General features: G+C 73.9%; 105 protein-coding genes (1 of these 105 only partly in view). 57 read left to right on the top strand and 48 right to left on the bottom strand.

What is annotated here, in order from left to right; all coding sequences use genetic code 11:
- Positions 1-33: 33 nt before the first annotated feature.
- From ACYP53_RS23680 to ACYP53_RS23670, 3 genes are all read left to right on the top strand, one after another.
- Positions 34-702 (top strand): DedA family protein, encoded by a 669-nt coding sequence (locus ACYP53_RS23680; RefSeq protein ID WP_189920433.1) that lies wholly within the window; start codon positions 34-36, stop codon positions 700-702.
- 121 nt (positions 703-823) lie between these two features.
- The gene (locus tag ACYP53_RS23675; protein ID WP_189920435.1) at positions 824-1,495 is read left to right on the top strand and encodes an O-methyltransferase; all 672 of its coding nucleotides are present in this window, start codon (positions 824-826) and stop codon (positions 1,493-1,495) included.
- Between the two features lie 42 nt (positions 1,496-1,537).
- Entirely contained in the window at positions 1,538-2,437 is a 900-nt protein-coding gene (locus tag ACYP53_RS23670; protein ID WP_459648858.1) for a Gfo/Idh/MocA family protein, read from the top strand.
- A 96-nt stretch (positions 2,438-2,533) separates the two neighbouring features.
- Here ACYP53_RS23670 and ACYP53_RS23665 read toward each other — a convergent pair whose 3' ends face one another.
- Both ACYP53_RS23665 and ACYP53_RS23660 read right to left on the bottom strand, forming a co-directional pair.
- Positions 2,534-3,040 (bottom strand): GNAT family N-acetyltransferase, encoded by a 507-nt coding sequence (locus ACYP53_RS23665; protein WP_459648857.1) that lies wholly within the window; start codon positions 3,038-3,040, stop codon positions 2,534-2,536.
- A 268-nt stretch (positions 3,041-3,308) separates the two neighbouring features.
- Complete coding sequence (locus ACYP53_RS23660) at positions 3,309-4,418, bottom strand: hypothetical protein (protein WP_189924611.1); 1,110 nt, start codon at positions 4,416-4,418, stop codon at positions 3,309-3,311.
- A gap of 309 nt (positions 4,419-4,727) precedes the next feature.
- On the opposite strand from ACYP53_RS23660, the gene ACYP53_RS23655 reads away from it, so the two are divergent.
- A complete protein-coding gene (locus ACYP53_RS23655; RefSeq protein ID WP_459648856.1) occupies positions 4,728-6,767 on the top strand; it encodes a transglycosylase domain-containing protein in 2,040 nt (679 codons plus the stop codon).
- Positions 6,768-6,825: 58 nt separating this feature from the next.
- Here the strand turns inward: ACYP53_RS23655 and ACYP53_RS23650 are convergent, their stop codons facing one another.
- The gene (locus ACYP53_RS23650; protein WP_459648855.1) at positions 6,826-8,097 is read right to left on the bottom strand and encodes a polysaccharide deacetylase family protein; all 1,272 of its coding nucleotides are present in this window, start codon (positions 8,095-8,097) and stop codon (positions 6,826-6,828) included.
- Positions 8,098-8,206: 109 nt separating this feature from the next.
- Positions 8,207-9,724 carry an alpha/beta hydrolase family protein gene (locus tag ACYP53_RS23645; protein WP_459648854.1) on the bottom strand — a complete coding sequence of 506 codons (1,518 nt, stop codon included), beginning with the start codon at positions 9,722-9,724 and terminating at the stop codon, positions 8,207-8,209.
- Between the two features lie 269 nt (positions 9,725-9,993).
- Here ACYP53_RS23645 and ACYP53_RS23640 point away from each other — a divergent pair, with 269 nt between their 5' ends.
- The 5 genes from ACYP53_RS23640 to ACYP53_RS23620 all read left to right on the top strand — a co-directional run bounded on the left by ACYP53_RS23640 (position 9,994) and on the right by ACYP53_RS23620 (position 15,705).
- The gene (locus ACYP53_RS23640) at positions 9,994-11,223 is read left to right on the top strand and encodes a sensor histidine kinase (protein WP_459648853.1); all 1,230 of its coding nucleotides are present in this window, start codon (positions 9,994-9,996) and stop codon (positions 11,221-11,223) included.
- On the top strand, positions 11,220-11,882 hold the full coding sequence (locus ACYP53_RS23635) for a response regulator transcription factor (protein WP_459648852.1): 663 nt from the start codon (positions 11,220-11,222) through the stop codon (positions 11,880-11,882). The genes ACYP53_RS23640 and ACYP53_RS23635 overlap by 4 nt, the downstream gene beginning before the upstream one ends.
- Before the next feature lie 128 nt (positions 11,883-12,010).
- A complete protein-coding gene (locus ACYP53_RS23630) occupies positions 12,011-13,039 on the top strand; it encodes a phosphotransferase family protein (RefSeq protein WP_459648851.1) in 1,029 nt (342 codons plus the stop codon).
- A 3-nt stretch (positions 13,040-13,042) separates the two neighbouring features.
- Positions 13,043-14,272, top strand: coding sequence for an acyl-CoA dehydrogenase family protein (locus ACYP53_RS23625; protein ID WP_459648850.1), 1,230 nt, complete (start codon positions 13,043-13,045; stop codon positions 14,270-14,272).
- Between the two features lie 161 nt (positions 14,273-14,433).
- Positions 14,434-15,705 (top strand): alpha/beta hydrolase family protein, encoded by a 1,272-nt coding sequence (locus ACYP53_RS23620; RefSeq protein WP_459648849.1) that lies wholly within the window; start codon positions 14,434-14,436, stop codon positions 15,703-15,705.
- A gap of 17 nt (positions 15,706-15,722) precedes the next feature.
- Here the strand turns inward: ACYP53_RS23620 and zapE are convergent, their stop codons facing one another.
- A complete protein-coding gene (zapE, locus tag ACYP53_RS23615; RefSeq protein ID WP_459648848.1) occupies positions 15,723-16,826 on the bottom strand; it encodes a cell division protein ZapE in 1,104 nt (367 codons plus the stop codon).
- 442 nt (positions 16,827-17,268) lie between these two features.
- Here zapE and ACYP53_RS23610 point away from each other — a divergent pair, with 442 nt between their 5' ends.
- Entirely contained in the window at positions 17,269-19,167 is a 1,899-nt protein-coding gene (locus ACYP53_RS23610; protein ID WP_459648847.1) for an Ig domain-containing protein, read from the top strand.
- Positions 19,168-19,293: 126 nt separating this feature from the next.
- A complete protein-coding gene (locus ACYP53_RS23605; protein WP_459648846.1) occupies positions 19,294-19,758 on the top strand; it encodes a hypothetical protein in 465 nt (154 codons plus the stop codon).
- A 24-nt stretch (positions 19,759-19,782) separates the two neighbouring features.
- Here ACYP53_RS23605 and ACYP53_RS23600 read toward each other — a convergent pair whose 3' ends face one another.
- A complete protein-coding gene (locus ACYP53_RS23600) occupies positions 19,783-20,199 on the bottom strand; it encodes a winged helix-turn-helix transcriptional regulator (protein WP_189924585.1) in 417 nt (138 codons plus the stop codon).
- 82 nt (positions 20,200-20,281) lie between these two features.
- On the opposite strand from ACYP53_RS23600, the gene ACYP53_RS23595 reads away from it, so the two are divergent.
- Entirely contained in the window at positions 20,282-21,103 is an 822-nt protein-coding gene (locus ACYP53_RS23595) for an NAD(P)H-binding protein (protein ID WP_189924582.1), read from the top strand.
- On the opposite strand, the gene ACYP53_RS23590 is transcribed toward ACYP53_RS23595, so the two are convergent.
- The 4 genes from ACYP53_RS23590 to ACYP53_RS23575 all read right to left on the bottom strand — a co-directional run bounded on the left by ACYP53_RS23590 (position 21,100) and on the right by ACYP53_RS23575 (position 24,637).
- The gene (locus ACYP53_RS23590) at positions 21,100-22,047 is read right to left on the bottom strand and encodes an ADP-ribosylglycohydrolase family protein (RefSeq protein ID WP_459648845.1); all 948 of its coding nucleotides are present in this window, start codon (positions 22,045-22,047) and stop codon (positions 21,100-21,102) included. The genes ACYP53_RS23595 and ACYP53_RS23590 overlap by 4 nt on opposite strands.
- A gap of 81 nt (positions 22,048-22,128) precedes the next feature.
- Positions 22,129-23,100 (bottom strand): NADPH:quinone oxidoreductase family protein, encoded by a 972-nt coding sequence (locus ACYP53_RS23585; protein ID WP_459648844.1) that lies wholly within the window; start codon positions 23,098-23,100, stop codon positions 22,129-22,131.
- Positions 23,097-23,882: an SDR family NAD(P)-dependent oxidoreductase gene (locus tag ACYP53_RS23580; RefSeq protein ID WP_189924577.1), complete on the bottom strand. Its 786-nt coding sequence runs from the start codon at positions 23,880-23,882 to the stop codon at positions 23,097-23,099. The genes ACYP53_RS23585 and ACYP53_RS23580 overlap by 4 nt, the downstream gene beginning before the upstream one ends.
- On the bottom strand, positions 23,879-24,637 hold the full coding sequence (locus ACYP53_RS23575; RefSeq protein ID WP_459648843.1) for an SDR family oxidoreductase: 759 nt from the start codon (positions 24,635-24,637) through the stop codon (positions 23,879-23,881). The genes ACYP53_RS23580 and ACYP53_RS23575 overlap by 4 nt, the downstream gene beginning before the upstream one ends.
- A 197-nt stretch (positions 24,638-24,834) precedes the next feature.
- Between ACYP53_RS23575 and ACYP53_RS23570 the strand changes: the two genes are divergently transcribed.
- From ACYP53_RS23570 to ACYP53_RS23555, 4 genes are all read left to right on the top strand, one after another.
- Positions 24,835-25,461: a TetR/AcrR family transcriptional regulator gene (locus ACYP53_RS23570; RefSeq protein WP_189924575.1), complete on the top strand. Its 627-nt coding sequence runs from the start codon at positions 24,835-24,837 to the stop codon at positions 25,459-25,461.
- Between the two features lie 397 nt (positions 25,462-25,858).
- Positions 25,859-26,122 (top strand): ABC transporter permease, encoded by a 264-nt coding sequence (locus ACYP53_RS23565; protein ID WP_189924573.1) that lies wholly within the window; start codon positions 25,859-25,861, stop codon positions 26,120-26,122.
- An 18-nt stretch (positions 26,123-26,140) separates the two neighbouring features.
- Positions 26,141-26,914, top strand: a complete 774-nt coding sequence (locus tag ACYP53_RS23560) for a hypothetical protein (RefSeq protein WP_459648842.1) — start codon at positions 26,141-26,143, stop codon at positions 26,912-26,914.
- Positions 26,915-26,920: 6 nt separating this feature from the next.
- Positions 26,921-28,306, top strand: coding sequence for a hypothetical protein (locus ACYP53_RS23555; RefSeq protein WP_189924569.1), 1,386 nt, complete (start codon positions 26,921-26,923; stop codon positions 28,304-28,306).
- A gap of 105 nt (positions 28,307-28,411) precedes the next feature.
- Here the strand turns inward: ACYP53_RS23555 and ACYP53_RS23550 are convergent, their stop codons facing one another.
- From ACYP53_RS23550 to ACYP53_RS23535, 4 genes are all read right to left on the bottom strand, one after another.
- Complete coding sequence (locus tag ACYP53_RS23550; RefSeq protein ID WP_189924567.1) at positions 28,412-29,506, bottom strand: M14 family metallopeptidase; 1,095 nt, start codon at positions 29,504-29,506, stop codon at positions 28,412-28,414.
- A 15-nt stretch (positions 29,507-29,521) separates the two neighbouring features.
- On the bottom strand, positions 29,522-29,848 hold the full coding sequence (locus ACYP53_RS23545; protein WP_189924565.1) for a hypothetical protein: 327 nt from the start codon (positions 29,846-29,848) through the stop codon (positions 29,522-29,524).
- A gap of 105 nt (positions 29,849-29,953) precedes the next feature.
- Complete coding sequence (locus ACYP53_RS23540) at positions 29,954-30,721, bottom strand: TetR/AcrR family transcriptional regulator (protein WP_189924563.1); 768 nt, start codon at positions 30,719-30,721, stop codon at positions 29,954-29,956.
- Positions 30,722-30,936: 215 nt separating this feature from the next.
- Positions 30,937-31,560, bottom strand: a complete 624-nt coding sequence (locus ACYP53_RS23535; RefSeq protein ID WP_459648841.1) for a LysE family transporter — start codon at positions 31,558-31,560, stop codon at positions 30,937-30,939.
- Positions 31,561-31,761: 201 nt separating this feature from the next.
- Here ACYP53_RS23535 and ACYP53_RS23530 point away from each other — a divergent pair, with 201 nt between their 5' ends.
- From ACYP53_RS23530 to ACYP53_RS23515, 4 genes are all read left to right on the top strand, one after another.
- Positions 31,762-32,391 carry a maleylpyruvate isomerase N-terminal domain-containing protein gene (locus ACYP53_RS23530; protein ID WP_459648840.1) on the top strand — a complete coding sequence of 210 codons (630 nt, stop codon included), beginning with the start codon at positions 31,762-31,764 and terminating at the stop codon, positions 32,389-32,391.
- A 160-nt stretch (positions 32,392-32,551) separates the two neighbouring features.
- The gene (locus ACYP53_RS23525) at positions 32,552-32,905 is read left to right on the top strand and encodes a hypothetical protein (RefSeq protein WP_459649815.1); all 354 of its coding nucleotides are present in this window, start codon (positions 32,552-32,554) and stop codon (positions 32,903-32,905) included.
- Positions 32,906-33,098: 193 nt separating this feature from the next.
- On the top strand, positions 33,099-34,934 hold the full coding sequence (locus tag ACYP53_RS23520; RefSeq protein ID WP_459648839.1) for a M1 family metallopeptidase: 1,836 nt from the start codon (positions 33,099-33,101) through the stop codon (positions 34,932-34,934).
- Between the two features lie 260 nt (positions 34,935-35,194).
- Positions 35,195-36,883 carry a S53 family peptidase gene (locus ACYP53_RS23515; protein WP_189924555.1) on the top strand — a complete coding sequence of 563 codons (1,689 nt, stop codon included), beginning with the start codon at positions 35,195-35,197 and terminating at the stop codon, positions 36,881-36,883.
- Between the two features lie 296 nt (positions 36,884-37,179).
- Here the strand turns inward: ACYP53_RS23515 and ACYP53_RS23510 are convergent, their stop codons facing one another.
- From ACYP53_RS23510 to ACYP53_RS23490, 5 genes are all read right to left on the bottom strand, one after another.
- Positions 37,180-38,001, bottom strand: coding sequence for an anti-sigma factor family protein (locus tag ACYP53_RS23510; protein ID WP_459648838.1), 822 nt, complete (start codon positions 37,999-38,001; stop codon positions 37,180-37,182).
- Entirely contained in the window at positions 37,998-38,558 is a 561-nt protein-coding gene (locus ACYP53_RS23505) for a sigma-70 family RNA polymerase sigma factor (protein WP_189924553.1), read from the bottom strand. Before ACYP53_RS23505 ends, ACYP53_RS23510 begins: the two co-directional genes overlap by 4 nt.
- A 57-nt stretch (positions 38,559-38,615) precedes the next feature.
- Positions 38,616-39,626 carry a DUF1996 domain-containing protein gene (locus tag ACYP53_RS23500; protein ID WP_189924551.1) on the bottom strand — a complete coding sequence of 337 codons (1,011 nt, stop codon included), beginning with the start codon at positions 39,624-39,626 and terminating at the stop codon, positions 38,616-38,618.
- Positions 39,627-39,697: 71 nt separating this feature from the next.
- The gene (locus ACYP53_RS23495; protein WP_459648837.1) at positions 39,698-40,339 is read right to left on the bottom strand and encodes a hypothetical protein; all 642 of its coding nucleotides are present in this window, start codon (positions 40,337-40,339) and stop codon (positions 39,698-39,700) included.
- A 344-nt stretch (positions 40,340-40,683) separates the two neighbouring features.
- Positions 40,684-41,646 carry a lysozyme gene (locus ACYP53_RS23490; RefSeq protein ID WP_459648836.1) on the bottom strand — a complete coding sequence of 321 codons (963 nt, stop codon included), beginning with the start codon at positions 41,644-41,646 and terminating at the stop codon, positions 40,684-40,686.
- 279 nt (positions 41,647-41,925) lie between these two features.
- Here ACYP53_RS23490 and ACYP53_RS23485 point away from each other — a divergent pair, with 279 nt between their 5' ends.
- From ACYP53_RS23485 to ACYP53_RS23475, 3 genes are all read left to right on the top strand, one after another.
- The gene (locus tag ACYP53_RS23485; RefSeq protein WP_189924547.1) at positions 41,926-42,492 is read left to right on the top strand and encodes a GNAT family N-acetyltransferase; all 567 of its coding nucleotides are present in this window, start codon (positions 41,926-41,928) and stop codon (positions 42,490-42,492) included.
- 243 nt (positions 42,493-42,735) lie between these two features.
- A complete protein-coding gene (locus ACYP53_RS23480) occupies positions 42,736-44,472 on the top strand; it encodes a glycosyltransferase family 2 protein (RefSeq protein ID WP_459648835.1) in 1,737 nt (578 codons plus the stop codon).
- 147 nt (positions 44,473-44,619) lie between these two features.
- Positions 44,620-46,812 (top strand): acyltransferase family protein, encoded by a 2,193-nt coding sequence (locus ACYP53_RS23475; RefSeq protein ID WP_459648834.1) that lies wholly within the window; start codon positions 44,620-44,622, stop codon positions 46,810-46,812.
- Here the strand turns inward: ACYP53_RS23475 and ACYP53_RS23470 are convergent.
- Positions 46,803-47,447, bottom strand: a complete 645-nt coding sequence (locus tag ACYP53_RS23470; protein ID WP_459648833.1) for a hypothetical protein — start codon at positions 47,445-47,447, stop codon at positions 46,803-46,805. The genes ACYP53_RS23475 and ACYP53_RS23470 overlap by 10 nt on opposite strands.
- Before the next feature lie 127 nt (positions 47,448-47,574).
- Here ACYP53_RS23470 and ACYP53_RS23465 point away from each other — a divergent pair, with 127 nt between their 5' ends.
- Entirely contained in the window at positions 47,575-47,805 is a 231-nt protein-coding gene (locus ACYP53_RS23465) for a hypothetical protein (protein WP_189924543.1), read from the top strand.
- A 60-nt stretch (positions 47,806-47,865) separates the two neighbouring features.
- A complete protein-coding gene (locus tag ACYP53_RS23460; protein ID WP_459648832.1) occupies positions 47,866-48,360 on the top strand; it encodes a hypothetical protein in 495 nt (164 codons plus the stop codon).
- 13 nt (positions 48,361-48,373) lie between these two features.
- Here ACYP53_RS23460 and ACYP53_RS23455 read toward each other — a convergent pair whose 3' ends face one another.
- Positions 48,374-49,627, bottom strand: a complete 1,254-nt coding sequence (locus ACYP53_RS23455; protein ID WP_459648831.1) for an RNA-guided endonuclease InsQ/TnpB family protein — start codon at positions 49,625-49,627, stop codon at positions 48,374-48,376.
- Positions 49,628-49,788: 161 nt separating this feature from the next.
- Between ACYP53_RS23455 and ACYP53_RS23450 the strand changes: the two genes are divergently transcribed.
- On the top strand, positions 49,789-50,442 hold the full coding sequence (locus ACYP53_RS23450) for a class I SAM-dependent methyltransferase (protein WP_459648830.1): 654 nt from the start codon (positions 49,789-49,791) through the stop codon (positions 50,440-50,442).
- A gap of 100 nt (positions 50,443-50,542) precedes the next feature.
- On the top strand, positions 50,543-51,289 hold the full coding sequence (locus ACYP53_RS23445; protein ID WP_459648829.1) for a hypothetical protein: 747 nt from the start codon (positions 50,543-50,545) through the stop codon (positions 51,287-51,289).
- Positions 51,290-51,379: 90 nt separating this feature from the next.
- On the opposite strand, the gene ACYP53_RS23440 is transcribed toward ACYP53_RS23445, so the two are convergent.
- The 4 genes from ACYP53_RS23440 to ACYP53_RS23425 all read right to left on the bottom strand — a co-directional run bounded on the left by ACYP53_RS23440 (position 51,380) and on the right by ACYP53_RS23425 (position 54,916).
- Positions 51,380-52,435, bottom strand: a complete 1,056-nt coding sequence (locus tag ACYP53_RS23440) for an SDR family oxidoreductase (RefSeq protein WP_459648828.1) — start codon at positions 52,433-52,435, stop codon at positions 51,380-51,382.
- 118 nt (positions 52,436-52,553) lie between these two features.
- Entirely contained in the window at positions 52,554-53,135 is a 582-nt protein-coding gene (locus ACYP53_RS23435) for a TetR/AcrR family transcriptional regulator (protein ID WP_459648827.1), read from the bottom strand.
- Between the two features lie 81 nt (positions 53,136-53,216).
- Positions 53,217-53,840: a histidine phosphatase family protein gene (locus ACYP53_RS23430; RefSeq protein ID WP_459648826.1), complete on the bottom strand. Its 624-nt coding sequence runs from the start codon at positions 53,838-53,840 to the stop codon at positions 53,217-53,219.
- 113 nt (positions 53,841-53,953) lie between these two features.
- Entirely contained in the window at positions 53,954-54,916 is a 963-nt protein-coding gene (locus tag ACYP53_RS23425) for an aldo/keto reductase (protein ID WP_459648825.1), read from the bottom strand.
- A gap of 74 nt (positions 54,917-54,990) precedes the next feature.
- On the opposite strand from ACYP53_RS23425, the gene ACYP53_RS23420 reads away from it, so the two are divergent.
- From ACYP53_RS23420 to ACYP53_RS23405, 4 genes are all read left to right on the top strand, one after another.
- Positions 54,991-56,004, top strand: a complete 1,014-nt coding sequence (locus ACYP53_RS23420) for an ArsR/SmtB family transcription factor (RefSeq protein WP_459648824.1) — start codon at positions 54,991-54,993, stop codon at positions 56,002-56,004.
- 87 nt (positions 56,005-56,091) lie between these two features.
- Entirely contained in the window at positions 56,092-57,060 is a 969-nt protein-coding gene (locus ACYP53_RS23415; RefSeq protein ID WP_459648823.1) for a glycerophosphodiester phosphodiesterase, read from the top strand.
- A gap of 10 nt (positions 57,061-57,070) precedes the next feature.
- On the top strand, positions 57,071-57,463 hold the full coding sequence (locus tag ACYP53_RS23410) for a response regulator transcription factor (protein ID WP_189924525.1): 393 nt from the start codon (positions 57,071-57,073) through the stop codon (positions 57,461-57,463).
- Between the two features lie 146 nt (positions 57,464-57,609).
- Entirely contained in the window at positions 57,610-58,335 is a 726-nt protein-coding gene (locus ACYP53_RS23405; RefSeq protein ID WP_459648822.1) for a rhomboid family intramembrane serine protease, read from the top strand.
- Positions 58,336-58,618: 283 nt separating this feature from the next.
- On the opposite strand, the gene ACYP53_RS23400 is transcribed toward ACYP53_RS23405, so the two are convergent.
- Entirely contained in the window at positions 58,619-59,818 is a 1,200-nt protein-coding gene (locus ACYP53_RS23400; protein WP_459648821.1) for an MFS transporter, read from the bottom strand.
- A gap of 59 nt (positions 59,819-59,877) precedes the next feature.
- On the opposite strand from ACYP53_RS23400, the gene ACYP53_RS23395 reads away from it, so the two are divergent.
- The gene (locus ACYP53_RS23395; protein ID WP_459648820.1) at positions 59,878-60,891 is read left to right on the top strand and encodes a transcriptional regulator; all 1,014 of its coding nucleotides are present in this window, start codon (positions 59,878-59,880) and stop codon (positions 60,889-60,891) included.
- A 120-nt stretch (positions 60,892-61,011) separates the two neighbouring features.
- On the opposite strand, the gene ACYP53_RS23390 is transcribed toward ACYP53_RS23395, so the two are convergent.
- On the bottom strand, positions 61,012-62,097 hold the full coding sequence (locus ACYP53_RS23390; protein ID WP_459648819.1) for an RNA-guided endonuclease InsQ/TnpB family protein: 1,086 nt from the start codon (positions 62,095-62,097) through the stop codon (positions 61,012-61,014).
- A complete protein-coding gene (locus ACYP53_RS23385; RefSeq protein ID WP_459648818.1) occupies positions 62,094-62,264 on the bottom strand; it encodes a helix-turn-helix domain-containing protein in 171 nt (56 codons plus the stop codon). The genes ACYP53_RS23390 and ACYP53_RS23385 overlap by 4 nt, the downstream gene beginning before the upstream one ends.
- A gap of 134 nt (positions 62,265-62,398) precedes the next feature.
- Here ACYP53_RS23385 and ACYP53_RS23380 point away from each other — a divergent pair, with 134 nt between their 5' ends.
- A complete protein-coding gene (locus ACYP53_RS23380; protein WP_459648817.1) occupies positions 62,399-63,496 on the top strand; it encodes a hypothetical protein in 1,098 nt (365 codons plus the stop codon).
- Positions 63,497-63,521: 25 nt separating this feature from the next.
- Here the strand turns inward: ACYP53_RS23380 and ACYP53_RS23375 are convergent, their stop codons facing one another.
- Entirely contained in the window at positions 63,522-65,180 is a 1,659-nt protein-coding gene (locus tag ACYP53_RS23375; RefSeq protein WP_373313926.1) for a M4 family metallopeptidase, read from the bottom strand.
- A 198-nt stretch (positions 65,181-65,378) separates the two neighbouring features.
- On the opposite strand from ACYP53_RS23375, the gene ACYP53_RS23370 reads away from it, so the two are divergent.
- Positions 65,379-66,707, top strand: coding sequence for a hypothetical protein (locus ACYP53_RS23370; RefSeq protein WP_459648816.1), 1,329 nt, complete (start codon positions 65,379-65,381; stop codon positions 66,705-66,707).
- A 95-nt stretch (positions 66,708-66,802) separates the two neighbouring features.
- On the opposite strand, the gene ACYP53_RS23365 is transcribed toward ACYP53_RS23370, so the two are convergent.
- On the bottom strand, positions 66,803-68,923 hold the full coding sequence (locus ACYP53_RS23365) for an AMP-binding protein (protein WP_459648815.1): 2,121 nt from the start codon (positions 68,921-68,923) through the stop codon (positions 66,803-66,805).
- Between the two features lie 206 nt (positions 68,924-69,129).
- On the opposite strand from ACYP53_RS23365, the gene ACYP53_RS23360 reads away from it, so the two are divergent.
- From ACYP53_RS23360 to ACYP53_RS23340, 5 genes are all read left to right on the top strand, one after another.
- Complete coding sequence (locus ACYP53_RS23360) at positions 69,130-69,945, top strand: ABC transporter ATP-binding protein (protein WP_189924502.1); 816 nt, start codon at positions 69,130-69,132, stop codon at positions 69,943-69,945.
- A gap of 128 nt (positions 69,946-70,073) precedes the next feature.
- Positions 70,074-71,222 (top strand): iron uptake system protein EfeO, encoded by a 1,149-nt coding sequence (gene efeO, locus ACYP53_RS23355; protein WP_459648814.1) that lies wholly within the window; start codon positions 70,074-70,076, stop codon positions 71,220-71,222.
- Between the two features lie 115 nt (positions 71,223-71,337).
- Entirely contained in the window at positions 71,338-72,642 is a 1,305-nt protein-coding gene (gene efeB, locus ACYP53_RS23350) for an iron uptake transporter deferrochelatase/peroxidase subunit (RefSeq protein ID WP_459648813.1), read from the top strand.
- A gap of 49 nt (positions 72,643-72,691) precedes the next feature.
- Positions 72,692-73,543 (top strand): iron uptake transporter permease EfeU, encoded by an 852-nt coding sequence (gene efeU, locus ACYP53_RS23345; protein ID WP_189924496.1) that lies wholly within the window; start codon positions 72,692-72,694, stop codon positions 73,541-73,543.
- 139 nt (positions 73,544-73,682) lie between these two features.
- Positions 73,683-74,342, top strand: a complete 660-nt coding sequence (locus tag ACYP53_RS23340; protein WP_459648812.1) for a DUF4232 domain-containing protein — start codon at positions 73,683-73,685, stop codon at positions 74,340-74,342.
- Positions 74,343-74,405: 63 nt separating this feature from the next.
- On the opposite strand, the gene ACYP53_RS23335 is transcribed toward ACYP53_RS23340, so the two are convergent.
- The 4 genes from ACYP53_RS23335 to ACYP53_RS23320 all read right to left on the bottom strand — a co-directional run bounded on the left by ACYP53_RS23335 (position 74,406) and on the right by ACYP53_RS23320 (position 81,423).
- Complete coding sequence (locus ACYP53_RS23335) at positions 74,406-76,976, bottom strand: ABC transporter permease (protein ID WP_459648811.1); 2,571 nt, start codon at positions 76,974-76,976, stop codon at positions 74,406-74,408.
- A 73-nt stretch (positions 76,977-77,049) separates the two neighbouring features.
- Complete coding sequence (locus ACYP53_RS23330; protein ID WP_459648810.1) at positions 77,050-77,820, bottom strand: ABC transporter ATP-binding protein; 771 nt, start codon at positions 77,818-77,820, stop codon at positions 77,050-77,052.
- 256 nt (positions 77,821-78,076) lie between these two features.
- Positions 78,077-80,212 (bottom strand): restriction endonuclease, encoded by a 2,136-nt coding sequence (locus ACYP53_RS23325; protein WP_459648809.1) that lies wholly within the window; start codon positions 80,210-80,212, stop codon positions 78,077-78,079.
- Positions 80,213-80,766: 554 nt separating this feature from the next.
- Positions 80,767-81,423, bottom strand: a complete 657-nt coding sequence (locus tag ACYP53_RS23320; protein WP_459648808.1) for a maleylpyruvate isomerase N-terminal domain-containing protein — start codon at positions 81,421-81,423, stop codon at positions 80,767-80,769.
- Between the two features lie 104 nt (positions 81,424-81,527).
- On the opposite strand from ACYP53_RS23320, the gene ACYP53_RS23315 reads away from it, so the two are divergent.
- Positions 81,528-82,466 carry a DUF2797 domain-containing protein gene (locus ACYP53_RS23315; protein WP_459648807.1) on the top strand — a complete coding sequence of 313 codons (939 nt, stop codon included), beginning with the start codon at positions 81,528-81,530 and terminating at the stop codon, positions 82,464-82,466.
- A 28-nt stretch (positions 82,467-82,494) separates the two neighbouring features.
- Here the strand turns inward: ACYP53_RS23315 and ACYP53_RS23310 are convergent, their stop codons facing one another.
- From ACYP53_RS23310 to ACYP53_RS23295, 4 genes are all read right to left on the bottom strand, one after another.
- On the bottom strand, positions 82,495-82,800 hold the full coding sequence (locus ACYP53_RS23310; protein ID WP_189918913.1) for a hypothetical protein: 306 nt from the start codon (positions 82,798-82,800) through the stop codon (positions 82,495-82,497).
- 354 nt (positions 82,801-83,154) lie between these two features.
- The gene (locus ACYP53_RS23305) at positions 83,155-83,892 is read right to left on the bottom strand and encodes a succinate dehydrogenase/fumarate reductase iron-sulfur subunit (protein WP_189918911.1); all 738 of its coding nucleotides are present in this window, start codon (positions 83,890-83,892) and stop codon (positions 83,155-83,157) included.
- Complete coding sequence (locus ACYP53_RS23300; RefSeq protein ID WP_459648806.1) at positions 83,889-85,853, bottom strand: fumarate reductase/succinate dehydrogenase flavoprotein subunit; 1,965 nt, start codon at positions 85,851-85,853, stop codon at positions 83,889-83,891. Before ACYP53_RS23300 ends, ACYP53_RS23305 begins: the two co-directional genes overlap by 4 nt.
- Entirely contained in the window at positions 85,850-86,554 is a 705-nt protein-coding gene (locus ACYP53_RS23295) for a succinate dehydrogenase cytochrome b subunit (RefSeq protein WP_459648805.1), read from the bottom strand. Before ACYP53_RS23295 ends, ACYP53_RS23300 begins: the two co-directional genes overlap by 4 nt.
- 96 nt (positions 86,555-86,650) lie before the next feature.
- Here ACYP53_RS23295 and ACYP53_RS23290 point away from each other — a divergent pair, with 96 nt between their 5' ends.
- The 5 genes from ACYP53_RS23290 (at position 86,651) to ACYP53_RS23270 (ending at position 90,886) form a co-directional block, all read left to right on the top strand.
- Positions 86,651-87,571 carry a LysR family transcriptional regulator gene (locus ACYP53_RS23290; RefSeq protein ID WP_189918907.1) on the top strand — a complete coding sequence of 307 codons (921 nt, stop codon included), beginning with the start codon at positions 86,651-86,653 and terminating at the stop codon, positions 87,569-87,571.
- A 164-nt stretch (positions 87,572-87,735) separates the two neighbouring features.
- Positions 87,736-88,326 (top strand): RNA polymerase sigma factor, encoded by a 591-nt coding sequence (locus ACYP53_RS23285; protein ID WP_229928781.1) that lies wholly within the window; start codon positions 87,736-87,738, stop codon positions 88,324-88,326.
- Positions 88,323-88,976, top strand: coding sequence for a hypothetical protein (locus ACYP53_RS23280; RefSeq protein WP_189918905.1), 654 nt, complete (start codon positions 88,323-88,325; stop codon positions 88,974-88,976). The genes ACYP53_RS23285 and ACYP53_RS23280 overlap by 4 nt, the downstream gene beginning before the upstream one ends.
- 332 nt (positions 88,977-89,308) lie before the next feature.
- Complete coding sequence (locus tag ACYP53_RS23275; RefSeq protein ID WP_459648804.1) at positions 89,309-90,424, top strand: serine hydrolase domain-containing protein; 1,116 nt, start codon at positions 89,309-89,311, stop codon at positions 90,422-90,424.
- 189 nt (positions 90,425-90,613) lie between these two features.
- The gene (locus ACYP53_RS23270; RefSeq protein ID WP_189918903.1) at positions 90,614-90,886 is read left to right on the top strand and encodes a hypothetical protein; all 273 of its coding nucleotides are present in this window, start codon (positions 90,614-90,616) and stop codon (positions 90,884-90,886) included.
- A 110-nt stretch (positions 90,887-90,996) separates the two neighbouring features.
- Here the strand turns inward: ACYP53_RS23270 and ACYP53_RS23265 are convergent, their stop codons facing one another.
- The 3 genes from ACYP53_RS23265 to ACYP53_RS23255 all read right to left on the bottom strand — a co-directional run bounded on the left by ACYP53_RS23265 (position 90,997) and on the right by ACYP53_RS23255 (position 93,091).
- Positions 90,997-91,566: a DUF5994 family protein gene (locus ACYP53_RS23265; RefSeq protein ID WP_459648803.1), complete on the bottom strand. Its 570-nt coding sequence runs from the start codon at positions 91,564-91,566 to the stop codon at positions 90,997-90,999.
- Between the two features lie 205 nt (positions 91,567-91,771).
- Complete coding sequence (locus tag ACYP53_RS23260) at positions 91,772-92,185, bottom strand: MarR family transcriptional regulator (protein WP_189918899.1); 414 nt, start codon at positions 92,183-92,185, stop codon at positions 91,772-91,774.
- A 63-nt stretch (positions 92,186-92,248) separates the two neighbouring features.
- Entirely contained in the window at positions 92,249-93,091 is an 843-nt protein-coding gene (locus ACYP53_RS23255; RefSeq protein WP_189918897.1) for an NAD(P)H-binding protein, read from the bottom strand.
- A gap of 104 nt (positions 93,092-93,195) precedes the next feature.
- Between ACYP53_RS23255 and ACYP53_RS23250 the strand changes: the two genes are divergently transcribed.
- Positions 93,196-93,720 carry a MarR family winged helix-turn-helix transcriptional regulator gene (locus ACYP53_RS23250; RefSeq protein WP_189918895.1) on the top strand — a complete coding sequence of 175 codons (525 nt, stop codon included), beginning with the start codon at positions 93,196-93,198 and terminating at the stop codon, positions 93,718-93,720.
- Between the two features lie 93 nt (positions 93,721-93,813).
- Here the strand turns inward: ACYP53_RS23250 and ACYP53_RS23245 are convergent, their stop codons facing one another.
- A complete protein-coding gene (locus ACYP53_RS23245) occupies positions 93,814-94,245 on the bottom strand; it encodes a peptidoglycan-binding domain-containing protein (protein ID WP_189918893.1) in 432 nt (143 codons plus the stop codon).
- A gap of 782 nt (positions 94,246-95,027) precedes the next feature.
- Between ACYP53_RS23245 and ACYP53_RS23240 the strand changes: the two genes are divergently transcribed.
- Together ACYP53_RS23240 and ACYP53_RS23235 are read left to right on the top strand one after the other, a co-directional pair.
- Positions 95,028-95,417: a peptidoglycan-binding domain-containing protein gene (locus tag ACYP53_RS23240; RefSeq protein ID WP_189918891.1), complete on the top strand. Its 390-nt coding sequence runs from the start codon at positions 95,028-95,030 to the stop codon at positions 95,415-95,417.
- Between the two features lie 151 nt (positions 95,418-95,568).
- Positions 95,569-95,952: a hypothetical protein gene (locus tag ACYP53_RS23235; protein WP_189918889.1), complete on the top strand. Its 384-nt coding sequence runs from the start codon at positions 95,569-95,571 to the stop codon at positions 95,950-95,952.
- Between the two features lie 90 nt (positions 95,953-96,042).
- Here the strand turns inward: ACYP53_RS23235 and ACYP53_RS23230 are convergent, their stop codons facing one another.
- Both ACYP53_RS23230 and gcl read right to left on the bottom strand, forming a co-directional pair.
- Positions 96,043-96,531, bottom strand: coding sequence for a glutathione peroxidase (locus ACYP53_RS23230; protein WP_189918887.1), 489 nt, complete (start codon positions 96,529-96,531; stop codon positions 96,043-96,045).
- Between the two features lie 144 nt (positions 96,532-96,675).
- Positions 96,676-98,448 (bottom strand): glyoxylate carboligase, encoded by a 1,773-nt coding sequence (gene gcl, locus ACYP53_RS23225; protein WP_189918967.1) that lies wholly within the window; start codon positions 98,446-98,448, stop codon positions 96,676-96,678.
- Positions 98,449-99,226: 778 nt separating this feature from the next.
- Between gcl and ACYP53_RS23220 the strand changes: the two genes are divergently transcribed.
- Together ACYP53_RS23220 and ACYP53_RS23215 are read left to right on the top strand one after the other, a co-directional pair.
- Positions 99,227-100,801 (top strand): SulP family inorganic anion transporter, encoded by a 1,575-nt coding sequence (locus ACYP53_RS23220; RefSeq protein WP_189918885.1) that lies wholly within the window; start codon positions 99,227-99,229, stop codon positions 100,799-100,801.
- Positions 100,802-100,896: 95 nt separating this feature from the next.
- Complete coding sequence (locus ACYP53_RS23215) at positions 100,897-101,193, top strand: MTH1187 family thiamine-binding protein (protein WP_391551720.1); 297 nt, start codon at positions 100,897-100,899, stop codon at positions 101,191-101,193.
- 85 nt (positions 101,194-101,278) lie between these two features.
- On the opposite strand, the gene ACYP53_RS23210 is transcribed toward ACYP53_RS23215, so the two are convergent.
- Positions 101,279-101,752, bottom strand: coding sequence for a DoxX family protein (locus tag ACYP53_RS23210; RefSeq protein ID WP_459648802.1), 474 nt, complete (start codon positions 101,750-101,752; stop codon positions 101,279-101,281).
- Positions 101,753-101,916: 164 nt separating this feature from the next.
- Between ACYP53_RS23210 and ACYP53_RS23205 the strand changes: the two genes are divergently transcribed.
- From ACYP53_RS23205 to ACYP53_RS23195, 3 genes are all read left to right on the top strand, one after another.
- Positions 101,917-102,504 (top strand): TetR/AcrR family transcriptional regulator, encoded by a 588-nt coding sequence (locus ACYP53_RS23205; protein ID WP_189918862.1) that lies wholly within the window; start codon positions 101,917-101,919, stop codon positions 102,502-102,504.
- Positions 102,505-102,583: 79 nt separating this feature from the next.
- Positions 102,584-104,107, top strand: a complete 1,524-nt coding sequence (locus ACYP53_RS23200) for an MFS transporter (RefSeq protein ID WP_459648801.1) — start codon at positions 102,584-102,586, stop codon at positions 104,105-104,107.
- A complete protein-coding gene (locus ACYP53_RS23195) occupies positions 104,104-104,865 on the top strand; it encodes an SDR family NAD(P)-dependent oxidoreductase (protein ID WP_459648800.1) in 762 nt (253 codons plus the stop codon). The genes ACYP53_RS23200 and ACYP53_RS23195 overlap by 4 nt, the downstream gene beginning before the upstream one ends.
- Before the next feature lie 197 nt (positions 104,866-105,062).
- Here ACYP53_RS23195 and ACYP53_RS23190 read toward each other — a convergent pair whose 3' ends face one another.
- On the bottom strand, positions 105,063-105,749 hold the full coding sequence (locus ACYP53_RS23190) for an SMI1/KNR4 family protein (RefSeq protein ID WP_459648799.1): 687 nt from the start codon (positions 105,747-105,749) through the stop codon (positions 105,063-105,065).
- Between the two features lie 306 nt (positions 105,750-106,055).
- On the opposite strand from ACYP53_RS23190, the gene ACYP53_RS23185 reads away from it, so the two are divergent.
- The 3 genes from ACYP53_RS23185 to ACYP53_RS23175 all read left to right on the top strand — a co-directional run bounded on the left by ACYP53_RS23185 (position 106,056) and on the right by ACYP53_RS23175 (position 109,341).
- Positions 106,056-106,976 (top strand): carbohydrate ABC transporter permease, encoded by a 921-nt coding sequence (locus tag ACYP53_RS23185; RefSeq protein ID WP_459648798.1) that lies wholly within the window; start codon positions 106,056-106,058, stop codon positions 106,974-106,976.
- Entirely contained in the window at positions 106,973-107,875 is a 903-nt protein-coding gene (locus tag ACYP53_RS23180; RefSeq protein ID WP_459648797.1) for a carbohydrate ABC transporter permease, read from the top strand. The genes ACYP53_RS23185 and ACYP53_RS23180 overlap by 4 nt, the downstream gene beginning before the upstream one ends.
- Before the next feature lie 68 nt (positions 107,876-107,943).
- Positions 107,944-109,341, top strand: a complete 1,398-nt coding sequence (locus ACYP53_RS23175; protein ID WP_189918855.1) for an ABC transporter substrate-binding protein — start codon at positions 107,944-107,946, stop codon at positions 109,339-109,341.
- A gap of 127 nt (positions 109,342-109,468) precedes the next feature.
- Here the strand turns inward: ACYP53_RS23175 and ACYP53_RS23170 are convergent, their stop codons facing one another.
- Complete coding sequence (locus ACYP53_RS23170; protein ID WP_189918853.1) at positions 109,469-109,747, bottom strand: helix-turn-helix domain-containing protein; 279 nt, start codon at positions 109,745-109,747, stop codon at positions 109,469-109,471.
- Between the two features lie 51 nt (positions 109,748-109,798).
- Positions 109,799-110,278: an LppU/SCO3897 family protein gene (locus ACYP53_RS23165; protein WP_459648796.1), complete on the bottom strand. Its 480-nt coding sequence runs from the start codon at positions 110,276-110,278 to the stop codon at positions 109,799-109,801.
- Positions 110,279-110,634: 356 nt separating this feature from the next.
- Between ACYP53_RS23165 and ACYP53_RS23160 the strand changes: the two genes are divergently transcribed.
- Positions 110,635-111,821 carry the 5' portion of a HelD family protein gene (locus ACYP53_RS23160; protein ID WP_459649814.1) on the top strand. 841 nt of this gene lie beyond the right edge of the window, so only the first 1,187 of its 2,028 coding nucleotides appear in the window; its start codon is at positions 110,635-110,637; the stop codon falls past the right edge of the window.

The raw sequence follows: 111,821 nt of genomic DNA, 5'->3' as shown, positions 1-111,821 counted from the left end.
GGCCGGTCCCGACCTGCCACGGAGGTACTGGCCTTGCACATCGACGCCTGGATCGAGGGCATTCCACCGACCGCGGTGTACGCCGTGGTCGGTCTGATCATCGGGATCGAGTCGCTGGGCATCCCGCTGCCCGGCGAGATCGCCCTGGTCACGGCGGCCCTGATGTCGGTCAAGGGCGTGGTGAGCCCCTGGGGCGTCGCGGGCGTCGCGATCGCGGGCGCGATCATCGGCGACTCGATCGGCTACTCGATCGGCCGCAAGGGGGGCAAGCCGCTCTTCGAGAAGCTGGGACGCAAGTTCCCCAAGCACTTCGGGCCCTCGCACCTGGCCACGGCGGAGCGCTCCTTCCAGAAGTGGGGCATGTGGGCGGTCTTCTTCGGCCGGTTCATCGCCCTGCTGCGCATCTTCGCAGGCCCGCTGGCGGGCGCCCTGAAGATGCCGTACTGGAAGTTCCTGATCGCCAACGTGCTGGGCGGCGTGGTCTGGGCCGGCGGTACGACGCTGCTGGTCTACAAGGTCGGCAAGAGCATCGAGCCGTGGCTGGCCCGCTTCTCCTGGGCCGGCCTGGCCGCGGCGGTCGTGATCGGCGGGCTCTCGGCCTGGCTCATGAAGCGCAAGGCCGCCAAGACCCACGCCAGGATCGAGGCGGAGCAGGCGGCCGAGGCCGCCGCGGCCTCGGCCAAGGCGCCGGTCGCGGAGTGACGCGGCACTGAGACGCGGCACTGATCAGGCACAGGCACCCGCTCCGGACTGTCCCGGAGCCGTCGGGCCCTCGGAGTAGCATCGGCGGAGTACCTGCCGATCTTGCACTCCGGAGGGCCCGATGACGTTGCAGCCGACCTGGGACGCGGTGGACGCGTACTTCTCAGAACAGCTGGTCGGACACGATCCGGTGCTGGAGGCGGCGTCGGCCGCCGCCGACGCCGCCGGACTGCCGAAGATCGCGGTGGCCCCCAACCAGGGCAAGCTGCTGCACCTGCTGGCGCTGACCCAGGGCGCGAAGCGGATCCTGGAGGTCGGCACGCTCGGCGGCTACAGCGCGATCTGGCTGGCCCGGGCGCTGCCGGCCGACGGCAGCCTGCTCACCCTGGAGATCGACCCCCGGCACGCCGAGGTGGCGCGGGGCAACCTGGCCGCCGCGGGGCTGGGGGAGGTCGCCGAGGTGCGCCTCGGCCGGGCCGCGGACTCGCTGGCGGCGCTGGTCGAGCAGGGCGTGGAACCCTTCGACCTGGTCTTCATCGACGCGGACAAGCCGAGCAACCCCGAGTACTTCCGCCGGGCGCTGCAGCTGACCCGGCCGGGCTCGCTGATCATCGTCGACAACGTGGTCCGGGCCGGCGCGGTCGCCGACGCCGACAGCGCCGACCCGGCGGTGGTCGGCACCCGCGCCCTGCACGACCTGATCGCGGCCGAGCCGAGGGTCAGCGCGACCTCGGTGCAGACGGTCGGCAGCAAGGGCTACGACGGCTTCACCCTCGCCCGCGTGCAGAGCTGAGCCCCCGCAGGACACCGAGTAATCGAACGGAACGGAGACATCGTGCGGATCGGACTGCTGGGCACCGGCCCCTGGGCGCAGCGGGTGCACGCGCCCGTGCTGGCGGAGCACCCCGGGCTGGAGTTCACCGGCGTCTGGGGCCGCCGCCCGGAGGCGGCCGAGGAACTGGGCGCGGCGCACGGCGTGCCCGGCTACGCGGACCTGGACCGGCTGCTGGCCGATGTGGACGCGGTCTCCATCGCGCTGCCCCCGGCGGTGCAGCCCGCTCTCGCGGTACGTGCCGCCGAGGCCGGCTGCCATGTGCTGATGGACAAGCCGGTCGCGCTGACCGTGGCCGACGCGAAGGCCGTGGCCGCGGCGGTCCGCGAGCAGAAGGTCGCCTCGGTGGTGTTCTTCACGGTGCGTTTCGGCGGTCCCCAGATCCCGTGGCTGGAGGAGCAGGCGGCGCTCGGCGGCTGGTACACCGGCCGCTCGGACTGGCTCGGCTCGGTGTTCGCGCCGGGCAGCTCCAGCCCGTACGCGGCCTCGCCGTGGCGGGTGGAGAAGGGGGCGCTGTGGGACGTCGGCCCGCACGCGCTGTCCGTCCTGCTGCCGGTGCTCGGCGACGCCACGCAGGTCACGGCGGTGGCCGGTCCGCTGGACGCCGTGCACCTGGTGCTGCGGCACGCCGGCGGCGCGTCCAGCACGCTGGCGCTCAGCCTGACCGCGCCGGTCGCGGCCGGCGGTACGGGCATGGAACTGCGCGGCGAGCACGGCGTGGTGCAGCTGCCGGAGCGCGGCGAGGGCCCGCTGGCCGCGATGCACCGGGCCCTGGACGCCCTGCTGGCCTCGGCGGCCACCGGTGAGCCGCACCCGTGCGGGGCGGACTTCGGGCTGCGGGTGGTGGAGATCCTCGCCGCCGCGGAGCGCTCGCTGGCCGCCGGCGGCCCGGTGGAGGTCTGAGCCTGGTGGAGGTCTGAGCCCGGCGGAGGTCCGAGGCCGGTAGAGGGATGACGCGCGGGGGCGGGGCGCCGAGGTGCCCCGCCCCCGCGTCGCCTGCTAGATGCCGAACGGCGCCGCGTAGCGGACCGTACCGGCGGGCAGCGGGTGGCCGCCGTCCAGGGTGAGGGCCATCAGGGCCTCGTCCGGGACCTCGACGGACAGGCCGATGCCGTGGGCGGAGGCCCGGGTGAAGCCGAACCGGGGGTAGTAGTCCGGGTGCCCCAGGACGACGACGTGGCGCTCGCCGAGCTCCGCCGCGGCGGCCAGGGCGGCGCGGACGGCCGCGGAGCCGGCGCCGGTGCGCTGGTACTCGGGGAGCACGGCGCACGGGGCGAGGCAGAGGGCCGGGACGTCGCCGATGTGGCAGCGGGTCAGCAGGGCGTGGCCGACGGGCCGGTCGTGGTCGTCGGTCGCGACGATCGACAGGCCGTCGATCCACGCCGGGTCGGCGCGCAGCGCGTCGACCAGGTCGGCCTCGGCCGGGGAGCCGAAGGCGGCGAGGTTGAGGGCGTGGACGGTCGGGAGGTCGGCGCCGGTCTCGGCGCGGGTGGTCCAGTCACGCATGGTGGATGAGGATCCGTTCCAGGAGTGGTACGTCTTGTCGGTGCCTCGCGAGCTCACGCTCCCGGCGAGGGCGGACAGGTGGAGGTCAGGCCGCGGCCCGGGACGTGAGGGAGACCCGGACGCTGCGCACGGCGGCCACGATCGCGGTCATCAACCCCACCTCCCTCTCTGTTCTCCGACTCCTGTGGCGTGCTCCTGGACGGCACGTTCCGGCCCGAGTCTACCGGACCGCCCGTGCGGGCCGACGTGGTCAGCCCGGTCAGCCCGGTCAGCCCGGCGGCAGCGGCGGGTGGACGGCGCTCGGGCGGCGGTCGGTGGGGCGGGCCGGGGGGATGACGGGGGCGTGGAAGTCGCGCGGGCCGGTCCAGAGCGCGGGGACGGCGTCGCTGCGGCGCGCCAGCTCGTACGCCAGGGCCTCGTAGTTGACGCGCCAGCCGTGGAAGTGCGCCCAGGCGTCCTCGACCGGGCGTTCGCGGCGGAAGCCGGCCGCGGTGACCATCGCGACGGCGCCCAGGTACTCGGCGTAGGTCAGCCGGATCGGGACGTCCGGGTCCGGGTCCGGGTCGAAGTCGATGCGCAGTGAGCGGGCGATGTCGCGCATCGCGGTGAACCCGGCGCGGATCACCAGCCGGGCCTCGGCGGGGGCGGTGCGCGGGCAGAGCGCGAGGTGCAGGGCGGCGGCGTCCATCACCGCGACCAGGGCGACCACCCAGCTGCGGTTGGGCTGCGGGGAGCGGAAGGAGAGCAGCACTGGGTAGTTGGAGTGGCTCTCGCCGATGTCGGCGGCCAGCCGCTCCCAGTCCCGGTAGAGCTGGGGGAGCGCGGTCTCGGTGTCGACGAGGGACTGGCGGGCCAGCAGCTCGGGGCCCCAGGCGGGTTCGCCGGCCCGGGAGGTGAGCAGCGTCACCTCGGTCTCGCGGCGCTGGTAGGCGGCGTAGAGGGTCGGCAGGTAGGAGATCTGCAGGGCGACCACCAGCGGGCCGCTGGCGGCGGCCATGAAGTCGATCGCGGACAGCTGCAGCCGCTCGCCGCTGGCGTAGCCGAGGGTGAAGAGGCTGGATCCGGCCTCCCGGATCGAGGTGGACCAGCTCAGTTCCGAGGTGCCGTGCAGCAGCAGGGTGTAGGCGATGAACATCCCGCTCAGCCACAGCCCGAGCATCCCCAGCAGGACCAGCGGCGCCAGCCAGGTCAGCGCCCGGTCCTGCGCGCGGTAGCCGCTGAACGGCGCGGCGGAGAGCCGCAGCACGAGGCGCAGCACCGACCAGAGCCGGTGCACCAGGGACGAGTAGAGCCCGCGCGGGACGACCAGGGTGCGCAGGATGCTGCCGATGACCAGCAGGAGCAGCAGCGCACCGGCCACGGTGTGGATCAACCTCATGGCGCCATTGTGACGGGCGGTGGAGGCGGCCGGTGCGGTTGGGGCGGGCGGGGCGCGGGCACCGGGGCTGGGCGGGGCTGGGCGGGGGAGTCAGGTGGGCCGTCCGGGTGGGCCGTACGGGTGGTGGCGCCCGGGCGGGGGGTCCGGTCGCCGACGGCACGTCAGTCCCGGTGCGGCCGGGGCCCGATGGCCGTCAGTGGCATCCGGTATGACCGTGATCACATCGATCGGCTGCTGTCGTGATCCGCACCCCGGGGCGTCTATCTGTTCGAAGGGTGCGGTACCCACGAACGAAGCGGAGAACGGACTGTGCGTGCACAGCGGGGTGGCGGGGCCGAGGAGGAGAAGCCCGGACGCCGGTGGTGGTCGCCGTCGGGACGGCGGCCGTCGCGGTGGCGGCCCTTCCGGTGGGTCGACTACCCGCGCCGGGGGCGGCGCGGAGTCCGCCGCTGGCTCCCCTCCTGGCGCCAGCTGCTCCTGGTGGCGTCGACGGGGATCGTCGCCCTGGTCGGCTGGCTGGCCTGGTTCTTCACCATCACCCAGGTGCCGGCGGACCTGAACGCCTTCGCCACCCAGCAGAACAACGTCTACTACTGGGCGGACGGCACCGAGATGGCCCGCATCGGCGAGACCAACCGGCAGGAGGTGCCGCTCGACCGGGTCCCGGAACCCGTACGGGCGGCGGTGCTGGCCGCCGAGAACGAGACCTTCTACTCGGACCCCGGGATCTCGGCCAAGGGCATCGGCCGCGCGTTCTGGTCGATGCTCTCCGGCGGCGAGACCCAGGGCGGCTCCACCATCACCCAGCAGTACGTCAAGAACATCTACCTCAACCAGCACCAGGACTTCTCCCGCAAGCTCAGCGAGGCCGTCATCGCGGTCAAGCTCGACGACCGGATGAGCAAGGACGACATCCTCGCCGGCTACCTCAACAGCAGCTGGTTCGGCCGCGGCAGCTACGGCATCCAGCGCGCCGCCGCGGCCTACTACGGCAAGGACGTCTCCCAGCTCGACGTGAGCGAGGGCGCCTTCCTGGCCGCCCTGCTCAAGGGCGCCGGGCAGTACGACCCGGCGCTGAGTGCGGACAACCGCCAACGGGCCGAGGAGCGGTGGGCCTGGATCCTGGACCGGATGGTCTCCGTCGGAAAGCTCTCCCGCGCCGAACGCGCCCGGTACACCGTCTTCCCCGAACCCAGGCCCAAGCCGAAGTCGGCCGGACTGAGCGGCCAGGTCGGCTACCTGGTGGACATGGCCAAGTCCTACGTGGAGAGCCACACCGACATCACCCCCGCCCAGTTCGACCTCGGCGGCCACCAGATCTACACCACCTTCGAGAAGCCGAAGGTCACCGCCCTCGCCGCCGCCGTACAGGACGCCGGCAAGGGCATCGACCCGGACGCCCGCGACTCCGACAAGCTCCTGAAGGTCGGCGCCGCCTCGGTCGCCCCGGACGGGCGGATCGTCGCGCTCTACGGCGGCCCCGACTACCTGAAACAGGGCTTCAACGACGCCAACACCTCCACGGTGCCGGTCGGTTCGGCCTTCACCCCGTTCGTGTACGCCGCCGGGCTCGACCAGGGCGTCCAACGCGCGCGGGGAGCGAACCGCACCCCGGTGACACCCGGCACCACCTACAACGGGGACAACGGGGTGAACGTGATGACCCCGGAAGGCCCGTACTGGGGGCGCGACGGCAAGATCGCCAAGACGGCCAACGACGGCAAGCGCGACTGGGGCCAGATCACCCTGCGCGGCGCCGTCGAACAGTCCGTCAACGGGCCGATCACGCAGCTCGGCATGGACATCGGCCTCGACCGGGTGCAGAAGACCGCCGCCGACCTGGGCCTGCTCCCCAGCAGCATGGGCGAACTCGTCCCCGGCTTCGGCGTCGGCAACTCCACCCCCAGCGCCATCAGGACGGCCGGCGCCTACGCCGCCTTCGCCGCCGGCGGCAGCCGCACCGACCCGTACTCGGTGCTCCGGATCACCCGCAACAGCGAGCCCCTCACGCTGCGCCTGCCCACCGCCGTCCAGGCACTGCCGGCGGCCGTGGCCGCCGAGGTCGACACGGCCCTCAAGGGCGCCGTCCGCGGCGGCAGCGCCACCTGGGCGGCGGAGGCCGGCCCGGACCTGGCCGCGAAGCCGGGGACGACCGCGGACCGCACGGCGGGGTGGGCGGTGGGCTACAGCGGGCAGCTGGCCACGGCCGTCACGGTCTTCCGGGCCGACCTGCGGGACATGAAACTGCTGTCCCTGGAAGGGCTCGGCGGGGCCTCGCCGGACACCCCGGACTCGGCCCTGCCCAGCCGGATCTGGACCTCGTACATGAAGGCGGCGGGCGGGCGGTGAGTCCGCGCCCGCCGGGCCCGTGCTGCCACGGGCCCGGCGGTCACTGCTACGTGGTCGGCTACTTCACCAGGCGCGGCCAGTCGGCGGGCTGGCCCGGGTCCAGAGCGCGCAGCTTGTCGAGCACCTCGGGGTCCTGGGCGTCCAGCCAGTCGGCGACCTGGCGGAAGGAGACGCAGCGGACCTGCTCGCGCTTGCAGACGCTCTTCACCACGTCCTCGACGGCCTGCATGTAGATGCCGCCGTTCCAGTCCTCGAAGTGGTTGCCGATGAACAGCGGGGCCCGGCTGCCGTTGTAGACCCGCTCGAAGCCGGCCAGGTAGCTGTCCCGGGTCTCCTTCTCCCAGCCGTCGAACTTCCTCGGGTCGCCGGAGGTGGTGGCGCCGGACTGGCCGGCGAGGTAGTTGAAGTCCATCGAGAGGTTCTGCGAGGACCGGCCGGGGTTGGGCAGCAACTGCAGCGGGAAGTTCCAGATGCCCTCCTTCTTGACCGGCCAGACCTGGAACTCGCCCGGGGAGCTGGCGTCGTACCGGAAACCCCTGGCCTTCTCGGCGGCCAACAGGTTCTTCTGGCCCTCCAGACAGGGGGCGCGGCCGCCGACCAGCTCCTTGGTGTAGTCGAAGGGGAGCGACGGGACGTCCTGGAACCCCGTGTTGGTCCGCCAGTTGGTGACAAAGGAGATCGCCTGGTCGAGCTCGGACAGCCACTCCTCGGTGGACCAGTCACCGCCGCCGCCGGGCTGGGGGCCGCAGAAGTGCCCGTTGAAGTGGGTGCCGATCTCGTCGCCGTCCAGCCAGGCCAGGCGCAGCTGCTCCAGGGTGTCCTTGATGTGGGCGTTGGTGGCGAAGTCGATCGACGCGGAACCGGCGTCGTGCTTCGGGGGGTGGTAGAGCGAGCGCTTCGACTTGGGCAGGGTGTAGATGCCGGAGAGGAAGAAGGTCATCTGGGCGTTGTTCTCCGCACCCAGCTTGCGGAAGCGGGAGAACAGCCGGTCGTCGCCCTCCAAGGCCCCGTCCCAGGAGAAGACCACGAACTGCGGCGGCTTCTCCCCGGGCTTCAGCCGCTCGGGCCTGGGCTGCTTGGGCTGGGGCCCGGTGTCGGAGGTCGAGCCGTCGCCGATCGGTTTGACCTGACCGTCCCAGGTCGGGGTCGGCGTCGGGGTGGGTGTGGGGGTGTCGGACGGGGTGCCGGCGGCCGTGGTCGGCGCGGGGCTCGCGGGCGTGGTGCCGGCGGCGGTGGGTCTGCCCTTGGAGGCGGAGCATCCCGTGGTCAGGAGGAGGGCCGAGACGACCCCCACCGCCAGCACACCGGTCATACCGCTCGTACCGCTCATACCGCGGGCAATCCGCACCGTACCTCCGTCAATCGTCCTGCAGTTCGACCACTGTTCTGATCAACGTGGTGGGGGAGGACGGAGGTTGCGTGGCGGGCGGCTCCCGGGCTCAGCGGCCGTCCGGACGGTGGACGCTGAGCTCGCCGTAGGCCGGCAGGACGCCGGCCGGGTCGCCGGGCTTCGCCCGCAGGACGGCGTCCAGGAAGGCGAGGGTGGCCGCGGCGACGACGCGCGGGCTCCCGGTGCGGCCCAGGGAGCCGACGACCGAGGGCACCGGCGGCAGGTACAGCGGGCCGTCCATGAAGGTGAGATGGGCGGCGCCGGGGATGGTGAGCCGGTAGCCCGTCGCGGTGCCGGACGCGAGCGCCTCGGTGAGGCGGGGCAGGTAGCGCGGGTCGGTTCCCGGGGTGACGGCCTGGGTGAGGACGAGCGTCGGCCGGTCGAGGGCGGGCGAGGCGGGGCCGTGGGGGTAGCCGTCCAGATCGATGACGGCGGCGAACCGGCGGTCCTGCCGGGCCGCCTGCAAGGCGGCGGCACCGCCCATGGAGTGGCCGGTCACCGCGACCCGGCCGGTGTCCAGACGCCCGGTCAGCGGGTCGGCGCTCTCGCCCCGGTCAAGAGCGTCCAGCCGGGTGAGGACGAAGCCGAGGTCGGCGGCCCGGATCGCCGTCCAGCCGACCGCCAGCTGCTCGTCCTTGTCCGGGTCGCCGGAGGAGGCGGTCTCGGTGGTGATCGTCCGGCCGTCGGCGAGGACGACGGCGGCCGAGTCGTACGGGTGGTCCAGGGCGGCGACCACGTAGCCGTGGCTGGCCAGTTCCTCCGCCCAGGCGGTGTTCTGGGTGCGTACTCCGCCCGACCCGGGTGAGAACAGCACGACCGGGAACCGTCCTCCGGTGCTCTCCACCGGGGCGTCGAAGACCGCGCGGGAGTGGGCGCGCGGCACTCCGTCGACCAGGAAGCCCGGCAGGCCGACCCCGCGGGCGAGGGCCTGCGCGACGGTGCGCGCCTCGGTCTCCGTCCGTCCGAGGTACTGGGCCCGCGGCGCGTCCGCGGGGCTCTTCCGCGCGGGGTACCAGAGCTGGACCACGACCGTACGCCGGTCGTCCGGATCGGCGGTGAAGGTCTCGGGGCGGAGCGGGTCGGTCCACTGCACCACGCGGGTGCCGACCGCGAACCCGCCCGACGGCTCGGGGAACACGGGGACGGGAAAGGCCCAGGCGGCCACCGGGCCCGCGGCGATCAGGCCGACGCAGGCCACCGACCCCGGCAGCGCCAGCCACCAGCGCGCCCGCCACGGCGGCCGGCCGGTGCCGGTACCGGCACCGGTACGGCGTCGTAGCGCGGGTCGCAGCAGGGGAGTGACGGCGAACGGCAACGCGCAGGCGGCGCCCGCCAGTACCGGCAGCAACTGCCAGCGGAGCCCCGTCACGGCCAGCACGGCGGCGGACGGCACGAGCACGGCAGTCGCCGCGATCGTTACGCGCGGACGGGCGGCGGGGGGAAGCCAGCGGGCCACCACCAGCGCGAGGGCACCCAGCAGGGCGAGGATTTCCAGGGGGGACATGAACAGTCCGGCGATGATCTCGGTCACCCGCCCATGCTCGGCGCCGGGAACGCGCCGCCGCATCGGCCCCGGGGAGCCGTCGCATACCACCGGGGGCGCAGCCTGCGGCAGGTGCGGTACGACCGGAGCGGCAACCGGGCACCCCGGATCGGCGGCCGCGCTGCGACCACGGGAGGTATCGGGACTCCTCCTGCGGTCGTACCCCGGCACGATGCCCTCCGACGGTGGGCTCATGCGCGGCGCGGGCCCCGCGGCCTACCGTGACAGGGCCTCGGTACCCGCCGGGCAGCGCGCGGCGTGCGTCCATGACGCCGGATCGACAGGGACGGGTGATGACCGAGGCGGCCGCGGAACCCCGCGAGGCCCACCGGGGACGGGTGCTCGACCGGCGACGGCAGCGGCAGCGGCTGTGGGCGAGGACGGCCGCACGGCTGCCACCCGTGGTGTGGGACTCGCTGCTGCCGACGCTCCTCCTCGCCAACGTCGTCACCGCACGCCCACCGCACGAGCTGCCGGTGGCCGTGGCCCTCACCGCCGCCCTCGCGCTGCCCCTGGTGTGGCGCCGCCGGGCCCCGCGCGCGGTGTTCGGCGCGGTGGCGGCCGCGGCTTTCGTCCAGTGGCTGGCGGACGTCCAACTGCCCGCGGACGTCGCCCTGCTGGTGGCCCTCTACACGGTGGCCGCGACCTCGGGCCGGCGCGGCGCGCTCGTCGCCGGCGCCGTGGTGGAGGCGGGGGTCCTGCTGGCCTGCCTGCGCTGGGCGCCGGCGGGCGCGTTCCCGACCCCCTTCGTCGCGGTCACCGCGATGACCGTCGCCGCCGCCGTCCTCGGAATGAACGTCCGGACCACCCGCGCCTACCTTGCGGCCCTGGAGGAACGGGCCGCCCGCCTGGAACGGGAGCAGGAACAGCAGGCGCGACTGGCCGTCGCCGAGGAAAGGACGCGCATCACCCGGGAGATGCACGACATCGTCACCCACAACCTGTCCGTCATGGTCGCGCTCACCGACGCCGCCGTCTACGCGCAGCACCGCGCGCCCGACAAGACCACCGCCGCGATGCTCCAGATCTCCGAGACGGGCCGGCAGGCCCTGACCGACATGCGGCGCTCATTGGGCATCCTGCGGACCGACGAACCGGACGCGGAGCGCCACCCGCTGCCCGGCATCGCCCAACTGGACAGCCTCGCCGAGCAGATGGGCGCCGCCGGGCTGCCGACCCGCCTCGACCTCCGCGGCGGCCACGCCCACGTACCCGCCACCGCACAACTCACCGTCTACCGCCTGGTACAGGAAGCCTTGACCAACACCCTCAAACACACGCCCACCGACACCCACGCCACCGTCCGCATCCGCTGCTCGACCGGGACCGTCACCGTGGACGTCACCGACAACGGCCCCTGCCCGCCACCACCCGCCGCCACCCCGCCCGGCCACGGCATCCCCGGCATGCGCGAGCGCGCCGCCGCCTACGGGGGGACACTGCGGGCCGGCCCGCTCCCGGGCGGCGGCTGGGGAGTCCGCACCCGCCTCCTCCTCGACAGCGGCGGAGCGGCGTCCGCATGACGATCCGCATCCTGATCGCCGACGACGAGGCGCTGCTCCGCATGGCCTTCAGCACGGTGCTGGAGGCCCAGCCCGACATGGCACCGGTCGGCGAAGCCGCGGACGGCGACCAGGCCGTACGCCTCACCCGGGAACTGCGCCCCGACGTCGTCCTCATGGACGTCCGGATGCCCGGGACCGACGGGATCGAGGCGACCCGACAGGTCGTCCGGACCTCCCCGCAGAGCAAGGTGCTCATCCTCACCACCTTCGACCTGGACGCATACGCCTTCGCCGGACTCAGCGCCGGAGCCTCCGGCTTCCTGCTGAAGAACACCAGGCCCGAGGAACTCCTCACCGCGATCCGCGACGTCGCCGCGGGCGACGCGGTGGTCTCCCCGCGCATCACCCGACGACTGCTGGAGAACCTCCGCCCCCACATCCCCGACGGCCGAGGTCCCGAGCACGACGACCGGCTGAGCCGGCTCAGCGCCCGCGAACGCGAGGTCCTCGTCCAGGTGGGCCGCGGCCTGTCCAACACCGAGATCGCCGCCACCCTCCACCTCGCGGAGGCGACCGTGAAGTCCCACCTGGGCCGGATCCTGCAGAAGCTCGAACTCCGCGACCGGATCCAGGCCGTGATCCTCGCCTACGAAACCCGCCTCGTCCGCCCGCCCTGACCCCGCCGGCCCGCGGGCCGCCAGCCCCGCCCGGGTCGTCGTGTGGGTGCGGCATTGACACGGGCTCCTCATCGTTGAATGCTAAGCAAGCGCTTAGTCATCGACCTTCCGTCCCGAGGAGCCGCCCGATGTCCGAGACCCCCGTCGATCCGCCCGGGGTGGACCTGGCGCGGTTGCGCTCCCACCTCGAACGGGAGCTGCCAGGGGCGGTCCAGGGGCCCCTGCGGGCCGAGCTCATCGAAGGGGGGCGGTCCAACCTGACGTACGTGCTCTCCGACGGGTTCTCCCGCTGGGTGCTGCGTCGCCCGCCGCTCGGGCACGTGCTCGCGACGGCGCACGACATGGGGCGTGAGTACCGGGTGATGTCGGCCCTCCGGGGCACCGGGGTGCCTGTGCCGCGGATGCTGGTGATCGACCGGGGCGAGGACGTGCTCGGCGCGCCCTGGTACCTCATGGAGCACGTCACGGGCACTCCGCACCGGGACGCGGCTCCGCTGGCCGCCCTCGGGGAGGAGCGGGTGGGCGCCCTCGGCCGGCGGCTGGTCGACACCCTGGCGGAGCTGCACCGGATCGATCCGGCGGACGTCGGCCTCGCGGACTTCGGGCACCCCGACGGCTACCTGGAGCGCCAGCTGCGCCGCTGGTCGAAGCAGCTCGCCGCGTCCCGCAGCCGCGACCTGCCCGACCTGGACCGGCTGCACGCGGCGCTCACGGCGCGGCTCCCGGTCTCCCCGGCGCCCGCGCTCGTGCACGGTGACTACCGGCTGGACAACGTGCTCGTCGACGACACCGACGCGATCACCGCCGTCCTGGACTGGGAGATGTCCACCCTGGGCGACCCGCTCACCGACGTCGGCCTGCTGGTGATGTACACCGAGCTGGCGGGCGTCGGCGGCGGCATCATCCCCTCCGCGATGACCGCCCCCGGCTTCCCGAGGGCCGACGAGATCGTCTCCCGGTACGCCGGGGCGACCGGCCGCGACGCCGCCGACCTGGACTGGTACGTGGCCTTCGCCTCGTTCAAGCTGGCCGCCGTCGCCGAGGGCATCTTCTTCCGCTTCCAGCAGGGCCGCACCCTCGGCGCGGGCTTCGAGCGCGCGGGTGAGATGGCCCCGATCCTCGCCCGGCACGGCCTGAACACCCTCAAGGAGAACTGACCGATGGACTTCGCCTACGACGCCCGGACGAACGAGCTCCGCGAGCAGCTGCTCGCCTTCATGGACGAGCACGTCTACCCCGCCGAGCCCGTCCTGGCAGCCCAGCTGGCCGACCCGGACCGCGCGCCCTGGACGATCCCGCCGGTGGTCGCCGACCTCCAGGCGGAGGCCCGCAAGCAGGGGCTGTGGAACCTCTTCTTCGTGGACAAGCACGGCATCCCCGGCGAGCACGGCGCCGGTCTCACCAACCTGCAGTACGCCCCACTCGCCGAGATCACCGGCCGCAGCCCGCAGTTGGCCCCGTCCGCGCTGAACTGCGCGGCCCCCGACACCGGGAACATGGAACTGCTCGCCCAGTTCGGCAGCGCCGAGCAGCGCGAGCGGTGGCTGCGGCCGCTGCTGGGCGCCGAGATCCGCTCCGCCTTCGCGATGACGGAGCCCGAGGTCGCCTCCTCGGACGCCACCAACGTCGCCACCCGGATCGAGCGGGACGGCGACGAGTACGTGATCAACGGCCGCAAGTGGTACATCACCGGGGCGATGAACCCGGACTGCCGGATCCTCATCGTGATGGGCAAGACCGACCCGGCCGCCGAGCCGCACCGCCAGCAGAGCATGGTGCTCGTCCCGCGCGACACCCCCGGGGTGACGGTGAAGCGCGGCATGACGGTCTTCGGCTACGACGACGCCGACCACGGGGGCCACGCCGAGGTGCTGTTCGAGGACGTCCGGGTCCCGGCGTCCCACCTGATCGGCGAGGAGGGCGCGGGCTTCGCCATCGCCCAGGCCCGGCTCGGCCCCGGCCGGATCCACCACTGCATGCGCGCCATCGGGATCGCCGAGCGGGCGCTGGAGCTGATGTGCCGTCGGGCGGGCGAACGGGTGGCCTTCGGCAAGCCGCTCGCCGAGCAGGGCGTGGTCCAGGACTGGATCGCCGAATCCCGGGTCCGGATCGAGCAGTTGCGGCTGCTGGTGCTCAAGACCGCCTGGCTGATGGACACCGTCGGCAACCGCGGCGCGCACACCGAGATCCAGGCGATCAAGATCGCCACCCCGAGCACCGTGGAGTGGATCCTGGACAAGGCCGTCCAGGCGCACGGCGCCGCGGGCGTCAGCCAGGACACCCCGCTCGCCCAGCTCTGGGCCGGCAACCGCACCCTCCGGCTGGCCGACGGCCCGGACGAGGTGCACAAGCGCTCACTGGCCCGCCGGGAGCTGAGGAAGTATCGCTGAAGCGCGGAGCGGAGGGGCGGCCCCGGCCCCGGGAAAGTAGCCCCTTAGGGGTGTCGTACCCGGGTATTCAGGGGCCGGTTGGCTCCCTGGTATGACGGCCGGGGGCGTTCCCGTCCGTAGTGTCCTACGTGTTCGATCGATGGAGAGCGCGGAGGAACATCATGGGCAGTGGGGGACGGGCCTTGGCGGCGGTTCTGCTGGCGGCGACGGCGGTGCTGGGCGCGGTCGGCGCGCCCGCGGCGGTCGCGGTGGAGGGGCGGGGCGGCGGGCAGCAGGCGCGGGCGTGGCTGCCGGAGCCCACCGGGCCGTACCCGATCGGGACGACCGCGCTGCACCTGACCGACCTGGCCCGGGAGGACCCGTGGCAGCCCGGGCAGCGGCGCGAGCTGATGATCAGCCTCTGGTACCCGACCTCCCGCCCGGCCGGGCCGGCCGACCGGGCGCCCTACATGGAGCCCGCCGCCGGGGCGCACTTCGACAGCGCCGAGGGCCTGGCCCGGGTCAACTACGGCACCGAGTCCGGCCGTACCGACTGGTCCGGCATCCGCACCCACGCCCGCCGGGACGCCCCGGCGTTGCCCGGCCGGCGCCCGGTGGTGCTGTACTCGCCCGGCCTCGGCGACCCCCGCACCTGGGGGACGGCCCTGGTCGAGGACCTGGCCTCGCGCGGGTACGTCGTGGTCACCGTCGACCACACCTGGGAGGCCTCCGAAGTCGCCTTCCCCGACGGAAAGTTGGCCGCCTCGGTGTTCCCCGGCATGCTCGGGCAGCCGGACCTGGACATCGGCGCGGTGCTGCGCAAGTCCCTGGCCGCCCGGGTCGACGACACCCGCTTCGTCCTGGACCAGCTCGCCGGGCTGGGCACCCGCAAGGGCCTGCCGGGCGGGCTGGCCGGGGCGCTCGACCTCGACCGGATCGGCATGGTCGGCCACTCGGCGGGCGGCTTCACCGCGCTCCAGACCATGCACGACGACCCGCGGATCGCCGCCGGGATCAACCTCGACGGCCAGCTGCACTTCCCCGGCCCGGACGGCCACACCGGTGTCTTCCTGCCCAGCGTCGCCGAGGAGGGCCTGGACCGGCCCTTCCTGCTGATGGGCAGCGGCAGCGACGACTCCGGCAGCTACCGGCAGCAGCCCGGCTGGAACGCCCTGTGGCAGCACAGCACCGGCTGGCACGCCGACGTCACCCTGACCGGCTCCCGGCACGGCTCCTACACCGACGCCCAGACCCTGCTGCCGCAGCTCGCCCGCCAGGGCGCGCTCACCGCGGACCGGCTGCGCGACGACGTCGGTGACATCCGGCCCGGCCGGGCCGAGTTCGCCACCCGCTCGTACGTCGCCTCCTTCTTCGACCGCTGGCTGCGCGGCCACGACGACCAGCTGCTGGACGGGCCCTCGCCGCGCTTCCCGGAGATGGCGTACGAGCGGTAGGCGGTCGGGTCGGGCCGTCAGGCCGACCCGAGCAGGGCGAGCCGGCTGGCGGTCCGGTCCAGGTCGCTGAGCAGGCCCTCGTCGGGGGCGCGTTCGTCGATCGGGTCGGCGCCGATCAGCACCAGCCGGACGTCCCGGTCGCAGCAGACGTCCACCAGGTCGGCGAAGCGGCGCCGCCCGTCGGGGGTCGCGGCGGCCAGCGGCGGTACGTCGGTGAGCACCAGGGTGGGGAAGCGTTCGGCGAGCTCCAGCTGGTCGGCCGCCGAGGTCAGCCCCTCGCACAGCTCGGCGAAGCCGAACCACGCCTCGCCCTCGCGGACCGCCGAGGCCCGCAGCGGGCGGCCGTGCACCACCACCTCGTCCGCCTCCGCGGCGGTCGGCGGGGTGAGGCCGAGCGCGTGCAGGCCGTTCTCGTCGCCGGTCCGCAGCCGCGCGCCCCGGGCGAAGCGCTGCGGGACCCCGTCGGCGGGCCCCGCTGCGGCCGGCCGCCGCTCTCGGCGGAAGTCCACCGCGCCCGCGATCTCCACCACGTCCATCCGCTCCTCGATCAGCCGGATGGTCGGCTCGAACAGGTGGTGGTACAGCGGGTTCGGCATCAGCCCGGCGGGCGGGTAGTTGGAGGTGGTGACCAGGGTGATCCGCCGGTCCAGCAGGGTCCGGAAGAGCCGGGCCACCAGCATCGCGTCCCCGGCGTCATGGGCGTGGAACTCGTCGAAGACCAGCACCCGGCAGTCGCCGAGCAGCTCGTCCACGGCCCGGTCGACCGCCGCCACCCGCTCGCCGGCCGGCTCCCGGCCCGCGTCGGCGGTGTGCGCGGCGACGCCCTCGTGCAGCCGGCGGAAGAAGTCGTGGAAGTGCAGCCGACGCTTGCGGGTGACGTCCAGGCCGTCCAGGAAGGTGTCCACCAGCCAGCTCTTGCCCCGGCCGACCGGGCCCCACAGGTAGAGGTGGCGCGGCGGGCGGCGCACCAGCAGCCCGGGGCGGGCGAGTTCCCCGGCGAGCCGCGACAGCCGTTCCACCGCCGGGCGCTGCGCCGGATCGACGGTGAAGCCGCGTCGCTCGGCGGCCCACCGGTAGTGCGCCAGCATCGCCTCGTACTGCTTCGTCGCCTTGGCCGTCACGTCCGCGAACCCTAACAGGGCCTCAGAGCCGCCTCACCGGTGGGCACCTGGGGAGGAGTTCCGGACTCGGCCCGCGGCGGCCGCTGAATTCCCGTGGGGGAAGGCCGGGCGGGGGAATTTCACTGAATGCGGAACGGCATTTCGGGGCCTATTCAGTGAATGGCTACGCGCGTTGATCCCATGTCATCAACGGCGCTTGACCTGCTTCGACTCCCTTCTTAATCGCCCCTTACCCTTCGCCGTTGACCGCTGTTCATCAGCTCTGCTTTCCTTCAGGCCCAGCGGACGGCGAAAGGGCCGACGGGAAGTCAATTCCGGGTGTGCGAATGAATTCGACCGGACCTGGCTCCCGCCGGAACGCGCCGTCGGCCTCCCCCACGAAGGGATCGTTCCCGGCCCCCACGGCCGCGGGGCGATCGGCAGAAGAGAGGCACCCTCACCCATGGGTCACTCCCACAGGACCGGACGCGCGAAGTACGCGGCGCTCACCGGGATCGCGTCGCTCGCACTGGCCGCCGCCGGGCTGGCCGGCGCGGCCGCTCCGGCGGCGGCGCAGGACATCTCCAGCTCGCAGGGCGGCACCGCCAACGAGTTCAACCCCTGGAGCCCGCAGAACGGCCACCCGTACCGGCACGGCGCGGTTCCCGGCATGTCCCAGCACGAGAACTACAAGAAGTGGCTCGCCGACCGCAACCAGGCCGCCGCGACCGGCCAGCAGACGCTCTCCTACGGCGGCGGCGTCGACGGCATCGGCGTGCAGAGCGGGCACTCCAAGGTCTACCTGGTGTTCTACGGCAACCAGTGGGGCACCCAGTCCACCGACGCCAACGGGAACGCGAAGTTCTCGGGCGACTCGGCGGGTGCGGCCGGCGCCACCCAGCAGATGTTCAAGGGCATCGGCACCAACGGCGAGACCTGGTCGGCCGACCTGACCCAGTGGTGCGACGGCCCCAACGTCGCCACGGGGGCTGTCAGCTGTCCGTCCAACGCCAACTTCATCCCGTACCAGAGCGGCGGCGTCCTGTCCGGCGTCTGGTACGACAACGCGGCCGCCTCGCCGAGCCAGGCCACCGGCAACCAGCTCGCCCAGGAGGCGGTCAAGGCCGCCGGGCACTTCGGCAACACCACCGCCGCCGCCAACCGGGACGCGTACTACATCGTCCTGTCGCCGCACGGCACCAACCCGGACGACTACCAGAACCCCAGCACCGGGTACTGCGCCTGGCACGACTGGAACGGGGACACCACCCTCACCGGCGGCGCCGCGAGCTCGCCCTACGGCGACATCGCCTTCTCCAACCAGCCGTACAACATCGACGCGGGCTCCAACTGCGGCGTCGGCTTCGTCAACTCGCCCGGTACGCTGGACGGCTGGACGATGACGCTGGGCCACGAGTGGCACGAGATGATGTCCGACCAGAACCCGGCCGGCGGCTGGACCAACCACGTCTCCGGCAGCAGCTACAACGGCCAGGAGAACTCCGACGAGTGCGCCTGGATCCGGCCCGGCAGCACCGGCGGCGCCGCCAACATCTCCTTCGGCTCCTTCGGCAGCTACGCCGAACAGGCCAGCTGGTCCAACGACACCAACTCCTGCGCGATCTCGCACGCCATCCTGACCCACGGCAACACGGTCACCGTCACCAACCCCGGCAGCCAGAGCGGCACCGTCGGCACCGCGGCGAGCCTGCAGATCAACGCCACCGACTCGGCCTCCGGCCAGACCCTCACCTACACGGCCACCGGCCTGCCCGCCGGCCTGTCGATCAACTCCTCGACCGGCCTGATCTCCGGCACCCCGACCGCCGCCGGCACCTCCAGCGTCACGGTCACCGCGACCGACACCACCGGCGCCGCCGGCAGCACCGGCTTCTCCTGGACCGAGTCCACGAGCGGGGGCGGCGGCACCGCCGTCACCAACGGCACCTTCGAGACCGGCAACCTGACCGGCTGGACCGCCGCCGGCTCCACCTCCGCGCCGGCCTCCGCCGCCCACAGCGGCGGCTACGGCGCCATGGTCGGCTCCACCAGCCCGACCGGTGACTCCTCCATCGCCCAGACCTTCACCGCGCCGACCGGCTCCAGCAAGCTGTCCTTCTGGTACAGCAACACCTGCGACGACACCGTCACCTACGACTGGGCCACCGCCACCCTGAAGGACAACACCACCGGCACGACCACCACGGTCCTCGCCAAGACCTGCACCACCACCGGCAGCTGGACCAACAAGACGGCGACCGTCACGCCGGGCCACTCCTACACCCTCACCCTGAGCAACCACGACGACAACTACCCGGGTGACCCGACCTACACCTACTACGACGACGTGACCGTCTCCTGACGAGCGGCGCGCCGAACGCACCGGGGTGGGCCCAGCGCCCGCCCCGGTGCCGTTTCCTTGGATCCGAATCGGCCACCGGTGCGTCCCATCGGCACCGCTCGCACTACTACGGCACGAGGAACCACCGTGAACCCGAGAAGACCCGCCGCCGCGCTGGCGCTCGCCGCGGCCGCGCTCACCCTGACCGGCTGCACCACCACCGGGACGAGCCCGTCGGTGGCCACCACCGCTTCGTCCGACCAGGCCACCTCGTCCGCCCCGGGCCGGGCGACGGTCGAGGTGGACGAACACGCCGACCGCACCACCGTGGACGTCGCGGCCGGCACGACCGTCACGCTCACGCTGCACAGCACCTACTGGTCCGCCCCGGCCAGCTCCGCCCCCGACGTCCTGGCGCCGAACGGCACCCCGACCACCGCCGCGTCGCCCTCGTGCCGTCCGGGCGGCGGCTGCGGCACGGTCGCCGCCTCCTTCACCGCCCGCGCCCCGGGCACCGCCCGGCTCACCGCGACCCGTACCAGCTGCGGCGAGGCCCTCAACTGCCCGCCCGAGCAGCGTGGTTACCAGCTCACCGTGAAGGTCGCCGGCTGATTCGGCTGATTCGGCCGAGCCGTCTCAGCGGATCTCCGAGCCCGGGTTGGCCTCGTCCCAGGCGCGGCGGGAGTCGACGATCGCGTCGTGGTGGCCGTAGGACCAGTCCACCATCGCCCGCACCAGGTGGGTCAGGCTGTGGCCGAGCGGGGTCAGCTCGTACTCCACCTGCGGGGGGACGGTCGGGTGGACGGTCCGGGAGACCAGGCCGTCCCGCTCCAGGCGGCGCACCGTGAGGGTCAGCATCCGCTGCGAGATGCCCGGCAGGGCGCGCTGCAGTTCGCGGAACCGCCGTACGCCCTGGGCGAGTTCGACCACGGTGAGGACCGACCACTTGTCGCCCAGGCGGTCCAGCAGGTCGCGGATCCCGCAGTCCACGCCGTCCTCGCACCAGACCACCGGACGGGGGGTGGTGGTTACCGCGGTGTGCCCTGCTGACATGAAAGTGCCTCCTTACGCCGGACGCCCAGGCTACCGAGGATGGACACGTCGCCAACGACCGATCATCCCCGGAGGGAACCCCATGCTGCTCGTCACCGGTGTCAACGGAGGCCTCGGCGCGCTCGTCCTGGAGCGGCTCGCCGGACGCGAGGGGGTCGTGGCCGGCTCGCGCACCCCCGAGCGGGTGCCGGCCGGGGTGCCCGCCCGGCTGGTGGACTTCGACCGGCCGCAGACGCTCGCGGAGGCGTTCAAGGACGTACGGACCCTGCTGCTGATCTCGGCCGGCGCCGCCGAGGACGACGTGGTGATCGCCCGGCACGGCGCGGTGATCGAGGCGGCGGAGCGGGCCGGGGTCGAGCACGTCGTCTACACCAGCCTCTCCGGCGACGGCGACCACCTGCCGTACGCCCTCGCCCACCGCTGGACCGAGCGCCGGCTGCGCGCCTCCGCCACCCTGCGCTGGACGGTGCTGCGCAACGGCCTGTACGCCGAGCTGCTGGGCGCGATCGCCGCGCCCGGCCCGGACGGGGTGATCGGCGCGCCGCTCGGGGACGGCAAGCTGGCGGCGGTGGCCCGGGCGGACCTCGCCGAGGTGGCGGTCACGGTCGCGCTGCGGCCCGAGGAGCACGCGGGCCGGACGTACGAGCTGGTGGGGGAGCGGGCGGTGGGCGGCGCGGAGGTGGCCGAGGCGCTCGGCGCCGAGTACCGGCCGGGCAGGCTGGGGGAGACCCGTACGGCGGTGGCGGCCTCGGACGCGCTGGACTTCCAGGTGCCGATGGTGGTCGGCACCTACTCGGCGATCGCCCACGGCTTCCTGGCCGGCCCGGGCGGGCCGGGCGACCTCGCGGCACTGCTCGGCCGCGAGCCCCGCCCGGCCCTGGAGGTCATCGCCGCCGGGCGTTAGGGCGGGTCAGGTGCCGCCGCCTCCGCCGCGGCCGCGGCGACCCAGTCGGGCAGCGGCTCCCGGCAGGCCAGCCAGTCCCGCGGCGCGTCGGCGAGGCCGGTGCGGGCGGCGACCACGCCGCCGGTGATCGCGCAGGTGGTGTCCACGTCGCCGAGGCCCTCGGCGGTGGTCCACAGGGCGTCGGCGAGGCTGTCCGGGTGGTGCGCGGCCGACCACAGGGCGAACGGCACGGTGTCGCTCGCCCGGATCCGCCGACCGTTGCCCAACAGCTCGGAGGCGCGCCGGGGTTCGGTGTCCGCGGACAGGTCGGCGGCCCGGTGCAGGCCCTCGCGGACCTCGCCGGCCGGGGTGCGCCGGGCCACCTCCGCCAGCAGTTCCGCGCCGACCGGGGCGGGTCCGGAGCGGCCGCGGGCGGCCAGTGCCGCCGCCAGGGCGACGGCCACCGCCCCGGCCACGCCCTCCGGGTGGGCGTGGGTGACCTCGGCGGACAGCGCCGCCTGCTCCGCCGCCTCGTCCAGGTCCTCGTGGAACCAGGCGCCCAGCGGGGCCACCCGCATCGCCGCGCCGTTGCCGAGGCTGCCCTGGCCGTCGAACAACTCCCGCGCGGCGGTACGCCAACTCCCTGGCTCCTCAACGAGCTTGGGGAGCAGCAGGTGCATGCCGTGCCCGTAGCCACGGCCCGAGTCGGCCCGGTAGGCGGCCCCGAAGGCCTGGGCGAGCCGCTCCTGGTGGACGGCGTCGAAGGCGGTCAGGATCCCGAACACCGACAGCGCCATCGCGGTGTCGTCGGTCCAGTGCCAGGGCCCCTCCTCCGGGGTGCGCCGGGCCCGGATCTGCTCGAACGCGTCCTGCGGGGACCGGAAGAGCGGGAACCAGCGCTCCCCGAACCCGTCCCCGAGAGCAAGTCCTTCCAACGAGTCGCGAGCAGCGGAAACGGATGTCATCCGGGCATCCTGGCAGCGGCGACGGCCCTGCCGCACCTGCTTTCCCGGGTGCGGCGGGACCGTCGGGGGGTCAGCCGGGGGTCAGTCGCCGAGGACGGCGATCCGGCCGGTGCTCAGCCCGTCGGCGACCCGCTGGACGGCGGCCGCGGCGCCGGCCAGCGGCACCCGGTCGCTCACCAGCGGCCGGACCGTGCCCTTCGCGGCGAGCGCGGTCAGTTCGTCGTGCGCGGCGCGGACCGCGCCCGGGTCGTGGGTGTTGTACAGGCCCCAGTGCAGGCCGAGGATCGAGTAGTTCTTCACCAGGGCGTGGTTGAGGGCCGGCGCCGGGACCTGCCCGGCGGCGAAGCCGACCACCACGATCCGGCCCTCGAAGGCGACGCACTTGGTGGAGCCGGTGTAGGCCGCGCCGCCGACCGGGTCGAAGACCACGTCCGCGCCGCGCCCGTCGGTGGCCTCCTTGACGGCGGCCACGAAGTCCCGTTCCGTACGGTCGACCACCAGGTCGGCGCCGAGGGCGCGGGTCGCCTCCGCCTTGGCCGCGCCGCCGGCCACCGCGATCACCCGGGCGCCGGCGGCCCGCCCGAGCTGGACGGCCGCGCTGCCGACCCCGCCGGCCGCCGCGTGCACCAGCAGGGTCTCGCCGGCCCGCAGCCGGGCCCGGCGGTGCAGCGCGAACCACGCGGTCTGGTAGCCGATGTGCAGGGCGGCGGCCTCGGCGTCGTCCAGCGCCTCGGGCGCCGGGAAGGCGGCCGCGGCGTCCAGCAGCGCGTACTCGGCGAAGGCGCCGTTCGGCAGCACCGGGTTGCCGATCAGCCGCTCGCCCCGCCGGGGGCCGTCCGCCACCTCGCCGCAGAGCTCGACCCCGGGCGTGAAGGGCAGCGGCGGACGGACCTGGTACTGCCCGCGCACCATCAGCGCGTCCGGGAAGTTGACGGCGGCGGCCCGCACCCGGACCAGCAGCTGCCCCGGGCCGGGAGCCGGCCGCGGCACGTCCTCGGCGAGCCGCAGCACCGCGGCCGGCTCGCCGAGCTCTTCCACCTGCCAGGCCCTCACAGCAGCTCGCTCCTCTCCAGCCCCTGCTGGAGCCGGTTCATCCCGGCGATCCAGCGGTCCGGGTCGGTGGCCCGGACCCGGTAGTACTCGGCGACCTCGGGGTGCGGCAGGATCAGGAAGCGCTCCTCGCGCACCGCGGCGAGCGCGGACTCTGCGACGTCCTCCGGGTCGAGCGCGGTGGGCGCCAGCAGCGCCTCGCCGATCGGGCCGGTGGAGGCGAGCATGTCGGTGCGCACCCCCTGCGGGCAGAGGGCGTGCACCCGTACGCCGCGGTGGCGGTAGGTCGCGGAGAGCCACTCGGCGAAGGCGAGCGCGCCGTGCTTGGTGACGGCGTAGGGGGCGGAGCCGAGCATGGTGAGCAGCCCGGCGGCCGAGACGGTGGACAGGAAGCGGCCCTCGCCGCGCTCCAGCCAGCGGGGGAGCAGCAGTTCGGCGGCCCGCGCGTGGGCGAGCACGTTGACCTCCCAGGCGCTCGCCCAGGCGGTGGCGGCGGCGTCGGCCCCGCCGACCGGGGCGACGCCCGCGTTGGCGCACCAGACGTCGATCTCGCCGAGGGCCGCGCGGGCCCGGCCGACCAGGTCGGCGAGGCCGTCGGCGGAGGCGGCGTCCCCGGGCAGGGCGGTGCCGCCGCACTCCTCGGCGACGGCGCCGGCGGCCCCGGCGTCGAGGTCGTTGACCGCGACCCGGGCGCCGGCCGCGGCGAAGGCCCGGGCCAGCGCGGCCCCGATGCCCCGGCCGCCGCCGGTCACCACGACGCCCTGTCCGGCCAGGTCGGCGCTCACATGCCACCGCCCAGCGTGACCCCGCCGTCGATGACGAGGGTCTGGCCGGTGATCCAGCCGGAGTCGGGGGAGAGCAGGAAGGCGACGGCGCCCGCGATGTCCTCGGGGACGCCGAGGCGGCCGAGCGGGTAGGCGGCGGCGACCTTCTCCTCGCGGCCCTCGTACAGGGCCTCGGCGAACTTGGTCTTGACCACGGCGGGTGCGACGGCGTTGACCCGGATGCCCCGCGGGCCGAGTTCGGCGCCGAGCTCGACGGTGAGCCGGATCAGCGCGGCCTTGCTGACGCCGTACATGCCGATCCCGGCCGAGGAGCGGAGGCCGGCGATCGAGGCGACGTTGACGATCGAGCCGCCGTGCTCGCCCATCCAGGCGGCGAGGGCGCGGCGGGTCCAGGCCAGCGGGCCGAGCACGTTCACGGCGAAGATCTTGGCGGCAGCGGCCTCGTCGGTGTCGAGGACCGGCCCGTAGACCGGGTTGATGCCGGTGTTGTTGACGAGGTGGTCGAGCCGGCCGAAGGCCTCCAGGGTGCGGGCGATCGCCTCCTCCTGGTGGGCCGGGTCGTCGGCCTTGCCCGCGACGGCGATGGCGTTCTCCGGGCCGCCGAGGTCCTGGACGGCTTCGGCCAGCGGCTCGGGGTTGCGGGCGGTGAGGCAGACCTTGGCGCCGCGGTCGACCAGTTCGCGCGCGATGCCGAGGCCGATGCCCCGGCTCGATCCGGTGACGACGGCCACCCGGCCCTTGAAGGAGTGCACCACGGAGCGTCCTGCCTTTCCCACGGGGGTCTCGGCCACGAGTTGCCGACTGAGCTGGCCATGCTGACTACGCTGACTAAGCGCTTGCTCAGCATGGTGTCGGTGCGGGAGCCTGTCAACAGTCCGCGGCCGCCCGGGCGGGCGGCCCGACGGGAAAGCCTGTACGAGTTCCGGTCCGAGTTCTCTGCGAGGATGACGCCATGACCAGCACCCCGATGGCCGACCTCTGGCCGACCCTGCCCGGAGCCGGCACCCGCCCCGAGGCGGCGCACCGGCTGCTCCGGGCGGCCGCCGAGTCGTTCGCGGAGCGCGGCTTCCACGCCACCACCACCCGGGACATCGCCACCGCCGCCGGAATGAGCCCGGCCGCGCTGTACATCCACTACCAGTCGAAGGCCGCGCTGCTGGCCGAGATCAGCCAGGCCGGGCACGCGGCCACGCTGACCCTGGTCCGGGAGGCGGTGGCCGGCGAGGGCGGCCCGGCGGAGCGGATGCGGCGGCTGGTCGAGCAGTTCACCGCCTGGCACGCCCGGGCCCGGACGGTCGGCCGGGTGGTCAACTACGAGCTGCACGCGCTGCCCGAGGACGCGTACGCGGTGGTCGCGGCGCTGCGGCTGGACATCGAGCGCGAGGTCAGCGCGCTGATCGAGGCGGGCGCGGCGGCCGGCGAGTTCCAGGTCTCGGAGGTGCGGACGGCGGCCCGCGCGGTCACCTCGCTGGGCATCGACGTGTCCCGCTGGTACACCGACCGCTCGACCGAGACGCCCGAGGAACTCGGCCGCCGCTACGGCGAGTTGGTGCTGCGGATGCTCGGCGCCCGGCTCTGACCGGGAAGCCCTCCGGCAGGCTCGGCCCGCCCTCCGGGAGGCGGCCCCGCGGCACCCCCCCGCCGTACCCCCGGCCGGACCGCCCTTGACCTGCTCACGGGGTGCGAGCAGACTCGTATACGACGTACGTGTGCCTCGTAGGCGTACAGCGCTCAGCCGGCTACGCAGGGTGATCCTGCGGACCCTCCCTGACGCACTCCCACCGCAGCCCCGACGCTGCGGATCGAAGCAGATCAGCTCCCGCGGCGACCACGCCCCCCGACCGGCGGCGCCGAACGGGACCAACCCCCGACCCGGGCCGGCCCGGCCGGGTCCTGCCGCCCCACGCGGCGGCAGGACAACGGCGCGTGCCGCGTCACGGCGTGGCCCGGGCGGTTGGAGAAGGGGAGGCGCAGTGATGCCCTTCCGACAAACGAATCCGGTCCGGCCCCGCTTCTGGCTGGAGACGGCCCTCGGCGGGCTGTCCGGACTGCTGTTCCTGCTCACCCTGGTGTGGCCGGAGTGGATCGAGACGCTGTTCGGCCTCGACCCGGACGCCGGCAGCGGCGCGGCGGAGTGGCTCGTGGTCGCCGTGGCGGCCGCCGTCACCGCCGCCTGCCTGCTCGGTGCCCGGATCGAGTGGCGCCGGGCGCACCCGTCCTCGGTCCGCGCCGCGCGGTGAGGGAAGCGGAGGACCGTCATGAGTGACGCAACAGGGGCCGTCTCCCACGAGCGGCTCACCGAACTCGTCCGGCAGGCGCCGCTGAGTTTCCGCGGCACCGTGACCAGGATCGGCGGCACCTCACTGGCCGCCATCCCGGTCGAGGACCGGAACGAACGCACCGCGGTGGTGAAGGTGGACGAGGTGCTGCACGCGCCCGCCGCCTTCAGGCAGCTCGCGGGCAGCGAGGTCACCGTCCAACTGGCGCCCGACGCCGACCTGCTCTCGGTCGGCGACTCCGCGGCGTTCTTCACCCAGGGCCTGGTCTACGGCGAGGGCCTGGGCGTGACCGAGCTCGGCCGGCTGCCCGCCGGGGCCGTCCAGCGCCATGTGGCGCTGGCCGCGACCACGGCCGACGAGCTGCCGTTCTCCTCGGTGCAGCGCACGATCCGGAACCAGGACATCGCCGCGCACGCCGCGTCCGCGGACGCCGTGGTGCTGGGCAGCGTGGTCGGTCTGGAGGACCTCGGCCTGCCCGCCTACTCCGAGCACGCCCCGCACTGGTGGCGCGCCACGATCGAGGTGTCGCACATCGAGACCGGCCCGGTCGAGCCCGGGCGGATCGCCGTCCTCTACCCCAGCAGCGAGGACATCCGCTGGCGCCAGGTGCCGAAGCCGCAGGCCGGACAGCTGGGCCTGTGGCTGCTGCACGCGACCCGGGGCGAGCTGGAGCACGAGGGGCCGTACCAGCTGCTGGACGGCGACGACTACCAGCCGGCGCAGAAGCTCGCCGTGCTGCAGGAAGGGAGGTGAGCCGGCATGCCCACCATCAAGGTCGTCGACATCACTCCCAAGGCGCTGAGCGGCGACCCGCTGCTGGACAGTGAGCCCAGCATCGCGGTCAACCCGGAGAACCCGAAGGAGATGGTCGCGACCGCCTTCACTCCGGATCCGATGGGCGGATCGATGGCGCCGGTGTACGTCTCGACCGACGGCGGCGACACCTGGGTGCTGAACAGCGTCGTCCCGGGCAACGGCAGCCTCGGCACCGGGGACATCAGCGTCGGCTACGGCTCGCTGGGAGGCCGGCTCTACACCGGCATCCTCAACGGCGTGACCGGCGACATGCAGATCCTGCGCGCGCCGAAGATCACCTCGGCCGCTCCGATGAACGTACTGGTCGACCGGGTGGACGAGGACCAGCCCTGGGTGGTCGCCGTCACCGCCGCGGCCAACGGCCAGAGCAGCGACCGGGTGTACGTCGGCAACAACGACTTCTCCTCGCCGACCGGGACGGCCACCGTGGACGTCTCGGCCGACGCCGGTACGGCCGGCGCTCCGGCCGGGTTCGGGCCGATCCGGCTCGACCGGCGCGCCGGCACGATCTTCGACGGGCCGCCGATCCGGATCGCCGTACATCCGGACGGCACGGTCTACATCGCGTTCATGAGCTTCACCGCCGAGGACCCGGTGGACCGGGCCAAGAAGACCTTCGACCTCGTGGTCACCCGCGACGACAAGGGCGGCGTCGGCGCGGCGCCCTTCGAGGCCCTGCTGGACTCGACGGACGGCGAGGTGGGCCAGCGGGCCGCCGCCGACCGCAAGGTCCGCTTCGACCCGAGGCAGCGGTCGCTGGGCCAGGAACGCACCGGGGCGGACGTGTCCGTCGCGGTGGACAGCACGGACTCCAACAGCGTGTGGGTCGCCTACTGCGACAACCTCGGCGGAACGGCCCCCACCGACTACGTGCTGCACGTCCTGCACTCGGCGAACCGGGGCCAGAGCTGGTCCACGGGGCACCCGGACGTGGTCAACGGCAAGAACCCGTCGCTGGCGGTCAACGAGGACGGCCTGGTCGGCCTGGTCTACCAGCAACTGGCCCACGGCCAGTGGTCGACGGTGCTGGAGCTGTCCGACGACGGGTTCCAGACCGTCGAGAGCCATGTGCTGCACCAGGCGCCGGGCGACGTCCCGCGGGCCGGCGGCCAGCTGCCCTACCTCGGCGACTACATCCGGATGATCACCGTGGGGAAGGACTTCTACGGGATCTTCTGCGGCAACAACACGCCGGACCGGGCCAACTTCCCGGTGGGCGTGACGTACCAGCGCAACGCCAACTTCACCACCCGTCAACTGCTCAGCACGGACGGCGTGACCAGGGTCCCGCCGTCCATCGACCCGTTCTTCTTCCACCGGGCCGCCTGAGCCCACAGGGCTCGTACGGTTCACAGCCCAAGGCGCCCGCCACGACCTGGTCGTGGCGGGCGCCCTGCTGTCGGGCACTGTGGTTCGGGGGCGGACAGGGGCGGTTCAGAGGGCGGCCAGGCAGAACTGCACCAGCCCGGCGTCCACGTCGAGGACGATCTTCTTCATCTCCGCCCACGGCGGGTGGAACGGGTTGGGCGACTGGGCCTGGTCGTTGCCCCACTCGATCGTGAAGCCGAGCACCTTGCCCCGGTCGGGATCGGTGAAGTGGCGGGCGTAGACGTAGTCGTCACTGGTCCCGCTGGTGGGGTAGAGGTGGAAGCCGGTCATCGGCTTGTACGGCACGCCGCGCACGCCCTGCACGCCCTGGCAGAAGGCCTCGGCGAGCAGCCGGGCGGTGTCCTCGTCGCCCTTGGGGATGTACTCGGAGTACGCCAGGTCGCCGGGCAGGCCGCGCTTGCCGTCGTACTGGGAGTTGCGGAAGTTCATGTCCGGGTCGACCGACTGGTTGTCGTCGTCGCCCCAGTTGTAGAGCATGTCCTGCGCGTAGCTGTGGACGTCGATGAACCACCTGGTCTGCGGGTTCTGGTCGAGCAGCCAGCGGACGTTGCGGGTCTCCGGCTCGGAGAACGCGCTCGGGCCGCAGTAGACCTGCGGGTCGCACGGGTTCGTCGACACCTGGGGGTCGGCGCTCGGGTCGAAGGCGGTGGTGAAGTCGAAGAGGAAGTCGTAGTTGCGGTTGAGGTCGACGCCGACGCAGTCCGGGTTCGGGCTGCCGCCGGCGTTGGCCGGGTTGCGGTTCTTGCGCCACATCGACTGGACGGTCTGGCTGTAGCGCCGCCCGTCCGGGTTGACCAGCGGGAAGATCACCAGGTCCAGCCGGTTGACCAGCATCTCGACCTGGTCGGCGGTGAAGGTGGTGCCGCCGTAGCCGAGGCCGGTGCCGTCGCGGTGGGCCTCCAGCAGGTCGGCGGCGAAGTGGATGAGGACCTCGCAGCTGCCCCACTCGCGGGCGTGCACGCCGCCGATCATGATCAGGCTGCTCTTGGGGACGCGGGTGAGGGTGCCGATCCTCAGGGCGTGGGCCGTGCGGCCCTCGTACGAGGTCTCGGGCAGGGTGATGAGCTGGGAGGAGACCGGGTAGGCGGTGGCCAGGCTGGTCACGGCGGACTCGACCTCGGTGACGTTCAGGTACGGCATGACGGGCCTCCCGGGTCAGCCGGCGAGCTTGGCGGCCAGGCCGCGCGGAACGGCGTCGGCGGGGGCGAACCGGTCGCCGCTGCCGACCTCGGCCTGGGCGGCGCGCCCGGCCTCACTGGCGTTGCCGGCCCGGGTGACCGTGACGCCCTCGCGTTCGAGGGCGGGCACCTGGGCGGCGGTGGCGTAGACGTCGATGCCGACGCGGCCGTCCGCCTCGTGGTGCGGGCGTCCGCCGGTGTCGGAGCGGGTCTCGCGCAGCAGCGCGCGCAGGGTCTCCAGGTCCTTGGCGGTGACGCGGAGGCGCAGGATGTCGTCGTGTGGTGCGTTCGGAACGGCGGACATGGGGAGCTTCTTCCGGGCGCCGTCGGTACGGGGCCGGAGCGGTCTCTGGCGGCTCGCCCGGCGGCGCCGATGTGAAGGGATATGTCCGACGTGTACCTCGTATCCTCAGGATGCGTCGTCGCCGTAGAACGCGTCAAGGGGAGGCGGCGGCATCCCGTCCAGCAGGCTGTCGAGGCCGCGGATCATCTCCTCGTCGTCGTCGAAGTCGGGGAAGCGGGGCACCAGGGCGCGCAGCCGCGGGTACTCGGCGGCGGGCAGCCGGTGCAGGCCCATCCGCAGGGCCGGGTCCGGCTCCTCCGGGTTGTCGACCACCTGGCGCTTGCCGACCAGCAGGCTGCCGAGGTTCCAGGCGACGAAGGCGCGGTAGACGCTCAGCGCGGTCGCGTCGTCGAAGCCGGCCCGGCCGAGCACGGCGAGGATGTGTTCGGTGAGTTCGAGCACCGGCGCCGGCCGCCGCACCATCGGGACGGTCAGCGGACGGGTCGCCACCAGCGGCAGGATCTCCGGGTGGGCGTGCGCGGCGTCCGCGAACGCCCGGGCGATCCGGCGCAGTTCCAGCCGCCACTCGGGCCGGCGCCGGTCGGAGGAGCGCCGCTCCGGGCGGCGCCGCTCGGGGCCGTGCGGGTCGTTCGCGGCGCTGGTCCGCAGCCGGTCGTTGACCTCGGTGAAGTAGGCCTCGGTCAGGCCGTCGAGCAGGGCCTCCTTGCCCGGGGTGTAGCGGTAGAGGGCCATCGACTCGACGCCCAGTTCGGTGGCCAGCCTGCGCATGGTCAACGCGGTCAGGCCCTCGCGGTCGACCAGGGCCACGGCGGCGTCGAGCACCACCGGCCGGCTCAGCCGCCCCCGCTTCTCGGTGCCGTCCCGCTCAACCATGTCCGCACTCCTCACGGTCGGTGCCAGCGTCGTCGGCCGGGCCCGAGACGGTCGGGCGGACGGCGGGGCCCCGCGGCGGGTCCTTCCGCAGGGGAACTCTCCGGAACTCTCCGCAACGGATGTCACTCAGCGGATGCAGAACCAGGATACAAGGTAGGAATCGGGCGTAAACGGTTACCTCCCGGCGGATCCGGCAATTCGTCTATCCCCGCTGGTCAGTCGACCAGCAGTCGGACGGCGAGCCAGGTGACCAGGGCGGCGGAGCCGAGTGCGGTGAGTAGTCGGCCGCGTGGGCCGGTCAGTGCACGACCCAGCAGTGCGCCACCTGAGGCGAGCAGCAGTTGCCAGCTCGCCGAGGCGGCGAACGCGGCGGCCACGAACACCGCCCGGGCGAACGCGTCGGAGGTCGCCCCGTCCCGGCCGCCGCCGAGGACCAGCGCGGCGAAGTAGAGCACCGTGAGCGGGTTCAACAGGGTGATCCCGAGCAGGGTGAGGAACGCCCGGGCGGGCGTGGGCGGCGGCTGTTCGGGCCCGGCGGCGGCCCCGGACCGGCTGCGCAGAGCGGTGTGCGCCGTACGGGCGGCCAGGGCCAGCAGCACCACCGCGGAGCCGATCCGCAACGGCCGGGCGACCGGTTCGAGCAGCGGCGCGAGACCGCCGCCGCCGACCGCGGCGAGCAGCGCGTACAGCCCGTCCGCGGCGGCCACGCCGAGGGCGGCGCAGGCACCGGTGCGCAGCGAGGTCCGCGCGGTGAGCGCGACGAGGTAGGCCCCGACGGCCCCCACCGGGACGGCGACGCCGTACCCGGCGAGCAGCCCCGCGACCAGCGCGGCCCTCACGCGCGTGCGGCGTCGGGCCTCCGGGGACGGCCGGGCTGCTGCTGGACCGGGGCCGGAGAGGCGGCGGTCACGGGCAGCGGGCGGGCGGGGGAGGAGGTCATGCGCCGATCCTGGCGGCCGGGGCCCGGGGCGGCAAGTGGTTTTCCTGGACGCCGGGTAGCGTGGGCCGTTCCGTGACCGCCACCGTTGCGAGGAGACCCGATGGACCGTCAGAACGATCCGCTGCGCGCCGTGTTGGCCCAGGCCTGGACCTCCTGGGCGCAGCGCGGCGCCGCCCTGGACGCCGAGGACTGGGACCGGCCGACCCGGCTGCCCGCGTGGACCGTCCGGGAGCTGTACGCGCACGCGGCGCCCGTGCCGGAGATGTTCACCGGGCTGCGCGCCGCCGTCCTGGACGCGCCGGCCGGGATCACCACCGGCGCCGGGATCCTGCGCGCCTACAACCGGCCCGGCGGCCTCGCCCACACCGCGGCCGGGCAGATCGCCGACGCGGCCAAGGAGGCCGCCGGGCGGACCGACCCCGCCGTACTGATCGCCCGGTTCGGGGTCGAGGGGCCGGCCGCCCTGGCCGCACTCGACGACCTGCCGCCGGACACCACGGTGGCGCACCCGCTGCTCGGCAGCGTGCGGCTGGGCGCGCTCGGCGAGGTGGCGCTGATGGAGGCGACCGTCCACCTGCTCGACCTGATCGCGGCCGTCGGCGGCCCGCCGCCCGCTGACGAGGCCCTGGCCGCGACCCGGGCCCTGCTGGCGGAGGTCGCCGACCCGGTGGCCTTCATCGAGGCGGCGACCGGCCGGACCGCGGGGGCGGTGCTGCCGGTCATCCGTTGAGCCGGCTCTCCACCGAGCCGGTCATCCGCTGAGCTCGGCGGCCCCCGGGCCTGGCCGTGGCCCGGTCGTCCGGCGGGGGTCGGTAACCCCTGGTCAGCAGTATGATCAGCGGCCGGAATAGGCCCGATCGGGGGAGAGTTCAGTGGACCATGTCCTGAGCATGTGGTGGGTGCTGCCCGTCGTGCTGTACGGCAGCGGGTGGATCGTCAAGGACGCCCGGCAGGCGCTGAAGGTGCGGCACGAGCGCAAGATGGAGGTGCTCGCCGCCACCGAGCGCAAGCACGCCGCGCTGGAGGCGGCGAACCGGCCGCCGGAGCCGATCTGCGGCTGCACCCACCACCTGGCCAAGCACGACAAGCAGGGGCGCTGCCACGAGGTCGTCGAGGCCCCGACCGCCTGGGACGCCGACCGCCGTCCGCTGCAGTACGAGGCACGGCCCTGCAACTGCCAGCAGTACATCGGCCCGGAGCCGCTCGGCACGGTCTTCGCGCAGGAGCTGGTCGACCCGCGCTGACGTTCCCGCGCTGACCTTCCCGCGCTGACCTTCCCCGCGCGGGTCCCTCGGGGCCTCTCGGGGCCTCTCGGGGCCTCTCGGGGTCGTGAGGGGTCTTCGGGGTTCGCGTTCCGCTTGATGTCATGACCTTTTCAAAGGTGCGGGTTTGCTGTCACGCTGCTGCTCCCGGCCCGCTTCCCCACGAGAGGTCCCGATGAGAAGACTCCTGCCTGCCCTGACCGGCGCCGCCCTGTTCGCGGCCGCCGGCCTCACGGCGCTCGCCACCCCCACGGTGGCGAGCGCCGCGGACTGCACGCCCGCCCAGGTCGTGGCCAACGGCGGTTTCGAGTCCGGCAGTTCGCCCTGGACGGCGTCGAGCGGCGCGATCACCGCCGACAGCGGCCAGAGCGCCCACTCCGGCAGCTCCTACGTCTGGCTCGACGGCAACGGCTCGACCCACACCGACACCCTCACGCAGTCCGTCACCCTCCCCGCCGGGTGCGGCACCGCGACGCTCGGGTTCTGGCTGCACATCGACACCGCCGAGACCACCACCTCCACCGCCTACGACAAGCTGACCGTCAAACTCGGCTCCACCACGCTGGCCACCTACTCCAACCTGGACGCCCAGAGCGGGTACGTGCACAAGACCGTCGACGTCTCCGCCTTCGCGGGCCAGACCGCGACGCTCTCCTTCACCGGCACCGAGGACTCCAGCCTGCAGACCAGCTTCGTGCTGGACGACGTCACCCTGGACGCCTCCGGCGGCACCACCCCGCCCCAGCCCGGCGACCCGACCCGCACCCCGGCCGCCCCCGGGTACACCGTCAACCTCACCAGTGACGCCTCCGGCGGCAGTTGGAGCGGGCACGAGAGCGTCACCTTCAGCAACGCCTCGCCCACGCCGCTCACCGAGGTGTACCTGCGGCTGTGGGACAACGCCCACGGCAGCTGCCCCAGCACCCCGATCACGGTGACCAACGTGACCGGCGGCACCCCCGCCCCGCTCAGCGTGAACTGCACCGCGCTCAAGGTCACCCTGCCGGCACCGCTCGCGCAGGGCCAGAGCGGCACCGTCGGCTTCGACCTCGGCATCACCGTGCCCAGCGGCGCCGACCGCTTCGGCCACGACGGCGCGTACAACTTCCTCGGCAACGCCCTGCCCGTCCTCGCGATACGCGACGCGGCCGGCTGGCACCTCGACCCCTACACCAACAACGGCGAGTCCTTCTACTCGGTGGCCGCGGACTTCACCGTGACCCTGGACCACCCGACCGGCCTGCTGGTGCCCGCGACCGGCACCTCGGTGGACACCCCCGGCGCGGCCGGACGGACCGTCACCAAGGCCACCGCGAGCAAGGTGCGCGACTTCGCCTGGGGCGCCGGGCCGTTCACCAAGATCTCCGGCACCTCGGCGGCCGGGGTGAAGGTCAACGTCTACTCGGTGTCGGGGATCAGCGCCGCCGACTCCAAGTCGATGCTCACCACCGCGACCTCGGCGGTCGACGCCCACGCCCAGCGCTTCGGCGCCTACCCGTACGGCGAACTGGACGCGGTGATCGACAACAACTTCTGGTTCGGCGGCATGGAGTACCCGGGCTTCGTCCTCGACCTGGTCAGCACCACCGCGCTCACCCACGAGATCGGCCACCAGTGGTTCTACGGCATCGTGGGCGACGACGAGTACAACGCCCCCTGGCTGGACGAGGCCTTCACCGACTACGCCACCGACCTCGCCCTCGGCAAGACCGGCAACGGCTGCTGGAACAGCGTCTCCTGGGCCTCGGCGGCGGAGAAGATCACCAACTCCATGGCCTACTGGGACGCCAACTCCTCCCGCTACTCCACGGTCGTCTACGGCTACGGCAAGTGCGCCCTGCACGACCTGCGCCGCACCATCGGCGACAGCGCGATGACCACGCTGCTGCGCGGCTACGCACAGTCGCACTGGTACGGCGTCTCCACCACCGCTGAGTTCAAGGCTGCGGCCCAGGCCGCCACCACGGTGGACCTGACCTCCTTCTGGAGCCAGCACCGCATCGAGGGCTAGCTGTGACTCGCCCGCTCGCCCATGACGCGGCTCGGGGCGGGTGACTCGCCCGCTCGCCTCCGGGGCGCTCTGACCCGGTGCCGAAAGGTAGAAGCGAGGTGTCGCCCCCGGTTCCGGCCGGGGGCGGCACCGCTTGACGTCGCGCGGGACCGGAGAGACGCTGTCCGTATACGACATAAGCGTGTGCCGTATACGGACAGTCGAAAGCGCACGACCCACCGTCGCGAGCTCCCGGCGCAGCCCCGACCGCTGGAGCGATCATGTCGAGCACCCACTACGTGGCGCTGCCGGACAGCTCCCGCGTTCCGCTCGGCGGAGCGCGGGTCATCGGACCGGCCCACTCCCAGACCCCCCTGACCGTCACCGTCTACCTGCGGCGCGCCCCCGACGCGCCGGCCCGGCCGGACGTCTACCAGCTGGCGCTCCAGGCGCCGACCAGGCGCTCGCTGCCCACCGACGACCAGTACGCCGCGGCCCACCGGTGGCTGGACTCCGACCTCAGGGCGGTCGAGGACTTCGCCGCCCTGCACGACCTCAAGGTCGACAACCCCGACCCGATGGCCCGCAGCATCCAGCTCACCGGCACCACCCAGGACGTCGCCGACGCCTTCCGGGTCACCCTGGCCCGCTACCGCTACCAGGACGCCGGCGGGAACCCCCGGACGTACCGCGGCCGGGAAGGCCAGATCTACCTGCCCGCCGAGCTGGACGGCATCGTCACCGGGGTCTTCGGCCTGGACGACCGGCCGATCGGCGCACGGCTGCTGATCCGCCGGGCCGCCGACACCGTCCCGGTGGCGCACGCCGCCCCGACCGTCCGCCCGGGCGCCTTCCTCCCGCCGCAGCTGCAGGCGCCGTACGCCTACCCGGCCGGCACCGACGGCAGCGGGCAGTGCATCGCCGTCCTCGCCTTCAACGGCGAGACGCCGCCCGGCATCCCGTCCGGCGGCTACTCGCTCAAGGCACTGCGGAACTACTTCGTCAACGTCCTGCACCAGGACATGCCGGACATCACCAACGTGGTGATCCCGGGCGTCGGCACCCCCGGCAATGAACCGGGGCAGGACGCCGACTTCGAGACGGCCGACACCAGCGGCGAGATCATGCTCGACCTGGCGATCGTCGGCGCCCTCGCACCCAAGGCGAAGATCGTCGTCTACTTCAGCGCCTTCACCGAACAGGGCTGGGTGGACGTGATCACCCGGATCGTCAACGACACCGAGAACCGGCCCACGGTGATCTCCTCCAGCTACGGCAACCTGGAGGCCGTCCCGGGCGGCCGGTGGACGGCCGGGGCGATGAAGCGGGTCGACGCCGCCTTCGCCAACGCGGCCGAGAAGAACATCAGCATCTGCTGCGCCTCGGGCGACGACGGCTCCCGCGACCAGGCCGACGACGAGCGCGCCCACGCCGACTTCCCGGCGTCCAGCCCGCACGTGCTCGGCATCGGCGGCACCAGTCTGGTGGTCGACCACGGGAAGGTCGTCAGCGAGGTCTGCTGGGACGACGGCCCCGGCAGCCGCACCGGCGGCGGAATCAGCAAGGTCTTCCCGGTGCCGCCCTTCCAGGCCGCCGTCCACGTGCCGCCCTCCGTCAACCCGCCGCACGGCCACGGGCGCGGCGTGCCCGACGTGTCCGGGCTGGCCGACCCCCGTACCGGCGTGGTCATCCCGAGCGTGGACGGCGTGCACTTCAACCAGATCGGCGGCACCAGCGCCTCCGCCCCGATGTGGTCCGCCCTGCTCGCCCGGATCAACCAGGGACTGCCCGGCTCCGCCCAGGTCGGTTTCCTCAACCCGCTGCTCTACGCCAAGTTCGCGACCGGCGTGCTGCGGGACGTCACCCAGGGCAGCAACGGGGCCTACGCCTCCGGGCCCGGCTGGGACCCGTGCACCGGCCTCGGCAGCATCGACGGCCAGCGGCTCCTGGACGGCCTCAAGGCCCTGTGAACCTTCTCTTCGGTCCGACAGGCCGGTGCGGGGCGCGCTGCGGCGCCCCGCACCGGTGCGTGCGTCTGCGTTTGCGTCTGCGGGCGCGGGCGCGGGCGTGTCAGCCGAGGGCGCGGGCGGTCGGCGGCGCCGTTGAAGTGCGGCCTCAGTGACACGAGTTCTCCTCACGTTCTCCCGAGTACGCGGCGATCGCCGCCGACCGCCGCCGACCGCCGCGCCGGACTGCTCCCGGAGCAGTCGGCGCGGCCGGGCCTCCCGGTGTCGACCGGGACACCGGGGCGTCGTCGGGGCGGGCCCTACACCGGGACCGTCACGAAAGTCTGCCCGGACTCGTTGACGACCGACACCGAGACCACGTCATCCGGCGTGACGATCGCCGAACCGTCCAACGTGGTACCGGACTTGGCGCCGACAGCGGAGACCAGCCAGCTGCCCGCGTCCGACGTCGCCCCACCCCTGGCGTTGACCACCAGGTGGCAGCGCTGGCCGGCCGGGATTCCGGTGACCGCCGCGTTCACCCGCACCCAGCCCATCGCCGGGGTCATCGTCAGTGTCATTCGGGCACCGGTGGCCGGATCCGTCACGGAGCCGGTCCTGGTCCCGGCCGGCGGCGGGGTGACGGTCGCGGTCGGCGCTGCGGTCGGGGCCGGGCCGGCGGCCACCGGCGGTGCGGTGACCGTGCCGCGGCCCACGGCGATCCCGAGGACCAGCGCCGCCACCGCCGCGACGGCCGCGACCGCGCCGATCCGGGTCCGGCGCCGGACCAGCGACGCGCCGCGTTCCGCCCGTGCCTGCCGCAGGGTCCGCTGCAGCAGCAGGTCACCGCCCGCCGGCGGGCCGTCCACCAGTAGCTCGGGCGGTACCTCGCCCAGGACGGTCTCCAACTCCCGCAACTCGGCCACCTCCTGTCGGCAAGCGGGGCAGTCGGCCAGGTGTCGTTCGACCGCCGCCGACTCGTCCGGATCGAGCACACCCAGCACGTGGGCGCCGACGAGCTCGGCGATCCGCTCGTGCGACACCGGGCCCGTACCCTCCGTGCCCATGCCGTCCGCACCCGCACCGTTCGTGTTCACATCTTCCGTGCCCATGCCGCCCATGCCCGCGTCGTCCCTGGTCACACCGACACCTCCTGCCACGTCCCCGTCCTGTCGGTGTACGAGCGCCGGAGCGCCCGGAGCGCGTAGTGCGCGCGGGACTTGACCGTCCCGGCGGGTATGCCCAGTTGCTCCGCGGCCTCGGTGACCGACAGCCGCTGGAAGTAGATCGAGCGCAGCACGTCGCGGTGTTCGGGCGACAGGCGTTCCAGCGCCTGCGACATCACCAGCGTCTCCACCACGCCCTCGGCGTGGTCGCGTTCGACCGGCACGGTGGCCGTCGCCTCGGAGACCTCCGCCACCTCGGCCGGCCGTGCCGCCCGGGCCCGGAACCGGTCGGTGATCAGGTTGCGCTCAACGGTCAGCAGCCAGCCGCGCACCGACCCCCGGGCCTCGGTCAGCGCCTCGGGGTTGCGCCAGGCCCGGATCAGCGTCTCCTGCACGGCGTCCTCGGCCGCCGCGCGGTCACCGGTGAGCCGGACGGCGTAGGCGAGCAGTGCGCCGCCGTGCTGCTCGTAGAGCGTTCGGATCAGTGCCTCGTCGGCGGCGTCCTGCCGCCCGCCCGGTCGTGTCCTCGCCATCCGCCATTCCTCCGTCGTCGGGTGCCACGTCCAGCACGTACGCGGCGGCCGTCCGGTTCAACCGGATTCCCGACAGTTGCGGTTCTCGTTCAGGCAGGCCACCACGGAGGCCATCTGCCGGTCGGTCATCAGGCCGATGTACACGGCGTGGTCGGTGAGCGGGCTGTGCCGCTGCTCGGGGAAGGCGTCCAGGGCGAAGGCCCGGGGTGGGGGCGGGAGGTAGCCGACGGTCACCCGCAGGTGCGGGATCGCGAAGGTGCCGTGCGGGCAGAGGCCGCCGGCGGACGGGAACCGCACGTGGGAGCGGTGGCCCGGGCTGTCGGTGCCGCGTCCGTCCCAGCAGCTGGGGAAGTCCAGGGTGCGGGTGAGCATGCTGCCGGCGGGGCAGAGCGGGTAGCGGTCGGTGGTGGTGCGGTCGGTGAATCCCGCACAGCCCCAGCGGGCGCCGGCCTCGGCGCCGCCGTCGGTGGCGGCGGTAGGGTCGCCCTCCAGGAGCCGGAGGAAGCGCGGCATCGGCACGACCTTCGACCACGGATTTCCGAGGTACTCGATGGAGACCCGCTCGGGAGCGAGGATCTCGCCGGGGACGTCGTGCGGGTCGTCGGAGGCCGCCACGGCGGTGCTCGGCGCCGGGGCGACGCGGTCGGTGCGGCGCAGCACCGGCCAGTAGTACGTCGAGCGGTCGCCGTCGGTGCAGGTGGTCGGAGCCGCGGAGAGGCTGTCGTCGGTGGAGTCCGCGTCCGTGGAGAGGTTGCCGACGTAGTCGTGCACGTGGTGGGCGCCGCCCGCCGTCCCGGGGGAGACCACCACGTTGTCGGCGTTGCGGTGGCCCTCCTGGTTGCGTCCGCAGTCCTGGGCGTACGAGCCGCCGGAGGCGTCCGGGCCGACGGCCGACGGCGCGGGCGCGGTGGCCGCCACCGCGGTGATGTCGACGAACTCGGACGCCGGTTCCGGCCCGCCGGGCCGGAACCGGACCGCCAACAGCGACAGCCCCAGGACGAGGCAGAGCAGGACGCCGACCGGGAGGGCGACACCCCCCGACCAGTGGTGACTGCGGTTCCGGTGCACCGCGACAGTCTGGGCGACGGGTCCCCGCACGGGCAAGGCGGCGCCGGCCGCCTCGCCGCCGTGAACGGGGGTCAGTAGCCTCCGGAGTAGCCGCCGCTCTGCGCGGCGGTCGGCGACGCGGCCTGCCCGGTCGTGCCCGGCGCCTTCTTCCCCTCGGGCGTGCTCGCGAACCACGTGCCCCCGACGCCCTGCCCGTTGGTCTGCCCCGCCGCGGTGTCCCCGGCGAAGCGGTAGAGCGGCCAGCCGTTGAGGGTCACCTGCTTCGTCCCGTCCGGCCGGGCCACACTGCCGACCAGGGCGGAGTCCACGCCGGTGACCTGGACCGCGTCCTGGGCGGTGAGCGGCGGCCACTTCGCGGCGCAGGCGTCGACGCAGGTGCTCGCGGACGGCTTGGCGGTGTCCTTGTCGAAGCGGTACAGGGTCCGGCCGGCGGAGTCGGTGACGACCGGCCCGAGCGTGGCCGACTTCACGGCCACGAGCCGGACCCCGCCGGTGCCGCCGGAGCCGCCGGAGCCGCCCGTGGCCGGGGCTGACGACGTGGCGGCCGCGGCCGGAGGGGCGGCGGACGTGGCCGCGCTCCCGCCGGAGCCGTCGGCCGTGTCCGGGCCGCAGGCGCCGGCCGCGAGAGCGAGCACGGCGACGCCGGTGGCGGCGAGCATCCGGCGCGCGGTGAACCCGGGCCGGGCGAACGTGGGCGTGGCGAACTTCGGCATGGCGAACTCCCCCTGGAGAGTGGGTGTTTGACGATCCGGGCGGTGGCCGCCCGGGCACCCTTCACACGAGTCCCGAAGGGGAACGGTTCAACGTCGGCGGGAAATTCTTTCCCGCGGGTGGCGAACGGGGCGTGTCGACGGTCTCCTGCACGATCCACGATCCACGATCCACGATCCCGAGGGCCGGCAGGCGATCAAGCACCCGAACGCCCCGCGAACCCCCGTCCCGTACCGGGACGAGTCGGCCCCGCACGCGCGGGGGTTGCTCGGAGGCCGAGCCGGTGCGGGGCGCGCTGCGGCGCCCCGCACCGGTGCGTGCGGGTGCTTCCGCGTCCGCGGGTGTGTCAGCCGAGGGCGAGGGCGCGCAGGCGGTCGGCGGCGCCGTTGAAGTAGTTCTGGTCGCCCGGGAAGGTGCCGGAGTCCGCGAACTGCCAGAAGGTCTGGTAGCCCCAGCCGTTCGGCAGGGTGCCGACGGTGGAGGCGTAGCGGGCGACCCAGAGCGGGTTGGTGGTGCCGAAGCCGCCGTTGTTGCCGGTGCACTGGGTCCACCAGTTGGTGGTGGTGTAGATCGTGGGGTAGCGGCCGGTGCGGGAGTGCACGGTGTTGCTGAAGTCGCGGATCCAGCTGACCATGGCGCTCTGGCTGAGGCCGTAGCAGGTGGCGCCGTAGGGGTTGTACTCGATGTCCAGTGCGGGTGGCAGGGTCTTGCCGTCGGCGGACCAGCCGCCGCCGTGGTTCACGAACCAGTTGGCCTGGGTGGCGCCGGAGGAGGCGTTCGGCAGCGCGAAGTGGTAGGCGCCGCGGATCAGGCCGGCGTTGTAGGAGCCGTTGTACTGCTGGGCGAAGTACGGGTTGGTGTACCCGGTGCCCTCGGTGGCCTTCACATAGGCCAACTTGGCGCCGTTGGCCGCGACCGAGGACCAGGCGACGTTGCCCTGGTAGCTGGCGACGTCCAGCCCGGGGGTCTGGGTGGCGGCGAGGGAGGCGAAGGGCGCGGCGGCGGTGCGGCCCTCGTGGGCGGCGACGGTGGAGCCGGCGAAGTCGCGGTCCGGGTGGAAGGCGGCGGTGCCCTCGGCGACGGGGGCGACGGCGGCGGCCGCGGCGACGCTGTGGCCGACGCTGGTGTCCTGGTCGGCGAACGCGGGTGCGGCCGGGGCGACGAGGCCGGCGGCCAGGGCGGTCGCGGCGGCGAGCGCGGCCGCGGCGGGCAGCCGACGGGCGGTGCGGGCGGTGGCGGTGCGGGCGGTGGCGGTGCGGGCGGTGGCGGTGCCGGGGGTGGTGCGGGCGGAGCGGGAAGAGCGGGGCATGAGCACTCCTCTGGTCCGGTGCGGGAAGGGCCCAAGTGGCCCGGTACGGCCGGGGGTTGGCGCGGCCGTACCGAACAGTAGCCAGGCCCCCGGCCGTACCGCCAGGCATCTCGGGACACATCGTGAACCGACGCCACAGGTGCCGGATCGGCCCCAGCGGCAACACCCGTTGCCGGTCTTGCCGGTCCCCGGCCCCGAGGGCGGCCCGGGCGCTGTGACACGATGCCCGCGGGCCGGCCGGAACGGGGCCGCGCCGCAGCACGGAGGAGAGGACCAGCCATGACCGACACCACCACCGACGACGCCCGACCCGTGGGGGAGCCCGTCTTCCGGCCGGCCACGCCCGCCGACGTCCCGGCCCTGGTCGAGCTGGTCGAGTCCGCCTACCGGGGTGACGCCAGCCGGGCCGGCTGGACCACCGAGGCCGACCTGCTGGCCGGGCGGCGGACCAACCCCGAGGCCGTCGCGGAGGCCGTCGGCCACGCCGAGGGGCTGGTGCTGCTGGCCGAGCGCGGTGGCGAGCTGGTCGCCTGCTGCCAGCTGGAGCGGCGTGGCGAGCGCGCCTACTTCGGCATGTTCTCGGTGCGCCCGGGCCTGCAGGGCGGCGGGGTCGGCCGGGCGGTGCTGGCCGAGGCCGAGCGGCTGGCCGGGGAGGAGTGGGGCGTCGGTGCGATGGAGATGACGGTGATCGAGCAGCGCGCCGAGCTGATCGCCTGGTACGAGCGGCGGGGCTTCCGCCGCACCGGCGAGTTCAGCCCGTTCCCGTACGGCGACGAGCGCTTCGGCGTCCCGCTGCGGCCCGACCTCCGCTTCGAGCACCTGGTCAAGGAGCTGAAGGCCTCCTGACGGCTGCCTGACGAGCTTCCGAAACCTCCTGGGGCGGGCCCCGGGCGTGGTCCGTCCGACGGGCCGCGCTCGGGGCCCGGTTCAGTTCCGCTCGACGTGAATCCGCCAGGTGATGCGACGTCAAGTCGCTGAGCTGGGCCGATGCGGAGATGTCATACCTCGTTCATGATTGGTCTAGGCCAATGTGAGAGGCTGGGCGCGAACGGCCACGTTCCGTCCATCGCCCAGGGGGGCCACTTCCGCATGCCCGTACTCCATGGCACCGCCATGCCCGCACCCGACGCCGGTCCGCGCCGGACACCCGCGGACCCCGACCTGCGCCTGCCCAGCCCGCCCGACGACGAGGAGCTGTACTGGTACTTCGGCCCGCAGCGCCGCTGGGTGCTGCTCTGCGCCACCCTCTCCTACGCGGGAGCCACCGCCACGCTCGGCCTGTTCGCCCTCAGCAAGCCGCTGCTCTGGCCGTTCCTGGTGCTCACCGTGCTCAACGCGGCCACCTGGCTGCTCTCCCTCACCGACGGCCAGCGCGCCCGCCGCTTCACCCGCGACTCGCACGACCTGCTGATGCGCGCCTGGCAGCCCGCCCGCCACCCGAGCGTGGACCTGCTGCTGCCCACCGCCGGCGAACCGCTGGCCGTCCTGGACAACGCCTACCGGCACACCGCCGCCGTCCGCTGGCCCGGCGAACTCACCGTCCTGGTCCTTGACGACGCCGACCGCCCCGAGGTGCGCGAACTCGCCGAGTCCTACGGCTTCCGGTACCGCGCCCGCCCCGACCGGGGCCGCTTCAAGAAGGCCGGCAACCTCAACCACGGCCTGGCCGAGGGCACCGGCGAGATCGTCGCCGTCCTCGACGCCGACTTCTGCCCCCGCCCCGACTTCCTGCACCACCTGGTGCCCTACCTCGACAACCCCGAGGTCGGCATCGTGCAGAGCCCGCAGTGCTTCGACACGGACGCGGACATGTCCTGGCTCGAACGCGCCGCGGGAGCCACCCAGGAGATCTTCTACCGCTGGATCCAGCCCTCCCGGGACGCGCAGGACGGCACCGTCTGCTGCGGCACCAACGCCCTCTACCGCCGCGCCGCGCTGAAGCGGATCGGCGGCTTCGCCGAGATCGACCACAGCGAGGACCTCTACACCGGCCTCGCCCTCGCCCGGGCCGGCTGGTCCACCCGCTACGTGCCCGCGCTGGTCGCCAAGGGCATGTCGCCCACCGGCCTGCCCGCCTTCATCAGCCAGCAGTACCGCTGGTGCCTCGGCTCCCTGGCCCTCGTCGGCGACCCCGGCTTCCGCAAGGGACCGCTGCCCCGCTCCGCCCGGCTCTGCTTCTGGAACGGCATCCTCGGGTACGTCACCAGCGCGGTGAACGTCTTCGCCGTGCCGCTGCCCGCCCTGATCATGCTGTTCTTCCGCCCCGAGGAGATCCAGCCCTGGCAGGTGCTCCCCTTCCTGCCGCCGATCTGGGTCGCCCTGGTGCTGCTGCCCGCGATGTCCCGCACCCGCTGGCGCTTCGAGGTCACCCGGGTCCAACTCCTCGGCGGGCTCTGCCACGTGGTCGCCATCGCGCACGCGCTGCGCCGCCGCTCCGCCGACTGGGTGCCCACCGGCGCCGTGTCGGGTGGCAGTTCACTCGCCCGCGCGGTCGCCCGGATCGGGGTCGGCTGGCTCGGGTTCGTCGTCCTCGCCGGCGTCGCCGGGCTGGTCCGGGCCGCACTGCTGCACGGCTGGCGGCCGTACTGGGCGCTCGCCGCGCTGCTCGGGCTCACCGCGTACACCATGATCCCGCTGATCAAGGCCCTGTGGCCGCTCCTGAACGGTGCGAACGGTGGCAAGGGCGCCACCGTCGGCGAGGTCGCCGCGCCCGTCCGGAGCCGCTCCGAGCTCGGGTTCGGCCACGCCGAGTCCGTCGCCGTCACCGCCGTGCTGCTGCTCTGCGGGCTGCTGGCGTCCGGCTGGGCCGATCCGCTGATCTTCTGAGTTCGTTTCTGACGGATCGTCAATTCCATGACGGCGATCCACCACTGAGACTCCTCGCGCGTCGCCCCACCGGCGCGGAATCCGCCCGGCCGCCCCATCGGCCCGGCGGGCCCGACCACCGCTGCCACCCTGCCAAGGAGCGCCGCCGTGCCCACGGCCGTACCGCCATCGCCTTCACCGTCCTCTTCACCGTCCTCGTCCGCGCCCTCCGCGCCCGCTCCGGGCGCCGCCGACCTGCTCCCCGGGGTCGTCCGGGTGGAGCGGGAGATCGCCGCCCCGAAGAGCACCGCCCTCGCCGACCGCGGGCAACCCCGCCGACGCGCCGCCTTCCGCCCCGACATCGAAGGACTCCGCGGCCTCGCCGTGCTGTCCGTCCTCGCCTTCCACGCCGCCGTACCCGGCCTGACCGGCGGCTACATCGGCGTCGACGTCTTCTTCGTCATCTCCGGCTTCCTGATCACCGGGATGCTGACCGGCCGCCCGCTCGGCCTGCGGGACTTCGCCGCCCGCCGCGCCCGCCGGATCCTGCCCGCCGCCGCCACCGTCCTGGTCGCCACCGCCGCCGCCGGCGGAGCCCTGCTCGACCCGCTGCGCGGCACCGACCTCGCCCGGGACCTGATCGCCGCCGCCGGCCAGTTCGCCAACTGGCGCTTCGTCGGCCAGCAGACCGACTACCTGGCCGCCGAACGCGACCCCAGCCCGCTCCAGCACTTCTGGTCCCTCGGCGTGGAGAACCAGTTCTACCTGCTCTGGGGCGTCCTGCTGCTCGGCCTCGCCCGCTACCTGCACGGGCGCCGCCGCACCCTCACGATCACCCTCGCCACCGCCGCCATCGGCGTCGTCTCCCTGGTGCTCTGCCTGCGCTGGACCCAGACCTCGGCCCCGCTGGCCTACTTCTCCACCGGCAGCCGCCTCTGGGAGTTCGCGGCCGGAGCGGGCGCGGCCCTGCTCGGCGGCGCCCTGGGCGCCCGGGCCGAGCGGCGCCCCGCCCGGTGGTCGCTGCGACTGCTCGGCTGGCTCGGCCTCGCGGCCGTCCTGGCACCGCTCTTCCTGTACGACCGCACCACCCCGTTCCCCGGCGCCGCCGCGCTGCTGCCCGTCCTCGGCACCGCCGCCGTCCTGCTCGCCGGGCACCACCCGCCGGGCCGGGCCGACGCCGGCGGTCTGCTCGCCGCCCGCCCGCTGCGCGCCGCCGGACGCCTCTCGTACGCCTGGTACCTCTGGCACTGGCCGGTGCTGACCATCGCCCAGGCCCGGTACGGCGCGCTGCCCTGGACCGCCCTGGTCGCGCTCACCGCCGCGGCCGCGCTGCCCGCCTGGCTCACCCTCCGGCTGGTCGAACAGCCGCTGCGCCACGGCAGCAGCCCGGCGCCCCGGCGCGGCCTCGCCGTCGGCGCGAGCGCCCTGGTCATCCCGCTGATCGCCGCGCTCACCCTCGGCGGCGGCACCGTCCGCGCCCTCGGGGGCACGGCGGACACCCCCGCCGTCGCACCCGCCGGGGCCGTCGACGGGCCCGGCCTGCTCGCCCCCGGCGCCCGGGTGCTCACCCTGACGCCCTCGCTGGCCCGCGCCCGCGAGGACTTCCCGCCCGGCAAGGGCTGCGAGATCCCGCTCAACGCCGACAGCAGCCCGCGCTGCCTCTTCGGCGCCGAGGACAGCCCCGACCGGATCGTGCTGCTCGGCGACTCGCACGCCGGGCAGTGGATCTCCGCCGCCCTCGCCATGGCCGAGCAGCGGCACTGGGCCCTGGAGGTCCTGGTCAAGCCCGGCTGCCCGCTGGCCACCCTCACCGTGCGCAACAACGTGCTCGGCCGCACCTTCGAGGAGTGCGACCGCTGGCGCGAGAACACCCTCACCCGGCTCACCTCCGGCCCCAAGCCGCGCCTGGTCCTCATGGCGGGCCTCAACCGGTACGGCAGCCCCGAGGAGCGCACCGAAGGCTGGACCCGCACCCTCGACCGGCTCACCGCAATCGGCGCCCCGCTCGCCTACCTCGGCGACACCCCGATGCCCGGCAAGGACATCCCGACCTGCCTGGCCGCCTCGGACGGGCGTTCGGACGCCTGCTTCTTCCCGCGCGAGACCGCCTTCGAACCCGACCCGCTGCTCGACGGCGGACTCGCCGCCCGGTACGGCGTCCGCACCCTGGACCTCGGTCCGCTGCTCTGCCCCGGCACCGGGCCCTCCTGCCCGGCCGTGCTCGAAGGCGTGGTGCTGTACCGGGACACCGGGCACATCACCGACACCCTGGCGCGGGTGCTGGCGCCCCGGCTGGACAAGGGGCTGCTGGGGGTGACCGGGGGCGCGGCGGCTCCCGGAGCGGTGCCGGCTCAGCCGTAGACGCCGCGGCAGAGCCGGGCCTGCTCCGAGCCGGCCGGCCAGCGGCCCATGCGTTCGGCCTGGTCACAGATGGTGCCCGGGCCGGCGCCCGGCACCGAGGCGCCCGCCCCCGGAGCCGCCGGGGCGGGCGCGTCCGACGCCCCGCGGGCCGGACCGGTGGCCTTCGAGCCGTGGCCCGGCTTCGGACGCGGGCTCGCCGACCCGTGCCGGGCGTCCGCCGTCCCGGCCTCGGCCGCCGCCGCCGTCCCGGTTCCGCTCGTGGTGCCGCCCTCCGGGACCGGGGCCGGCAGCGGGGACGGCGCGGGGGTGGCCGGCGCGGGGGTGGCCGGCACCGGGGACACCGGCAGCAGCCGCGCGGCCGGGTCCGAAGCGGACGGCGAGGCCTCCGGCAGGGCCGTCACGCTCAGCACGTCACCCGAGCCCGGACCGCACATCACCAGCACGGACGCCAGCACGGCGCCCGTGCCCACCGCCGCGGCCGCCCACACCCGGCGCGACCGGCGCCGGGGCGCGCCGGTCGATGCGGCGGCGGTGGAAGCCGTGGTGGTCGCGAGCGGAGGAGCGGTGGGGACCGGAGGGGGCTGCCACGCGTCCCGCGGCCACTGCCACTGCCCTCCGGTGGGCTGCTCAGTCATGTGCTCGTCCTTCCCGCAGCCCCCCGTCGTACCTTTCCGTGCTCAACGAGCGCGCCGACGCCGGGACATGACCCGGAAGAGGGGTCTGAGCGGGCGTTGATTGCCACCGCGCCACATGCTTGGGGTCATGGAGACCAACAGCACGTCCGCACCCGTGGTCGAGGTGGCCGAGTTCCGGACCGACAGCCGCTACCGCCTCGTCCACTTCGAGGGCCACGGCTGGGAGCCACTCGCCCCCGAGGAGTTCGAGCCGCGTATCCACGAGCTCTTCCCCGACCTCGACCCGCGCGACCCCGAGCGCGTCCGCTGGGCCGACCGCCCCTGGGAATGGCCCGCCTGGCACCCCGGCGAGGCCTGAACGCATGCCCTACGGCGGTCCCGCTCCACGGCGCGGCCGGGCCTTCGTTACGCTGAGCGGGTGAGTGTGGATCACTTCTGGCGCCGCCTGCCCGGTCAGGCCGTCGACACCTGCTCGCCGGAGGAACTCGGCGAACTCGTGCCCCGGGACCGCGACGTCCGGTACGACCGGCTGGCCGCCGCCGGGCTCGCCCTCGGAGTCCGGCGCACCGCCGTGCTGATGGAACTCGCACTCACCGAGAACGGCCTGCACCCCGATCCGGCCGCCCGGCTGCCCGTCTACGGCGGCGAGCGCCCCGAACCGGGCACCGGGATGCCCGTGCTGCGCCCCGACCAGGTCGTGGCGGCCTCCGCCTTCCTGCGCGGCTCGGCGCTCGGCGAACTCGTCCGCCAGCAGGACAGCATCCTCGCCCGGACGGTCGCGCACCTCGGCTACCCGGCGCCCTGGTCCGAGTCGGTGGCCGCCCGGGTCGTCCACGACCTGCGCGAACTGCGGGACTTCTTCGCCGGGGCGGCCGCCGCCGGCGACGCGGTGATCGTCCGGGAGGCCCATTGACATCCTCCCCGCCCTAGCGGACGGGGATTCCTCCCGCGCCCGCGGCACGGGCACCCGTGCGTGGCGGGTCGCCGAGGCGGGTTCCCCGTTCGACGGGCCGTGCCTGGCGTGGGATCGCCACGCCGGGTCTTGCCGGTCCTCCAGGGGCGTTCAGCCTGTCCGCCTGCCCGGCGGCCAGGATGTTGCGAGCAGCGTTGAGGCCACGGTCGTGCAGCACGCCACACGCCGTACAGGCCCATTCCCTCACGTGCAGGGGTTTGGGGCCGTCGCGGTGTCCGCAGTCCGAGCAGATCTGGGAGGACGGGAACGCACGGGGCACGATGCCGACGTGCCGTCCGTAGCGGGCGGCCTTCTCTTCGAGGAGACGCCGGAAGGTGGACCATCCGGCGTCGTGGACGGACTTGGCGAGGCGGCCTCGGCCGAGGCCGCGCACGTTCAGATCCTCCAGGTACACCGCTTGAGTTTCGCGGATGATCCTGGTGGTCTGCTTGTGCAGCCAGTCCATGCGGGTGTCGGCCACCTTGGCGTGCGCCCTGGCGACCTTGCGCCGGGCCTTGGCCCGGTTCTTCGAGCCCTTGGCCTTGCGGGACAGTTCCCGCTGCGCGGCCTTGAGCTTCCTCTCGGCCTTGCGGAGGAAGCGCGGGTTGTCGATCACCGTGCCGTCGGAGAGGACGGCGTAGGTGGTCAGCCCGAGGTCGATGCCGACCTCGGCATCGACCTCGGGCAGGTGCTCGGGTTCGACGTCCACGACGAAGCTCGCGTGGTACCGGCCGGACGGGTCCAGCACGACCGTCACGGACGACGGGTCGGCGGGCAGTGCCCGCGACCACTTCACCCGCACATCGCCGATCTTCGCCAGGTTCAGCTTCCCGTTGGAGCGGATGCGGAACCCGTTGCGAGTGAAGCGCAGACTCTGCCGATTGTCCTTGCGGGACTTGAACCGGGGAAGACCCACCGGGCGGCCCTGCCGCTTGCCGGACACCGAGTCGAAGAAGTTCCGGTACGCCGTGTCCAGATCCCGAAGGGACTGGATCAACGGATCCACCCCCACCGAGGCCAGCCACGCCCGCTCCGCCGTCTTCTTCGCCCCGGTGATCACCAGCTTCTGCAGATCCGCGCTCCCGGGGTACGGCCGCCCGGCCTTCCGGGCCTCCTTCCGTGCCGCGAGAGCGTCGTTGTACACCACCCGGGCACACCCGAACGTCCGGGCCAGCGAAGCTCGCTGACCACCCGTCGGGTAGATGCGATAGGAGTGCCGAAGGTGCACACGACCAACCTACCGACAGGCACTGACAACGCCTCGCGTCAGAACCTCCGAAGATCACTCCGCCGCTACGTGGCCCTGAGCCAAACCCCCTCCCCCACCCGCCGGGCGGGGGGACCCCCATCTCCCCGGCCTGAAGGCCAGGGCATCCTGGGAGATCAAAGGTGAACGACATCGGCAGCAGCGGAAACGGCGAGCTCCCGAGCACAGCGGGATACGGCGAGGCGGCCGAACAACTCGCGGTCCAGTACGAGAGCGTGAGCTTCGCCGAGGTCCACGGCGAACTGCTGCACCACTACCCGGCGCCACCCGCCGCCGTCCTCGACATCGGCGCCGGCACCGGCCGCGACGCCGCCGCCCTCGCCGCCCTCGGCCACCGGGTGGTGGCCGCCGAACCCACCCCCGAACTCCGCGCCCACGGCGAGCGGTTGCACGCGGGATCGGGCATCCGCTGGCTCCCCGACGCACTGCCCGGGCTGCCGGGACTCCTCGCCGAGGGCGAGCGCTACGACCTCGTCCTGCTCACCGCCGTCTGGATGCACCTCACCCCCGCCGAACGCCCGCCCGCCATGGACGCCCTCTCCACCCTCCTCGCCCCCGGCGGCCGCCTCGCCCTCACCCTCCGGCACGGCCCCGTCCCACCCGGGCGCCGGATGTTCGACCTCCCGCCCGAGCACACCGTCGACCTCGCCACCGCCCGCGGCCTGCGCCTCCTGCACCGCACCACCCGCGGCGACCTGCACGGCCGGGGCGCCGTGCACTGGACGGAGCTGGTCTTCGAACGGCCGGCCGGCTCCACCCCGGTCGGGGACTCGTGACGACGGACCGGACCGTCCGGACCCCGCCGTCCGGACCCCGCCGACCTGACCCCGCCGTCCGGATGCTTGCCGCAAACACGGGCACGGTAGCGTCCGTCAGATGTCGAAGCGTGGACGAGGGAATCGTTTGACCGCCGTGGCCGCCGTAGCCGTTCTCGGCGGCGGGCTCGCGATCAACGCGTGGATCAACCGGGGCCCGGAAACCAAGGTCTACGAGGGCCCCGTGGCCGGCTATCCGCTCCTGGCCAGCTCGGACGGCCGGACGCTGACCCTCAGTATCGGCTGGGGCTGTGAGAAGCGGCCCGAGCTCGTGGTGCGCGAGTCCGCCGACGCGGTGAAGGTGTCCCTGCGGCACACCGTCGCCCCGGGGTTCTGCGACCCGGGCGGCTACGGACAGATCACCACCCACCTGAACAAGCCGCTCGGGACCAGGGCGATGCACGACGCCACCGGCAAGCCCGCCGTCCACTTCGACGAGCGCGACCTCCGCCGGCCCGCGTTCCTGCCGGAGAACTACTATCCCTATCCGGCAGGCAGGATGGCCCAGGTGCCCGGGTTGACCCCGCTCCCGACCGACACCCCGGCCTGGGCCATCGGGTACACGCTGGGCACGGAGCCCGACGTACACGGGTCCCTGATCATCAGTCAGATTCGTCGGAGCAGCACGCCGCCGGACGGCCGGGCCGCCACCGTCAAGGGGCACCCCGCGACCGTCACCCAGGACGGCAACGGCAGTCCCCGTTCGCTGACGTGGTCGGACGGGACCTACACCTTCGTCGTCACCACCGGCGCCCCACCGAGGCTCTCGGACGAGGAGCTGATCCGCGTCGCGGAGAGCCTCGGGTAGCCGGCGCCGCGACTCCCGTGGGACGTCCACGCCGCTCCTCGGCGGCGCCGGCGCACAGGAAGTCGGCCCGGCCGACTTCCTGTGCGGGTCTCATGAGGCCCCGAAGTCCTCCTCGACCAGGCGGGTGGCCCAGCGGGTCAGGGCGGGGGTCAGCGGCGGGTGGGTGAGGCCGGCGGCGGTGGCGAGGCGGTCGGCGGAGGCGGTGTCGTAGCGGTCCTCGGAGAGGAAGGTGAGGGTCTCGGGGTCGGCGCCGGTGAGGGCGCGGGGGAGGCGGCGGACCAGGCGGACGGGGATCAGGCCCCGGGGTGGGCGGACGCCCAGGTGGGACGCCAGGAGGCCGATCAGCTCGGGGAGCGCCGGGGTCGCGGGGTCGAGGACGGTGTGGGCCCGGAACGGGGCGCGGTCGTGCTCGGGGACGGCGGTCAGGAAGCGGGCCAGGTGGTCGACGGTGACGACGGGCAGGAAGGTGCGCCGGGTGCCGGGCAGCAACGGGAGGCGCCCGCGGTGGAGTTGGCGGACCAGCTGGGCCAGGCCGAGGTACTGGCCGGCCTCGCCGGTCCGGGAGTGGCCGATCACGCTGCTCGGGTTGACGGTGGTGAGCGGCACGCCGAGGCCGGGCGCGGTGACGCGGACGGCGGCGTCGCCGAGCTGCTTGGAGGCCTCGTACGCGCCGAGGCGGGTGTAGAGCGCGGAGGTCGCGCGCTCGTCCAGCGGGTAGCGCGGGGCCGGGTCGCGGCCGACGCGGTAGCCGGAGAGGTGGACCAGCCGGCGTAGTCCGGGCCGGGTGGCGGACCACCGCAGCGCGTGCAGGGCGCCGTGCACGTTGGGGGGTTCGGCCTGGGCGCGGGTGAGGCCGAAGTCGTAGCGGGCGGCGAGGTTGTGGACGTCGCGGACTCCGGTGAGCAGGTCGTCGTCCTCGGGGGAGAGGCCGAGGCCGGGGCGGGTGAGGTCGGCGGCGACGGTGGTCAGGGCGGTGTCGTCGGCGCCGTGCGCGCGCAGCCAGTGCCGGAGGGTGGTGGCACGGGCGGGGTCGCGGACGGCGGCGGCCACCGGCTCGCCGCGGGTGAGGAGTTCGAGGACCAGCCAGCGGCCGAGGAAGCCGGTGGCGCCGAGGACGAGCGTGCGGGGCGGCGGGACGGACGTCATGCTGCGCTCCAGGACTCAGGGACTCAGGGACTCAAGAAAATCAGTAGACCGGTCTGCATATTTTTCGGGTACGCGAAGGCGCGGGCGCGCCGCCGGGCGAACGGCGGCGCGCCCGCGGCTACGCGTCGTGCTTGCCGAGCAGGTGCCGGACGGCGTGCCGGGCGTGGTCCAGCGGTTCGCGGCTGCGCCGGACGGAGGCGAGCAGGACGGCGCCCTCCAGCAGGGCGAGCACCTGGCCGGCGGCGGTGTCGGCCTCGGCCGGGCCGAAGCCCTCGGCCTCCAGCCGCCCGGCCAGGACCCGCTGCCAGCCCCCGTACACCTCGGCGCAGACCGCCCGCAGCGCCTCGTTGGTGCCCGCTGTCTCCAGGGCGACGGTCGCGATCGGGCAGCCGCTGCTGTAGTCGGACTTCACCAGGCGCTCGGCGAAGGCCTCGACGAGCAGCTCGGTGAGGGCGGCGGTGTCGGCGCCCTCGGCGGCCGGTGCGCTGAGCAGCGCCTCGACCTCCTGGCCGGCCTCGGTGAGGGCGGCCGCCACCAGCTGGTCCTTGCCGCCGGGGAAGTGGAAGTAGAGCGAGCCGCGCGGGGCGCCGGTGGCGGCCACGATCCGGTTGAGGCCGGTCCCGAAGTAGCCCTGCGCCTCGATCAGTTCCCTGGTGCCGGCGATCAGCCGGGCCCGGGTCTCCTCGCCCTTGACTCCCATGCGGGCGATAGTAGACCGGTCTGCATATTCCTGTCGACGGCGAGGGGGCGAGGGAGAGCCGAGGGGCAGTCACCCTCCGGATCAGTAGCGCAGTTCGGGCGGGAACCCGGTCCAGCACAGCTCCTCGGGCAGGTGCCCCTGGTCGTTCAGCAGCAGGATGCCGGCCGGTCGGCCGGGCGCGTAACGCAGCACGGTCAGACCCGTGTTGGCGGAGTTGAGGCCGAGCCAGCGCCAGGCCGGGGCACCCAGGGTGTGCCGGACCAGCCACCCGATCAGGAAGGCGTGGGTGACGACCAGCTCGTGCCGCTCCGCGCCGCCCGGCACCGGACCGGTGAACCGCTCGATCGCCCGCCGTGCCAGCACCGGCCCGGTCGCCAGCTCCTCGGGGGTGGTGTCCGCGAGGAAGTCCAGCAGGTAGTCCGCGCTGTCCTCGGGCAGTTCGGCCCGCTCCGGCATGTGCGGGACGTAGTCGCCCGCCTCCTCGCACACCACCGGCGGAACACCGTCCAGCTGCTCCGCGACCAGCCGCGCGGTCTCGGCGGCCCGGGGCAGCGGACCGTGGTGCAGCGCCGAGATCGGCCGGCCCGCCAGCCGCCGGCCCAGCAGGGCGGCCTGGCGGCGGCCGGTGTCCGTCAGCCCGCTGCCGTCGGGCGCGGCCTCGCCGTGGCGGGCCAGGTAGAGGTAGCGGGTGGCGAGGTCGGTCATGCTCGGGGCTCCTCAACAGGATCGAGGTCAAGTCGTCCCGAGCGACGCGCGACGGGCCCCGCCCGGTTCCGGGGCCGGTTCGGCCGGTGGCGGCCCTGCCCTGGTGGGCCGGTTCAGCCGGTGGCGGTCTCGCCGTGGTGGGCCTGGTCGAGCAGGGCCAGCTCCTCCGCCGTCAGCCGCAGCGCGCCGGCCGCGATGTTGTCCTCCAGGTGCGCCACGTCGCCGGTGCCCGGGATGGCCAGCACGTGCGGGCCGCGCTGGAGCGTCCAGGCCAGGCGGACCTGCGCGGTGCTCACCCCGCGCGCCTCGGCGACCGTCCGCACCGCGGTGGGCTCGCTCGCGCCCGCGCCGCCCTCCCGGCCCGCGCCGGCGATCGCGTAGAAGGGGACGAAGGCGATGCCCAGCTCGCCGCAGAGCCGCAGCACCTCGTCCTGGGCGGCGGAGGCGCCGATGCCGTACGGGTTCTGCACGCAGACCACGGGGGCGACGGTCCGGGCCTCGGCGAGCTGGTCCGGGTGGACGTTGGAGACGCCGAGGTGGCGGATCAGTCCGGCCTGCCGCAACTCGGCCAGGGCGCCGAAGCGTTCGGCGACGGAGTCGGTGCCGACGACGCGCAGGTTGACCAGGTCGAGGTGGTCGCGGCCGAGCTCGCGCAGGTTCTGCTCGACCTGGGCGCGCAGCCCTTCCGGGGTGCGGGCGTGCTCCTCCCACCGGCCGTCGAGGCTGCGGGCCGGGCCGACCTTGGTGGCGATGACCAGGTCGTCGCCGTAGGGCGCGAGCGCCCGGTTGACCAGCTCGTTGGCGGAGCGCAGCGGGGAGAAGTAGAAGGCAGCGGTGTCGATGTGGTTGACGCCCAGTTCGACGGCGCGGCGCAGCACCCGCAGGGCCTGCTCCCGGTCGCGCGGCACGGCGTCCGGGGTGAGCGCGGGGCCGGTCTGCGGCAGGCGCATGGTGCCGAAGCCGATGCGGTGGACGGCGCGGTCGCCGAGGGTCCAGGTGCCGGCGGCGGCAGCGGTCACGGGGGTGCCGGGGGCGGCGGGTGCGAGGGGTACGGGGGTGGTGATCTGGGAAGTCATGCCGATCATGATCGCTGCTGCACTAGCCTGACCGCCAATGATTCGAACATGACTGAATCCACGGGGGTGGGGGCTTGACGGCCGAGCTGCTGTTCACGGCGGGCGACCTGGCGCGGATGCGCTTCGCGGTCTCCCCGATGTGGGAGGTCGGCCCGAGCCTGCGGCTGCTGCGCTCGGGGCTCGCCCACCCCGTCCACCGGCCCTGGGCGGACCAGGTGCGGCCCCGGCTGGCGGCGCTCGGCCCGGCCTACGCGCTGCTGGCCGAACTCGTCCCGCCCGCCGGGTATGTGCCGGACTTCATCAACCCGGCCCCCACCGGCCCCGCCCCCACCCTGGCGGAGGAACTGGCCGCGATCAGGGCCACCCCGGCCGAGCGGGTCCGTCACGACCTCGACCGGCTCGGGGGCGGCCTCGACCGGGCCGGGGACGGCCGCGGCGGGCTCGGCCCCCGGCTGCGCGCCCTGTACGGCGATCCGGCGGGCGGACTGGTCCGGCTCACCGAGGCGGTCGAGGCGTACTGGGAACTCGCGCTCGCCCCGTACTGGGCGCGGATCCGCGCCGTCCTGGACGCGGACGTGCTGCACCGGGCCCGGCAGGCCGCCGAGCACGGCGCGGCCCGGGTGCTGAACGACCTGCACACCGAACTCCGCTGGACCGAGGACACCCTGCGGCTGCGCCACCGCACCCGCCCGCTGCCGGGCCGCACGGCGGGGGCGGGCCTGCTGCTGGTCCCGTCCGCCTTCACCGGCCCGGCGCTCTACACCCGCCTCGCTCCGCCGGAGCCGCTGCAGCTCGCCTACCCGGCGCGCGGCATCGGCACGCTGTGGACCGGCGCCCCGGCGGCCGGCACCGAGGCGCTGGCCGCGGTCCTCGGCCGCTCCCGCGCCCGGCTGCTCACCGAGCTGGCGGCCCCGGCGTCCACCACCGAGCTGGCCCGGCGCACCGGACTGTCCGCGTCGGCGGTGTCCCAGTACCTGACGGCCCTGCGGGACGCCCGCCTGGTCAGCGCCCACCGGGCCGGGCGGTCGGTGCTGTACGCGCGGACGGCCTCGGCGGAGGCGCTGCTGGCGCCGCTAGGGGAGGGCTGACGGGGTGTTCCTCCGCCTGCCGCAATCGTCGGCCGGCTTCCCGGTGTCGTCTGGCCCGATCCGTCCGAGGTCCGTAGCGTGCGGGACATGACCTCCAGTCGGCACCCCCGGAACCCGCGCCGCCGGGCCGCCCCCGTCGCCGCGCTGCTCGGTGTCGCCCTCGGCACCGTCGCGCTCACCGGGGCCCCGGCGCCGGCCCCCGTGCCGCGGGCCGCACCGCAGCAGGACGGACCGCAGCAGGGCGAACCGCAGCAGGGCGCGCCGCGGGACGGGTCGGCCGCCCACGCCGGGCTCCGCCGGGCGGGCGCGCCGCCGACCGTCTACGCGCACCGCGGGGCGTCCTCGGCCGCGCCCGAGAACACCCTGGTCTCGGACGAGGTCGCCCGGCGCGGCGGCGCCGAGTGGATCGAGAACGACGTCCAGCCGAGCCGGGACGGCGTACCGTACGTGCTCCACGACGACACGGTGGACCGCACCACCGACGGCAAGGGCCGCATCCGCGACCTGACCGCCACCCAGCTGGACACGCTGGACGCCGGCTCCTGGTTCGCCCCCGCCTACGCGGGCACCCACCTGCCGACGCTGGCCGCCCAGCTGGAGGACCTGCGCACCCGCGGCGGCAGGCTGCTGCTGGAGATCAAGGGGCCGCACACCCGCGAGGAGGTGGCCAGGATCGTCCGCGAGGTGCGCGACCACGGCATGACCGGCCGGGTCTTCGTCCAGAGCTTCGAGGCGGACGCCCTGCGGTACACCCGCGAGCTCGCCCCCGAACTCCCGCTCGGCCTGCTCCGCGCCACCCTGGACGCCGACCCGGTCGCCACCGCCCGCGAACTCGGACTGGCCGCCTACAACCCCTCCGACGAGGCGCTGTCCGCCCGGCCCGACGTGATCCGGGACCTGCACGCCGCCGGGGTGGCCGTCAACGTCTGGACGGTCGACCAGCCCGCCCGCTGGAAGGCCCTCACCACCGCCGGCGTCGACGGCATCATCACCAACCGCCCCGCCGAGCTGGCCGGTTGGACGGCGGCCTGGTCGCCGTCGAACAACCCGGGTTAGGCTGCCCGGCGTGACGGAGGAGCAGGCGGCGGGTGGCCGGCCGGCGGAGCGGACGAGCGCCGAGGAGTTCGTCCTGAGGCACTTCGGGCGGCTCCCGGAGCCGCAGGGCTCGCTGAGCGCCTTCGACGGGCGGCTGGTCGTCGACCTGGACACCAAGGCCGTCACCGTGGACGGCCGGGACGTACGGCTCACCCACGCCGACGTCCGACTGCTGCGCGGTCTGATCGAGCTCGGCGAGGGCGTGCACCAGCCGCACGTGATCATGGGGAAGGTCTACGGCGCCCCGCTCCTCACCCACGAGCTCGGGTTCCCGATGACCGTCCTGAGGACCGAGCTCGGCGAGCCCTCCTGGATCGAGCGGACCGAGGACGGCTACGCCCTGCGGCCCCCGGAGCAGGCGTAGGACCTGTTCGGGCTCCGCGGTGCGAGTGTGACGGCCGTCATGCCGGATCCATGATCATCTGCCCTGGTGCCGGGTCCGGTCCGACCGGGATGATGGGCCGTCGGCCGGGCGGGACCGCCCGGGTCTGTGGCAACGGGGGGTCGGCGATGTCGCCGCACGAGATCGGGTTGTACGCGAGCGCGGCCGTGGTGGTCGGGGTGGGGTTGCGGACGCTGGTGCTGGCCGGCTCCGGAGCCGGCGGTCCGGCGGCCGGAGGGCCCTCGGCCGGAGGGCCGGGCGAGGTGCTCGCCGCCGTCCGTACCGCTCTGGCATGTCGCCCGTGGGCCACGTTCGCGCTGTTCGCCGTGATGGCGGTGATGGCCGTGGTCCAGTACGCCGTGCCCGCCGTGGTCGAGGACCTGATGCGGCAGCCGGACGCGCTGCACGACGGACAGTGGTGGCGGGCCGGAACGGCGCTGCTGGTGCAGTCCTCGGGCCTCGTCCAGATCGCGTTCAACCTGCCGGCCCTGCTCATGATCGGCGCCGTCGCCGAGACGGTCCTCGGGTGGTGGCGGACCCTGGCCGTCTTCCTGGTCAGCGGTGTCCTCGCCCACGTGGTGAGCCTGGCCGGCTGGGCGCCGCGCGGTGGCGGCGACTCGGTGGCCGTCTGCGGTCTGCTGGGCGCGCTGGCCGTCACCTGCCTGCGGCGCGGGAACCTCCGCGGCCCCGGACTCAAGGCGAACTGGTACCTGCTGCTCGTCCCGGCGGCCGCCGTGTTCCTCTGCGCGCTGCGGAACAACCACGGCGCGGGCCTGCTGGCGGGCTGTCTGCTCGGGCTGGTCCTCGCACCCGGCGCGACGCCCGGGCCGAGCAGCCGGCCCGTCACGGCCTGACGGCGGGGGCACGCCTCCCGCACCGAGAGGTCCCCGAAGGCCGCCCGGCCGGCGGGGCGGCAGGTCCGGATCGTCACCCCGGCGCCGGAAGCCGCGCGCCGGGGCCGAGGACCACCGGAAGGGGCAGCGGGTGGCACTCGTCGATCAGGTCATGGGCCGTCAGCGAGCGGGCCGGCGCCCGGCTGCCGTGGATCCGCCGCTCGTCGTCCGGGCCGAGTCCGTCCTTCAGCCGGGCGACACCGCCGGCGTCTCCTCGCGGGCCGTGTCGGCGATTCCCCGCGGGTCAATCCGGCAGGCCCGCCGCCGGGAGCGGGTCCCGGCGGGCCGGGGCGCGGCGCAGCCCCGGTGCCAGCAGCAGGGTGGTGGCGAGCGACGCCGCCGCGGCCGTCGCCATGCCGGTGGCCGGGGAGGTCAGTTCGGCCACCCCGCCGGCCAGTGCCGCGCCGGCCCCCTGCATGGCGAGCATCCCGGAGCTGTGCAGGCCCAGCGCCTGCCCGCTGAGCTCGTCGGGGGTCAGCGCCGTCAGCCGCTCCTGCAGCAGCAGCCCCGACGCGTACCCGAAGGTGGCGACCGTGACCAGTGCCAGGGCAACCGGCAGCGCCGGTTCGAAGGCGAAGAGCAGGTACGGGGCGGCGAGCAGGACGCACAGCGGGACGGCCAGCCGGTCCCGCCACCCGGCAGGCAGGAGGCGGCCCGCGACGGCGTCGCCGGCCAGCATGCCGACGGCCCCGCAGGCGAACAGCGTGCCCGCGTCACCGGGGGAGTACGGGACGTAGAGCGACTCCGCCCCGACGATCAGGCCGCTCGGCAGCCACAGCGCGAGATAGACGTACCGGCGGGGTGCGCAGGACCAGAGCCGGGCGTTGGTGCGCCACGTCCCGGCGACCGACGCCGGCCCGGTGCCCCGGGGCGGCCGCCGGCTGAGCCCGAACCGCGCCACCGCGGCCGCGGGCAGGTACAGGCCGGCGGCCAGCAGCAGGGTGCCGCGCGCCGAGAGCACCGTCACCAGCGCTCCGCCGAGCGCGAAGCCGCCGATCTGGACGATCCCGGCCGCCATGGTGAGGACGGAGCGCCCGAGCAGGTAGCCGTCCCGGGTCAGGACCTCGTTGAGCAGCCCGTACCGCACGCCGCCGCCGACCGACCCGGCCATGCCGAGCGGCAGCAGCGTCGCGAACACCGCCCAGACCGGCAGCCCCGGCAGCGCCTGTACGGCGGTGCCCGCGCCGAGCAGCAGGCCGAGGCCGGTCAGGGCGGCGCGCGGTGGCAGCCGGTCCGCGCCGGACAGCACGGTGGCCGCGCCGACCAGCTGGGCCAGCGCGGGTCCGAACACGGCGAGGGAGGAGAGCAGGGCCGAGCCGGTCCGGTCGAACACCAGGACGCCGAGGGCGAGCCCGCTCACCGTCTGGGCCGCGGTCTGCCCGGCCGAGGCGAGCAGGAGCGGGGCGAACTCCGGGGTACGGAAGAGCTGTCGGTACGTACGCATGCGGCAGAGTCTCGGCGGGCCGGCGGACGGGCCGTTACTCTTTCGCGGGGAGGCGAAAGATGAGCTGGTGGCGGGTCGACGCGGACACCCTCGCCGGGGGCCGCTTCGTCACCTCCCCCCTGGCCGAGACGCTCGCCGGGCTGAAGACCCTGCACCGTGGCACCGCGGCGCACCCGGGCGAGCGCCACTGGCTCGCCGCCCACCTGGCCGGCTACCGCGAGCGCCTGGCCGCGGACCCGGTCACGGCGGCCCTGGTCGGGGCCGCGCTGGGGCGCCGCTGGAACGCGACCTTCCTCACCCCCACCCCCCTCGGTGACGGCGGTCCGACCTTCGCCGAGGAGCTGGAGCAGGTCCGCGGCACGCCGCCCGCCGTCGTGCGCGCCGACCTGGCGGAGACCCTGGGCGGTGCGCTGCCGGAGCCGCTGCGGCGCGACGACCTGGCCCCGCGCGCCGCCGACCTGCTGGAGTGGGTGTGGACGGAGACCGTGCTGCCCTCCTGGCCGCGCCGCCGCCGGATCATCGAGGCCGATGTTCTCGCCCGGACCGCCCGGCTCGGATCGCACGGCTGGGCCGCCACCCTCGACGACCTGCGGCCCGGGATGCGCTGGCTCGGAGCGGACCGCCTGCGGGTCACCGGCGGGGACGGCCCGCCGCTGCAACTCTCCGGGGCCCGGCTGATGTTCGTCCCGGTGACCCCGGCGCAGAGCTGGGTCTGCTGGGACGTCCCGGCGGTCGACGGCCGGCGGGCGGGCCCCGGCGGGCGGTACGCGGTCGTCTACCCGTGCGCGGGGGTCCTGGCCGACGACGGGCGCCGCCCGGTGCCGACGGCCCTGGCCGCCCTGCTCGGCTCCGCGCGCGCCGAGCTCCTCACCCTGCTCGACACGCCGAAGACCACCACCCAGCTGGTGGCCCTCACCGGCCGACCCCTGGGCGCGGTCGGCGGGCACCTGCGGATCCTGCGCGAGGCCCGGCTGGCCGAGCGGCGACGCGCGGGCCGCGTCGTCCTGTACCGGCGGACTACGGCCGGCCGGGTCCTGGTCGACGCGCAGCGGTCCGGGCCCGCGGCGCTGTGACGTCGCTGCCGTGACGACGGCGTCGTGCGGGCGCGCCGTCGCGGGACCCGGCCGGCATCCCCGGCGGTGCCCTGCCCCGGGTCGCATACTGACGGCATGACCGTTGACATCCTCCCCGCCCTAGCGGACGGGGATTCCTCCCGCGCCCGCGGCACAGACACCCGTGCGTGGCGGGTCGCCGAGGCGGGTTCCCCGTTCGACGGGCCGTGCCCGGCGTGGGATCGCCACGCCGGGTCTTGCCGGTCCTCCAGGGGCGTTTAGCCTGTCCGCCTGCCCGGCGGCCAGGATGTTGCGAGCAGCGTTGAGGTCACGGTCATGCAGCACACCGCACGCCGTACAGGCCCATTCCCTCACGTGCAGGGGTTTGGGTCCGTCGCGGTGTCCGCACTCCGAGCAGAGCTGGGAGGACGGGAACGCGCGGGACACGATCCCGATGGTCCGTCCGTAGCGGGCCGCCTTCTCTTCGAGGAGCCGCCGGAAGGTGGACCATCCGGCGTCGTGGACGGACTTGGCGAGTCGGCCACGGCTGAGGCCGCGCACGTTCAGGTCCTCCAGGTACACCGCTTGGGTTTCGCGGATGATCCTGGTGGTCTGTTTGTGCAGCCAGTCCATGCGGGTGTCGGCCACCTTGGCGTGCGCCCTGGCGACCTTGCGCCGGGCCTTGGCCCGGTTCTTGCTGCCCTTGGCCTTGCGGGACAGTTCCCGCTGCGCGGCCTTGAGCTTCCTCTCGGCCTTGCGGAGGAAGCGCGGGTTGTCGATCACGCTGCCGTCGGAGAGGACCGCGTAGGTGGTCAGCCCGAGGTCGATGCCGGCCTCGGCATCGACCTCGGGCAGGTGGCCGGGTTCGACGTCCACCACGAAGCTCGCGTGGTAGCGGCCCGCCGCATCCAGCACGACCGTCACCGAGGACGGGTCGGCGGGCAGAGCGCGCGACCACTTCACCCGCACATCGCCGATCTTCGCCAGGTTCAGCTTCCCGTTGCCCCGGAGACGGAACCCGTTACGGGTGAACCGCAGCGACTGCCGGCCATCGTGCTTCGACTTGAACCGGGGAAGCCCGATCGGCCGACCGGCGCGCTTACCGGACACCGAGTCGAAGAAGTTCCGGTACGCCGTGTCCAGGTCCCGAAGGGACTGGATCAGCGGATCCACGCCGACCGAGGCCAGCCACGCCCGCTCCGCGGTCTTCTTCGCCCCGGTGATCACCAGCTTCTGCAGATCCGCGCTCCCGGGTACGGCCGCCCGGCCTTCCGGGCCTCCTTCCGTGCCGCGAGAGCGTCGTTGTACACCACCCGGGCACACCCGAACGTCCGGGCCAGTGAAGCTCGCTGACCCGCCGTCGGGTAGATGCGATAGGAGTACCGAAGGTGCACACGACCAACCTACCGACAGGCACTGACAACGGCTCACGTCAGAACCTCCGGAGACCGCTCCGCCGCTACGCGGCTCCGCGTCAAACCCCCATTCCTCCCCGGCCTGAAGGCCGGGGCATCCTGGGAGATCAAAGGTGAATCAGGTGGCGGGGGGCGGTGCGGGTACGGGCCGGCGCGAGGTGCTGCGGGTGGGCGCGGCGGCACTGCTGCTCGGCGCCGCGGGGTGTACGGGCAAGGGCAAGCCGCAGACCGCGGCCCCGAGTTCGAGCGGCGTGGCGAGCACGTCGACGGCGGGAACAGCCACGCCCGAAACGCCCACGTCTGGAGCGCCCACGCCCGAAACACCCACGTCTGGAGCGCCCACGCCCGAAACACCCACGCCTGGAACGTCCGCGCCGACCCCGCTGCCCGAGCGGCCGCTCTGGCAGCCCGGACCGGACGAGATCCAGCCTGACGTCAAGCGCCGCGCCGTCGAGCTGGTCGCGGCGCTGGGTGCCTGGCCGCCCGGCGGGCAGGGTGTGGAGGCGGCCCGGGCCCGGGTGGCGGCGCTCGGTCTGCCGCCCGCGCTGGCCGAGCAGGCCGGGCCGTTGGCCCCGGCGGCGGCCGAGGCGAGCCTGGAGGTGGTCGTCGCCCAGTACGGCGGGATCCTCGACGACTCGGCGAGCGTGCTGGTGGTCTGCCGGCAGTGGACCAGGGGTCCGGACGGTTCGGTGGCCGAGGGTGGCACCACCGTGGACGTCCGGCTGAGCCGGGCCGAACCGCGGTGGACCGTCACCGCCCTGCACCCGGGGGTCGCGGGCCCGGCGGCGGCCGCACTGTCCGCGACGGTGGCCCGGGTGCTGGCCGAGCCGAGGATCGAGCTGCCGCCCGAGGCGGCGGCGGACCTGCGCGGCGGCGCCGTCCACGAGAGCGTGCTGGAGGCGATGCTGCGGCTGGCCGGCCCGTACACGCTGTCGGTGAGCGTGGTGCGGACCGGCCACCCGTTGGACGTCTTCGGGACGACCCGGCCCAGCGACCATCCGCTGGGCCGGGCCTTCGACGTCTGGCGGATCGACGGCATGGCCGTGGTGGACCGGGCCACGCCCCGGCAGCTGGTCGAGTCCTTCATGCGGGACGCGGCCGCCGCCGGTTCGTACAACGTGGGCGGTCCGGTGGCGATCCCGGGCGCCGGCAGTCAGTTCTTCACCGACGACACCCACCACGACCACTGCCACGTCGGGTTCAACCACTAGGAACAGTGGTCGAAGGAGGCGCAGGTCAGCTGACGTTGACGCCGCTCCAGGCCGCCGCGACGGCCTTGTACTCGGTGCTGGTCGCGCCGTAGAGGTCCTTGGCCGCGTTGAGCGAGGCGGCGCGGGCGCCCTTGTAGTTGGTGGTCGACGTCATGTAGACGGTCAGCGCGCGGTACCAGATCTTGGCGACCTTCTGGTTGCCGATGCCGGTCACCGTGGAGTTGTTGCAGGTGGAGCTGTTGTAGGTGAAGCCGTTGATGGTCTTGCTGCCGCTGCCCTCGCTGGCCAGGTAGAAGAAGTGGTTGCCGACGCCCGAGGAGTTGTGCACGTCCAGCCTGCCGACCGAGCTGCTCCAGCAGTCCGCCGAGTTGCCGTCCAGCGAGGGCTTGTCGAAGCGGCGCAGCCACGGCGGGGTGGACTGGTCGCTGAACAGGTAGTCGGGGGTGTCGACCTTGTTGTTGGCGTACCACTCCACCATCGTTCCGAAGATGTCGCTGGTGGACTCGTTGAGGCCGCCGGACTCGCCGCTGTAGCGCAGGTTGGCGGTGGCGCTGGTGACGCCGTGGGTCATCTCGTGGCCCATGGTGTCGAGGTCGACCTGCTCCGGGTCGTGGGAGCCGTCGCCGTCGCCGGTCATCATGCAGAAGCAGCTGTCGGACCACTGGGCGTTGTCCCAGTTGGTACCGACGTGGACGAAGACGGTGGCGCCCTTGCCGTCGTTCTTGATGCCGTTCCGGCCGAAGGTGTTCTTGTAGTAGTCGTACGTCCAGGCGGTGTTGGCGTGGGCGTCGACGGCCGCGGTGGAGCGGTCGGTGGAGAACTTCTTGCCGTCGCCCCAGACGTTGGTGGCGCTGGTGAAGGCGGTGCCCGAGGTGGCCTTGACCGAGCTCGACGAGAGGTTGTGGGCGTCCTTGGTGACGTGGCCGCGGACCGGGTCGGTCAGGGTGAAGCCGCCGCTGACCGGGGTGGTGTCGATGCCGATCGTGCCGGTGTACTCGGAGTTGCCGGTGCCGGTGGCCTGGTGCTCCGCGTCGTAGGACTCGATCTGCTCGCCGGTGGTGGCGTCGGTGACGACGACCTTGCCGGCCGGCTGGCCGTGCTCGCCGGTGCCCTCGACGGTGGTGCGCCAGGCGAGGCGGGGCGTGCCGTCGGCGGCCCAGACGATCAGTTCGGGGGTGCTGACGGCGTCCCGGACGCCCGGGGCGGCGGACAGCGCATTGGCGGCGCCGGACTGCGCGGGGACCTTGGGGACGGTCGACTTCACGGCGGCGTCGTGGGCGGCGGCGCGGGTGGTGTCCTTCAACTTGCCCTTGGCGTCCTGGTGGACGACGAGGTCGCCGCCGACCACGGGCAGGCCCTGGTAGGTGCGGTCGAAGCGGACGTGCGAGGTGCCGTCGGCGTCGAGCACGACGTCCTTGAGCACGAGGTCCTGGCCGGCGCCGAAGCCGAACACCGCGGCGTTGTGGGCCACGTTGGCGCGGGCCTGGGATATCGCGGCCTCGCGCGGGTTGGGCGCGGCGGAGGCCGTGGCGGCGGGAACGGTCGCGCCGGCGAGGGCGGCGACGATCGCGACGGCTCCGGCCACGCGGGCACGGCGGAAGGAGGACGTGGGGGTCACTCTGACTCCAGTGGGGGTTAGCTGCAGGGATAGGAGCTGGGTCAGAGATTGACGGCGATCAGTCATGTTCAGCTAGAGGGATGGTCATAACTTTGCCAAGCTGTGTCCTTTGACAGTCAAAAATGATCAGAAGTTAACAAGCGGTCTACAGTGCCGTCGTGACGATCGACTACACGTGGCGTGGACCCCGCACCGACGAGGCCGGCCTGTCGGCACTGTGAAACCCCGCGCGGCCGGACCGCGCAACCCCTAGGCTTCCGGCCCATGGACGGATGGGTGGGGGCCTGGACCGGCGGGCGGGCGGCGGTTCACGTGGGCGACGTCGCGGACTTCAACGCCCAGTTCCTCGCCCCCGGCATGGACGCCGCACAGCGCCTGCGGCGACTGCGGCACGCCCACCACTACGCCTGCCTGGCCGTCGCCTACAGCCCCGAACCCGCCCTGCTGGTGCTGCCCGCCGACGTCGACCGGGAGTGGACCGACTGGCTGGCCCGGGAGTTGGACTGGGGCCCGGTCGAGGTGCACAGCGGCGTGGCGCCGGACCGGACGATGGCCGAGGCGCTCGCCGACCGCCCCGCGCTGGCCGCCCGGATCGCCGACTCCGGCCGTCCGGTGATCGGCTGGGGCCGGACGGCCGCCCGGGGCGAGGGGCCCGAACTGGCCGCCGTGCGCCGCTACGAGTCCAAGGCCGCCGCGCACGACCTGTTCACCGCCCTCGCCCCCGGCCACCCCGGCGTCCGCCCGCCGGACCAGGAACGCCCGGACGGCCGCCGCCGCGCCGCCCGCCGGCTCACCGCCCGCGCCGCCCGGGGGCGGACCACCGTCCTGAAGAGCCCGTACGGCGTCGGCGGCTACGGCACCGTCGTGGTCGAGCCCGCCGAGCTGTTCGCCGCGGGCGGCGGCGCGGCCCTGCTGCGGCGCCTGGTCCGCACCGAACTCCTGCCACCGGACGGCCCGCTGCTGCTGGAGGAGCACGTGGACCCGGGCCCGGCCGCCCGGCTGCGCGACCTCACCTACGACGCCCTGGTCGGCCCCGACGGCACCGTCCACCCGGTCGGCGCGGGCGCCATGGACGTGGCCGGCACCCGCTACCAGGGCGTCACCGTCGGCCCCGGCGCGGTGCCGGCGACCGCCGCCGCGACCGCCCGCCGGTTCGCCCTCGCGGTGGGGGAGCGGCTGGCCGCCGAGGGCTACCGCGGCTGGTACGACGTCGACTTCGTCACCGACCGGGAGCGCCGGCTCGCCCCCACCGAGATCAACCTGCGGCTCACCGGCCCGGCCGTCGCCTTCGTGCTGGCCGCCCGGCTCGACGAGGTGCGCGGCCCGGGCCACCTGGTGCGCACCCTGGACGGGATGCCGCTCGGCGCCCGGCTCGCCCCGGCCGCGCTGCACGACCACCTGGAACGGCTCCGGCCGCGCTGCGCCCGGCTCGGCGTCACCCTGCTGCCGCTGATCCCGACGGCCTGCCGCGAGCCCGAGCCGACCGTCGGCCTGGCCCTCGCCGGGCCGGACCCGGAGGCGCTGGACGCGGCCGAGGCGCTGGTCGCCGCCGCGAACCACGGGCTGGCCGGGATGTTCGAGGCGCTCAGATGAGGTGGCGGCGGTGCGGCGATGAGGTGGCGCCGGTGCGGCGGTGCGGCGGTGCGGCGGCTTCGGTGCAGCGATGAGGTGGCGTCGGTGAGGCGCCGTCACTCCTTCCCGACCGGCGGGCGCCAGAGGACGAAACGCACCAGCACCAGCGCCGCCAGCATCAGCGGAACGTTGAAGGCGAACACCAGGGCCGCCTCCCGCGGCCAGTCGTCGGCCCTGGTGAGCCGGTAGAGGTTGTCCTGCGGCCACCAGTTGACCAGCAGCCAGGTGACCGCCAGATGGGTGAGGGCGGACAGCCGGCGCGGCCGGCCCATCCGCAGCACCGCCTCGAAGCCGACGGAGAGGTAGACGATCCCGGCGCCGAAGGCCAGGTTCTCGCACAGGTAGAGGAGGCGGAACAGGGCGTCGTACGGGGAGGGCACGCCGGTGAGGTCGGTCGAGCCGGGGAACAGCACATCGGTCGTCACCCACGCGCCCCCGCCGAACAGCAGCACGCAGAAGACCGCCGCGCAGCCGTTCGCGACCGGCCCGTCCCAGGAGCCGCCGCCCCCGCCCTTGCCGCCGCCCTTGCCCCCGCTCCGGCCGCCGGCCTTGGCGGAGCGCGGTGCGGTGTGCTCCGGCGGGGCGGGCAGCGGCAGGGCCGTACGGTCCAGTTTGCCCGCCCGGGTGCGCGGCAGCTCCGGCACCGGGACGACGGCGGCCGGCACCGGGCCGCCGTCGAGCTCCGCCTCCAGGTACTGGGAGAGCGACCAGCCGTCCGCCCCCTCCGCCCCCGGCGCGGTCACCGCGTAGCCGACCAGCTGCCGCTGCCCCGGCCTCGGCTCCACCTCGACGACGGCCGCCTCCCGCACCGCCGGATGCCCGCGCAGCGCGCCCTCCGCGCGGACCGCCGCCCGCACCCGCGCCAGCACCGTGATCGGCCGTTCCGCGCCGAGCGGTCCCACCACGGTCGCGGCCCGCGCGGTGAACTCCAGGACGCCGTCCGCCCGCAGCACCCCGAGGTCGCCGGTCAGCAGCACCCGGCCGTCCGGGTCGAAGTCCGCCCGGACGAAGCGGCGGGCGGTGTCCGCGGGCCGGTTGAGGTAGCCGCGGGTCAGGCCGGCGCCGCCGATCGCGATCTCGCCCGTCAGGCCGTGCCCGGCGGGGGCGCCGTCCGGGCCCAGTACGTACACCCGGGTCCCGGGGAAGGGGCGGCCGACCAGCGAGACCCGCTCGGCGCCGTCGGCGGCGGCGGTGCCCTGCGCGTCGAAGTAGGTGCTGTCCACGGTGGCCTCGGCCAGCCCGTAGACGTTCAGCACCCGGGTCCGCTCGCCGAGCAGCCGCTGCAGGCCCAACTGCTCCTCCAGGTACCACTTCTCGGCGCCGACGGTGAGCAGCCGCACCCCGGGCAGGCCCGCACCCGTCGCGGCCAGCAGACCGGTCAGCCGGCGCGCGGTGCGGACGTTCAGCTCCAGCACGGTGATCCGCTCGGCGGCCACCAGGGCGGGCAGCGCGCCGAGGTCGGCGGTGCGGTCCAGGGTGAGGTTGAACGGGGTGACCACCAGGGTGGCGCCGGTGCCCAGCGCCCGGACCCAGTCGGCGGTGAAGACGTCGAACTCCAGGCTCGCCGTCTGCAGGATCCGGTCCTCGGCGGTCAGCCCGTACACCTCGCGCCAGCCCTCGTACGCGGCCAGCAGGTTGCGGTGCTCGACCAGCGCGCCGACGGGCAGTCCGGTGGAGCCGGAGGTGTAGAAGACGCAGGCCAGGTCCTCCGGACCGACCTCGGGCGGCGCGACCTCCACGACAGGCGCCTCCGCGAGCGGCGTCCCCGCCCCCGCCGCCGTGTCGACGCAGACCAGCCGCGCCCCGCCCGCGTCGGCCAGCCGGACCCGGTGCACCTCCTCGGTCACCACGACGTCCGGCGCGGCGTCGGCCAGCACGTGCCGCAGCAGCGCGTCCGGCGCGCTCGGCTCCAGCGGCACGTACGCGGCGCCCGCCTTGAGCACCGCGAGCAGCGCCACGTACACCTCGGTGCCCCGGCCGAGCGCGACCGCCGCCCGGCCGCCCGGGGCCAGGCCCTGCTCCGCCAGTACGGCGGCCAGCCGGGAGGCCCGGCCGTGCAGTTCCCCGTAGGTCAGCTCGCGCTCGCCGCAGCGCACGGCCACCGCCGCCGGCGCCCGGCGCGCCTGCCGCTCGACCAGCCCGTGCAGCGTCCCGGCCCGTCCGGTGTCCCCGCTCATCCGGCCTCCCCCTCGCCCCGCGTCCCCTCGGAGGGACGATCCTCCTCCCAACTCCCGTCGGGCAACAGGGTTATGGGGTGTCCACCCAGCGGACGGTCCGGCTCCGCCCCGGCCGACGGTTGTAGTCTGCACGCGGACGGACGGCGCCGCGCCCGTCCGGTGCGGCGCCGCGCCCGCTCCCCGCCGCGATCGGAGACCGAGCCCCCATGACCGAGAGTTTCGACGGCCCCCTCCTGCGCACCAAGGACGTCGACGTCGTGCGCGACGGACGCCACCTGCTGCGCGGGATCACCCTGGAGATCCGGCCCGGCGAGCACTGGGCGCTGCTCGGCCCCAACGGCGCCGGCAAGTCCACCCTGCTCGCCCTGCTCGGTGCCGTCTCCCACCCCACCCGCGGCGAGGTGGACGTGCTCGGCCGCCGGCTCGGCCGGGTCGACGTCCGCGAACTGCGCGCCCACCTCGGGCACGTCAACCCGCGCCACCCGCTGCGCTCCCCGCTGACCGTGCGCGAGGTGGTGCTCACCGGGCACGCCAACACCATCGAGCCGGAACTGCACCGCAAGCCCGCCCCGGAGGTGCTGGAGCGGGCCGACCGGCTGATCGACACGCTCGGCATGAGCGCGATGGCCGAGTCCCCGTGGACCACCCTCTCCCAGGGCGAGCGCGGCCGGGCCCTGATCGCCCGCGCCCTGATGCCCAGCCCCCGGCTGCTGCTGCTCGACGAGCCCGCCACCGGGCTGGACCTCACCGCCCGCGAGCTCCTCCTGGACAGCCTGGACCTGCTGCGCCACGAGCACCCGGACCTGGCCAGCGTGCTGGTCACCCACCACCTGGAGGAGCTGCCGGAGAGCACCACCCACGCCCTGCTGCTGCGCGGCGGCGAGTGCGTGGCGGCCGGGCCGGTGGCGGAGGTGATGACCACCGGGCTGATCAGCGAGACCTTCGGCCACCCGATCCGGATCAGCCGGCACGAGGGCCGCTGGACGGCCCGGGCCGCCGCCCGTCGTACACCGGGAAGGTAACGGTTCCGGGGGTGGGTGTAGACGCTGGGACATCCATACGTAAGGTATGCCTTAGCTAAGGACGGAGCCCCGGCCCCGTCCGTCCCTCATTGCCTGGCACACCCATGCCCTTTTCCGTTGGAGCCCGCATGTCCGCCCGTCGCCGTTCCACCGCAGCCGTGCTGCTCACCCTCGCCGTGGCGACCGCTGCCCTGGCCGGCTGCTCGTCCAAGAGCGACGACAAGGCGGGCTCCTCCGACGCGGTCAAGGTGAACGCGACCGACACCGCGTGCGAGGTCTCCAAGACGACCTTCGCGGCCGGCCACGTCGTGCTGGACATCAGCAACAAGGGCTCCAAGACCACCGAGGTCTACGTCTACGGCGACGGCGACAAGATCGTCACCGAGCGCGAGAACATCGGCCCCGGCACCAAGGCCAGCATCAACGCCGAGATCAAGGCCGGCTCGTACGAGATCGCCTGCAAGCCCGGCATGGTCGGCGACGGCATCCGCCAGAAGATCACCGTGACCGGTGCCAGCGGCAGCGCCGCCCCGGCCGACCCGCGCCTGGCCGCCGCCGTGGACGCCTACCGCAAGTACGCCCAGGAGCAGGCCGACGCGACCGTCCCGGCCGTCGAGGCCTTCGCCGCCGCGATCAAGGCGGACGACCTGGAGAAGGCCAAGTCGCTGTTCGCGGCCTCGCGCACCGGCTGGGAGCGCACCGAGCCGGTCGCCGAGAGCTTCGGCGACGTCGACCCCAAGACCGACACCCGCGAGGACAAGGTCGAGGCCGGCCAGCAGTGGACCGGCTGGCACAAGCTGGAGAAGTCGCTCTGGGCCGACGCCAAGATCGGTGACGACGAGAAGAAGCTCGCCGACCAGCTGGTGAACGACCTCAAGGACTGGCAGAAGAAGATCCCCGAGGCGGAGATCACCGCGACCAGCATGGCCAACGGCGCCAAGGAGCTGCTGGACGAGGTCGCCACCAACAAGATCACCGGCGAGGAGGACCGCTACAGCCACACCGACCTGGCCGACTTCCAGGCCAACGTCGAGGGCGCTCAGAAGGCCTACGAGCTGCTGAAGCCGGTCGCCGCCGAGAAGGACGCGGACCTGTCCAAGACCCTGGACTCCGAGTTCGCCGCCATCAACGCCCTGCTCGCCAAGTACAAGCAGGCCGACGGCACTTTCACCTCCTACGACAAGGTCACCGAGGCCGAGCGCAAGACCTTCTCCGACGCGGTCAACTCGCTGGGCGAGCCGCTGTCGAAGCTGGCCGCCGCCGTGGTCGCCAAGTAACGGCCACGCGGTTCCCCCACCACCCACCCCACGACGCCGTGGCGGCCCGGACCGGCCGCCACGGCATCCGTGAGTCAGCGCACAGCACTCAGTACCGAGAAGGGCCCGCCCGCCGATGGACGCCGAGAACGAGCAGCAGAACGCGACGCCGGACACCGCCGACGCCGCCGCGACCAAGAGCGCGGTCAGCCGACGCGCCGTCATCGGCTGGGCCGGCGCGGGTGTCGCGCTCGGCGCCGCCGCCGTCGGCTCGGTCGCCGCGGCCACCAGGCAGGACGACCCCGCCCCGGCGGCCGCCGCCCCGGCCGGCGCCGAGGTGCCGTTCTACGGCGAGCACCAGTCCGGCATCGCCACCCCGGTCCAGGACCGGCTGCACTTCGCCGCCTTCGACGTCTCCGAGAAGGCCACCCGGGAGTCGCTGGTCAAGCTGCTCAAGGAGTGGACCAAGGCGGCCGCCGCGATGACCGGCGGCCGCGAGGTCGGCACCGGCGCCGCCACCGGCCTGCCCGAGGCGCCGCCGGACGACACCGGCGAGGCCCTCGGCCTGCCCGCCTCCCGGCTCACCCTCACCATCGGCTTCGGGCCGAGCCTGTTCGAGAAGGACGGCGTGGACCGCTTCGGCCTGAAGGCCAAGCGCCCCGAGGCCCTGATCGACCTGCCGGGCTTCAAGGGCGACAAGCTCGACCCCACCCGCAGCGGCGGCGACATCTGCGTCCAGGCCTGCGCCGACGACCCGCAGGTCGCCGTGCACGCGATCCGCAACCTGGCCCGCATCGGCATGGGCACCGTCAACATCCGCTGGTCCCAGCTCGGCTTCGGCAAGACCTCCTCCACCACCCCGGACGCGCAGACCCCGCGCAACCTGATGGGCTTCAAGGACGGCACCCACAACATCGCGGGCACCGACACCGCGAAGCTCACCGACCACGTCTGGGCCGCCCCCGGCGACGGCCCCGAGTGGATGACCGGCGGCTCCTACCTCGTCGCCCGGCGGATCCGGATGCACATCGAGACCTGGGACCGCACCTCGCTCAAGGAGCAGGAGGACGTCTTCGGCCGCACCAAGGGCGAGGGCGCGCCGTACGGCAAGGCCAAGGAGCACGACGCCCCGGACCTCAAGGCGATGCCCGCCGACTCCCACGTCGCGCTCGCCCACCCGGACGCCAACAGCGGCCTGATGATCCTGCGCCGCGGCTTCTCCTTCACCGACGGCACCGACGGCCTCGGCCGCCTGGACGCCGGCCTGTTCTTCCTCGCCTACCAGCGCGACAGCCGCAAGGCCTTCGTGCCGCTGCAGACCCGCCTGGCGTCGAGCGACAAGCTCAACGAGTACATCCAGCACGTCGGCTCCGCCCACTTCGCCTGCCCGGCGGGCGTGCGCAAGCCGGGGGAGTGGTGGGGCCAGGCCCTGTTCGGCTGACCCGCCGCCACCCCCGTACGTACCACCTCTTCACCCCCAGGGAGCCAGCGTGTTCGGCAACTACCTGATCGGCCTTCGCGAAGGCCTCGAAGCCAGCCTGGTCGTCTGCATCCTGATCGCCTACCTGGTCAAGACCGACCGCAAGGACAAGCTGCCGCCGGTCTGGCTGGGCGTCGGCGCGGCCGTGGTCCTCTCGATGGCCTTCGGCGCGGTGCTGCAGTTCGGCTCCTCGCAGCTCACCTTCGAGGCCCAGGAGGCGCTCGGCGGTTCGCTGTCGATCATCTCGGTCGGCCTGGTGACCTGGATGGTGTTCTGGATGCGGCGCACCGCCCGGCACCTGAAGACCGAGCTGCACGGCAAGCTGGACGCGGCGCTCGCGATGGGCACCACCGCCCTGGTGGTCACCGCCTTCCTGGCCGTCGGCCGCGAGGGACTGGAGACCTCGCTGTTCATCTGGACCGCGGTCCAGGCCACCGGTGACGGCTGGAACCCGCTGATCGGCGCCGCGCTCGGCCTGCTCACCTCGGTGGTGCTCGGCTGGCTGTTCTACCGCGGCGCGCTGAAGATCAACCTGGCCAAGTTCTTCACCTGGACCGGCGCGATGCTGGTCGTGGTCGCGGCCGGCGTGCTCGCCTACGGCGTGCACGACCTGCAGGAGGCCGGCTGGCTGCCCGGTCTGCACAGCACGGCCTTCGACATCTCCAGCACCATCCCCAAGGACAGCTGGTACGGCACCCTGCTGAAGGGCGTCTTCAACTTCCAGCCCGACCCGACGGTGCTGCAGCTGGTGGTCTGGCTCGCCTACCTGGTCCCGACGCTGGCCGTCTTCTTCAACGTCCTCGGCGGCGGCAAGTCCACGCCCAAGCCCGCCCAGCCGGTCACGGCCGAGCCGGCCGCCTGACCCGCGGATCCCCCGAACCGCCCCGCCCGGCACCCGCCGGGCGGGGCGGTTTCGTCATGGGTCCGTCACAGCCGCAACCGGCGCGGTCGTGGGCGGCGTGCTCGGGACGGAAAGACCGACCGTTCACCGTGGGGGGACCATGACCGTTCGCAGGCCTGCCAGGATCGCCGCCGCCGCCGTGACGGCGCTCGCCGCCGCCGTGCTGCTGACCGCGTGCGACGACGACGCGGGGGCGGGCGCGCAGCCGGCGCCGACGGTGACCGTCACCGGGGCGGGATCTGTGCAGCCGACGAGCGCCGGCAAGGGGACCGTCCCCGTGGCGACGCCGACCGGCCCGATGGTCGGCCAGTCGGCCGGCGCGCGGTGCACGGCCGACGAGCTCACGGCCACCGTGCAGCTCCAGGAGGCCGGTTCGGCCATGGTGATGGTCACCAACAAGGGCAGCCGGAGTTGCACCCTGTTCGGCTACCCGGGGTACGGCGGCCTGCGGCCCGACAACAGCGCGGACACCCTGGCCGTCAAGCGGGAGCCGCACCCCGGGCCGCCCATGGCGATCACCCTGAAGCCGAGGACGACCGCCTTCTCCGGACTCAAGTGGAGCTCCTGCGACAAGGCCGACCCGACCTGCCACGTGATCACCGGCCTGCGGCTCACCCCGCCGGACGAGACGAAGCAGCTGACCGCCGAGGTGCTCGGCCTCGACGGCAAGCCGGTCGTCCAACTGCCCGTCTCCGCTCAGGGCCTGACCACCGGCAGTCTGCAGCCCTCCAACCAGGGCGTGGTGTTCGCCGGGCCGTGACACGAGGGAGCCCCGGGGCGGTCCGATCGGACCGCCCCGGGGCTCCCTGGCGTACGTACCGGACTAGTCGCTCTTGATGGCGCCCAGGATGTCCATCTTCGCCGCCTTGTGGGCCGGCCAGAGGGCGGCCAGCAGGCCGACCACGGCGGCCGCCAGCAGGAAGCCGAGGATCTGCACCGGCGGCACCTCGGTGGTGATGCCCTTGAAGGTGTCGGCCAGCGTGCGCAGGCCCGCCCAGGCGACCACGACGCCGAGGACGACGCCGACCAGCCCGCCGAACAGGGCGATCAGCAGCGACTCCAGCCGGACCATCCGGCGGATGCCGAGCCGGTCCAGGCCGATCGCCCGCAGCATGCCGATCTCCCGGCGGCGCTCGAACACCGACATCGCCATGGTGTTGACCACGCCGAGCACCGCGATCACCACGGACATGCCGAGCAGGCCGTACATCATGTTCAGGATGCCGGTGACGATCTGCCGGCTCTCCGCCTTGATGTCCTTCTCGCCCTTGACGGCGATCAGCGGGTTGCCGCCGGTCGCGTCGCGCACCGCCTGCTTCAGCTTCCCGGTCGGGCCGTCGGTGCCCTTCACCAGGACCTTGTTCGGGCCGGTGCCGGGGGCCGCGTGCGGGCCGACGACCGACTCGGGGGCGACGATCCCGGCCAGCGCGGTGTTGGACTCCAGCACGCCGCCGACGGTCAGCGAGCCCTTGGCGCCGTCCGGGTAGGTGACGGCGAGGGTGTCGCCGACCTTGTAGCGGGTGCGGTCGGCGGTTCCGGAACTCACCAGCAGCTTGCCCTGCTTGAGGGCGTCCGCGGCGCCCTCCTTGACCTTGACGGTGGCCAGCTGGTCGATGGTGGCGGCGTCCACCGCCGTCAGCCACTCGGTGTCCGCGTCCTCCCCGCCGTCTCCCAGGGTGACCGGGACGGTGCGCTCCATGCTCATCGCGGCGACGCCGGGCGCCTTGGCGATCTGGGCGCCGACCTCGGGGGAGAGCATCGAGTAGTTCTGCATGGTGACCGTGAAGTCGGCCTTGAAGTCGCTCGCGGTCGCCTTGTCCACGGCCTTGTTCACCGAGGCGCCGACCACGGTCAGCGCGGTGATCAGGGTGACGCCGATGGTCAGCGCCGAGGCGGTGGCGGCGGTCCGGCGCGGGTTGCGGATCGCGTTCTCCTTGGCCAGCCGGCCCGGGGTGCCGTACAGCCCGCCCAGCAGCGGGGCGAACAGCGCGATCAGCGGCCGGGACAGCAGCGGGGTCAGCACGAACACGCCGATCAGCAGCGCGCCGGCGCCGGCGCCGACCAGCTTGACCTCCTTGCCGGCCGCACCCGCGGCCAGCGCGGCCGCGCCGGCCAGGGCGAAGACCAGGCCGATGCTGTTGCGGACCACCAGGCTCTTCTGGGTGGCGGGCTGCTCGGACGAGCTCATCGCCGCCACCGGGGCGATCCGGGAGGCGCGGCGGGCCGGGAGCCAGGCGGCGACCAGGGTCACCAGCACGCCGACCGCCAGCGCGGCGATCACCGTGCTCGGGGCGATCACCAGCGGGCCGTCCGGCAGGTTGGCCTCCAGCGGGCCGTTCAGCAGCGACTGGAGCCCGGCGGCGATGCCGATGCCGGCCACCAGACCGGCCACCGAGGCGGTCAGACCGACCAGTGCCGCCTCGATCTTGACGGAACGGGTGATCTGCTTGCGGCTGGCGCCGATGGCGCGCAGCAGGGCCAGTTCCTTGGTGCGCTGGGCGACCAGCATGGTGAAGGTGTTGGCGATGATGAAGACGCCGACGAAGAGCGCGATGCCCGCGAACACCAGCAGGGCGGTGCTCATGCCCTTGGTGCCCTGCTGGATCATCCGGTCCTGCTCGTCGGCCAGGTCGCGGCCGGTCCTGGCCTCGATGGTGTCGGCCTGCGGGAGGGCCTGCTTGACGGCGCTGAGCAGCGCGGTGTCGTCGGTGCCCGGCTTGGCCTTGACGTCCAGCTCGCCGAAGCGGCCCGGGGACAGGTAGAGCTGCTGGGCGGTGGCGCTGTCGAAGGCGGCCAGCGAGCCGCCGGCCTGCACCCGCGGGTCGTTGGTGCGCAGGGTGCCGGTGAGCTTGAGCTCCATCACCGGGCCGTTGACGGCCACCCGCACGGTGTCGCCGACCTTGTAGCCGCCCTTCCCGGCGGTCTTGGCGTCCAGCGCGATCTCGCCGGCGTTCTTCGGGCCGCGGCCCTCGACCAGCGGGTAGCGCGGGTCGGTGCCGTCGGCGCCCGGCACGTAGTTGGTGCCGGTGGTGGAGAAGCCGTCGCCGATCAGCGCGCCCTTCTTGTCGGCGATGCCGGCGAAGCCGCTGACCACGCCGCGGGCCTCGGCGACGCCGGGCAGCGCCGCGACGGCCTGGCGGGTGGACTCGGTGAGGGTCGGCCCGGTGCGGGCCCGGCCGCCGTGGTCGTAGCCGCGGCCGACCGCCTCACGGTCGCTGACCGTGACGGCGATGTCGGTGTAGCTCTTGGAGTTCTGGGACCTGAGCGCGCTGCCGAGGGTGTCGGTGAAGACGAGCGTGCCCGCCACGAAGGCGGTGCCGAGCATGACGGCGAGCGTCGTCATCAGCAGTCGGCCCTTGTGGGCCAGCACATTGCGCAATGCGGTGCGGAACATGAGGGGTCGTCAGTCCTGGGGGGCTCGTGGGGCGGATGGCTTCGGGGTTGCCGGGCTGCGGGTTGCTGGGGTGTCAGCTGGTGCGGCCCTTGGCGTCGAAGCGGCGCATGCGGTCCAGGACGGTGTCGGCGGTGGGTGCGTGGAGTTCGTCGACGATGCGGCCGTCGGCGAGGAAGACGACGCGGTCGGCGTAGGAGGCGGCGACGGGGTCGTGGGTGACCATGACGACGGTCTGGCCGAGTTCGCGGACGGAGTTGCGGAGGAAGGAGAGGATCTCGGCGCCGGAGCGGGAGTCGAGGTTTCCGGTGGGTTCGTCGGCGAAGACGATGTCGGGCTTGCCGGCGAGGGCGCGGGCGCAGGCGACGCGCTGCTGCTGGCCGCCGGAGAGCTGGGAGGGGCGGTGGCTGAGGCGGTCGGAGAGGCCGACGGTGTCGACGACGCGGTCGAGCCAGGGCTTGTCGGCCTTGCGGCCGGCGATGTCCATCGGGAGGGTGATGTTCTCCAGGGCGGTCAGGGTGGGGAGCAGGTTGAAGGCCTGGAAGATGAAGCCGATGTGGTCGCGGCGCAGTTGGGTGAGCTGCTTGTCCTTGAGGCCGACGAGTTCGGTGTCGCCGATGGTGGAGGAGCCCGAGGTGACGGTGTCGAGTCCGGCCATGCAGTGCATGAGGGTGGACTTGCCGGAGCCGGAGGGGCCCATGATGGCGGTGAACTCGCCCTGGGGGAAGGTGACGCTGACGTTGTCGAGGGCGACGACGCGGGTCTCCCCCTCCCCGTAGACCTTGTTCAGGCCGGTGGCGCGGGCGGCCGCCCGGCCGGTGCGGACGGCGGTTGCGGGGAACGTCACGTGGGACTCCTGGGGACGGAAAAGCGGAAAATCGGACTCCAGTCCATCCTGCCAAGAGCTTCTTATGCGATGTGTATGCCGCCGGGACGGTGGGCCCCCGCCGACCCGGTGGGGCGGCGGGGGAGCTCTCCTCCTCAGGTATGACACCCGCCCCTGAGGACCAAGGTCCCCGGTTCCCGGAGCCGGGGCGCGGGTCCGGGTCGCGGATCCGGGCCGTGGACCCGGGTCGATCGGCGAGCGGTCCGCGGGATGCGCCCTACTCCACCGCCACCCCGAAGGCCGCCGCCAGCCCGGCCAGACCGTTCGTCACCGCCCGGCCCGACGGGCCGAACTCCCAGCCGCCGCCCGTCCGTCGGAACGCGCCCAGCAGCATCGCGCTGTCCGGCACCCCGCCGGTGGCGCCCGCCCACTCGGCCGGACCGGCCGCGCCCGGCCCGTACACGGCGGCCACCGACAGCCCGTGCACGTACCCCAGCGGCAGCGCCGACGACTCCTCCTCCTCGGTGGAGACGGCCACCACCACCTCGTCGACCGCGGCCGGCAGCCGGTGCAGGTCCAGGGACAGCCGGACCGCCCGGGTCGGCTCGCCCGGCACCGAGCGGGTCGGGTGCAGGCGGACCGCGCCCTCCGGGTCCTGCGGGCTGTTGAAGAACACGAAGTGCTCGTCACTCAGCACCCGGCCGCCCGCGCACAGGAAGGCGGTCACGTCCAGCTCCACCGCGTCCCCGCCGGCCGTCCGGCTCTGCCAACTCACCGTCAGGGCCGTCTCCCGGTCGGCCGGCCCGGCCCCGGCCGGCTCCGCGGCGGCGGACGCGGCGGACGCGGCGGACCCGCCACCGCCGAGCCGGCCGCGCAGGCCCTGCCCGGCCAGCAGCTCCACCAGCTCCGGACCGCTCACCAGGGTCAGCGGCTTGCCCTCGATGTAGCTGTACGAGCCGCGGCCGAAGCCCGCCGTGGTGACCAGGATGCCCTTGATCGCGCCGTGGTGGCGGACGGTGGACTCCAGGTCGCGCACGGCCGTCGGCGGGACGGTCTTCCTGTAGCGCTTGGCCTGGATCACGATCTTGCCGCCGGTCACCGGGTCCAGGTCCTCCGCGACCACGTCCACCCCGACGTCGCCGCTGCGGGCCGTCGTCATCACCCGGAAACCGCGCAGCCGGAACAGCTCGGCGATCAGGTCCTCGAAGTCCAGCGGGTCCATCTCGAAGAGGTCCGGCTCGTCCTCGCCGCCGTGCCCCGCCACGCTCCCGCCGACCGTCTCCGGCCGCCGGTCCGGCCGTACCTCGTCCAGCCGCTCCGGGCGCGCCGACAACCGGCCGCCCAGGCCCTGGAAGCACTCCAGCGCGTCCACCCGGTCCAGCGCCAGCCCGGCGAACCCGGCCCGGGTCGCGGTCAGCGAGGACACGAAGCGCTCCGCCTCCCGGCCGGTCGCCGGATCGATGCCCAGGACGAAGCCGTTCAGCACCACCGAGTCCAGCAGCCCGTCCCGGTCCGCCCGGAACACCTCCGCCACCACCCGCAGCGACGACTGCGCCAGCACCTGCCGGTACAGCGCCTTGCGCTCCGTCGCCGGGCGGGCCACCTCGGCCTCGCGGTCGTCCGACTTCACGTACCGCACCCGGGCCGCCGCCGGCACCACGTCCGGCCCCGGCAGCTCCCGGTTCACCACCAACTGGCGGCCGGCCGCGTCGAAGGCCGCCACCAGCCGGTGCGGGAAGCCCTCCGGCCAGGCCGCCGAGGCGTACAGGCCCGCCGTGAAGTACTCCTGCACCGCCTCCGGCTCACCCGCCCGCAGCCGCCGCAGCAACTCCTCCGTCCGGGCCCCGCGCTCCTCGTCCTGACGGCGCAGCCCCTCCGCCCAGGCCAGGTACTCCCGGTGGTGCGCGGCCAGCCGCCGCTGCCGGTCCGCCTCCCGCGCCTGCGCCGCGTACCAGTCCTGCTCGAACCGGGCCCGGGCCTGCGCCAGGTACTGCTCGTACTGGCGCCGCACCCCCGGATTGCGGGCCTGCACCGCGTCCGGCGGCGGCACGAAGTAGACCGCGGCCGTCTGGTCCGGCATCTCCACCGGCACGCCCAGCGGCCCCGGGTCGAACGGCGGCACCGCACTCGGCGCCAGCAAGGCCTGCGGGCCGAACGCCGGCGCGGCCAGCCCGGCGGCCAGCAGACCCTTCAACTCCTCCACCCGGGCGTCCAGTTCGGCCGTCCGCCGGGCCACCTCCGCCTCCCGGGACTGCTGGTACGCGCGCTGCGCCTCCCGCTCGTCCCGGGCAGCCGCCCGCTGCGCCTCGCGCTGCTCCCGCTCCCGCCGACGCTCCTCCGCCGCCTCGGCACGCCACCGGGCCTCGTCCCGGCGCTGCTGCTGCCGCTGCGCCTCCGCCCAGATCGCCAGCACCCCGCTGCTCCGCCGCCCCGACACCGTCCGTCCACCCCATTCACCTCGCGCCGACCCCGGCCGCGCGACATCGCCTCCCGGCCGCACCGCCGACCGCGCCCGCCACAATAGAACGTGGGCACCCGACCGGGCCACGCGCCCGTGACCTGCGAGCCCTCGGCGGGCGCCTGATGCTCCGTCGGGCGGGCCTCGGCGGTGCGGTCGGGCGCGCGTGGGCCGCGGGCTCACGGTGGCGCCCGCCGGCCGTGGACGCCCTGTCCGTCGCGGTCCGGCGGCCCGGTCGATCGCCAGTGGTCCATGGGCTCACGGTGGCGTCCGGCTCACGGCCTGTCGGTCGCCGCGCCGCCTCCGGCCGGGCCTGGCAGCCCGGCCGGGGCCTGTGGGTTGCGGGCACTCGGCCCGTTCGGGCGCTTCACTCCCTCGGGTCGGCGTACCAGCGCCTGTCTGTGCGGCGGGGGTGGTTGGGCAGTGGGGCCCGGCCGGTCGCCTGTGGATTCCCATCGGCGCCCGGTGCGGGGTCTGTCGGCCGCCGGTACCCCGTCCGTCCGGGGCCCTCACTCCGTCGGGTCGGCGTACCAGCGCCAGTCGGTGCGGCGGGGGTGGTCGGGCAGGGGCGCCCGGCCGGTGGCCCAGAGGAGGGTGGGCCAGGGGGCGTCGGTGGCCGGGACGTCGGGGAAGAGCCGGGCGAGGGTGCGTTCGCAGAGGTCGGCGGGCGGGGCCCACGGGAGGCCGAGGCCGGTGGCGAGGTCGTGGAGGTGGACCAGGGTCTCGACCAGGCTCATGGCCACGAAGCCGGTCGGGTCGGCGAGCCCCCACGGGTGGTAGGCGCGGGTCTCCGGCGGGGTGACCCGGGCCACGGCGACCATCAGCCCGCCGCTCGCCTCCAGGACCTCGAGCAGCCCCTCGACCCCGCTGTCCGGGGTGGCGCGGACGAAGTTGTTCGGGGCGCCGGGCGCGCGGCGGGTCGCCACGAAGGGGACGTACCGGTCGCGCGGCGGCCGCGCGGGGCCGAGCAGGGCGGGGCCGAGCTGGGCGGCGTACGCGAGGAGGTCGTCGGCGAGGTGCTCGACGGTCTCCCGGCAGCTCCAGCCGAGCGTGCCGGCCGGGCGCGCCCAGTCGGCGTCCGCCGGGGCGCCGCGCAGGGTGTCGACGGCGAGCCGGAGGGCGAGGGCGAGGTCGTCCGCGGTGGGGGAGTCGGGGGAATCGATCATGTCCCGGAGGCTAGGCGACGCCTGGGCCCGTCGGCAGCGGAACAACGGTTGTCGGTGGTGCCGGGTAGCCTCGCCTGGTCGAGCGCCTACAGGGAGGGATGCCCGTGACGATTCCCGCACCGCAGCAGCCGGACCGGCCGGCCGGCTGGGTCTCCACCGGTCTGAGCTGGCAGGACGGCCGTGCCGTGCTCGGGGCCGTGCGCGGCGCCCGGGTGCACGAGCGCGCCGTGGAGACCGGCGCGGAGGTCGGCTGGCTGCTCGGCGGTCCGCGGCGCTGCACCGGGGCCTGGCTGGCCGGGGCGACGGAACGGACGCCGTGCCCGCACCACGCCGTGATCGACCCGGACGCCGCCGCGACGCAGTGCCCGGCCTGCCAGAGCGTGGACCGCGGCCTCGCCCTGGCGCGGGACCAGATCCTCGACGACGGCCGCACCTATCTGCTCTACCTCGCCTGGTTCGGCGAGGGCCTGCTGAAGGTCGGCCTGACCGCCGAGCAGCGCGGCGACAGCCGGCTGCTCGAACAGGGCGCGCTGGCCTACGCGTTCACCGCCCGGGGCGGGCTGCCCGCGGTGCGCCGCGCCGAACTCACCGTCGCCGCCTCGGGCTTGGCCCGGGAGCGGTACAAGTCCCGGCTCAAGGCCGATCACTGGTGGTCGCACGGCGACGTGCCGCACCGCCGTACGGTGCTCACCGAGGCCCGCGGCCAGGCGCACCGGCTGTTGGACGGCCATGCCGTGGAGCTGCTCGCGGACCGTCCGGTGGTGGACCACGTGGAGCGCTACGGCCTGGCGGGCGGCGCCCCGGAGGTCTACCGGGAGGTCGCGGGGCTGGCCGACGGTGCGGTGGTCGCGGGCCGGCTGCGGCCGCCGATCGGCAAGCACCTCTTCCTGGACCAGGCGGACGGCTCCGGCCCGCTGCTGCTGGACACCCGGCGGCTGACCGGCTGGACGCTCACCGCAGCGGCCGGCCGCCCGTCCGAGGGGCTGGTGCTGCAGGAGCGGGTGCGTCCGCCGGAGCCGGACACCCAGGAGGCGCTGTTCTGAGCCGGCCGGGCCGTCGCCGACCAGCCCGCTAGGCCAGCTTGCTGCGCACTCCGCCCGGGCCCGAGCGGGCGCGGCGGGACAGCGGGGGCCGGGACGGGCGGACGTCGGTGCGGGCGGCCGGGTCGGCGGCCTCGGCGGCCCGCCGGGCGAGCGCGGCCCGGGCGGCGGCCAGGGCCACGCGGGCGAGCAGCGGGTCCTCCCGGACGCCGGCCTCCTGCTTGGTGTGCTGGCAGGTGGTGCACCAGACCGGCGAGGCCGGCCCGTCCGGGTACACCATGCTCTCGGGCGGCAGGTAGTGCCCACCGCACTCGACGCACTCGAAGACCAACCTCATCCGACGATCACCGTCCCGGATCCGTGGCACCGACCGCAGGGCGACCAGAATTCGTGGACCCTGGGCACCATGCTCCCTTCCTCGTCCAGTTCGACCGTTGCCTCGGTCTTCTGGGTCCCCCCGGACCCGCCGCAGCCGGCACAGGACTGAACCTCGGGCATATGCCGTCCCTCCGTGGCGGAGCACCACCGTAGCGCGATTTCCCGCCCGTGAGCACCGCTCCTGACGATCCACCACCCGTACGGGGAGTGTGAACTGCCCCCGCACGCCCCGCCGAACGCGGTCGGCCCCTCGCGCGAGCACCAGCGCGAGGGGCCGGGGGTCGGAGGTCCCGACCGATCGGGGGAGGGGGTGTCAGCCGCGGGCGGCCCGCAGGAACTCCCGGTTCATCGCCGCGATGCTGGGCAGCGGGATGCCCTTGGGGCAGGCGGTGGCGCACTCGCCGGTGTTGGTGCAGCCGCCGAAGCCCTCGGCGTCCATCGCCGTCACCATGTTCCGTACCCGGGAGGCCCGTTCGGGCGCGCCCTGGGGGAGCACGTTGAGGTGGACCACCTTGGCGGAGGTGAACAGCATCGCCGAACCGTTCGGGCAGGCCGCCACGCAGGCGCCGCAGCCGATGCACTCGGCGTGCTCGAAGGCGGTGTCGGCGGCCTCCTTGGGGACGGGCGTGGCGTGCGCGTCGGGGGCGCTGCCGGTGGGGGCGGTGATGTAGCCGCCGGAGCCGATGATCCGGTCGAAGGCCGAGCGGTCCACCACCAGGTCCTTGACCACCGGGAAGGCCGCCGCCCGCCACGGCTCGACGTCGATGGTGTCGCCGTCCCGGAAGTGCCGCATGTGCAGCTGGCAGGTGGTGGTCCGCTCCGGGCCGTGCGCCTGGCCGTTGATGACCATGCCGCAGGCGCCGCAGATGCCCTCGCGGCAGTCGTGGTCGAAGGCGACCGGCTGGTCGCCGCGGGTGATCAGCTCCTCGTTGAGGGTGTCGAGCATCTCCAGGAAGGACATGTCCGGGCTGATCCCGCTGACGTGGTAGGTGGTCATCGAGCCGGCCGCGTCCGGGCCCGCCTGGCGCCAGATGCGCAGGGTGAGGTTCATGCGTAGCTCCGCTGGGTGGGGTGGACGTACTCGAAGTCGAGCGCCTCGCGGTGGAGGACGGGTGCCGCGCCGGTGCCGGTGAACTCCCAGGCGGCGGCGTAGCCGAACTCCTCGTCGCGCCGGGCGGCCTCGCCCTCGGGGGTCTGGCTCTCGGTGCGGAAGTGGCCGCCGCAGGACTCGGCGCGGTGCAGGGCGTCCAGGCACATCAGCTCGGCCAGCTCGAAGTAGTCGACGAGCCGGTTGGCCTTCTCCAGCGACTGGTTGAGCTCCTGCCCGGTGCCGGGCACCTTGATCCGGCGCCAGAACTCCTCGCGCAGCCGGGGGATCCGCTCCAGCGCCCGCCTGAGGCCGGCCTCGTCGCGGGCCATCCCGCACTCGTCCCAGAGCAGTTCGCCGAGTTCGCGGTGGAAGGAGTCCGGGGTGCGGTCGCCGTCCACCGCGAGGATCAGGTTGAGCCGGTCCTCGACCTCGGCCTCGGTCTCGGTGAGCACCGGGTGGTCGGCGGGCACGGCGGGCAGCGGGTGGCGGGCCAGGTAGTCGTTGAGGGTGGGCGGCAGTACGAAGTAGCCGTCGGCGAGGCCCTGCATCAGGGCGCTGGCGCCGAGCCGGTTGGCGCCGTGGTCGGAGAAGTTGGCCTCCCCGATGGCGAACAGGCCCGGGACGGTGGTCTGCAGGTCGTAGTCGACCCAGAGCCCGCCCATCGTGTAGTGGATCGCCGGGTAGATCCGCATCGGCACCCGGTACGGGTCCTCGGCGGTGATCCGCTCGTACATCTCGAAGAGGTTGCCGTACTTGGCCTCGACGGCGTCCCGGCCCAGCCGGCGGATCGCGTCGGCGAAGTCCAGGTACACGCCCTGGCCGCCGGGGCCGACGCCGCGGCCCTCGTCGCAGACGTTCTTGGCGGCCCGGGAGGCGATGTCGCGCGGCACCAGGTTGCCGAAGGCCGGGTAGATCCGCTCCAGGTAGTAGTCCCGCTCCTCCTCGGGGATCTCGGCCGGCGGCCGGGTGTCGCCCTGCGCCTTCGGCACCCAGATCCGGCCGTCGTTGCGCAGCGACTCGCTCATCAGGGTGAGCTTGGACTGGTGCTCGCCGGAGCGCGGGATGCAGGTCGGGTGGATCTGGGTGAAGCACGGGTTGGCGAAGTAGGCGCCGCGCCGGTGCGCCCGCCAGATCGCGGTGGCGTTGGAGTTCTTGGCGTTGGTGGAGAGGTAGAAGACGTTGCCGTAGCCGCCGCTGGCGAGGACGACCGCGTCCGCGGTGTAGGAGCGGATCTCGCCGGTGACCAGGTCGCGGGCGACGATGCCGCGGGCCCGGCCGTCGACGACCAGCAGGTCCAGCATCTCGGTGCGCGGGTGCATCTCCACGTTCCCGGCGGCGATCTGCCGGGACAGCGCCTGGTAGGCGCCGAGCAGCAGCTGCTGGCCGGTCTGGCCGCGGGCGTAGAAGGTGCGGGAGACCTGGACGCCGCCGAAGGAGCGGGTGTCCAGCAGGCCGCCGTACTCCCGGGCGAACGGGACGCCCTGGGCCACGCACTGGTCGATGATCTCCACCGACACCTGGGCCAGCCGGTGCACATTGGACTCGCGGGCGCGGAAGTCGCCGCCCTTGACGGTGTCGTAGAACAGCCGGCGCACCGAGTCGCCGTCGTTGCGGTAGTTCTTGGCCGCGTTGATGCCGCCCTGGGCGGCGATCGAGTGGGCGCGCCTGGGGGAGTCCTGGAAGCAGAACTGGACGACGTGGTAGCCCTGTTCGGCCAGGGTGGCGCCGGCCGCGCCGCCGGCCAGGCCGGTGCCGACCACGATCACGGTGTGCTTGCGCCGGTTCGCCGGGTTGACCAGCTTGGCGTCGAACCGCCGTTGGTCCCACCGCTGTTCGATCGGCCCGGCGGGGGCCCTGGTGTCGGCGACCGGCTCGCCGAGGGTGTAGTCCAGGTACGTGCTGCTCACTTCGTCACCGCTCATTTCACGATTCCGGTCATCACGGCCACGGGGACGGACAGGAAGCCGGCGGTCAACGCCAACGCCAAGGTGTCGGCCGTCAGCTTGAGTGCCCGGTCCCGGCGGGCGTTGTTGGCGCCGAGGGTCTGCGCGGCGCTCCAGAAGCCGTGCCGGATGTGCAGGCCGACGGCCAGCATCGCCACGACGTAGAAGACGTCGACGTACCAGCGGCCGAACGAGGCCACGATGTTCTGGTACGGGTGGCCCTCCTCGGCGGCCGGGTTCACGGTCAGCGTGGTCAGGTCGAGGATGTGCCAGACGATGAACAGCGCCAGGATCACCCCGCCCCAGCGCATGGTCCGGGTCGCGTAGCTCGCGCGGCGCCGCTTGTGCGCGTACTTGCTCGGCCGGGCGGCGAGGTCGCGGCGGCTGAGCTGGTAGGCGGACACGCCGTGCAGCACGACGGCGGCCAGCAGGCCGGACCGGGCGATCCACAGGAACCACTCGTGGCCCAGGAACGGCTGGCCGATGGTGCGCAGCCAGGCCGCGTAGCCGTTGATGTCGTCCGGACCGAAGAAGACCTTGAGGTTGCCCAGCATGTGCGCGACCAGGTACAGCAGCATGACCAGTCCGGTGACGGCCATGACCGCCTTCTTGCCGACGGTCGACCGCCACAGCGTCGCCAGGGTGGACGGATGCCGGCCCGTCCGAGTCGCGGTTGTCATGGCTGCCACGGTAGGGACGGCCGCCAGGGTACGTCCAAGACATGCTGCGGCTCATGACGATAGGCACCGGCTATCGACGCGGCCTATCCTGGTCGGGTGCAGCTCCAGCAACTCCGCTACTTCCTGGCCGTCGCCGAGACCCGCCACTTCACCCGGGCCGCCGAGGCGGCGCACGTGGCGCAGCCTTCCCTCTCCCAGCAGATCCGTTCACTGGAGAGGGAGTTGGGCGCGGAGCTGTTCCACCGCACCCGGGGCAACATCGCCCTGACCGACGCCGGGGACGCCCTGCTGCCGCTCGCCCGGCGCATCCTCGCGGACACCGAGAGCGCCCGCCTCGCCGTCCAGGAGACGGTGCAGCTGCGCCGCGGCCGGGTCCGGCTGGGCGCGCCGCCCAGCCTGTGCACCAGCCTGGTGCCGGACGTGCTGCGGGTCTTCCGGGACCGCTACCCCGGCGTGGCGCTGGTGGTCCGCGAGGGCGGCTCGCGCGACCTGGTCCGCTCGCTGTCGGCGGGGGAGCTGGACCTCGCGCTGATCATCACCCCGCCCAGCGGGGAGCAGGCACCGGCGCTCGCCGTCACCGAGCTGCTGCACGAGGAGCTGGTCCTGGTCTCGGCCGAGCGGCGGGGGCGGCGCAGAGCGCGGGTGGCGGAGCTGCGGGGGCGCCCCCTGGTGATGTTCCGGGAGGGCTACGACGTGCGCGAGGCCACCCTGGCGGCCTGCCGGGCGGCCGGGTTCGAGCCGGAGTTCGCGGTGGAGGGCGGCGAGATGGACGCCGTCCTCGGCTTCGTCCGGGCCGGCCTCGGGCCCGCGGTGGTGCCCGGCATGGTGGCCGCCCGCTCCGGCCTCACGGTCACCCCCTTCGCCGGCCCGGGCCTCGGCCGCACCATCGCCGTCGCCCACGGCCACGAGGTGCCGCCCACTCGCGCCGCCGAAGCCCTGCGCGGCACCCTGCTGGCGCACCTGCACGACGCCGCTGGGTCGGGTGAACTCCCGCCGGGGACCCGGCTGTTGCTGTGATCCCGAGCCCGAGCCTGATCCCGAGCCCGATCCTGCCCGGGCCGGCCGCCGGAAGGCCGCCGGAAGGCCACCCGACGCCCGTCGCGACGGCCGCGTGTAACGCTCCGGAGCGCCCGAGCCAAGTAGAGACGTAAGGCAGTGCTCGTCCTCCCAAGGAGCCATCCGTGTCAGCGGAGCACCACCCGATAGCACCACCCTCGCGAGACCCGGCGGCGTTCGCCGTCTTCTACCAGCAGCAGTTCGACACCGTGCTCGGCTTCGTCACCCGGCGCACCGACAGCGTGCACCTGGCGGCCGACCTGACGGCCGACATCTTCCTGACGGCGCTGGAGCAGGCCGACAGTTACGACGCCCGCCGCGGCGCGCCCGTCGCCTGGCTGTACGGCATCTCCCGCAACGTCCTGGCCGCGCACTTCCGCGGCAACGTCCGCGAGCTCAACGCGGTGGCCAGGATCGCCGGTCAGCGGATGCTGGACGACCAGGACGTGTCCGCGATCGAAGGACGCATCGACGCGGCCCGCGAGGCCCGTGGCCTGGCCGCCCGGCACGCCGCCCTGTCCGAGCCGCTGCGCGCGGTGCTGGACCTGGTGGCCGTCGACGGCCTGGCCGTCCGTGAGGCGGCCAAGGCGCTGGGCATCAGCGCGGCCACCGCCCGGGTACGGCTGCACCGGGCCCGCAAGGCGCTGCAGAAGGCGATGCCGGAGTCCGGTACCACCAGTACGTCCGTGAACGCTCTCCTGGAGGCCGCCTCGTGACCACGCCCCTGAACTTCCGGCAGCAGCTCGGCGCCGAACTCGCAGCCCGCGCCGCGGACCTGCCCGCCACCACCGTCACCGCCACCACGGCCCGGGTCCGGCCGCGCCACACCCGCAGGCTGGTGGTGACCGGCCTCGGGCTGGCCGCCGCTGTCACCGGGGTCGTCCTGATGCCGCACACCGGCGGTGACGGCACCGCCCCCAAGCCGCAGGCCGGCCCCGCCGCCGCCCCGACGGCCAGCGGCGGCCCGGCCGCGGTGCAGCTCACCACCGCCTCCTACTCGGTGACCCCCAACACGGACGGCACCGTCTCCTTCCAGCTGATCGGCGCCGACTGGTCCGGGCTCCAGAGCGCGCTGCGCTCGGTGGGCGTGCCCGCGCTGGTCATGACGCCGTCGGAGTCCTGCCACACCCCGGTGGCCACCGACGGCAGCCGGCTGGAGTCGGTGATGTCGCTGGATCCCCGGAACGGCCGCATCGCGATCCTGCACCCCGCCGCCATCCCGCCGGGCGAAAGCCTGCTGCTGATCAACACGGCCCCCAAGGGTGCGCTCCACCCGGGCACCGTCGGGAACCTGGACATCTCGCTGACCAAGGAGACCCCCGGGTGCGTCCCGCTCTCCCAGACCAGCGGGATCGGTGAGGGCTGAGCCACCCCGCCAGCCCGTCGTACCGCAGGACGGTGGGGGTCGCGGGTGCGCCCGTGACCCGCACCCCCGTGCCGCACCGCGTCGCCTCCGGCGGCGCGGTGCGCGTACGTCGGCAGGAGGAGGCGCCGGGAGGAAGGGGGATTCCCGGCCCGGTTGCCCTTCGTCCTCGGCGGCGACGACGGCCCTCTCGACCGCGTGATGTCGTGGAACGGCGCCGGGACGCCCCGGTGCGCAGCCCGGACCGCACGCACCAGCAGAGGTGAGATTCCGTGAACTTCCTTGCATCACAACGGTTCCGCGTCCCGCATCGCGGGAGGACGACCGTCGTCGCCGTGGCCGCCGGCGCCCTTTCGGTCGGCGTCATCGCGGCCGGCGCGCTCGCCCCGGCCGCCGTCGCCGCCCCGGCGCCCGCCAAGCCGGACGCCGTCCAGGTGCTGCTGGACGCGGCGGTCAGCCCCGACCGGGTGCCCGGCGCGCTGGCCGCCGTCCGTGACGAGGCCGGTCGCACCCGTACCTACACGGCGGGGGTCGGGGACCGGGTCACCGGTGCGAAGGTGCCCCGGGACGGCCAGGTGCGGATCGGCAGCATCACCAAGACGTTCACCGCGGTGGTCGTGCTGCAACTGGTCGGTGAGGGCGAGATCGGCCTCGACGACCCGGTCGAGAAGCACCTGCCCGGTCTCGTCCGGGGGAAGGGCATCGACGGGAACCGGATCACGGTGCGTCAACTCCTGCAGCACACCGCCGGACTTCCCGAGTACGAGCCGGACGTCACCGAGTCCATCCTCCGGCGCCGCTACGTCTCCCCACGCGACGCCCTGGACATCGCGCTGCGGCACGAAGCGGCCTTCCCCCCGGGAACGGCCTGGGGGTACAGCAGCACGAACTACCTGGTGGCCGGCCTGATCGTGGAGAAGGTCACCGGTCGGCCCCTCGCCGAGGTCATCGACCGCCGCGTCATCCGGCCCATCGGGCTGCGCCACACCTACCTTCCCGCCCCCGGCGAGACCACCCTCCGGGAACGCCACCCCCGGGGCTACCGCGCGGACGGCCCGGGCGGAGCGCTGCGCGACGTCACCGAGATCGACCCCTCCGCGGCCTGGGCGGGTGGTGCGATGGTGTCCACCGACTCCGACCTCGCCACGTTCTTCGCCGAGCTCATGCGTGGCCACCGCCTGCTCGCCGACCCCCAGCTCCGGCAGATGCGTGCCACCGTCGACGTCGGGGGGCCCGGCTCCGGCGACGGCTTCGGGCTGGGGATCATGCGGACGACGCTGTCCTGCGGCACGACCGTGTGGTTCCACAACGGCGGCATCCCGGGCTACGGGACCTGGAGCGCCGCCACCGAGGACGGACGCGCCGTCGGCGTCGCGCTGACGGTCGAACCGACGAGCATCACCGACCTCGATCCCGCCAGGAACGCCATCGACGCCGCCCTGTGCCCCTGAAGCAGACCGACGCCCCCGCCCCGGGCCGTCCGGCCGGTGGGCCTCCGCGCCGGTTCTCCCGACCGGACGGGTCGGCCCGGCGCGGGCGGAGTACCGTGGGGATGTCGGGGCGGCCCGGAGGCCGTTCCCCGACGGTCGGGCCTCGCTCGGCGGGGCCGGGCGTGAGTCCAGGAAAGGCGGGACGGAACGATGTCCGTCTACGTGAAACTCTCGGCCGAGGCCAGGGCCCCGGCCGAACCGTCGAAGGGGCCGCTGGACCTGCAGTACGAGGACGGCGCGGACGGCGTCACCTTCGAGTACGACCTGCATCCGAGTGGCGCGCTGCGCGTCCTGCGGGTCTTCGAGGACACGCCGTACCGGATCGAGGTGTGCTTCGGCCCCGGCGCGTGGCTCCAGGTCGTGGGCTCCTACCTGCGTAGCGCCTCCGACTACGGACGGCGATCCGGATCGGATGAACCGTAAGGCCGCCGAACCGTGAGGCCGCCGAACCGTGAGGCCGCCGAACCGTAAGACCGCCGAACCGTAAGGCAACGCCCGCCGGGGCGCACACACTCCCGGGCGGCTCCCGTCGGCTACGCGGGTACCGGCCAGGAGGCGGCCCGGCTGCGGGCGACATCGGCCCGTCGGCCCGCCTCACCGGCGCCGTCGGAGGGGGCGACGGCCGACGGCAGGAAGGCGGAGCGGGACCGCGGCCCTTGCGCGCCGCCGCCCGTCTCCACGGCGAGCAGAGCGCTCGCGGCCACGGTGTTCGCGGGACTGGAGGCCTCGGCCATCAGCCGGGCGGCACCGACGGCGTCCGTCTCCGGCGGGACGACCAGCAGGTTCAGCCGACGCGGGGCGTACGAGAACACCGCGATCGTGTGCTCGTCCTGCTCGGCGCTGAACCAGCCCGCGTGGACGGTGTGCCCGGCGACCGGGATCCGCGGGGGGATGACGGGCCACTGCGCGGGGTTCACGGTGATCCGGGTGATCCGGCCCCACTGCTCGTCGATGTCGGCGGCCAGGGCGGGGAGTTCGAGGAGAAGATCACGCGAGCGGGGCCACCAGGCTCCGTCCAGGCGGCCGGGCCGCACACCACGGGGTGCGAGGGAGAGCCGTGCGGTGGGATCCGGGGCGGTGGGCGTCGTCGCACGATCGAGCATCGTGGTCATGATCAAGGGCCTGTCCCCGGGCCCGGTCCACGGGGCCGGGTCCGGTATTGCCGTTCGCCGGAGACGACGCCAGTATCCGGTGCCAGCATGCGGAGTGCCTTCGGTGATGTCCAGGTTACTCCCGGTCCGGCCCGGACCCGTCATGTTCGCGGCAGTGATGTTCTCCGCCGTTGAGCGCGGGGCGGCCCGGGCGGGGTCAATGTCCGGCTCCGCTCTCCAGGTTGTGGGTCATCCGCTCCAGGACGGTGACGGCGATCCGGTACTCCTCGTCGGTGATGCCGGCCGCCGACCGCTCGCGGAAGGCGTCGACGCGTTCGGCGACCTGGGCGAGGCGGGCGCGGCCGTCGGCGGTCAGGGCGAGGCGGCCCGGCTCCGGGCGGGCGGCCCAGTCGCCGGCGAGGACGGTCTCGACGGCGTCGGCCAGGGCGTCGGCATCGGCGTTGGCGGCCAGCACGGCCAGGATCCGGGTGTCGGTGGCCCGCGGGTCGTCCGCGACCACGTTGAGGACCTGCCAGGCGAGTCGGGTGAGGCCGAACTCGGCCAGCATGGAGTTCATGTGGCCGGTGAGGGCCTTGTCGGTGCGGTTGAGCCAGTAGCCGATGGGCTTCATGTCGTGCTCCTGCGAGGGTCGGTGACGTCGGGGGCGGGTGTCGCCGAGGGGGGCGGGCGCGGATCAGCGCGGGGTGAAGGCGGCGACGTTCTCGCGGGCCCACTGGTGGAAGGTGCGGGCGGGACGGCCGAGGAGGGTCAGGGTGGTGTCGGCGATGGCCGCGGGACCGTGGTCGGCGGCCTGCCACAGGTCGAGCAGCGAGGAGACCATCGGCGCGGGCATGTGGGCGCCCATCTGCTGCTCGGCCTCGGCGCGGGTGATCCGCTCGACCGGGATCTCACGGCCGAGGGTGTCGGCGAGGAGGGCGAGTTGCTCGCGGAAGGTGAGCGACTCGGGGCCGGTCAGGGTGACCGATCGGCCGGTGAGGGAGGTGCCGGTCAGTGCCTCGACGGCGATGTCGGCGATGTCCTCGGGGTGGATGGGAGCGATGCCGGCGTCCGGGTAGGCGAGCCGGACCGGCATCGACCGGCCGATGAAGTGCGCCCAGCCGAGGGCGTTGCTGGCGAAGGCGTCCGGGCGCAGGAACGTGCGGGTGAGGTCGGAGTCGGCGAGGGCGCGCTCGACCCGGAGGCTGTGGCTCGCGAGCGGGTCGTTCGCGGCGTCGGGGCCGAGGACGGAGGACGAGGAGAGCAGGACGACGTGCTCGACGCCGGCGGCCTCGGCGGCCTTGACCAGCTCGTGGATGCCGGCGGGCTGGGGGTAGAGGAAGACCTGGCGGACGCCGCGGAGCGCGGCGTCGAAGGTCTCGGGCCGGTCGAGGGAGAGCTCGGCGACCTGGACACCCGTCGGGACGGTCAGTTCGGCGGGGTTGGCGCTGGCGGCGCGGACGGTGAGGCCGGCGGCGTGCAGGCGGTCGATGACGGCTTGGCCGACCTTGCCGCGGGCGCCGGTGACGAGGATGGTCATGGAGGGCTCCATTCATTGCTTGCTGACACATGCATGCTCGCATGCACATATTTGTTAGTCAACACATGCCTTCGTGGAGTCATCCATGTCGGTACGATGGGGGCATGACGAAGCACGAGCCGAAGACGGCGGACGAGCTGCTGGACGCCGTGGGCCCGGCCTTCGGGAAGCTGCGGCGCTCCTCGCTCCTGGACGTCGAGGACCCGATCTCCCAGAAGGACCTCAGCCGCACGCTGGTGCTCCGAATCGTGCTGGAAGCGGAGCAAGGGGCCGAGCAAGGGGCCACGGCGAACGAGTCGGCCGCCGGTGAGATCACCGTCGGCGCGGTCGCGCGCCACCTGGGGGTGGACCCGTCGGTGGCCAGCCGCATGGTCTCCGACTGCATCTCGGCCGGCCATCTGGTCCGTGAAGCCTCCCAGCAGGACGGCCGCCGCACCGTCCTCCGGCTGAGCCCCGGAGGCCGCGAGCTGATGGCCCGCTTCGGCCGCCACCAGCGTTCGGCCTTCGAGCACATCACCGCCGACTGGACCGAGCGGGAGCGCCTGGAGTTCGCCCGCCTCATGCTCAAGTACGTCGACTCCCAGGACGCCCTCCGCCACCGCTCCCCGGGCGAGGACGCTCCGCGCTGAGCCGCCCGGCGGCTCGTTCCGGACCGTCGCCGGTGGTGGCCGCCGGGTGGTGTCCGGGACGCGAGGGGCGCCCGACACCACCCGGCCGGGTGCCTACGCGCCGTACATGTGGTCGCTGGGGACCTGCCAGTAGCAGGAGCCCGGGCCGTCCCACGGGGTCCCGCTGTAGGAGGGGTCCCCGTAGACGAGGATCTGGTGACCGGTGATCGGCCCCACGACGCCGTCCTGGTCGTAGTTCCAGTGCGCCTGGAACCAGCGGACCTCGGCCTCCGTCTTGGGGCCCCACTGACTGTCCTCGTCGAGCGACCAGTACGGGGCGGAGCCGCGGTAGGCCGAGCCGTTGTGGTCGAGGTAGTAGTTGATGCTGTGCTGGACGCACCACACGCCGACGCCGGAGGTGGTGTGGCCGGGTCCGATGTAGGACGCGCCGGGGCTGGCGTTGGCCGCGCCCGTGACGCCGAGCACCGAGGCGCCCGCCATCGCCAGCGCCAGGGCGCCCTTGCCGAGTTTGGTCATGATGGTCATCCGCTGTCTCCCGTTCAGCAATCGGTGACACCCGGTCGAGGATCGGGGACGTGTCCGCCCGCGGGCCGACGCCGGGGTTCGTGTCGCGGCCCCCGCCGTCCTGGGTCGCACCGGTCGGTGGCACGCAGGGGGGAGCCGCGTAGGGGGAGCCCGCCCGTGAATCGGCGTGACTCCGGTTGCGCGGAGCCGTGACGACGGCTCTCGCTGGTGGGACAACCTACCGACCGGAAGGCCGGCGCGGCCCGCCGTGCGGACGGCGGCGCGGGGCCGTCCCACCGTCTCACCGCGTCCTGACGAGGTGGAACGGGCGAGTGGACCGTGCCCCCGCGGTGCGGAAGTTGAGACGTCTCACACCGGGGGGCCGGTCGTGTCTCCCCCTGGAATCCCCGGGATCACCGGAATCCGGGGGGCATCCCGGCATCACCCGGCGAGGAGGCGGCGGCGTTGCCGCGGCACGGCCCGCCCGGAGCTGTGAGACGTCCCAACCCACAGGTCAGAGACCCGCGAACACCTGAGACGTTGGGACGGTGGATCAAGGGTTGCCGCCACTGTGACCACCTGTCAGGGTGGTGGCCGCACCCCGGGGCCACGTCCCCCGGAGGCCATCGGAGTCGCCCCGGGACCGTAGCCGCCCTCCGGCGGAACTCGGGCCGGACACACCGCTGTTGGGGCATCCGCGTTCTCGATCGACGCACCCGGGGGGATCCCGGGATCCGTCCGTGCGCTCCCCTGCACGCTCCCGCGGCTCGAACAGCCCGCACCCACCGTAAAAGAGGACCACCATGCTCAAGAAGTCGATCCGCCGCGGCCTGGTCGCGGCCGCCGCCCTCACGCTCTCCACCGCCGCACTGGCCGGCACCGCGCAGGCGTCGACCGGCGCCGCCTGGCTCGGGTACGGCCACACCACCTCGGGCACCGGGGTGTGGTGCGTGCAGCACCTGGTCAACGACTACCTGCGGGCGAGCGGTCAGGCGACGATCTCCGAGGACAGCCAGTGGGGTCCGCGGACCGATGGCGCCGTGCGGAACTTCCAGCAGGTCTTCCTCGGCAGCAGCCAGGCGGACGGCGTCGTCGGCCCGGCGACGGGCAGCAAGCTGCTGAACTACGACTGGACCGACTCGGCCGCCGGCCCCAACGGCTCCTGCCAGCCGTTCGTCCCCACCTACAGCTGATCGGCCCGAGCCGACGACGCCCGGGGAGCGCCCCCGGAGAGCGGCGCGGGTGACCGGCGGGGGACTGCCCCCTCGTCCGCCCGCCGCCGTCCCCTCGATCGCCGTTCCGCCGAACCGGCGGGACGGGACACCCGTAGAGAAGAGGAAGACCATGCGAAACGGACTCAGGAAGCTGGCGGCGACCGGCGCCGTCGGCGTCTCCATGCTGGCCATGTCACTGGTCGGCGCCACGGGCGCGCACGCCGACTCCCAGGACGGCTGCCCCTACCCGTACGTCTGCATCTACGACGGCCCGAGCAGCAGCACCATCGTGGCCGAGTTCCGGGACATCACCAGCTACTACCAGGGCACGCACCACGGGCCGGGCTTCAGCGCCGTCAACACCAGGAACCAGGACACGGTGTGGCTGCGCGTCGACTACGGCGGCGGCTCCGTGGGCTACGAGTGCCTCTCGAACGCGTCCCACGACCAGAACAGCATCGGATCGCTCGGAACCGTGACCGGCATCATGATCACGTCCAACACCAGCTGCTGACGCCCGCCTGATGGCGCCCTGACCGGCCCTGACGGCACACGGACCGGCCCGGACCGCTCAGCGGTCCGGGCCGGTCGCGCGATGGAGGCGTCAGGCCGGGAGGACGGCCTCCAGGGCGGTGATCAGCTCCGGGGCCTCCGGGTCGACGCGGGGGCGGATGCGGGCGGCGACGGTGCCGTCGGGGGAGATCAGGAACTTCTCGAAGTTCCAGGCGACGTCCCCGGCCTCGCCCTCGGCGTCGGCGACCTGGGTGAGCTGCTGGAAGAGCGGGTGGCGGTCGTCGCCGTTGACGTCCAGCTTCTCCAGGAGCGGGAAGGTCACGCCGTAGGTGGTGGAGCAGAAGGTCTGGATCTCCTCGGCGCTGCCCGGCTCCTGCCCGGCGAACTGGTTGCAGGGCACGCCCAGCACGGTGAACCCGCGCCCGGCGTAGCGCTCCTGCAGGCGCTCCAGGCCGGCGTACTGCGGGGTCAGGCCGCACTTGGAGGCGACGTTGACGATCAGCAGCGCCTTGCCCTTGTACTCGGCCAGCGAGGTGGGCTCGCCGGCGAGGGTGCGCAGCGGGATGTCGTACAGGCTCACGGGGGTGGTCCTTTCGGCAGGTCGGAAGCGGGCTCGCGCCCGGGCACACGGTAGCGGCCCCGGACGGGTCAACCGTGCCGGCGCCGCAGGTGTTCCGTGAGCGCGGGGGCGTACGGAGCGGCTCGTACGCCCCCGCGCGCCGGGTCAGAGCGCGAGCGGCTTGACGGCCGTCGGCGCGTGCTCGGGGAGGGTGGCGAGCTCCTCGAACTCGTTGACCTTGTCGATGTCGCTGCCGCTCATCGCGATGTTGGTGACCCGCTCCAGGATCGCCTCGACCACGACCGGGACACGGAACTCGGCGGCCAGCTTCTTGGCCTCCTCGAAGGCGGGCAGCAGGCCCTCCGGCTCGGTGACCCGGATCGCCTTGCAGCCCAGGCCCTCGGCGACCTTGACGTGGTCGACGCCGTAGACGCCCAGCTCCGGCGCGTTGATGTTCTCGAACTCCAGCTTGACCTGGAAGTCGATGTCGAAGTTGCGCTGCGCCTGGCGGATCAGGCCCAGGTAGGAGTTGTTGACCAGCACGTGGACGTACGGGATCCGGTGCTGGGCGCCGACCGCGAGCTCCTCGATCATGAACTGGAAGTCGTAGTCGCCGGAGAGCGCGACGACCTGGCCCTCCGGGTCGGCGGTGGCGACGCCCAGCGCGGCCGGGATGGTCCAGCCGAGCGGGCCGGCCTGGCCGCAGTTGATCCAGTGCCGCGGCTTGTAGACGTGCAGCATCTGGGCGCCGGCGATCTGGGACAGGCCGATGGTGGTGACGTAGCGGGTCTCCGGCCCGAACGCCCGGTTCATCTCCTCGTAGACGCGCTGCGGCTTGAGCGGCACGTTGTCGAAGTGGGTGCGGCGCTGCAGGGTGGCCTTGCGCTGCTGGGTGGAGGCGGCCCACGCGCTGCGGTCCTTGAGCGTGCCGGCGGCCTTGAGCTCCCGGGCGACCTGGACGAAGAGCTCCAGCGCGGCCTTGGCGTCGGAGGCGATGCCGAGCGTCGGGGCGAAGATCTTGCCGATCTGGGTGGGCTCGACGTCGACGTGGACGAAGGTGCGGCCCGCGGTGTAGACGTCCAGGCCGCCGGTGTGGCGGTTGGCCCAGCGGTTGCCGATGCCGAGGACGAAGTCGGAGGCGAGGAAGTTCTCGTTGCCGTAGCGGTGCGAGGTCTGCAGGCCGACCATGCCGGCGTTCAGCTCGTGGTCGTCCGGGACGATGCCCCAGCCCATCAGGGTCGGGACCACCGGGACGCCGGTGAGCTCGGCGAACTCCAGCAGCAGCGCCGAGGCGTCGGCGTTGATGACGCCGCCGCCGGCCACGATCAGCGGGCGCTCCGACTGCTGGAGCAGCGCGATGGCCTTCTCGATCTGGATGCGGTTGGCGGCCGGCTTGTAGACCGGGAGCGGCTGGTAGGCCTCCGGGTCGAAGTCGATCTCGGTCAGCTGGACGTCGATCGGCAGGTCGATCAGGACCGGGCCGGGGCGGCCGGAGCGCATCAGGTGGAAGGCCTGCTGGAAGACGCCGGGGACCTGCGCGGCCTCCAGGACGGTGGTCGCGGCCTTGGTGACCGGCTTGGCGATCGAGGCGATGTCGACGGCCTGGAAGTCCTCCTTGTGCAGCCGGGCGACGGGCGCCTGGCCGGTGATGCAGAGGATCGGGATGGAGTCGGCGATCGCCGAGTACAGGCCGGTGATCATGTCGGTGCCGGCCGGGCCGGACGTACCGATGCAGACCCCGATGTTGCCGGCCGCGGCACGGGTGTACCCCTCGGCCATGTGGGACGCGCCCTCGACGTGCCGGGCCAGCGTGTGCCTGATGCCGCCGGAGGCCTTGAGGGCGGCGTAGAACGGGTTGATGGCTGCGCCCGGCACGCCGAACGCGACCTCAACGCCTTCGAGCTTGAGGATCTCCACGGCCGCGCGGGCGGCTGTCATACGAGGCATCGGGTTTCTCCTGCGTCGGCCCGCAGTGGCTCGGAGGGCTCATCTCCTGAATTCCACCATACGGAAGAACGGTTTCTGTATGTGGAAACAAGGTAGGACGGGCCCCGTCGGGGCGTCAAGGGGGACTTCAACAGAATGTGGAAGCCTTGGCCAGGGCCGTCCAGTGGGCGGAATTCGTACGCGGAGTCGGCATCCGCGCAGGTGTACGCGGGGAAGCGGACGCTCCGCGCCGGGAAGCGCGGCCGGTGTGCAGTGCCGGTGAAGGGACGGTGCCCGAGGTGGGCCGCCCCCGCCGCCCTGGGTACCGTCGGTGGCACGCCGGGCCCGTCAGGTCCAACCGAGGCCGCGGCAGGGGGGGTTGGGGAGCGCAGGGGGAGCGGGGGCTCCGTCGGCGGCCCCGTCCAGGGCCGGCGCGCCCGGTCCGCCGCACCCGAGTGAGGGACGCGCCCCCCGGCCGCACAGACGACCGCACCGACCCGACACCGGCCCGACATCCGCCGCCGTCCTCCGGCCCGCCCGGAGGGAGCCGCGGCCGCACCGCCGTCGCCGCCGTTCCGCGGTCCCTCTCCCCCGTCCCCGCGCACCCGCCCGGTCCCGCCGCCCCGCCCGTACACGGTCCCGCCCGTACACCGCCCCGCCCGTACCGCAATCACCGCACCTCCCGCACCGCACCTCCCCGCACCGCAACGGCGTGCCCGCAGCGGCGGGCGCGCGGAAGGAACGTCCCCATGCGCTGCTGTACCCCCGTCCGACCCCCGGTGGTGACCGGATGACCCGGCCGCCGCACCGGAGCGAGAGCCCGCCGGGCCGCCCCCGGAAGAACGCCCCGCCGGGCCGCCGGCCCCGGCCCCCGATCGCCGCGCTGCGCGCCCTGCCCTGGCGCCAGGACCTGCCCGCCTCGCTGGTGGTCTTCCTGGTCGCCCTCCCGCTCTGCGTCGGAGTGGCCGTCGCCTCCGGCGTCCCGGCCGAACTCGGCCTGGTCACCGGCATCGTGGGCGGCCTGGTGGTCGGACTCCTGCCCGGCAGCAGCCTCCAGGTCAGCGGGCCCGCCGCCGGGCTGACCGTGCTGGTCGCCGACGCCGTCCGCGAGTTCGGCGTCGGCGCGCTCGGCCTGCTGGTGCTCGCCACCGGCCTGCTCCAGCTGACGATGGGCGCGCTGCGGCTCGGCCGCTGGTTCCGCGCGATGTCCGCCTCGGTGGTGCACGGCATGCTGGCCGGCATCGGCCTGACCCTGGTCCTCGGCCAGCTCTACGCGCTCGCCGACCGCCGCGCCCCCGCCACCGGACCGGACAAGATCGCCGGACTGCCCGCCCTGGTGAAGGACGCCCTGACCGCCGCCGCCGAGCCGAGCGCGGTCGCCCTCGGCCTCGGCACCCTGCTGGTGCTGATCGGCTGGAAATACCTGCCGGAACGCGCCGCCCGCGCCCTCCCCGCGCCGCTGGCCGCGGTCGGACTCGCCGCCGCCGTCACCGCCGCCGCGGACCTGCCCGTCGCCCGGGTCCGGGTGGCCGGCCTGCTCGACGTCGTCCAGCTGCCCGACCGCGCCTCGCTCGGCGCGCTGGCCGGCACCGCCGGGATCGGCACCGTCGTCGCCTTCACCCTGATCGCCTCCGCCGAGACGCTGTTCAGCGCCGCCGCCGTCGACCGGATGCACCACGGCCCGCGCACCGACTACGACCGCGAACTCACCGCGCAGGGCGTCGGCAACACCGTCTGCGGGCTGCTCGGGGCCCTCCCGATGACCGCGGTGATCGTCCGCAGCGCGACCAACGTCCAGGCCGGCGCGCGGACCAAGGCCTCCCGTTTCCTGCACGGGTTCTGGCTGCTGCTGTTCACCGCGCTGCTGCCCGGCGCGCTCGGGCTCGTCCCGCTCACCGCCCTGGCCGCCGTCCTGGTCCACGCCGGTGCCAAGCTGGTGCCGCTGCGCCGGATCGCCGCGCTCTGCCGGGGCCACCGGGGCGAGGCGCTGGTGCTCGTGGTGACGGCGGTCGCGATCATCGCCACCGACCTGTTCGAAGGGGTGCTGATCGGCGTCGGGCTGGCGGTGGTCAAGTCCGCCTGGCAGACCTCGCACCTGCAGATCGCCGTGGAGGAGTCGGTGCTGCCGACCGGCCAGGCGCTGCACCGGGTCCGGCTGAGCGGCAACGCCACCTTCCTCCGGCTGCCCCGGCTGCTGGACACCCTGGAACGGCTGCCGGACGACCGGCCGGTGGAGCTCGACTGGTCCGGGCTGCGCCACCTGGACCACGCCTGCACCGTCGCCCTCGCCTCCTGGGCCGCCCAGCACCGGGCCCGCTCCACCGCGCCGCTGGCCGTCGAGCCGCCGCTGCCCACCGTGGCCTGACCGGTCGGCGGCCTGGCCTGGCCGGCTGCCTGGCCTGGTCGGCGGTCTAGCCTGGTCGCGGCCCGGTCTCGGGCCGCGACCAGAGAGGTGGGACTGTGATCGCAGCCTTTTCGGTGACCCCGCTGGGGATCGGCGAGGACGTGGGGGAGGCGGTGGCCGCCGCCGTCCGGGTGGTCCGCGCGAGCGGCCTGCCGAACCGTACGGACGCGATGTTCACCAGCATCGAGGGGGAGTGGGACGAGGTGATGCCGGTGATCCGTGCGGCGATCGAGGCGGTGAAGGAGCACAGCAACCGGGTCAGCACGGTCATCAAGATCGACGACCGGGCCGGGGTCACCGACGGCCTCACCGCCAAGGTCGCCACGGTGGAGCGCTACCTGGCCGAGGGCTGAGCCCGGCCCGGTGGGGCTGGGTACGGCCTGGTGGGTCTGGGCCCGGTCGCTCGAACCCGGTTTCGGGCGACCGGGCCCGTTCCGCTCAGCCCGTCGAGCTCGGCTGCGCGACCGGTTCGGCCGCCGCGGCCGCCGGCTGGCGGGTGAGCAGCCGGTCCAGGGCGTACGGGCCGGAGCCGAGCACCGCGATGGCGAGGAACGCCCAGCAGAACATCACCGAGGCCTCGCCCCCGTTCTGCAACGGGAGCAGCGCGTGCTCCTGGTGGACGGTGAAGTAGGCGTACGCCATCGAGCCGGAGCTCAGCAGGGCGGCCGTCCTGGTGCCGGCGCCGAGCAGTACCAGGATGCCGCCGACCAGCTGGATCAGCGCGGCCCACCAGCCCGGCCACTGGCCGAACGGGACGGTGCCGCCGCCCTTGGCGCCGCCGAGGACGCCGAAGAGCGAGGCGGCGCCGTGGCAGGCGAAGAGCAGGCCGACGACGATCCGAAAGGCCGTCAGTACCAGTGGCCTGGCGGCCTCGGCGGCTTGGCGGGGGGTGTTGGGGGAGCGTGTGGTCATGCCGGAACGCCTCCTGTGTATGGGGAGAAGGAGGGAGAGTCGGTAAGGGTAGGCTTGCTTTTGTTTAATTGTCAATGGTCAGTCATGTGTTGTCACAAGTCGTCAAGTTTCATTGGTGGAGCTTTTCTTGACCGATCGGTCTCGAAAGGACTAGCGTTCAGGTCATGGCGCGAACGAAGGAATTCGACCCGGACGCGGCGCTGCAGACGGCCCTGGAGCTGTTCTGGCGGCGCGGCTACGAGGCCACCTCGATGGCCGACCTGGTCGAGGGCCTGGGCATCGCCCGGGCCAGCATCTACGCCACCTTCGGGAGCAAGCACGAGCTCTACCTGCGGGCGCTGGAGCGCTATGCCGAGCAGACCGACCCGGTGCTGCTGGCGGAGCTGTCCCAGCCGGGGCCGGTGCTGCCGGCCGTGCGGGCGATGGTTCGCCGGTACGCGGAGGAGTCGGCCGGGGACCGGCGGGAGCGCGGGTGCTTCGTCACCAACACGGCCGTCGAACTCGCTCCGCACGACCCGTCGGCGGCCCGCCGGGTGGGGGCGAGCCTCGGGCACCTGGAGGCGGTGCTGACCGCCGCCCTGGTGCGCGCCGAGGCGCAGGGCGAACTGCCCGCCGGGCGGGAGCCGCGGCCGCTCGCCCGGATGCTGATGGTGCTGATGCAGGGCATGCGGGTGATGGGCAAGACCGGCGAGGGCGCGACCCGGGTGCGGGACGCCGCCGAGCAGGCGCTGGTGCTGCTGGGTCCGGAGTGACCCCCGGCGTGGCCGGTGGAGCGGAGTTTTTTTGGGCTCATTCTGGACCGAATGGTCTATATAGGGGAGGGGGCTTTCGATGAGTGTCACCACAGCGGGCCGGTCCGGCTTCGCGCTGCTCGGCGTGGTGCAGGCGGTGCTGATCTTCACGATCATGATCCTCACCGTGCCGCTGCCGCTGGTGGCCCGGGAGTTCGGACTCGGCCCCTCGGGGGTGCTGCTGCTGAGCGCCGCCTACGGGCTCTCCTTCAGCTCCTTGCTGCTCCTCGGCGGGCGGCTGGCCGACCGGTACGGCGGCCGCCGGACGCTCCGCTGGGGCCTGGCGCTGCTCGGCGCCGCCTCGCTGGTCTGCGCCGTCGCGCCCGACTACCCCGTCCTGCTGGCGAGCCGCTTCGTCCAGGGCACCGGCGCGGCCCTCGCCGCCCCGGCGGCGGTCGCGGTGGTCCGGGTGCTGCACCCCGAACCCGCCGCCTACCGACGGGCGATGGCCACCTGGGGAGGCCTCTCGGTACTCGGCGCGACGGTCGGCAGCGTGGTGTCGGGCGCGGTCGCGGCAGCGGTCTCCTGGCGCTGGCTGTTCGCGGTGCCCGTCCTGGTCGCCCTGACCGGCCTGGCCCGCGCCGGCTCACTGCCGGGCGCCGAGCCCGCTGTCGCCGCTGCTGCCGCCGACCCCGCCGGGACCGCAGGGCGCCGCCCGGCCCTCGACCTGCGCGGCGCCGCCCTCGCCACCGCCGGTGTCAGCGCGACGAGTTACGCCCTGGTCGGGTCCACCGAGCGCGGCTGGACCAGCCCCGGGGTCTACGGGCCGTTGCTCGCCGGACTCGCCCTGCTGCTCGCCTTCGCCGCCGCCGAACGCCGCACCGCCGACCCGCTGCTGCCGCCCGGCTTCCTGGCCGACCGGCGCCGCGGCACCGCCCTCGCCGCCGTCATGGCGACGGCCGCCGGCACCGCGCTGACCTTCGTCCTGCTGTCGCTCTACCTTCAGCAGGAGCGCGGCTGGAGCGCCGCGACCACCTCCGCCGCCTTCCTGCCGTACGCGGCCGTCCTCCTGCCCGCCGGCCGCCTGGCCGGTCCGCTGATCGCCCGGTACGGGCCGGTGCCGGTCGCCGCCGGCGGCCTCGCGACGGCGGGGCTCGGACTCGGCCTGCTCGCCGGGCTGGCCCCGGACAGCGGGTACGCCACCGGGCTGCTGCCCGCCCTGCTCCTGGTCCCGGCCGGAGCCGCCGCCGCGTTCGCCGGGGCGGCGGTCCTCGCCGCCGGCGGGGTGGCACCCGGGCGCACCGGCCTGGCCGCCGGAGTGTTCAACACGGCCATGGAACTCGGCCCCACCGCCGCCCTGGCCGCCCTGATGGCGCTCGCCGCCACCCGCCCGAGCGTCGTCGGCGGCTACGCCGCGGCCTTCGCGGCGGCCGCCGCCGGGCTGGCGCTCACCGCCGTCGCGGTCGCCGCCCTGCCCCGAACCACCGCGGAAGCACCAGCCACCGCGGACGCACCAGCCGCCGCGGAAGCGCGAACCACCGCGGTGGTACCAGCCGCCGCCGCGGACACCCGAACCACCACCGCGCCAGAACGCACCACTCACATAGGGGAGTTCACATCATGACCACGCGTTTCGCCGACAAGTCCGTCCTGGTCACCGGCGGTGGCAGCGGCATCGGGCGGGCCATCGCGCTCGCCTTCGCCCGGGAGGGCGCCCGGGTGGCGGTCGCCGGCCGTACCGCCGGCCCGCTCGCCGAGACCGTCGAGCTGATCGAGCAGGCCGGCGGCAAGGCCGTCGCGTTGACCGGCGACGTGGCGAACAGCGAGGACGCCGCCCGGCTGGTCCGCGAGACCGTCGCGTCGCTCGGCGGGCTGGACGTCGCCGTCAACAACGCCGGGGTGATCGGCGCGCTCGGCCCGGTCGCCGACATCGACGAGGCCGACTGGCAGCGGCTGATCTCCGTCAACGTCACCGGCACCCTGTTCGCGATGAAGCACCAGATCGGGCACCTGCGGGCGAACGGCGGCGGCGCGATCGTCAACGTCTCGTCCAACCTGGGTGCTCACCGCCGGGTCCCGGGCGTCGGCGCCTACGCGGCCAGCAAGGCTGCCGTCACCGCGCTCACCCGGGCCGCCGCCCTCGACCACATCGCCGACGGCGTGCGGATCAACACGGTGAGCCCGGGTGCGGTGGACACCCCGATGTCCGGCCGGCCGGGGGAGAGCGCCGTCGAGAAGGCCGAGCGGATGAGGGCCGACGTCCCGGTCGGCCGGGCCGGCGCGGTCGAGGAGATCGCGGCCGCGGTGCTGTACCTGGCCTCGGACGAGGCGGGGTACACCGTCGGCAGCGACCTCGTGCTGGACGGCGGCTCCTCCGCCTGACCCGTGGCGGCCCGATGGTCCGGCGGCCCGGCCCCGGACCGGCCGTCACCCGAACCCCCGCGGCGGCCCGGCCGGCCGGCATCCCGGCGGCCGGACCGCCAACCCCCACCGGGGGCCACCGCCCGACCGCGACCCGAGGGCCGCGGTCGGGCGGGGTTCGTCCCGGGGCTCACCTCGGGCCCGCCCCCGGGGTGGGCTCACTCGCCCAGCCAGTCCCCGGGCACCGCCTCGTACAGGGCCTCCAGGGCCTCCGGGGTGCGGGCCCGGCCCGCCGTCCAGGCGTCCTCGACCACCGAGACCAGCACGTCCGGCCCCCGGTACCAGCGGCAGCCCCGGCCGAGCGCCGGCAGCTCCTCGAAGCCGTCCGGGAGCTCGTCCTCCGACTCGATGAAGTCGGCCAGCTCGTGGTCCTCCAACAGCTTCTCCGTCATCGCCATCACGGCGGCGGCCGTCGAGAAGCGCTCCTCCCAGGGCTCCCAGCGCTCCTGCGACGGGTCGGCCAGGTCCAGCCGGAACACCGTCGGCGGGTCCTCCCGGTCCACGTCGCCGAGCAGCACCCCCCAGTGCGCGCAGCCCTGGTTCTCCGCCCGGTAGACCAGCGCGCCGTCCAGGACGTACAGCTCGTCCGGCGTCAGCAGCACGTCCTGGTTGCTGGTCAGGTCCGCCCGTCGGCCGAACAGCCGGTACGCCTCGCGCAGCGCCGCCGGCAGCCGCAGGCCGAGGCGGCGCTCGGCCGCGTCGAGTTCGGCGTCCGCGAAGCCGTCGTCCGGTCCGAGCGGTTCGCCCCAGTACGCGGCGAAGCCGCTGACGAGGGCCCAGGAGCCCGCGCGGCTGCGCAGACTTTCGGCCATTGCGGCCCGTATGTCGAATTCCGTTTCGTCCACCCGCGCACCGTACGGCACCCCTCCGACAGGCCGACGGACCGCGCGGCGGCCGCTGATCGGCTGCTCAACCGGCTGCTCAACGGCTGCTCGACGGCCGTGCACCGGCCGCTCACCGGCCGCTCACCGGCCGCTCACCGGCCGTCCGGGAGCCCGTCCGGGCGCCCCTCCGGGCACGACCGGCCGAAATCTGACGCGAACGCGTAATCCCGGTGACACCGGTTGATCACCGCGGGGTTTCCGCCGCGTCGTGTGGGCAGGACACGGTTTCGGCCGGAACCGACATCACGAAAGGCGGACGCGCACCGCATGCCGACCGCACCGCACACCGCGCCCCGGGCGGGCCGACGAAACCGCTGGGGTGAACACGGGCTCGCCTGGGCCTTCCTGCTGCCCTCCCTGGTGGTCTTCGTCCTCTTCATCGGCTACCCGCTGGGCCGGACGATCTACCTGAGCGGGCACGCCAACGACCTCTTCGGCGCGCCCTCCCGCTACGTCGGGATGAAGCACTACACCGACCTGCTGACCTCGGCGGACTTCCGCCGCACCCTCGTCACCACGGCGCTGTTCACCCTGTTCACCGTGGTGCCCGGGGTGCTCGGCGCGCTGGTGCTGGTGCTGCTCCTGGAGAACCGGATCCGGGGCGTACGACTGCTGCGCTCCGCGTTCGCGCTGCCGTTCGCCTTCTCGGTGGCCAGCGCGTCGGTGGTCTTCGCGGTGTTCTTCAACCCCGCGAGCGGGGTGCTCAACGGCCTGCTCTCGCACGTTGGCCTCGGCCCGATCGGCTGGCTGACCGACTCCCGCTACGCGCTGGTCTCGGTGGCCGTCACCACGGTCTGGATGAACCTGGGCTACAACGTGCTGGTGCTCTCCGCCGGCATCGGCTCGATCCCCGGCGAGATCGTCGAGGCGGCCCGCATCGACGGCGCGCCGGGCCTGCGGCTGGCCCGCTCGATCACCGTCCCGATGCTCGGCCCCAACCTGTTCTTCCTGACCGTGGTCTCCACCGTCCACGCGCTGCAGAGCTTCGGCCAGATCCACATCCTCACCAAGGGCGGGCCGGACGGCTCCACCCGGACCCTCGTCTACTCGGTCTACGAGAAGGCCTTCGCCTACGGCTCCAGCGACTTCGGTACCGCGAGCGCCCAGGCCGTGGTGCTGCTCGTGGTCGTCCTCGCCTGCACGGCCGTCCAGTTCGGCGTCCTGGAGCGGAAGGTGCACTACGCATGACCGGTACCGTCACCGAAGCCGAGGCGCCCGAGGCGTCGAAGGCGCCCCGCCCGCGCACCCGTACCCTCGCCGGGCGCTCCCCGCGCGACCTGCTCGGCCGCGCCGCCGTCTACCTGCTGCTCGCCGTCGCCGTCGTCACCGTGGCCTTCCCGGTGTACTACGCGGTCGCCGGCGCGTTCATGGGCCCGTCCGAACTCTCCTCGTACCCGCCCGCGTTGGTGCCGCACTCGGTCACCGGGCGGAACTTCTCCGGCGCCGTGGACGCGATCCCGCTGGCCCGTCAGTACGCCAACTCGGCGATCGTGGCCACCGTCATCACCCTGGCCCAGCTGTTCACCTCGGTCCTGGCCGCGTACGCCTTCGTCTTCCTGCCGCTGAAGGCGCGGGCGGCGGTGTTCGGGGTGTTCCTGGCGACGCTGATGGTCCCGTGGGAGGCCATCATCATCCCCAACTACCTGACGCTGTCGGGCTGGGGGCTAGGCAACACCTACTTCGGTCTGGTGCTGCCCTTCCTCGCCTCCGGATTCGGCACCTTCATGCTGCGCCAGGCGTTCCGCCAGCTGCCCGGGGAACTGCGGGACGCGGCCCGGATCGACGGCGCCGGCCACTGGCGCTTCCTGTGGCGGATCGTCGTCCCGCTGAACAAGCCCGCGCTCGCGGCGCTGTCGATCTACGTGTTCCTGTCCGCCTGGAACCAGTACTTCTGGCCGCTGATCATCACCCGCACGGCGAACATGCAGACCCTGCAGATCGGTCTGACCTCGCTGCGCGACTCCGAGATGGCCGACCCCGGACTGATCCTGGCCGGTGTCGTCCTCTCCCTGCTGCCCACCCTCGCCCTGGTGGTCTTCGGCCAGCGCTTCATCGTCCGCGGCCTCACCGCGGGCGCGGTGCGCTGACCCGCTCCACGCGGTGCGCTGACCCGCTCCACGTCCGTCCGTCTGCTTCGACCAGAGAGAGATCCCTCGTGAACAAGAGTGCACGCGCGCTCGCGGCCCTGCTGGTGGCCGGCCTGTCCCTGACCGCCTGCAGTTCCTCCGGCGACTCCGGATCCGGCTCCGGCGGCTCCAACGACGCCGCCGCGCCCGGCGCCCAGGCGCTCGACCAGGCCTCCGGCGTGACCGGCGTCGAGTTCTGGCACTCGATGACCGGCAAGAACGCCGAGGTGCTCACCGGGCTGGTCAACCAGTTCAACGCCGCGCACCAGGGCAAGATCGAGATCAAGCCGCAGTTCCAGGGCAAGTACGACGAGCTGGTCACCAAGTACAAGGCCGCGGTGCAGCAGAAGGGCACCCCCGCCCTGGTGCAGGTCTACGACATCGGTACCCGCTTCATGATCGACTCCAAGCAGACCGTCCCGGCCCAGGCCTTCGCCGACAAGGACGCCTTCTCGCTGGACGACCTGGACGCCAACATCCGCAACTACTACTCGGTCGGCGGCAAGCTCCAGTCGATGCCGTTCAACTCCTCGATGCCGCTGCTCTACCTGAACACCGACGCGTTCAAGGAGGCCGGCCTCGACCCGGCGCAGGCGCCCAAGGACCTCGACGAGCTGGGCGAGCTGGCGAAGAAGCTGACCAAGAAGGACGCCGACGGCAAGACCGTCCGCTACGGCTTCGGCGCCGCCATCTACGGCTGGTTCGTCGAGCAGCTGCTGGCCGAGTCCGGCACCATGTACTGCGACAACGACAACGGCCGCAGCAACAAGGCCGGCAAGGTCGTCTTCGACTCCGCGCAGGGCGCCCGGATCGTCCAGTGGTGGGCCGACCTGGTCAAGGGCGGCTACGCGGCCAACACCGGCCGCACCACCGACGACGCCCAGGCCGCCTTCAAGGCCGGCACGGTCGCGATGCACCTGGAGTCCACCGGCGTGCTGCGCGGCTACACCGAGGCCGCGAAGTTCGGCGTCGGCACGGCGGCCTTCCCGAAGGTCACCGCCGCCGACCAGGGCGGCCCGGTGATCGGCGGTGCCTCGCTGTGGATCAGCGGCCCCGGCCACTCGGACGCCGAGAAGCGCGCGGCCTGGGAGTTCGAGAAGTTCCTGACGGCCCCCGAGCAGCAGGCCGCCTGGCACACCGGCACCGGCTACTTCCCGGTCAACAAGAAGTCCCTGGACGACCCCAAGGACAAGGAGTGGGTGGCCAAGTACCCGCAGTTCCAGACCGCGATCGACCAGCTGAAGGCCACCAAGCCGACCCCGGCCACGGCCGGCTGCCTGCTCGGTGTGATGCCGCAGGCCCGCAAGGGCGTGGAGACCGCGATCGAGCAGACCATCGCGGGCAGCAAGCCGGCCCAGCAGGCGCTGGCCGACGCGGCCAAGGAGCTGCAGCCGGCGATCGAGAGCTACAACAGCTCGGTCGGCTGACCCGCCCGGCCCCGGTGGACGGGGACGGCCCGCCCGGCGCACCACGCGCCGGGCGGGCCGTCGTCCGTCTGTGCCCCGTCCGTCAGCACCTCGTCCGTCAGCACCTCGACCGTCGGCGCCTCGACCGTCAGGCCGAGAGTGCCTCGCCGGGCTCGCCGTCCGCCGGCAGCGCGCAGGCGGAGGCGAGTTCGTCCAGCGACAGGTCGAGCGCGAAGGCCAGCGCCGCGATGGTGAAGAAGGACGGCGTGGGTGCCCGGCCGGTCTCGATCTTGCGCAGGGTCTCGGCCGAGACGCCGGCCACCGCCGCCACCTCGACCATGCTGCGCTCGCCACGCGCCTCGCGCAGCAGCGCCCCGAAGCGCTCCCCGCGCTCGCGCTCCCACGGGGTCAGCGGAGTCCTCACCATGGCGCCGAGTCTACTGCGGGCCACGCCCCGGTTCGGGCCTGCCGCTCGGGCCTACTGCTCGGGCCAGCTGGGGAGGGGGGCCGGGCCGCCGGGGCGCGTGGGGTTCAGGGCCAGGCAGAGGATGACGCTGCTGCTCGAGCGCTCCTCGCTGTAGGAGCCGAAGACCTCCTCCGGCTCGGTGTCGCAGGCGTGCTTGGCGTCACCGTCGTGGACCACCTTGGTGACCTTGAAGTCCGCGGTGGACTTGGAGCAGTCCACGAGCTCCATCTTCGGCTTGGTCCCGTGGCCGAGGTCGTGCACGCAGCTGCCGACCTTCGCGGCCGCAGGCTCGGACTTGCGGGCCTGGGCCGCGACGACCAGGCCGGCGGTGATCAGCGCGACCAGGAAAATCGGTCCCCCGACGCGGCGGCCGATCTTCCGGAACCGGGAGGGCTCGGCCGGGGTGGGGCTTCCGGCCCCCCAGGGCCCCGGGGCGATCGGTTCGGCGGGCTGCGGGGTGTCGTCGACGGGGGCGGTCGGCGGGGTCGTCACGTAGGTTCCTTGCGGTCGGATCATCGGATTGCGCCGCCGAACACTAGCGGATCACCGACCCGCCGGGCGCCACGGCCCCCGGGGCCGCCTCCCCGCCACGGCAGCCGCGACGGCCGACGTCACGGAAGCCGCGACGGAAGCCGCCACGGCAGCCGCCACGGACGACGCCACCGCCTCCGCGCCGAAAACGAATGCCGAGGTGAGGAACTCCGTCACCGGCTTGAGCGTCCACGGTGGGACGTTCGAAGCACCGCACCACGAAGGAGTTCACCGTGTCGCAGGTCGACGCCGCCCAGGCGGACCAGGCCGCCGCCGAGCAGGCCGCTGCCGGACAAGCAGCCGTCGAGCAGGCCCATGTGTCCGCCGTCCACCAGTTGCTCGACGAGCAACTCGCCGGACTGCGCGAGGAGTTGCGGCGCGTACTGAAAGCCCCTGCCGAGGAGGCGGGCGGGGCGCACGCGCGTGACGCCGCCGTCGCGAACCTGACCCGCAGACTGCGCGCGCTGGAGGGGGCCGAGCGGGGCCTGTGCTTCGGCCGGATCGACCACGCCGACGGGACCGTCCTGCACATCGGGCGGCTCGGCCTGCACACCGAGGAGCGGGAGTTGCCGCTGCTCGTGGACTGGCGCGCGGACGCCGCCCGGCCCTTCTACACCGCCACCGCCGCGCACCCGTCGGGCCTGCGGCGACGCCGCCACCTCAGCCTGGACGGCCGGACGGTGCGCGACGTCCGGGACGAGATCCTGGACGGCTCCGAGCCCGCCGCCGGGGACGTGATCGGCGACAGTCCGCTGCTGGCGGCGCTGGAGGCGCGGCGCACCGGCCGGATGGGCGCGGCGGTGTCCACCCTCCAGGCGGAGCAGGACGCCATCGTGCGCTCCCCGCACCGGGGGGTGAGCGTGGTGCAGGGCGGGCCCGGCACCGGCAAGACGGTGGTCGCCCTGCACCGCGCCGCCTACGTGCTCTACGCCTTCCCCCGGGCCGCCGAGCACGGTGTGCTGGTCCTCGGGCCGAACAGCCGCTTCCTGGAGTACATCTCGCAGGTGCTGCCCTCGCTCGGCGAGAACGACGTGGTGCTGGCGACCACCGAGGACCTCGCCGGGGTCCGGGGCGCCGTCGAGGAGGCGCCCGAGGCAGCCCGTCTGAAGGGCGGCGCCGCGATGGCCGAGGCGCTGGCCGGCCTGGTGCGCTCGTTCCAGGCGCCGGAGGGCGACTTCGCGGTCCGGGTGGGCCGGGAGTGGATCCGGCTGGACCGCCGGGAGGTCGAGGCCGCCCGGGCCGAGGCCGTCTCCGACGGTGCGGCGCACAACCGGGCCAGGGCGGTGTTCGCGGAGGAACTGGTCGACGCGGTCGTCGACGCGGTGGCGCGCGGCACCGTCGAGGCGCTGGAGCGGATCGACGCCGAGGTGGTCGAGGCCACCGGTCTCGACCTGGACCGGTTCACCGGGGCGGACCTGCGCAACCTCGGCTACGACGGTGCCGACGCGGCCGGCGGGCACGCCGCCGACGAGGTCGACCTGGAGGCCCTGCGGGTCGAACTCAC

It is taken from the genome of Kitasatospora sp. Ki12 (assembly GCF_054601375.1).
The sequence above is the reverse complement of the archived record's forward strand: the minus strand, read 5'-3'. Positions and strand labels throughout refer to the sequence as shown.

Excerpts from the sequence above, each read along its gene's own strand:
- ACYP53_RS23675 (WP_189920435.1), top strand. The coding sequence starts at position 824 with ATGACGTTGCAGCCGACCTGGGACGCGGTGGACGCGTACTTCTCAGAA.
- ACYP53_RS23665 (WP_459648857.1), bottom strand. The coding sequence starts at position 3,040 with ATGCGTGACTGGACCACCCGCGCCGAGACCGGCGCCGACCTCCCGACC.
- ACYP53_RS23660 (WP_189924611.1), bottom strand. The coding sequence starts at position 4,418 with ATGAGGTTGATCCACACCGTGGCCGGTGCGCTGCTGCTCCTGCTGGTC.
- ACYP53_RS23650 (WP_459648855.1), bottom strand. The coding sequence starts at position 8,097 with ATGAGCGGTACGAGCGGTATGACCGGTGTGCTGGCGGTGGGGGTCGTC.
- ACYP53_RS23645 (WP_459648854.1), bottom strand. The coding sequence starts at position 9,724 with ATGCGGCGGCGCGTTCCCGGCGCCGAGCATGGGCGGGTGACCGAGATC.
- ACYP53_RS23640 (WP_459648853.1), top strand. The coding sequence starts at position 9,994 with ATGACCGAGGCGGCCGCGGAACCCCGCGAGGCCCACCGGGGACGGGTG.
- ACYP53_RS23635 (WP_459648852.1), top strand. The coding sequence starts at position 11,220 with ATGACGATCCGCATCCTGATCGCCGACGACGAGGCGCTGCTCCGCATG.
- ACYP53_RS23630 (WP_459648851.1), top strand. The coding sequence starts at position 12,011 with ATGTCCGAGACCCCCGTCGATCCGCCCGGGGTGGACCTGGCGCGGTTG.
- ACYP53_RS23625 (WP_459648850.1), top strand. The coding sequence starts at position 13,043 with ATGGACTTCGCCTACGACGCCCGGACGAACGAGCTCCGCGAGCAGCTG.
- ACYP53_RS23620 (WP_459648849.1), top strand. The coding sequence starts at position 14,434 with ATGGGCAGTGGGGGACGGGCCTTGGCGGCGGTTCTGCTGGCGGCGACG.
- ACYP53_RS23610 (WP_459648847.1), top strand. The coding sequence starts at position 17,269 with ATGGGTCACTCCCACAGGACCGGACGCGCGAAGTACGCGGCGCTCACC.
- ACYP53_RS23600 (WP_189924585.1), bottom strand. The coding sequence starts at position 20,199 with ATGTCAGCAGGGCACACCGCGGTAACCACCACCCCCCGTCCGGTGGTC.
- ACYP53_RS23595 (WP_189924582.1), top strand. The coding sequence starts at position 20,282 with ATGCTGCTCGTCACCGGTGTCAACGGAGGCCTCGGCGCGCTCGTCCTG.
- ACYP53_RS23590 (WP_459648845.1), bottom strand. The coding sequence starts at position 22,047 with ATGACATCCGTTTCCGCTGCTCGCGACTCGTTGGAAGGACTTGCTCTC.
- ACYP53_RS23570 (WP_189924575.1), top strand. The coding sequence starts at position 24,835 with ATGACCAGCACCCCGATGGCCGACCTCTGGCCGACCCTGCCCGGAGCC.
- ACYP53_RS23565 (WP_189924573.1), top strand. The coding sequence starts at position 25,859 with ATGCCCTTCCGACAAACGAATCCGGTCCGGCCCCGCTTCTGGCTGGAG.
- ACYP53_RS23560 (WP_459648842.1), top strand. The coding sequence starts at position 26,141 with ATGAGTGACGCAACAGGGGCCGTCTCCCACGAGCGGCTCACCGAACTC.
- ACYP53_RS23555 (WP_189924569.1), top strand. The coding sequence starts at position 26,921 with ATGCCCACCATCAAGGTCGTCGACATCACTCCCAAGGCGCTGAGCGGC.
- ACYP53_RS23550 (WP_189924567.1), bottom strand. The coding sequence starts at position 29,506 with ATGCCGTACCTGAACGTCACCGAGGTCGAGTCCGCCGTGACCAGCCTG.
- ACYP53_RS23545 (WP_189924565.1), bottom strand. The coding sequence starts at position 29,848 with ATGTCCGCCGTTCCGAACGCACCACACGACGACATCCTGCGCCTCCGC.
- ACYP53_RS23540 (WP_189924563.1), bottom strand. The coding sequence starts at position 30,721 with ATGGTTGAGCGGGACGGCACCGAGAAGCGGGGGCGGCTGAGCCGGCCG.
- ACYP53_RS23530 (WP_459648840.1), top strand. The coding sequence starts at position 31,762 with ATGGACCGTCAGAACGATCCGCTGCGCGCCGTGTTGGCCCAGGCCTGG.
- ACYP53_RS23525 (WP_459649815.1), top strand. The coding sequence starts at position 32,552 with ATGTGGTGGGTGCTGCCCGTCGTGCTGTACGGCAGCGGGTGGATCGTC.
- ACYP53_RS23520 (WP_459648839.1), top strand. The coding sequence starts at position 33,099 with ATGAGAAGACTCCTGCCTGCCCTGACCGGCGCCGCCCTGTTCGCGGCC.
- ACYP53_RS23515 (WP_189924555.1), top strand. The coding sequence starts at position 35,195 with ATGTCGAGCACCCACTACGTGGCGCTGCCGGACAGCTCCCGCGTTCCG.
- ACYP53_RS23505 (WP_189924553.1), bottom strand. The coding sequence starts at position 38,558 with ATGGCGAGGACACGACCGGGCGGGCGGCAGGACGCCGCCGACGAGGCA.
- ACYP53_RS23495 (WP_459648837.1), bottom strand. The coding sequence starts at position 40,339 with ATGCCGAAGTTCGCCACGCCCACGTTCGCCCGGCCCGGGTTCACCGCG.
- ACYP53_RS23490 (WP_459648836.1), bottom strand. The coding sequence starts at position 41,646 with ATGCCCCGCTCTTCCCGCTCCGCCCGCACCACCCCCGGCACCGCCACC.
- ACYP53_RS23485 (WP_189924547.1), top strand. The coding sequence starts at position 41,926 with ATGACCGACACCACCACCGACGACGCCCGACCCGTGGGGGAGCCCGTC.
- ACYP53_RS23480 (WP_459648835.1), top strand. The coding sequence starts at position 42,736 with ATGCCCGTACTCCATGGCACCGCCATGCCCGCACCCGACGCCGGTCCG.
- ACYP53_RS23470 (WP_459648833.1), bottom strand. The coding sequence starts at position 47,447 with ATGACTGAGCAGCCCACCGGAGGGCAGTGGCAGTGGCCGCGGGACGCG.
- ACYP53_RS23465 (WP_189924543.1), top strand. The coding sequence starts at position 47,575 with ATGGAGACCAACAGCACGTCCGCACCCGTGGTCGAGGTGGCCGAGTTC.
- ACYP53_RS23445 (WP_459648829.1), top strand. The coding sequence starts at position 50,543 with ATGTCGAAGCGTGGACGAGGGAATCGTTTGACCGCCGTGGCCGCCGTA.
- ACYP53_RS23440 (WP_459648828.1), bottom strand. The coding sequence starts at position 52,435 with ATGACGTCCGTCCCGCCGCCCCGCACGCTCGTCCTCGGCGCCACCGGC.
- ACYP53_RS23435 (WP_459648827.1), bottom strand. The coding sequence starts at position 53,135 with ATGGGAGTCAAGGGCGAGGAGACCCGGGCCCGGCTGATCGCCGGCACC.
- ACYP53_RS23430 (WP_459648826.1), bottom strand. The coding sequence starts at position 53,840 with ATGACCGACCTCGCCACCCGCTACCTCTACCTGGCCCGCCACGGCGAG.
- ACYP53_RS23425 (WP_459648825.1), bottom strand. The coding sequence starts at position 54,916 with ATGACTTCCCAGATCACCACCCCCGTACCCCTCGCACCCGCCGCCCCC.
- ACYP53_RS23415 (WP_459648823.1), top strand. The coding sequence starts at position 56,092 with ATGACCTCCAGTCGGCACCCCCGGAACCCGCGCCGCCGGGCCGCCCCC.
- ACYP53_RS23405 (WP_459648822.1), top strand. The coding sequence starts at position 57,610 with ATGTCGCCGCACGAGATCGGGTTGTACGCGAGCGCGGCCGTGGTGGTC.
- ACYP53_RS23400 (WP_459648821.1), bottom strand. The coding sequence starts at position 59,818 with ATGCGTACGTACCGACAGCTCTTCCGTACCCCGGAGTTCGCCCCGCTC.
- ACYP53_RS23395 (WP_459648820.1), top strand. The coding sequence starts at position 59,878 with ATGAGCTGGTGGCGGGTCGACGCGGACACCCTCGCCGGGGGCCGCTTC.
- ACYP53_RS23375 (WP_373313926.1), bottom strand. The coding sequence starts at position 65,180 with ATGACTGATCGCCGTCAATCTCTGACCCAGCTCCTATCCCTGCAGCTA.
- ACYP53_RS23370 (WP_459648816.1), top strand. The coding sequence starts at position 65,379 with ATGGACGGATGGGTGGGGGCCTGGACCGGCGGGCGGGCGGCGGTTCAC.
- ACYP53_RS23365 (WP_459648815.1), bottom strand. The coding sequence starts at position 68,923 with ATGAGCGGGGACACCGGACGGGCCGGGACGCTGCACGGGCTGGTCGAG.
- ACYP53_RS23360 (WP_189924502.1), top strand. The coding sequence starts at position 69,130 with ATGACCGAGAGTTTCGACGGCCCCCTCCTGCGCACCAAGGACGTCGAC.
- efeO (WP_459648814.1), top strand. The coding sequence starts at position 70,074 with ATGTCCGCCCGTCGCCGTTCCACCGCAGCCGTGCTGCTCACCCTCGCC.
- efeB (WP_459648813.1), top strand. The coding sequence starts at position 71,338 with ATGGACGCCGAGAACGAGCAGCAGAACGCGACGCCGGACACCGCCGAC.
- ACYP53_RS23340 (WP_459648812.1), top strand. The coding sequence starts at position 73,683 with ATGACCGTTCGCAGGCCTGCCAGGATCGCCGCCGCCGCCGTGACGGCG.
- ACYP53_RS23335 (WP_459648811.1), bottom strand. The coding sequence starts at position 76,976 with ATGTTCCGCACCGCATTGCGCAATGTGCTGGCCCACAAGGGCCGACTG.
- ACYP53_RS23320 (WP_459648808.1), bottom strand. The coding sequence starts at position 81,423 with ATGATCGATTCCCCCGACTCCCCCACCGCGGACGACCTCGCCCTCGCC.
- ACYP53_RS23310 (WP_189918913.1), bottom strand. The coding sequence starts at position 82,800 with ATGAGGTTGGTCTTCGAGTGCGTCGAGTGCGGTGGGCACTACCTGCCG.
- ACYP53_RS23305 (WP_189918911.1), bottom strand. The coding sequence starts at position 83,892 with ATGAACCTCACCCTGCGCATCTGGCGCCAGGCGGGCCCGGACGCGGCC.
- ACYP53_RS23300 (WP_459648806.1), bottom strand. The coding sequence starts at position 85,853 with ATGAGCGGTGACGAAGTGAGCAGCACGTACCTGGACTACACCCTCGGC.
- ACYP53_RS23295 (WP_459648805.1), bottom strand. The coding sequence starts at position 86,554 with ATGACAACCGCGACTCGGACGGGCCGGCATCCGTCCACCCTGGCGACG.
- ACYP53_RS23270 (WP_189918903.1), top strand. The coding sequence starts at position 90,614 with ATGTCCGTCTACGTGAAACTCTCGGCCGAGGCCAGGGCCCCGGCCGAA.
- ACYP53_RS23265 (WP_459648803.1), bottom strand. The coding sequence starts at position 91,566 with ATGCTCGATCGTGCGACGACGCCCACCGCCCCGGATCCCACCGCACGG.
- ACYP53_RS23260 (WP_189918899.1), bottom strand. The coding sequence starts at position 92,185 with ATGAAGCCCATCGGCTACTGGCTCAACCGCACCGACAAGGCCCTCACC.
- ACYP53_RS23255 (WP_189918897.1), bottom strand. The coding sequence starts at position 93,091 with ATGACCATCCTCGTCACCGGCGCCCGCGGCAAGGTCGGCCAAGCCGTC.
- ACYP53_RS23250 (WP_189918895.1), top strand. The coding sequence starts at position 93,196 with ATGACGAAGCACGAGCCGAAGACGGCGGACGAGCTGCTGGACGCCGTG.
- ACYP53_RS23245 (WP_189918893.1), bottom strand. The coding sequence starts at position 94,245 with ATGACCATCATGACCAAACTCGGCAAGGGCGCCCTGGCGCTGGCGATG.
- ACYP53_RS23240 (WP_189918891.1), top strand. The coding sequence starts at position 95,028 with ATGCTCAAGAAGTCGATCCGCCGCGGCCTGGTCGCGGCCGCCGCCCTC.
- ACYP53_RS23235 (WP_189918889.1), top strand. The coding sequence starts at position 95,569 with ATGCGAAACGGACTCAGGAAGCTGGCGGCGACCGGCGCCGTCGGCGTC.
- gcl (WP_189918967.1), bottom strand. The coding sequence starts at position 98,448 with ATGACAGCCGCCCGCGCGGCCGTGGAGATCCTCAAGCTCGAAGGCGTT.
- ACYP53_RS23220 (WP_189918885.1), top strand. The coding sequence starts at position 99,227 with ATGACCCGGCCGCCGCACCGGAGCGAGAGCCCGCCGGGCCGCCCCCGG.
- ACYP53_RS23210 (WP_459648802.1), bottom strand. The coding sequence starts at position 101,752 with ATGACCACACGCTCCCCCAACACCCCCCGCCAAGCCGCCGAGGCCGCC.
- ACYP53_RS23205 (WP_189918862.1), top strand. The coding sequence starts at position 101,917 with ATGGCGCGAACGAAGGAATTCGACCCGGACGCGGCGCTGCAGACGGCC.
- ACYP53_RS23200 (WP_459648801.1), top strand. The coding sequence starts at position 102,584 with ATGAGTGTCACCACAGCGGGCCGGTCCGGCTTCGCGCTGCTCGGCGTG.
- ACYP53_RS23195 (WP_459648800.1), top strand. The coding sequence starts at position 104,104 with ATGACCACGCGTTTCGCCGACAAGTCCGTCCTGGTCACCGGCGGTGGC.
- ACYP53_RS23185 (WP_459648798.1), top strand. The coding sequence starts at position 106,056 with ATGCCGACCGCACCGCACACCGCGCCCCGGGCGGGCCGACGAAACCGC.
- ACYP53_RS23180 (WP_459648797.1), top strand. The coding sequence starts at position 106,973 with ATGACCGGTACCGTCACCGAAGCCGAGGCGCCCGAGGCGTCGAAGGCG.
- ACYP53_RS23170 (WP_189918853.1), bottom strand. The coding sequence starts at position 109,747 with ATGGTGAGGACTCCGCTGACCCCGTGGGAGCGCGAGCGCGGGGAGCGC.